Consider the following 115,343-nt stretch of genomic DNA (forward strand, 5'->3'; position numbering starts at 1 on the left):
CCTAATGAACAACATCCTCCAGCTTACAGGTATTTTTTCACCAAAGGCATTTTCCGCAGTAAATAAGCAGTTGCCCAACTTAATCCCAGCGATAAAACAAAAACAATTAGAAACTTAAAACCTGCAGGGATATTAAACGATAACAATAAAAACTGGAGCCAGGTTACATAAACAAAATGAACCAGGTAAATTAAATAGGCATGGCTACTGAGCGAATCCCACCAGGCGATCTTTTTGACAACCAATTTGCTATAACTGGTTACGAAAGCAAGAAATGTTAAAGTGCAGCAAAGCACAAACAAAATGTTGCTGATCATTGCATTCTGATTGCTACTGAGCAATTTTTGATCTACTGCTTTGTTCAAAACATCGGTTGAATACAAAAAAGCACCGAAAGCCAAAAGGGCCAGCAAACACCATAACCGGTAGTATTTAACGGTTAACGATTTTTCAGCAAAAACGCCTTCACTGATCGCTAATTTTCCAACGACTGCCCCAATTGCAAAATAGGCAAAATACAGGATTAAGCGGCTCAGCTGAAAATCGAAAGGTCCAATCCCCGTCCAGCTATATGGCCCGAAATAACCTGCCATGGGCAGATAAGCAAGCAAACCTGTTAAAAACAAAATTAAAAACAGGCCAACAGTTGTCCTGTTTTTGTTAAGGTTTAACTGTAGCGCGCTGTTCTTTCCACCATAAAATAATTGATGAAACGATGCCGCGACAAAGTTAAAAACGAACAATAACCATAAAAACCACGGCGGACCAACCGGCCAGGCCTCAGTTGTGAAAAAATCCTGAACATAAGTCCAAATATTGGTATTAACACGCATTAAATAAAATGAAGGGAAATATGCCAAAAGCATCAGCACGGTACCCAGCAATAAGAACGGAATCAATAACCTGAAAATTTTATCTTTAATAAAGGATAGATAACCCTTTTTATCAATGCCAGAAAAAAAGAAAAGTCCGCCCAGAAAAAACATAAGCGACATAAAAAAGGTATCGTTAAAGCTGACCATGCCATCAAGCAAGGCCCATCTGCCATGATCTACTACTGGATGTGTAGACAGGATATAAGCATCCTTATTAAATACAGAGAAAGTGGTGTAGGCCAATGCCGCATGATGTGCAACCACTAAAACGGTTATGGTTGAGCGCAGGTAATCTATCCATACATTCCTTAAAGATTGATTAGCCATGATAAATCTCCATTAAAACAATTACATTATTGGTAAATTTACTATCTTAATAAGATTAAGCATCAAAAAAAAGGCACTATATTTTATGGAAGAAATAAAAAACGGCGTTAAAGCTTTTTATGCCAAAACCCAGGCCGATTGGCGCCAATGGCTGGCCGAGAACCATGAAAAGGAAGTATCTGTTTGGTTAATCATCTATAAAAAAGATGTATCGGCAAATCGCCTGCCCCATAGCAACGCCGTTGATGAGGCCCTTTGTTATGGCTGGATTGATAGCTTAACGGTAAAAAGGGATGAGGAAAGCCGTTATCAATTTTTCTCAAAAAGAAAACCTAAAAGTAACTGGAGCGCGATTAATAAGAATAAAGCTTTACACTTAATAGACCAGGGACTGATGAGCGATGCAGGATTACAATCTATCGAAACCGCTAAAGCCAATGGCATGTGGGATGCCCTGAATGATGTAGAAAATCTAATTGTACCCGATGATTTAAAAAAAGAATTTGAATCCAACAAACCAGCGCAATCATATTGGGAAAAATTTCCCCGTTCTTCAAAGAAAGCCATACTAAAATGGATATCAGAAGCCAAAAGAACAGAAACAAGAGCAACAAGAATTAGCGAAACCGTTCGCCTGGCGGGAGAAAATGTGCGGGTGAAGTAGAATTTAGTCCGGAGTACAGTTGGCAGTTAACAGTTGGCAATAAACAGTAACAGTTAGCTTAGTGTTTAGTGTTGATTAACCGATAGCCTTGAACTGCACCATTTGCCTAATGACCAATTAACGAATGACCAATGAACTAATGACCAATGAACCATTTAATTATTCAGCCTATTCCTATATTCTGATGGTTTCATGCCTTTAATGGCCTTAAAAAATTTATTAAAATTGGTTGGATTATTAAATCCACTGGCATAACAAACATCCGCAATGGAATAATCTTCTGATTGGAGTAATTTGCAGGCGTGCCCTATTCGTATTTCATTGATAAACTGGGTAAGCGATTTTTGTGCCCGCATTTTAAAAAAGCGGCAAAATGAATTGGGTGTCATATTGCATAATTCGGCTACCTCATTCAGGTGTATGTCGTTATGAAAGTTTTTCATTAAAAACTGATACACCTTATTAATCCGGTTATTATCTTTCTCATCATATTGGTTTTTAAATGTGAGACTAGATAAATACTTAAAATCTTTTGCCCTAGCTAATATTTTGATGATTTCTACAACCGAAACTATATTTTCGAAACCATCATTATTTTCAATCCCGAGTAAAATCTCCCTTATTTTATTACTGGTTTCTTTTTCGAAGGCTAAACCTCTTGATGCCCTCGAAACCAAGTCTTCTACCAGCATTAAAACAGCCTGATCGTCGGTTAACATCGAAAAAAAATCAATGCTAAAATAAATAACGGTAGACTTTACCAGCTTATCATCCCTATCCTCGTAACTTTTATCATTCTGCCAGATGTGCGGAAGATTTGGTCCCATCAGTACCAGGTCGTCATCTTCGAAATTCCCAATATGATCGCCAACAATGCGTTTACCATGGCTTCGTTCAATCCAAACCAATTCGCACATATCATGAAAGTGGAAAGATGAAATCAGCCGGTTATTGTCGATATGTTTTATATGGACAGATTTGTTACCTGCATGGTTAACATTGATAAGTTCAGACCTCATAATATTTTACAAAAACCTTAATTAAGTAAACTAAATTAATGATAAATAAGGAAATTAAGTTATTTAAGGTAAAAAAATTTAAGTTTTTCCAAATATAGTTTTACAAAAGGAATAATGCTGCGCGTACTTTTAGTATTAGTAAACATTTGATTACATGAGGTATAGACTGTGCCTCAGCAATCAGCTGTTTTTTTAACCAAAAACTATATAAACTGTATGAAGAAAATTTTCCTATTTTATTTCATGCTATTTCTATCTGCAGCAGCCTTTTCGCAAGAAAAAACCGTTGTAAAAGGAACAGTACGAAATGCAGAACAACAGCCCCTCGCCGGTGTTAGCGTGGGGGTAATCGGGCAGAATGTTGGTACTACTACCGACAATGAGGGCCGGTTTACGATTCAAATCCCCAAACCTGCGGGTGCAAGGCTAAGATTTAGCTTTGTTGGTTACACCACAATCGAAGTAGCCGCAAACGATCCGAAAGCGATCAACATTGTTTTAAAAGATGATGCGCAGAATGAACTGCAGGAAGTGGCCGTTGTAGCCTTCGGAACGCAGAAAAAAAGTTCCTTAACCGGTTCGGTAACCACCATTAGTGCGAAAGACCTAAAAGGCCCAACCAGTAACCTTACCACTACTTTAGCAGGGCGTGTTCCGGGAGTTATTGCCTACCAGCGTACCGGTGAACCCGGACAAGATAATGCCAACTTTTTTGTAAGGGGTGTGGGTACTTTTGGAACCGGAAAGCAAGATCCCTTGATTTATATTGATGGTATTGAAAGTACACCTACCGATCTGGCCCGTATTAACCCTGATAATATTGATAATTTTTCGGTACTGAAAGATGCGGCAGCTACTGCATTATATGGTTCAAGAGGATCGAATGGGGTAATGTTACTGACCACTAAATTGGGCGCGCAGGGCGTTACCAAAATCAATGCAAGGGTAGAAAACAGGTTATCAACCAATACGCAAAACTTTAAACTGGCTGATAATATTACCTACATGCGTTTGGCGAATGAGGCCGTAACCACCCGTGATTTTCAAAACCAGGGCGGTGTAAATCCACCTTACTCACCTAATAAAATCGATAATACAGCTGCAGGTATGGATCCCTTGCTGTATCCAAGTAACGACTGGGTTAATATTCTGACAAAAAATAACACCAGAAATTTGGCAGCAAATTTAGATGTAAGTGGCGGTAACGAGAAAGCAGTTTATTATGTAAGTTTAACTTACGATGAGAATAATGGTTTACTGAGGGAAGCCGGGTTAAACAATTTTAACACCAATGTAAAGGCACTTTCTTATTCCTTATTGTCAAACATCACCATCAACTTTACCAAAACCACCAAAGCGCTCATCAGCGTACGTGGTACATTTGATAACAATACTTCGCCGGTTGGCGGTGGATCGCGGATTTTCACTTTGGCTTCTCAAAGCAATCCGGTAGCTTTCCCTGCTTTGTATCCGCAAAGTTTTTTACCTTATGCACAACATCCCCTATTTGGCAGTGCCTTATTGCCCAACTCCAATAATCAACTGTATACCAATCCATTTGCCGAATCAGTAAAAGGGTTTCAGGAATACAACAGGGCACAACTAGTACCCCAAATCACGATAAACCAAAATTTGGATGGTATTACAAAAGGTTTAAGTGCCCGTGCCATGGCTTTTACACAGCGTGATGCCGATTTTACTTTGGTTAGGCAGTACAGTCCTTTTTATTATCAGGCCAGACAGGTTGGTGGACAAACCCTCCTAACCTCGCTTAACGAACCTACTCCAGGTTCATCAACACTCCAAATCGGAATCCCTCCAACAGAGTACCTCACCTATTCGCCATCAGCAAAAAACGTAAGTACAGTTATTTATGGTGAAGCGGTAATTAACTATCTACGCACCTTTAGCGAAAATCATTCAGTTGGAGGAAGATTTATTACCACCGTCCGTTCTACCGTTAATGGCAATGCCAACACCTTACAATTATCGTTACCAAAACGTAATTTAAACTTTTTAGGCCAGGCGAACTATGCTTATAAAGATAAATACCTGGTAGATTTTAGTTTTGGTTATAATGGATCAGAACGGTTTTCACCGGATAAACGTTACGGGTTTTTCCCATCAATCAGTGGAGCATGGATCGTTACGAAAGAAAAATTCATGGAGCCTTTAAGTAAAGTGATTACGAATTTAAAACTTCGGGGCAGTTATGGTTTAAGTGGTAATGATCAAATCGGATCTGATGCCGATCGTTTCTTTTATTTATCAGAGGTACAATTAAATAATATCTCTAGAGGAGCAACATTCGGAGAGAATTATGGTTATAGCAGACCGGGTATCTCAACCAGCCGTTATGCAAATCCAAATATTACTTTCGAAAAAACAAAGCAATATAATTTAGGCTTAGAATTAAGTTTATTTAACGATTTCAATTTCGTTATCGAAGCTTATAAGAAAAACACTTCTAGCATTTTATTATTCAGGAGTAATGTACCCTCAACTTCAGGTTTGCAGGCCGGTACTTTTGCAAACATTGGAGAAGCCAGCAGCCAGGGGGTCGATTTTTCATTCAATTACTACAAAAATTTCAACAAAAACTATTGGGCTAAAATTTATTCAACTTTTACTTATGCCGCAAGCAAAGTATTATTTAATGAAGAACCTAATTATCCTGACAACTTAAAACACCTAAGTGCGGTGGGAAAATCGGCAGGACAGCTGTATGGCTTAGTAGCCGAGCGCTTATTTACCGACGAAACAGAAGTGAGAAACTCACCACGCCAAAACTTTGGTATTTATGGTGCCGGAGATATTAAATACCGCGACATCAACGGCGATGGGATTATCAGCTCTTTGGATATTGTACCTATCGGCCTGCCTAAAGACCCAGAGATTATTTATGGTTTTGGAGGTTCTTTCGGTATCAAACAGTTTGATTTTAGCTTTTTCTTTCAGGGATCAACCCGTTCTTCATTTTTCATCAATCCAAGTTCAAGTCGTAGCGCAGGTACAGGAAATGTAGAAGGGATAGCACCTTTTGTAACCTTTGGTGGTACCCAATCTGGTTTGCTGGATATTATTGCACAAGACCACTGGAGTGAAGACAATAGGAATGCATATGCCTTTTGGCCAAGACTAAGCAGCGAAGTAGTGGCCAACAATGCGGTGGCATCATCCTGGTGGTTAAGAAGGGGCGATTTTTTACGCTTAAAGCAGGTTGAACTGGGCTATAATTTTAGTGAAAAACTGGCTAAAAAAATCGGCTTAGGCAGTGCCAGGATATACATGAGCGGTCTAAACTTATTTGCAGTAAGCAGCTTTAAACTGTGGGAAGTTGAAATGGCCGGTAATGGTTTGGGGTATCCTTTGCAAAGGGTATATAACCTGGGCATAAAGGTTGGAATTTAACCAGATTAACAATTTTATTTGATCAAGATGAAGACTCAAAAGAATAATTTATATAAAATAACGCCCGCTATAATAGCCTGTATCATATTACTGGTGATGGGCTGTAAAAAAGGTTTTTTAGATGTGGTACCAGATAACTTACCTAAAATAGAAAACGCTTTTGCCCTGCGTACCGAAGCAGAGAAGTACCTGTTTACCTGTTATTCGTACATACCAGATGATGGAAGTACTGCTTCAAATCCGGCATTTTTAGGTGGCGATGAAATGTGTGTTCCCCTACCAAGCAGATCTACTGATATTGCCACGAATATACCACGTGGTAATCAAACGGTAGTGGCACCATTTTTTAATTATTGGGATGGAGGAATGTTCCTGGCCATTAGGGATTGCAATGTTTTTATAGAAAACATGAAAGACATGAGCAAAGTACCCGATATAGGTATAGACGAAAGAAATAGATGGATTGCTGAAGGTGAATTTTTAAAAGCTTATTACCATTTTATCTTATTACGTGCCTATGGTCCGATTCCTACTATCGAAGAAAACGCACCTGTAGACGGGCCGATAGAAAACACTAAAGTAAGGCGTATGCCTGTTGATAGCGTAGTAAACTTTATTGTAAAACACCTTGATTTAGCCATTGCAAACCTGCCAGATGTTATTCAAAACACCAACAATGAATTGGGCAGGGTAACCAGACCTATTGCCCTGAGTATGAAAGCACGTGTTCTGGTATTAGCGGCCAGCCCTTTATTTAATGGCAATACGGATTACAATACATTTAAAGATAAACAAGGTGTACAACTCGTGAGCACGACCTACGATCCAAAAAAATGGGAAAGAGCAGCTTTGGCTTGTAAAGCTGCCATCACTTCATGCGAAGGCGTAGGTATACAATTGTACAAATTTCCTACTTCTATATTTAAATTAAGCGATACCACCATTAAACAGATGAACCTGCGAAATGCAGTGAGTCAAAAATGGCAAAACTCGGAATTGATCTGGGGGAATCCAAATACAGCAACCAGTAATTTACAATATATAACGGTGGGTCACTTTGACGGCAGATATGGGGCAAGCAATGGTGCTATTGCCGATGTAGGCGCCACGCTAAAACTGGCTGATCTGTTTTATAGTACGAATGGGGTACCGACCAATGAAGATAAAACCCTTAATTTCAGTAACCGATCAGAACTAAGAGCCGGCGTTAACAAAGAGCGTTTTAACAACTTAATAGGTTATACCTCATCGAGGCTTAATTTTGACAGGGAAAACCGTTTTTATGCTTCACTGGGTTTTGATGGCGGGATATGGTATCAGGAAGGTAGTTTAACCCGTAGCGATGAAGGAACATTTAGTTTGCAGGTACGTTTAGGCGGGGCAGGTAACGGGACGCCACAACCGCCAACGGGTTACTATGCTAAAAAATTGGTGAGCTGGAAATTTACCTGGGCAGCAAACAACTCTACCAGTACAGAAAGGTATCCCTGGCCAATGTTTCGTTTAGCTGATCTCTACCTTTTATATGCAGAATCACTCAATGAATTTTCAGGCCCAAGTAACCTGGTTTACGATTACCTGAATAAGGTACGGGAACGTTCTGGTTTACCTACTGTTCAAAAATCATGGACAGACTTTTCCAATAACCCAGGCAAATACCAAAGCAAAGAAGGCTTACGCAGCATTATTCGCCAGGAAAGAGGGATTGAATTGGCGCTGGAAGGCAGCCGATTCTGGGATTTAAGAAGATGGAAAACAGCAGGCACGGAACTTAATGGCAACGTACAAGGCTGGGATAAAGATCAGGCCGATCCAACACTTTATTACAGAATTATAACCCGATATACACAACGTTTTGTAGCCCCTAGAGATTACTTATGGCCAATAAGAGAGAATAATTTATTAATAAACGAAAACCTGGTTCAAAACCCGGGTTGGTAAATTTTAGGCAAAATGGAAAAAAACTTAAAAAAATTACAATCCGGCATCATATTGCTGCTTGTGGTTCTTACAACCTTTGGCTGTAAAAATGATATACTTAACGGTCCTATCGAAAATAGTGCTGAAAAGCCGGGAACGGTATCAAATGTCACCGTAGAAAATAAGAGTGGTGGTGCTTTGTTAACCTATACCCTACCCACAAATGAAGGGCTTTCTTACATTAAAGCGGTATATGAAATACGCCCAGGTGTAAAAAGGGAGGTGGTAAGTTCTTACTATACCAGCCAGCTATTAATTGATGGTTATAACTCAACAAATGAACAGCAGATTACATTATACGCTGTGACGAAGAGCGAGGTGATGTCTGATCCTGTTATCGTAAAAATTAAACCACTAAAATCGGCCATTCAACTTGTTTATGAGAGTTTAAATATTATTGCAGGTTTTGGCGGACCAAATTTAAAATTCACCAATCCCAACAGGGCTGCTGTTATTATTGCCCCGATCATTAAAGCAGATAATGGCAGTATTAAAGCATTGGATAAAATTTATACCCAAACGCTGTCAGGGAATAGTACACTTAGAGGTCAAGAGTCTGTAGCCACAAATTTTGGTTTTGTGGTCATGGACCGTTTTGGCAATCATACCGATACTTTGTATAAAAATATAACACCTTATAGTGAAGGGATGTTAGACAAATCAAAGTTTGCAGCATATAACCTGCCAGGAGATGCAACCATGGCTTATGGTACATTTTTGAGCTATTTTTGGGATGGCGCCTACGCCCCTGCTTATTGGCCCAGGGCATTTACACTGGAAGGAGTTACCACACCACAAACCATTACCATCGATTTAGGTGTAACCAGGGCCCTAAGTAGATTTATATTTTTCCCACGAACTGAATCGGGCAATAAATTCTATGTTAGGGCAAATCTTCGCGATTTTGAAATCTGGGCAACCAATAATCCGCCGGCAGATGGAAGTTATACCGGCTGGACCAAACTGGCTACCCAATCGGTAGTAAAACCTTCCGGCCTGCCATCGGGCACCGAAACAGCAGAGGATCTGGCCTATGCATTGGCAGGATGGCCAACGGAGTTCGAACCTGGCTTACCTGCCTTTAGGTATTTAAGAATTAAGTCTACACGCAACTGGGAAAACACCTATGCCATTATGGGTACTCAAATAGAGGTTTATGGCAGTAAAAATTAAAATAATAACGACGATTTAAATTTACTCAGATGAAAATAAATATATGGATGTCTTTTGCATTAATGGGATTTTTCGCCTTTAGTGCCTGCTCAAAAATAGACGATTACAGGGGGCAATTTCAAGGAGACAAAGAAATATCTTACCCAGGCATTTTAGACTCTGCAAAAGTTCTCGCGGGCAACAAACGGGTGATGGTATACGGTCAGTTTACTTCAGATCCTAAAATTGTGAAATACCAGGTATTTTGGAATGGAAAACAAAACATGGTCGAAAAAACGATTGTTCGCAGCAGTGGTGTAGACGAGGTTAAGTTAATTATTGATAACTTAACAGAAGGGGGCATTAATTTCGAAGTCAGAACTTTTGATAATAAAGGAAACATGTCTATACCCATTTACATCAATGGGACTGTATTTGGCGAAAATTATGCTTCAGCAATTGTAAACCGTGTTTTTAATCCCGCCACGACCAAATACGATGCGACCAGTAAAATTTTAACCATCGATTGGCAAGGCATAGATCCTACAGCCATTTATACGACTGTTGAGTATACTGATGTAAACGGCCTGCCTAAAACCATGCAGGTTACAGATCCTTCATCGGTATTAACCCGGATTAACGATTATAAAACAGGTACAGATCTATATTATCAGACAACATATAAACCTCAGAAAGATGCTATAGATAATTTTACAGTTCAGAAAAAGGATACTTTTAAACGTTAGCCAATTATAAATTAACACACTCAAAAGGGTAATTTTCGATATGAAAATTGCCCTTTGTTTTTTATAGCTGATTAAACTTTTTGAAACAGTTGATTGCTTTATTTGAAACATGTTTTTTTGGAAAGAGCGGGACATCCTTCCATGGCGGTTTGCAGCCCTGCTTTCACTGCAATCTTTTTGCACCGAATTGAGCACCAAATAATAAAACATCTGCAGCAAAAAGTATTTCCGTTCAATCACGTTTAGGTACAATGGCCGCTGCTCAAAATAGAATTACCTGATGCATTTTGGCGGATTATGCACTTTTATTGTTCTTCTATTACTGATATGGTTTAAAAAATAGCGGTGCTTCTTAAATTGCCTTATTTGCTGGTATAAGGGCAATTAAAAAAATATCCAGGAATAACAAAAAAAGCTGATGTTTCCATCAGCTTTTTTTTAATCCAGAAGTGTAGGTTAAAAAAAGATAATATTAAAGGCTACCGTAATCATCAAAACGATAAGCCCCAAATAAAGTGGATTAGTATACCAGGTTTTGCTCTTTAAATCTTGTTTCGGCGTTAAGCTGTAAACCAGTCCAACCAGTTCTTTTTCGTCTTTGGCTTTGGTGAACAAACTGATTACGATGGTAAATACCAGACACACCATAAAGGAGATCGATGCAATGGTAAAGGCCTGCCCTGTTGCCGAATAAAAATCGAACAAATGAATCAGCCAGCCACCTTTGCCCTCGGCTACCGATAAACCATGTGTAATGGCCGCAGCGCCTGTACCTAAAAGTAAACCCCAAAAGGCTCCATGACCAGTGGTCCGTTTCCAGAACATGCCCAAAAAGAAAGTAGCAAACAGGGGTGCATTTACAAAACTAAATACAAGCTGGAGCAAATCCATAATACTGTTAAAGCCACGGGCCACATAAGCTGTAGCGATAGAAATTAAAATACCGGCAACAGTAGTGGCCTTGCCAACCATTAAATAATGCAAATCGGAAGCTTTTTTCTTAATATGGGTTTGGTAGATATCATAAGTAAATACCGTGTTAAAAGCGGTAACATTGCCCGCCATACCACTCATAAATGAAGCAATTAATGCGGTTATGCCTAAACCAAGCAAACCACTCGGATAAAGTTTCTGCAACAATAAAGGCAGTACCATATTATAATCTTTATCGCCATTAACATTAACAGGCAGTTCGAAGCCGCTATACTGCCCCTGTAAGGCCAATAAAATGATTCCAGGAAGAATCACGATGGCTGGCATTAAAATTTTAGGAAAAGCAGCCAAAACGGGTGTGCGTTGTGCCTCGTTCAGATTTCGGGTAGCCATTGCCCTTTGTACCACCAAAAAATCGGTACACCAATAGCCAAATGCCAATACAAAACCCAATCCAAAAACCATACTAAAGGCATCTACGCCCATCGGGTTGTTTGCCGGACTATCTAAACCCTTCCAAACGTGAAGCTTCGCATCATCAACATGTTGTAAAATACCATCAATTCCTCCGGCCTTATCTAAACCGATGTAAACCAAAGGCGCTATGCCAATAATAATTAAAAAGAACTGCAATACTTCGTTATAAATGGCACCTGTTAAACCTCCGGAGAAAGTATAAATCAATACCACACCAGCGGCAAGCCATATGGATAAATCGAAATCCCAGCCTAAAATAACTTTCATTAACATGGCCAGTGCATACAGGGAAACACCAGATGAAAAAACAGTCATTGCAGCAAAAGTAAGTGCGTTAAAAGTCCTGGTTTTTTCGTCGAAACGTAATTTTAAATATTCAGGTACACTTCGGGCCTTACTACCGTAGTAAAAGGGCATCATGTATACGCCTAAAAAAATCATTGCTAAAGCAGCACCCAACCAATAAAAATGCATGGTATACAAGCCATATTTTGCGCCATTGGCAGCCATGCCCAAGACCTCCTGTGCGCCTAAGTTTGCTGATATAAAAGCTAAACAAGTAATCCATAATGGAATGTTGTGCGAGCTCAGTAAAAAATCATTCCCTGTTTTTATTTTCTTTTTCAGCACCAAACCAATGCCCATTACCAAAACAAAATAAATGGCAATAATCAGGTAGTCGATAAGTTCTAGTTTCATAAACGATTATTATTTGGTTAGTAGTATTTGTTTTTATGGCAAAAGCCAGTAACTATTGTTGTTTGTAAGGAGCAGTTGGCAATCCCGTTACCTTTAATTTTACCATAAAGAGCGAGCCACTGTGTGGGTATTTTTTTAATTCGTCGGCACTTAATCCATCCTTTGCCGTGGTAATTAACATTTGATTCATCAATTTACCCCCAAATGCGCAGCTCGTTACGTTTGGCGCATTGATTTCAATCTTTCCTATACAGGCCCCGGTGAGCGGATTATACCTGTTTACGCAAGCACCTCCCCAAATGGCTACCCAAAGCATGCCTTCACTATCAATACACATCCCGTCGGCCACGGTATTAGGTTCGGTTATTTCTACTACAATTCTTTCGTTGCTGATATTCCCGGTAGCCAAATCATAATCGAAGGCTTTAATGTGGTAAAGAAAACTATCGATGTAATACAGGGTGCGGTTATCCTGCGACCAACAAATACCATTAGATACACTTGTGCCTTCAATTTTCTTAACTAATTTTCCGTTGTAGCAGTAAAGATTACCTGCACCATGTTTGGCATTAATATTCATGGTTCCCACCCAAAGCCTGCCTAATGCATCGCAAGCGCCATCGTTACTCCTGTTTTCGGGATCCTCTTTAAATTTCGCCAGGTTTATCGTTTTACCGGTTGCTAAATTGAATAACACAATTTTACCCTGTAAAGCCACTAATAGCTGATCATTTTCGGCAGGCGCCAGCATACCAGGCATTGCCGATATTTTTTTGGTAACTACTTTACCATTTGCCGGATTACAGGTACCAATTAGTTTGCCTTTGATGTCGATAAACAAGAATTTTTGCCATCCAGCATGCCAGCGGGCACCTTCTCCTAAAATTAAATCTGCTTTATAAAGCACATCTGGCTTCCAAATATCCATCGTATTGTTAAAAAATTACCCTCATCTTAGTATCGCTTTTGTCTCAAACCCCAAACCCCATCATCCATCTCCCATCATCCATCTCCCATCCTTCCATCATCACCTTAGCTATCCTGCATCATTGCACTTCGGCCTCCATCAATTAAATAGGTAGTCCCCGATGCAAAACCTGCATATTCGCTGGATAAAAACACACACCAGCCTCCGATTTCTTCAACCGTGCCTAGTTTTTTTACCGGATGAAGGTTTATCGTACGTTGTCTTTCTTCTTCAGGCTGAATAAATGAATTAAACCATTGCTGATTACCGGGTGTATCGATAAAGCCTGGTGCAATACCTATCGTTCTAATACCAGGCCCCCATTCTATGGCCAAACTCCTAACCAAACCCGTTAAGGCGGTTTTGGCAATGTTATAGGGTGCACAACCGGGGATACTGGCAAAGGCATGGTTAGAAGCCATTACAATAATTACCCCATTATTTGTGTTTAATAATGATTTGCAACGTTTGGCCAGGCGCCAGTGTGCTGAAAGGTTTAGGTCTAAATTAAACTGCCAGTTTTTTTCGGTACTATTTTCTAATCCCGTAAATACATTCTGTCCGGCATTAGAAACTAAAATATCCAATCTCCCATAATCATTGGTGATATCTGAAACAAGCCCATCAATGTCTTCGGTTACCACCATATCGGCTTTAAAATAGTCGGTATGTGCATCAAAAGACTCCATTTCTGCTAAAAATCGCTGCGCAACATCACTCGTTTCACTTTGTTCTGCACAGCCTATAACGGTGCAACCCGCTTTGGCCATCATTTTGGCAATCCCCAAACCAATACCCGAAGTAACACCCGTTACCAAAGCTATTTTCCCTTTTAAATCTATTGTTAGTGCCATAAAATCCATTTAAAAACCTACCAGGCATTAAACCTGATCGGTTATATTCATATTTAAACGTAGAAACCAGCCCTTGGCGTTAAAATGCCGGGGTGTTTTTCCATTTCTTCTTCAATTAAATCTACCCCTAAACCTGGCCTGTCGCTCAGTTTCAAATGCCCGTTTTGCACCATATCAGCAATCGGATGCGAAATCACTTCATCACGCCATGGCACATCGTTAAACATAAATTCTTGTCTGAAAAAGTTTGGCACCGAAGCGCAAACCTGTGCCGAAGCCAATGTAGATAGCGGCCCGTTCGGATTATGTGGCGCCAGGAGTACATTATAGGCTTCCATCATGGTCGCCATGCGTTTCATTTCTGAAGGCCCACCGCAACGGGTAATATCAGGCATCATGATATCGCAGATATGTTTTTCCAATACATCGCGGATACCGTGACGGGTATAGTGGCGCTCGCCTACGCAGATGGAAACATTCGAAGGAATCCGATCCCTCATGGCCTTTAAGGTATTGGCATTTTCTGGTCCTGCAGGCTCTTCATACCAGGTAATATTTAATTCTGAAAGCCTTTGTGCCATGGTTACCGCCACACGGTAATTTAACATGGCGTGCGTTTCGATCATGATATCAAATTCGGGCCCAACAGCATCACGAACGGCCTTACTTACATTAAATGCCAGATCCTGTTGAGGAGCTGTAAGCTGAAGGTTTGATGATAGATCTTCGCCATACAAATAATTGGTGTGTGCAAACGGGTCGAATTTTAAGCCTGTAAAACCCGCTTCTTTAACTTTTTTGGCCTGTGCAGCATAATCTGCTGTATTATGACCGCCGCCTGTAAACCAGTAGTTGGCATAGAGTAAAATGTCTTTCCTGAAAGCGCCACCTAAAAGTTCGTAGCAGGGTACGCCCAATACTTTTGCTTTTAAATCGAGCAATGCCATGTCTATCCCGCTAATGGCACACATACTGGCACCAAACGGGCCCATCCAGTTTAAATCTCTGTAAAGTTTAGTCCATATAAAATCAGTTTTCATCGGATCTAAACCAATAATACGCTGCCCTACGTGTTTGGTTGCTTCAAAAACAATCGGACTGCCTGGCCAGTTTGTGGCCTCGCCTACTCCTGTATGTCCGGTATCGGTATATATTTTTAATAAGGTCCAGTTGTATTTTACGCCCTCAACCAGCCATACTTTTACATCTGTTATTTTCATTTTGTTGTTGTTTTTATATTCGTTTTGTTGGTATTACCGCCAACTTTTAATTTATTCTATTTACTTAGCCAATAGCTGTCAGATTGAGTTTTCTTAAGTAAACTGCAAATCCTTCGACAGGCTATCATTGACAGATTCCAGAAAAGGTCGTCATTGCGAGGAGGAATCCCGAATGTTCGGGAAAGCAATCTTTCATGCTAGCCATCCTTGTTAGAAAGATTGCTTCCCCGAAAGGTCGGGACAAGCTGTCGGCTGAAAAAGCCTTCTCGCAATGACGTTTCTTTTTTATTGCAGCCTAAAATTTACACTTCCTTTTAATGATTTGCCCTTAATATTAATGCGTCCATCGGTAAATGGCGAGCCGTAAAAAGGCTCGGAACCGTTATTCCAATAATCAGCAACCAGCAATTGTATTTTTTCATCCTGTAACCAGCTTCTTGATGCCTGCTTACCATTAGATTGAATCACCATTTCCTTACTTCCATTGCTTAACCGGGTTTGGAGTATATGCTGTTTGGTTGATCTAAAATCGTTCGACCCCATCTCATTGCTATCATCTTTCCATTGTTTAGCTGCCGGTTTTCCAAATTCTTCTACACCTGGTAACCATTTAGCATTTAATTTCGCTGTTCCGCTGTTACGGGCAATATCTTCTGCTGCATAAACGGTAAATTCGCCTTTGCGTTTCCAGCTTAATTCGTCGAAAGTTTTAGGTAACTGGAAAAGCATCCCATATTGATAAGGCCTTTCTAAAGTAGTTTTCACTTCGTAATCTACCTGAGTGTTGCCGTTGGCAAAAAATCTATAGGTTATATCACCATCCCCGGTGGTATAAGTGGTTTTGATCGCAAAAGTAATTGCATCGTTCGTTTGATCTACCTTAATGGCATTTGCGAAAATGGTGTACGAAGGATAATTTTTAATCGGGTGGATATTATTCTGGTACGTTTCGCCAGCTACATTGGGTTTGCCGCCATCTTCGCTATTCATCGCCACTACACTAAATACGGGTCCCTGTTCTAATACTTTTACCCCTTTGTTTGTTGCACCAGATATTACACCTGTAATTTTGTTTATGGTATAATTCACATCTCCCTGTGTTACAAAATAGGCCATTTCATTTTCTGTAAGCGATAAGCTCAGCTTGTTGTGTGCCATGGTTTCTTCAGCCGGTTTCAAAACCATAAGTTCTTCGTTCACCACATTACCCGAAGGGTCTTTAAATGAAATATATACTTCTTTTGTTGCTTCTTTTACAGGGATTTCTAATTGGCCTTCGCCATGTGGTTTGATTGCTGAGCTTAGCTTAACAGGCACACCATCAACCTGAGCAGTAATTTCTACATCACTCAGCGAAATAAAATCATGACGGTTTTCTATTTCCAGTACCAATTTACCATTTTTAATGATTGGCTGAAGCACATTTTTGATGACCACGGGTGCATAGGCTTTTTTCATGCCCCAATATTCGGGCTTTGGCCTGCGCCAGGCATCAATTGGTCCCCAGGGGCCATAACCTACGATATTACCATCGGGTAAATGAAAAGTATCATCAATACCGCTCCAAATGGCACCACCTAAATTACCTTTGTGTACATACATGCTATCGTACATTTTAACCAATGATGGGCCATAACTTGCCCTTACGCCCGGATCGGTTAATAATTCGCGACGGTTATAAGTGCTTAAATGAGCATATTCGCCAAACAAAGTTGGCCTTTTCATCGTATCGGTAGCTTTGGGGCCATTAATGCCTGGATAATGGTAATTGGCGATATCAACTTTATTGCCTCCATTATTGAAACCACCCCAGCATTGATCGTGAAAAGAAATAGGTCGTGTAGGGTCTATTTTTTTAGCTTCGCGATAAACTTTATCCCATAGCGGGCTCCAATAACTTTCGTTACCTAAACTCCAGATAATTACCGAAGCATGGTTTTTGCCAGCCTGCATTTTTTCGATATTCGCCGCAAGCATGTAAGGATAAAACTTTTCGTCTTTATAATTCCATAACTTCCAGATTGGCGAAGCACCGTGCTGAATCCATGTTAAGGAACTCTCGTTTTCTACAAACAGGCCAATACTATCGGCTATGGCTAAAAACCTTTCGCTTGGTGGGTAATGTGAAGTACGGATGTAATTGCAATTGGCTTGTTTAAACAATTCGGCATCTTTCAACTCCAAATCGTCGCTTATGGCACGCCCGGTAAGTGGATGTACCGAATGGCGGTTAACTCCTCTTAACTTAATGGGCATTCCATTTACAAATACCTGATTTCCCTTTACCTCAACCTGCCTGAATCCAATTTTTTGTTGATGGCTTTGGGTCGTTTTTCCATCAATAATTAATACCGTGGTTAAAGTATATAAATACGGCTTATCGGTATTCCATTTTATTGGATTTTTCACCGAAATATCGGTATGAATTAAAGTCGATTTTTGACCAGATACTGCCGGCACTGCAGCTTTAACCGTAGCGATACTTTTTCCGGTAACAGCTGCTAAAGTGTAAATGATCTGTCCTGCTGAAGCCTTTTGCCCCTGATTGTTGACCAATGCTTTAAGGTTAAGTGTCGCATTATTGTGGTTTTTATCGAGTGTTGTTACCACTGTAAAATCGGCGATATTAACCTCTGGCAGGGCAAACAAAGTAACATTACGCAATATCCCCCCTACGGTATGTACAGCGTACTGTGAGGTACAAGCCAAAATATCGCTGATGGTATTGGCCTGCACATCAACCTGAAGCAGATTTTCTCCGCTTTTTAATGCATCGGTAATGTCAATTTCGAAGGGAACAAAACTACCTTCGTGTTCAGCTAGTTTTTTACCATTTATTTTAACTACTGCGTGAGAACTTACCCCATCAAAACGCAACTTCATGCGATTGCCTTTCCAATTGTTCGGTATCGAAAACGTTTTGGTGTAAGTAGCCGTTTCTCCGGTATTAACCGTATAACCTTGCATTACCCACTCCCCTGGCACTTTAATATTTCCTTTTTTGTTGCTTTGTTCAAATTTCCAATCGCCGTTTAAAGAAATAACAGGTTTATTGCTGCTGAGCAACGAGGATGGGATTGGTGAAAGGGTACTGGCTATGCCACTGTTCTGTGCCAATAGCGTTAAAGCAGTACTGGTTACCAAAGCAAAAGTCAGCAATAATTTGCGTCTTATTTGGTAACCGTGAATTTTATTTAGGGTCATGATTGTTGTATTAAAATTTAATTTGCTCATCGTCCCGAATAACGTCGCAGATGGGCATGTTGTCAGTCTGAGCCATTCGTCATTCCTGCTCAGGCGGGAATCTTAATGCACACACATTAAAAATGTGTTTCTTTTTTATCCTCCTTACAAACGAGGACAATTATCCGATCGAAATGGCGACACCCACTTATTACTTCAACTGAAGCGTTACACTGTCCTGTATAACATCGCCTGCTTTTAATGGGCGATCCATTTTTTCTGCGTGCCCTCTAAAAAACCTTTCGGCGCCCATATTGCTGTAGCCTGCTACCAAAGCTTTAATGCCTTGTGCATCTTTCCAGGCCCTGATATGCTGCTGGCCGTTGGCGTTTACATTAAAAGAAGATGCTCCGTTGGTTAAGACTGCTTTATTGATATACATTTTGGTCGACCTGAAATCGTTGGTACCCAAATCATTTCGATCTAAGTTCCATGCAGTTGTTGGTAATTTAGATGGACCTGCCGGACCTGAAACCTGGTTAGCAGCGCTTAACAGTGCTTTACCAATCGGTCTGCCAATATGATCGGCCGGGTAATAATCCCACTGTGCATTTCTGTTCCAGTCTAACTCCTGAAAGCTGTTTGGCACTCCAAATACAAGGCCCCATTGACGTGGGTTAACTTCTTTTTTGATGGTATATTGATAATCGATTTTTACTTTACCATTAGCCAGAAAGGTATAACTTGTGGTTCCGCCGGCCTCGCTGTACACATCTGTTATGTGAACCGTAAATCCGTTTTTCGTTTTATCCAGTTTAATATCTTTAACGATCCTGTTTTTGCATACATCGGTAAAAGGATCAAATTGCTGGCTTTCACCTGTCATCTGCGTTCCCCTGCCCTCGCCCGTTAATGGCAAAACCATTAATCGTGCCCCGGTATTCCAAACCGTTACACCGTTGTTGGTTACATGTTCTATATCGCCATTAGCCAGATTAAGCTGAACATTTAGCTTACCACTTTTAGCTGTTAAAGTGCTGCCGGTTTGGGTATAAGTCCATGGCTGGCCAGCCGTTTTGGGTACCAAAGTTAAATCGGTAACTGTTGGTACAATGGCAAACTGGTAAATATCAATGAGTACACCACGCGGATCGTAAACTTTAATCGTCATTTTATCGCCTGGCAATGGTTTTTTATTCACGGTAACATTGGCTGTGGTTTTACCGTTTCGTTTTAAATCGGCCTCAATTAATCCATTCTCACTGGCTACGCTCCATTCTATTTTACACTCTTTCAGGTTGCTAAAAAGTAATCTGTTTTCCAGTTCAACGGCTACTTTACCATTGCTCCAGTTGCTGGCCAGTTTAATTTTTACCGGCGAATAGATTTTTTTCATGTGCCAGTATTCTGGCTTTGGTCTTCTCCAGCCATCAAGCGGCCCCCAGGTGCCGTAACCAACTGTTTTTCCGTTAGGTAAAAAGAAGGTATCATCAATACCTGCCCATATTGCGCCGCCCAAAACAGCATCGGTGCGGTACATATTTTCCCACATGGCTTCGAAACCAATCCCCCATGCATCGCGTACGCCGGGATCGGTTACCAGTTCTAAACGGTTATAGGCATTTAAATGCACATACTCATCAAAAACAATCGGACGTTTATAATTCCTGTAGGTTTGTGGTCCTGTTGGGCCCGGATAATGGTGATTGGTAATTTCCAGATCGCCTTCATCTGCATCGGGACCATACTGACTAAAATTACGTGGGCGTGTTGGATCGAACGATTTCGCCAACTTAGCGGTTTCTTTAAAATAGGCGGCGTATTTACCGCTCTCGTTACCCATCGACCAGATGAGTACTGCTGGGTTAGACCTAAAATAGTTAATCATATCTAAAGTTTGATCGACCATTAAGGTTTGATAAATTTCTGTTCCTGCTGGTACTGCAGTATTTTCTGCCCAGCAAAAAGGTGCTTCTACTTCTAAAAACATACCCAGGCGGTTGCAGGCATCAATCAGTTCTTCTGCCGGCGGATAATGCGAGGTACGGAAATAATTTACATTACCTTCTCTAAACAGTTGAACATCTTTTTCCCACATGTTTTCGCCAACTGAACGGCCACGCAAAGGCATGGTTTCGTGGTGGCATATACCCCGAAGTTTAATGGGCATGTTATTTACAAAAACCCGGTTCCCCCTTACCTCTATCTGGCGGAAGCCAATACTTTTGGTGATGACATCTTCCACTTTACCATCTTGTAAAATGCTGAATTTTACCACATATAAATTAGGATGTTCCGGATCCCATTTGGCAGGTTTAACTACATCAAAACTGATATTCTGCTGTAAATATTCGCCTTTAGCCATACTTTTATCAACAGTAACCGTTTTTTCAGTCACTTTTGTCGTTCCATCCGTTTTGAAAAGTTCTGCTTTTATAACAAGATTCCCGGTTTTACTATCCTGTTCATTGGCAATAATCAGATCCGTATTCAGCGTGGCGTTTTCATAGTTTTTATCCAAAATGGTTTTAACATCCGCATAGGCAAAATTGATTGGCGCGAGGGCCATTACATATGCCTTTCTCGAAATCCCTCCCAAAGGATGCACTGCATAGGTAGATGCACTTGCCAGGGAGTCGGCTTTGCTTTCGGACTTTACTTTTACGAGGATTTCGTTACTGGCGCCCCATTTTACGACATTGTTAATATCAATTTCGAAAGGTGTAAAACCACCTAAATGTGATGCAGCTTTCTTACCGTTTACCCAAATTTCGGCATCACTGTATACAGCATCGAAACGGAGTTTAATGCGTTTGTTTTTCCACTTTTCCGGAAGGTCGAAGTTTTTTTTGTAACCGGCATAAACCGAATTTTTTACTTCAAAACCCTGCATTACCCACTCACCCGGCACCTGAATATTTTTATCGGCAGGCAATGCGTTGATATCGGTAGAAAACTGCCATGTTCCATCCAAAGAGATCTTATCCGGCTGTTTTGAGCCAGAAGGTGAAATACGGTTAAGTTTTAATACCTGCTGATCGGTTGTGGTATAGGTGATTTTTTGAATTTGTGCGTGTGTCGCACCCGCTAAAACCAGTAAAACTGTAAAAATTCTATAAAATAGTTTCATTTGTGTGTTTGATTTATCTTTTTGAATTTATTCTTTACATAATACCATATTTATCGAAGGCTTCTTTGGCGCTCATCCCCTCGAGGATTTTCTTCTGCACCATTTTTTCGCCCCTGGCTTTTTCAAGTGCTCTTGTGACCACCTCCACTTCATGCTGTTTTGGCACAATGCAAACACCATCTATATCGCCAATTACCAGATCACCCGGGTTAACTAAAACACCCTTAATTTCTATTGGCACCCTGAAATCGATTACTTTACCTCTTGGTGCCTGGTCTTGTGCATAATTGCCATAAGAAAATGAGGGGAAGTTTAGGTGTAATATCCCTCTGGTATCCCTCGAATAACCATCTACTACGGCTCCTGCTGCACCTAACATCTGTGCCCTTGTGCTCATCAGCTCGCCCCATAATGCATAATTAGGGGAAGAACCTGTACAGATATATACCTCATGTTTTTTAAGGTCATCGAGCGCCTCGAGCATTAAACCAAATGGTTTTTTTAAAATGGGATTACTGCTTTCATGTTGCCCACACTCTAAAACATCAGCCTCTAACACAGTCATCGCTCTTCCAGCAACAAACATATCAGGATGTAAAGGTTGTATCTGTGGCGGCAAAAACTGATGGAGCAAACCCATCTTATCCATTATATCGCCAATAACAGCAGTATAAAGTTCTGTTTTTATTACCTCAAAAAGTTCATCGTCATTTTGCCACTCCGTCGTATTAATTGTCATTTTTTATAGAATATTGGGATGATTGTAGGGTATTATATTAATTATTCAAAAATGTATAATTACCGGAGAAAACATTTAAGCATAGTTATCTACTTATTAAACTTTTTTAACATAACATCAATCTTTATAGTAATTGAAAAGACAAAATACTTCATCTTATTAAATATTGATTGCTAATAAGCGACTGAACAAAATTAAAAATCAGGGCAAAAAAATAGCAGCCAGTAAAACACTGGCCGCTATTCATCCTTATTTATTCATTTGTGTTGTGTATTTTCTAATAACCGCTATTTTGCTTTAAAACGCCTTTAGAGAGATCTATCTGATCTTGCGGGATTGGCATCAAATACAACTTATCATTCCAGGTTCTTTCTTGGATCGGTTTGGCCGCATCGGCAATGCTATATATTGGCTTCATTACCTGTGGGGCAATTTTCCATCTTCTGATATCCATATAACGTTGGCCTTCAATAGCCAATTCAATGCGTCTTTCATTTCTGATTAATGCTCTCAAGGTTTCTTGTGTTGCATATTTAGTCCGATCAACCACTGGCATACCCGCACGCGTCCTGATTTTATCCAGGGCATCATACACAGTTGCATCAGGGCCAGTTAGTTCGTTTTTAGCTTCCGCATAAGTTAATAAAACCTCCGCATAACGAATTAAAATATTGTTCGCGTGGTTGTCAATCTGATCTCTATAAATTTTAGGATCAACCATTTTACGAACGCTATAACCCGTTAAAGCTGTATTACCTGCGCCTTCAGTCCATTTAAACGAATAGTCGTCTTCGATGGCATTCCAAGGATTTCCATCGAATAAAATACTGGCGTAAAAGCGTGGATCTCTGTTTTTATATTCATTTTTAAATGCAGGATCTTTCGCTTTATACCATGCTGCCCTTTGTGCCTGCGATGGCGGAGTAATTAAATCTCCGGTTTTATAACTTGGATAGCTATTTACCAATTCTTGCGTTGGCGCGATAGAGCCCCAGCCACCAAGATCGCCTGAAGGTAACAAGGTATTTAAGAAATTGGCATCTTGTTGTGGGATGCGCTGTCTATCTAGTATCACTTCTACATTTCCTTCGTTCACCTGATGAAACAAGGCTTCATAACTACGGAGACCTAAACGGAATTTTTTCTCATCATCGGCATTTGCGAAATCTACCCAAACACTGTAATCATCCTTAGCGTTAAGCGCATCTTCGGCTGTTACTTTATACAAATCGTAACCCAAGGTCATTACCTGGCTTGCCGCATCTGCAGCCAATTGCCACTGACCTTCGTACAGGTGAGCACGTGCTTTTAAGGCCAAAGCTGCTCCTTTGGTAATGCGCCCTTTTTCGTTTGGTTTACCGCCGGCATAACTTTGTGGTAGAACTTTAGCGATAGCATCTAATTCATCCACTACAAATTTTAATACTTCGGCTTTTGGTGTTCTTGGTAAATTTTCCCTGCCAAGCTCAACTGTTTTGGTTGATAATGGCACATCGCCAAACTTACAAATCAACCAGAAATAAGCATTGGCCCTAATAAAACGTACCTCAGCTTTATATCGGTCTAATAATGCTTTATCCATGCTGGTCACTTTATCAGCATTATCTAAAAAATAATTGGCACGGCCAATTGCTGTAAAATCCCAACCTGCATTTAAAGTAGAATTTACATTACCCGACGATACTGAAGTTGCCGAACTCTCCCAAGGGTATTGAGCATGTGCATTGTCTGCCGCCGCATCATCATATACCATATCATCACCAGGCAACTGACTATAAACGCCATTTACAGCTAGGTAAACATCATTGGCATTCTTCCAAAAAGTAGCTTCCGATACTTGGTTTAATGGTGGCCTTTCTAAAAAATCTTTTTTACAAGAAACAATAACACTTAATAAGAGTACACTTGTAATTATATATATCTTTTTCATTTTTGTAATCATTTTATAATCCTGCACTTAAACCAAACGACCATGTCTTAATACCCGGGTAACCTCCACGACCTGAAGCAGATTCCGGATCGTAATCACTCAGGCGCTTATCTGCCATGATGGTGAAAGGATTATTGGTTGTTCCGTATATTCTTAATTTAGACAAACCAATTTTTTTCACTGCATTTTGAGGTAAAGTATAACCCAAAGTAATGCCTCTTACCCTGAAATAAGAGCCGCTAAACAGGTAGAATGACGAAAGTTGATCAATATTATGACCAGCGTCTGCGGTTAATAATGTTCTAGGGAAATCAGCATTTGGATCAGGGTTTTCTTTTGTCCAGCGGTTTAACAACTGAGTTTTGGCATTTGCACCGTTAAAGAAAGGCGTTGAAGCTTCCTGCCCTAAAAAGGTTTTTACTTTGGCAACACCATAAGTAAGGATATTAAAATCGAAGCCTTTATATGACGCACTTAAATTGAAACCATAGTTTACAAAAGGTACATCGTTACCAATAATGGTCCGGTCGGCAGCGTTAATTACATTATCTCCATTTATATCTCTATATTTAATATCACCGGCTCTGGTACGTGCATCCTGAAAAGCATGTGAAGCAACCTCTTCATTACTAACAAAAAGACCGTCAGCAATATAACCGTAAAAAGATCCAAGCGATTCGCCAACTCTCTGGATATACTGACCATCGAATCGATCGTTATTATTGTCTCCAATTTTGGTGATTTTACTTTTGATCAATGATAAGTTACCACCAATACTAAAAGTAAAATCTTTTCCGATTCTGTTGTTATGGTTAATGGCTAATTCTACACCAGTATTGCGGGTACTTGCCGCATTGGTAAAAGGTACAGTTAAAGGATAGGTTGCAAGGGCAGCATTACGTAATAACAAATCTTTTGTATCCTTAATGTAGTAATCTGCGGTAATGTCAAATTTACCTTTTAACAAAGTCATGTCTATACCAAAATCGGTCATGTATACTTTTTCCCAGGTTGTAGTTGGCCATGATCCGTCTGCCTGCCAGATTCCATCTTGGGCTGTCCCTTCAAAACTATACTGAAAGCCAGCATTTAATCTGTTAAAATAGTTTCCAACAGAAACCACGTCCTGATTACCTAATGAACCATAAGAACCCCGGATTTTTAAATTATCAACCCAGGTCATATTTTTCATAAAGTCTTCTTTAGAAACTACCCATCCTGCAGAAAATGATGGAAAGAATGCTCTACGCACATCTTCACGGAAACGCGAAGAATAATCGATGCGGGCATTTACTTCTAACAGGTATTTATCATTAAAAGCATAGTTAAAACGACCAAACATCGATCGCATTGACCATTCTTCAGCAGCAGTTCTATTGGCTAAGCCAAAAACGCCGCCAATAATATCATCATTATTATTATCTGATAAAATATCTTCTCCGTTACCAGAACCATTGATAATGGTACTTAAATCGTTATTAGGAAAGTTTCTTCTGCCAAGAAATGCGCTTCTAAGCACATTACTTTCTTGCGACGCACCTACTGTTAACTTGCCATAATGTTTTCCAAATGTACGCTCGTAATCTGCAGTACCTTGAACCAACAATTCTTTTCTTTTAGACCAATACTCTCTTAAATCGTTCTGTGTACCTTGTCCGGCAGGCAGCGCAATAGGATTACCAGTTAAAAAGTTATTAATTGGCGTCATGATATTGTTAAAGGCCGTGCTATTGTTGTTTGTAAATTTTAACGAAACCAATCCATTTATTGAGAGACCTTTTAAAGGTGTTAGTGTAGCATTCGCAGCAGTTTGAAGCAAATTATTCCGGTTACTGCCTTTTGATGATTCAGCTATCATACGGGCTTGGTTACGATATGGAATTGAGCTACTGGCTACAGTACCATTATTTACCGATCCCCATTGTCCATTGCTTTGACGGAAAACAGTAGTTGGCAAAGAACGGTTTAGTTCTGTCCACGCTAAGTTCCCCAAGCGATCGAAAGCCTGGTTAATAAAAGAGATATTGGTACCAATCTTTAAAATATTCTCGATAACCTTTGTTTCCGTATTTAATTTCGCATTAAAACGGTCCTGATCTTTGTTTGGAATCAACGATTCCTGAGTTAAATAGTTTAAACCCAAATAACTGCTGGTAACTTTTCCGGGTGCATTGATATTTAAATTTACATCTGCTTGTGGTGCACTTGGTCTTAAAACTTCTTTATACCAATCTGTATTTGGATATAAATCTGGTTGAGAACCATTTCTGTATAACTCTATCTGTGCTGGTGTGTACATTGGACTACGGCCAACATTGGTCAGCGCCTCATTATAAAGCGTAGTATAATCTACCGAGCCTAAGTATTTTGCAATACGGGTGGGCGATTGCCATCCGTAATTGGCATTAAACTCAATGGTTGCTTTTTCTCCGCCACCTCTTTTGGTGGTTACCATAATCACACCATTAGCTGCTCTCGAGCCATATAAAGCTGCAGAAGATGCATCTTTTAGTACGGACATGCCCGAAATATCATTTGGATTTAGTGTAGCAAATTCTTGCGAACTGGCCGGAATACCATCAATAATATAAAGTGGGGTACCGGCACCTTGCAAACTGCTTCTTCCTCTAATATTTACTGCAGTACCACCTGTAGCACTTGCACTTACATCGCCAGGGCGTTGCAAAATGGTTAAACCTGGGGAAATACCCTGTAATGCATTTTGTATAGAGGTTACAGGTCGCTCTTTTAATTGTTTAGGTGTAATGGTTGCAATTGCTCCTGTTAAACTCGATTTTTTCTGTGTACCATAAGCGACCACTACTACCTCATTTAAATCATTGCTTTGTGGCACCAAAGTAACTTTTACGGTGGCTGATGCTTTTACCTCTTTTGTTTGATAACCCAGATAAGAAACAACTAAAATGGCATCATCGGCTACACCAGTCAATTTAAAGTTTCCGCTTTCGTCACTCATCGTGCCTTGTTCTTTGTCTTTTATTTTAATGCTGGCACCAGGTATACCTTTGCCTATTTCATCTAAAATAGTACCAATCACGTCGATGACCTTGTTTACAGGTGTACTTTGTTCAGGCTTATTGGCAGGGACAATATTTGCAGGCCTTTCTTTAACTACAATCGTATTGGCCTGTATAGAATAAGTTAATGGCTGATTTTTGAAGCATTGATTTAAAGCTTCAGTTAAAGGCATATCTTTTATATCAATGCTCACCATGTTTGCCTTTTTTAAATCGCTCTGGATAAAAAACACATTATAGCCGCTTTGACTTTTTATTGCTTTAAGCACTTTTTGTAATGACGCGTTTTTTTCGTTAAGCGTAATGTTCTTTTGCGCAAAACTGCCCGCATTAACGTGTAAAAAGGCCACAAAAAGCAATAATATGGTTAGCTTCATAGATAACAGAATTTTATTCTTTATACAGCTTTTACCGTATAAATTAAAATCGTAAATTTTCATACATTTGTTAGGTTTTAGGTTAAGTTAAATGCTTATAGCAGTTGCTATTACATTTACAATGTTTTAACTATTTGGTTATTGTTGGAACAATTTTTTAATCTAAAGCTTTAAACGGGTTTCGATTGCACTCGAAATCCGTTTTTCAGATTAAAACTTAATATTTACTTTAAAATTTTAATCCTCCTTCCTTCTATTTTAAATTTAAACTTATCTGTTGATTCTAAAATTTTCAAGGTTTCCTGCAGGTTATTGTGTTTAGAAAACGATCCTCCGAAATAAATTCCATCAAAATCGCCAACGTACTCAATATCAACATCGTACCACCTGGCCAGTTTTTGCATTGCTGCTTTAATGTCTTCGTTATTGAACATGAAAAAGCCATTTTTCCAGGCGATATATTCTTCTACATCCACATTGCTCACCTTGAAACCCGTCTTTTCAAAAACGGCCTGCTGTCCTGGTTTTAATAAACCTGTAGCCAGTGGACTAAAGTTTTTAACCGCTACACCACCTTCTACCAGGGTTGTTTTAACTTCTGTATCGTCTGCATAGGCACTTACATTAAAGTGTGTACCCAATACACTTATTTCTTGTTTTGCTGTTTTAAGTTTAAAAGGCTTGTTTTTATTTTTAGCTACTTCAAAATAGCCTTCGCCGGCAAGCTCTACCATTCTGTACTTACCCAAAAATGTGGTCGGATATTTTAATGATGACAGCGCATTTAACCAAACTTTAGTTCCATCGGGAAGGGTAACCTGATACTGGCCGCCAGCCGGTGTGCTGATGGTGTTAAAACCCGGCTTCGCTGAGCCTGATTTATTTTCTAAAATGGTATAAATTAATTGACCGTCGGCTGTTTTGGTAATTTGGATCCCCTCCTGTTTAGCTATTGTACCGTTTACCGCCTGGTCTAAATTGATTTTAGTTCCATCAGCAAGTGTTAAAAAGGCTTTGTTACCTCCAGGTTTGATTAAGCTGGCTGATGTATTTATTTTTTTAACATCCGTACGTTCACTCAAAAGAAACCAGCCAAATCCTAAAACGGCAATGAATGATGCGGCAACAGCTAAGCGATAAAAATACCGGTTAGGACGTTTTATCTCTTGCTGATCTATCTGTTGATTAATTTTATTAAAAATCTTTTCGCCCACTTCAGTCTGCTCCTCTTCATCAATCTGTTTCTCACCAGTCAAACTTTTTAGGTCCAATTGATTATTGTACCAGGATTCTAACTTCAGGCGTTCTTCCTCACTGGCTGTACCGGCTACATATTTTTCTGTTAATCTTATTAATTCTGCTTTTTTCAATCGTTTCTGGTTTGGTGTATGTACCTAAAATGGGTAACATCCCCCAAAAGAAATTTCACATTTTATATAACAAGCTATATAACAGCAAATTAAAATTAAACAAAGTTAAGTAATGGTAAACAATTGGATTGAAATTGTTTCGAATATAAGCTGAGTGTTGACTTATTTCCCCCAAATGCCGGCCAGTAAGAGGATGGCCCAAAATAAGAATTCGCCCATATCGGTGCGCAGGCGGCGTAATGCAATGGTAATCTGGTTTTCTACCGTTTTTGGTGAAATGTTTAAGCGGTCTGCAATTTCTTTTACACTAAGGTGTTCCTTTCTGCTCAGGATAAAAATTTCTTTACATTTCTGCGGTAACTGCTCAATACTCTCGTCTAAGCGTTGTGCAATTTCTTTTTCGGCAAAGGTATTTTCAGCATTGTGCGGACTTACCAGAAGTTCGGTATCATGAAGTAAATCGGTGCGTAATTTCCCGTCTCTGATGGCCTTAAATACCTGAAAACGAACTGAAGTAAACAGATAATTATTCAGGTTATCGACTGAAGTATGTGCACGTTTTAACCAAAGGCTCACGAATATTTCTTGTATAATATCTTCAGAGGCCTCTTTATTGCGCAAAATATGATAGGCTGATAAATATAACTTGCTCCAGTACCTGTTGTAGATTTTTTCGAACGCAGACCGGTCATTGCTTTGCATATCGCTAACAAGCAAACTATCAGGCCATAGTTGAAAATTATCAGGTTTCATTAGAATAAGGATATCTCTGCAATACTAAGCAAAAAAATAACGGCTCAATTTACATATTTTTCGCAATGTAGCATAAAAGTTGCCTTACTGAAGAGACAAAATAAGGAAATGAGGGAAGAAACAGTTATCAGTTTGCAGTCCTCAGTTTATAGTTATCAGTTTCCAATGAACCAATGAGCAATGAACCAATGACCAATGACCAATAAACTAATGACCAATGAACTAATGACCAATGAACAAATGAACCAATGACCAATGAACTAATGAACCAATGACTAACGAACTACCCCCATCTCCCTAATCAACGCTCCCATTAATTCTCTTGCAGAAGTATATTTTAAGTTTACCGCGTTTTGTCCCGACCAGAAATTGTACATATCTGTTTTTCCCTGTTCAATAGCAGCGGCTCTTAACGGCCCCATTAACCGCGTTTGCAATGGAAAGGGCAATACCTCAGTTTCATAGTTAATCGCGGTGGATATCCGGTTAGCAATCATCCGGCCCATTCTCCCGGTTAATGATTTAGAAAGTACTGTGTTTTTTGATTCATCAGAGAAAAGTTTTGCCTTGTGCATGGGCGTGGCATTAGATTCGTCGGTTACTAAAAAGGCGGTGCCAATTTGAACCGCATCTGCACCAAGGCTTAGTGCTGCACGTATCCCCTTACTATCAGCAATACCGCCCGCAGCAATTATGGGTGTTTTTGTTTTCGCCTTTACCTGCTGGATCAATGAAAAAGTTCCTGTTAATGATTCATCAGCTGGCTTAAGAAATGAAGGACGATGTCCGCCTGCTTCAAATCCCGTTGCTACAATGGCGTCAACCTGGGCTTCTTCCAATGCCAAAGCCTCATCTAATGTGGTTGCCGCACCAACTGTTTTAATGCCTAATTTTCGCGCTTCGTTTAATATTTCCTTTGAAGGTATGCCGAAAATAAAACTAAATACAGCAGGTTTCAGCTCAAAAACGGTTTCTACCTGTCTCAAAAATTTCGAAGGGATATGGGTATCCAGATCAGGCATCGGGATGCTCAATTCATCAAAAAAAGGTTTAAATAATCTTTTAACTTTTTCTATTTTTTCTGATGGATAATTAACTAATCGTTCATCGACATCATTTACCCATAAGTTAATGTTGTATGGTTTATCTGTTTTTGTTTTGATGCGCTGATCACTTTCGATAATTTCTTCAGGACTTAAGGTATAAGCGCCGAGGCTGCCCAAACCACCAGCGTTTGATACAGCCGCTAAAAGCTCGGGCGTCGAAAATCCACCGCCCATTGGACCTAATAAAATGGGATATTCGATCTTTAAAAGTTCGGTTATTTTAGTTCTATTCCACATCCTAATAAATTTTTACGTTGGTTAATAATTTATTCACAATCACCCATCCCCGATCAGTTAGATTTAATGATAAAAGATCGTAATAATTAAAATCAAAAATAGGCAGATGAACTTTGGCAATTGCAATAGAATTGATAATTTCTATCGACAATATTTCCATACGGAATGTTTCATTAAGCTCCTGCGGACTTTTACGGCTAGCAACCCCTTCTAAATATTCATCAAGCGTTTTAAAATATGGAAGGCCATTTACATCACCAGCCAATATAGACTGCGGGTGAAATATTTTCCTGAGCAGTGCGGTGTCTCCATTAAAAACTCCCTTAAAATAAGATGACAGTACCTCTGCTATTGCATTTGCGTTTTCGGTGTAATTGTTCATGGTTTTAATTTTTAAGGTATGCTCGGGCTGATTCTTTTCCTTTGCATACCTGGTTATTGCTTTAAATTTTATACTTAGCCCATATGATGACCCGCTACATGACCTCCATCCAGATTGATGATTTCGCCGGTTACGAAATTACTTTCTGCCAGGTACAGGGCGAGCTGAGCAACATCCTGCGTTTCGCCAATGCGGTTCAGCAAATGTAAACCAGCAAGGTCATCGGCATTACTAATGCCATTTTTCTCCTGTAACGGGCTTCTGATAATGCCTGGTGCGATACCATTTACGCGGATATTATTTTTACCAAACTCGGCAGCCAGTTGTTTGGTCAAAGCATGGATGCCCCCTTTACTCGAAATCGGTGCTGTTGCCGGAAAACCTCCAATGGCATGGTCTACCAATACGGTTCCGATGTTAATGATGGAGCCTCCATCCTGTTTTAACATTTGGGCTATAGCGGCTTGGCTGGTAAAGAAAGTACCCTTCAAATTGATATTCAAAAAGCTATCTAAATGCGCTTCGTCTACTTCCAGAAATGCTTTTGGTTCAAAAATACCGGCATTGTTTACCAGCACATCTACAGTACCAAAACGCGCTACCGCAGTTTCTACCAATAGTTGACCAGTAGTAGCTTTACTGATATCGCCAGCTACCATGGCCAATTGATGCTGCGCCCCTAATTCGTTGAAAGCCCTAATTAAATTGCTTTCATTAGCCGAATTGATTACAACATTGTGTCCTTGTTTTAAAAATAAAGCTGCAATGGCACGACCAATACCTGTTGATGCGCCTGTTATGATGATGGTTAGTGTTTTCATGATGTTGATTATTTCCTGTTTGCTGTTATTCCTTTTTTGCGTAATACCGATACCTGTTCGCCTGCATAGCCCCAATCATCCAGCTCGATTTCTTGAATTACGATATGCGTAAGTTTTGGATCTTTATCCAATACCTCACTAATCAGTTTGGTGATCCCACTAATTAAAGTCTGTTTTTGTTCGCGTGTAACGCCTTCGCGGGTTACTTCTATTTTTACGTATGGCATGGCTCTTCGATTAAATAGTTAATGACGCGGTTAATTTTACGTCGAGCTCAAATTCATTATAGATCAGGTTATCGCCAAGGTTGGTGAAAAAGTTACCTGATCTGAATTTCATGTTGTACTTCGTACGATCAATAAAGATTTTACCAGAAGCGGTTAACGTATTTCCATTAACCACAACATCTGCTGCAAAAATTACTGCATGCGTAATGCCTTTAATGGTTAAATCGCCGGTAATTACCGTATTATCTTCATTGGTTTGATCAACGGCTGTGATCATAAATGTGGCTTCCGGGAATTGATCAGTGGCGAAAAAATCTTCAGAGAATAAATGTCCGGCGAACTGTGCGTTGGTGGCAGGGTCGGTCACATCCAATATGATGATGGACGTGGTATCGATAATAAAGTTCCCATTGCTGAGTTTACCATCGTTTAAAGTTAATGTACCCGATTTAATGGCTATAGTTCCATTATGCGCTCCGGTTACTTTTTTACCGGTCCAGTTGATACTGCTTTGAGCGCTTACAATTTCAAATTTTGTAGTTTCCATTTCTTTGTTTATCAATCGTTAGTGATTTGACAACACAAAGTAAAGGAGGAAATTTACGGGACTTAGGTGATCTACATCACATTCTGCAAGCCTTATTTGTGTGCGTTGTAAAGCCTGCTCAGGGTTTCTCTCGAAACACCCAAATAAGCAGCAATTAAATGTTTGGGTACGAGATTATAGAGTTGAGGATACATGGTCAAAAGTTCTTCGTAACGGGCTTTGGTATCGTTATTCATAAAAGATAACAGCCTTTTTTGCGAAGCCAGATATCCCCTGTTTGTTCTCCAGCGGAAAAAATGCTCAGCCTGATGGATTTCGCTACAGACTTTTTCGCGGTTATCGTTAGATAGGCATAATACCTCCGCATCGCTAATGCAATCTACGCTGATGGTTGCACGGGTATGATTATACAGGGCGCCATAATCTGAAGTCCACCAGGTAGGCATGGCAAACTGCAGGATATACATCTTGATTTCATCGTTGATAAAAAAAGCTTTCAAACAACCAGAAACCACAAAATATTCGTGATCGACCTTATCTCCCTCGCTAATGATAGCCTGCCCTTTTTTAAAAGACCGCAGCGTGAAATGGGAAAACAAATAGTCGAACTGCTCGTCGGTTAATGTAGCAGTTTTTGAAATATGCGCTTTCAGTATTTCTTTGGGATCCATGGCTGGAAATAAAGGTAAGAATTATTGGGATTAGTCGGGAGTTCGAAGTTGAGAGTCCGAAGTCCAAAGTCTGAAGTCGGGAGTCCAGAGTCTATGAGACCATAACCAGTTAACCGACTTACACAATTAACCCCTAACCAATGACTAATCACCAATAAACCAATGACCAATAAACCAAAAACCAACACTACAAAGGATAAGCCGTTTCGCTTTTAGGCTCTGAGAGGACAAAATAACTTTGAACGGTGGTAATATTGGGCAGTGTTGCCAGTTTGTTCCGCAAGAATTCGTGGTAATCATCCATATCTTTTGTGGCAATACGGAGAATGAAATCATGTGCGCCTGTCATTTGCAAACATTCCATAACCTCACCAAACTTAGAAACTTCAGTTTCGAATTCGATCAGGGTTTTAGCGGTATGCTCTTTCAGTAATACATGCGAAAAGGCAATCAGATTTCTGTTGATTTTTTTCCGGTCAAGAATCGCTACAATTCTTTTAATGTAGCCCTGCTCCTTTAATCTTCTGATGCGTTCGTGGATGGTAGCGATAGATTTATGCAACTTCAATGATACCTCTTTATTGGTTAAAGCGGCATCATGTTGCAGCAATTTTAATATTTCTACATCAACCTGGTCTAAATCTCCGTGTGTCATCTAGGTGAATAAATTGAAAAAAGATATAATGGATGTTAAAAAAATCAGTTCAAACTGAAATAAAAATTATATAATGATCAAAAAAGCAGAAATTTTCTGTAAAAAACAACATGTATTGACATAAAAAATTATAATACTGAGTTTTACCGAAATAAAAAACCGATCAAAATAAGCATTGCTATCCGATCTAATCAACAGCCATGACCACATTAACAAGAAATAAAATGACTTCTGCTATGGAGGGAAAATTTGAACATTTATCACTTCTGGTTGGTAATACGCCTATGCTCGAACTCACCTACACCTATCAAGGTAGCCTGGGCAAAATTTATGTTAAATGCGAACACTACAACCTAACGGGTAGTATTAAAGACCGGATGGCACTTTATACCTTAAAAAAAGCTTATGCCGAAGGTAAAATTAAAGCTGGAGACCGGATTGTTGAGGCAACCAGTGGAAATACCGGAATTGCTTTTGCTGCCATTGGCAAGGCTTTGGGGCATCCGGTTACCATCATTATGCCAAACTGGTTAAGTAAGGAGCGCATGGACATTATTAAAAGTTTAGGCGCAGAAATTATTCTGGTGAGCAAAGAAGAAGGTGGTTTTATCGGCAGCATTAAACTTGCAGAAAAGATGGCCGCAAGCGATCCAAATATTTTCCTGCCTAAGCAGTTCGAGAATATTGCCAATCCTGAAGCACACGAACATACCACGGGTAAGGAAATCTGGGAGCAGTTACGACTGAAAAACCTTTCACCTGATGCATTCGTTGCCGGAGTAGGTACCGGAGGAACCATTATGGGCGTAGGGAATTTCTTAAGAAAACAAAATGCAGATATTAAAATACATCCATTAGAACCCGCCGAATCGCCAACCTTAACTACTGGTTATAAAGTGGGCAGCCACAGGATCCAGGGCATTTCGGATGAATTTATCCCCGAAATAGTCAAATTGAACGAATTGGATGAAGTGCTGCAGGTAAACGATGGCGATGCCATCCTGATGGCACAAAAACTCGCCGAAAAACTGGGACTGGCCGTAGGCATATCTTCAGGTGCAAATGTAATCGGGGCCATCAAACAACAGCAAAAAATGGGTGCAGACAGCTGTGTAGTGACCATCTTTTCTGACAGTAATAAAAAATATTTAAGTACCGATTTAATGAAGGTAGAACCTGTTAAAGCCGGATACCTCACACCTGAAGTCGATTTTATCGATTACCAGGCCTTTAGCAGATTACATTAATAATAAATAAACCAATAAACCACAACATGAAAAAAATCACCTTTTTATTATGTGCGATATGCCTAATCAGCATCAGCGCATACAGCCAGATTTTAAAACCCGTAACCTGGAGTTACGCCGCAAAAAGAACAAGCGCTACTACGGCCACTCTATTTATAAAAGCTACTGTAGACCAGGGCTGGCACCTCTATTCGCAATTTGTTAAGGATGGTGGTCCGGTTAAAACAACCTTTACCTTTCCATCATCGGGTACTTATAGCTTAGTTGGGTACACAACCGAACCAAAAGCAGTTACCAAGTACGAATCTACCTTTAAAATGGATGTGAGTTATTTCGAAAAATCGGTAATATTCCAGCAAAAGGTCAAGTTAAAAGGCAAAACCGCGACTGTTAAAGGTAGCGTCGAGTTCATGGTATGCGATGACAAACAATGTTTGCCACCAGAACAGGTAGATTTTAGCATTCCCGTAAAATAAGTTTGGCAGCGCATATGATATCCTTAAAAAAAATCTGTCTCGGCTTGCTGTTAGGTTGTGCAATATCCTTAAATGGATATGCACAAGACAGCACCAATACCGATGACTTAACTTTTACAGAGATTAAACCTGAAACAGCTGACAGCACAGTTAAAGCGGTCGATTCTAATCTGAAAACAACCGTTAGTACACCTGCAACTGTTCAAAAAACTATTGCTCCACAAAAAGAAGAACACAAAACCCTGTGGGGAATTTTTATTGCAGGTTTTGTTGGCGGTTTAGCCGCCTTGCTGATGCCCTGCATCTTTCCCATGCTGCCCTTAACCGTAAGTTTCTTTACCAAAGGATCAGAAAAAGGAAAGGCTTTTCGGCGTGCAGCACTTTATGGCTTTTTCATCATCCTCATTTATGTGGTGCTTGGCCTTTTGGTAACGGTAATTTTTGGTGCCGATGCCCTGAACAGCCTGTCTACGAATGGTATATTCAATTTCTTTTTCTTCTTACTGCTGGTTGTTTTTGCGGCTTCATTTTTAGGCGCATTCGAAATTACCCTTCCCTCTTCCTGGGTGAATAAAATGGACGCCAATTCGGATAAAGGAGGCCTTGCAGGATTATTTTTCATGGCCGGAACATTGGCTCTGGTATCTTTCTCCTGCACTGGCCCTATTATTGGCACTTTACTGGTACAGGCAGCAACCACCGGAGCTTTGTTGGGCCCGGCCATAGGCATGTTTGGCTTCTCTTTGGCACTCGCTATTCCTTTTGCTTTATTTGCGTTATTTCCATCGGCCATGAACAAACTGCCCAAATCTGGTGGCTGGTTAAATAGTGTAAAAGTGGTGTTGGGTTTTCTGGAGCTCGCCTTTGCGCTAAAATTTTTAAGCAATGTAGATCTCGCCTACCACTGGGAATGGTTTGACCGCGAAATATTCTTAAGCCTCTGGATCGTCATTTTTGGGATGATGGGCATCTATCTTTTGGGCAAACTGAAGTTTTCGCATGATAGTCCGCTGGCATTTATCTCCGTACCGAGGCTTTTTCTGGCCACCATAGTCTTGGCTTTTACCATATACCTTATCCCAGGCATGTGGGGTGCACCTTTACGTAGCGTATCGGCATTCCTCCCACCACAGGAAACACAGGATTTCGATCTGTATACGGCCAGCTTGTTAGCCGGAAAACAAACCACAAATGACGGTCCACATAAATACGCAGATAAATTTCATGCACCGTTGAAGCTGAACGCCTATTTCGATTATAATGAAGGTTTGGCCGCAGCAAAAAAATTAAACAAACCTGTTTTAATCGATTTTACCGGGCGTGCCTGTGTAAACTGCAGGAAAATGGAAGCCAATGTTTGGCCCGACAAAGAGGTATATAAAATGATCAACGATGATTATGTACTGATCCAGTTATATGTGGATGATAAATCGGAACTGGCCCCGGATGATGTAGTGATTAGCCCGGAGGGAAGAAAACTCAATACGATTGGCAAAAAATGGAGCGATCTGCAGGCCAGGAAATTCCAGTCCAATTCACAGCCTTTTTATGTACTGCTCGATCCTAAAACAGAAACCCTACTGGCCCAACCGCAGGGGGCAGATTTCGAAGTAGCCAATTATAAAAAATTCTTAATAAGCGGATTAAACGCTTTTCAATAAACAGGTCGGGTAGCGTTAAACCGCCAGCGTTGATTTAATTTTAGTTAATGACTCAGAGGCAGTGCCGGATGGCCTGTCTTTGTTTTTAACGATTTTCTCCGGTACAACAGACCGAACACACTGCTCTTTACATCATTCTTTATCTTTTATTTCGCAGATCAGATCCCTCCTACAGGATAGAGCAGGACGGATTACCCAAATAAAAGTTCTAATCTCGTATAACCAAGTATAATCAATACCTATATGAGCAAGAAAAATTACACCAGCAAAATGCAATCGTTTGCATCAAATTACCTCTTTATGGTCTTTTAAAGACGTAAGACAAAAGAAAAGCAATCATAGCCAAAACATTAAAAACTAACTCATTTTTCATCGTACAACCAGGTCATGCATCCAAAAAACAATGGATTAATTGCCTAATCATATGCCCTCAAAACAGATAGCACATACATCTAATATGCTATTTGGCCAACTAACCAAATATTTACAAAACCAATAAAATTATGGATCTTAATTTTTATCCAGAAAAACTTAAGCAACGAAAAGGCTTTTCACACCAGAAAATCCTGCTTACGGGTATGTCTGTATTCTGCCTGCTGTGTGTGGCGAGCACTGCAAATGCAGCTTCCAGTCATCGAAAAGCAGCACTTTCAACGGTAACTACAAACAGCTCAATGAGCAAACGAGACGTAGTCTTGAAAGGAAAAATTGTTGACGAAAAAGGTGAAACCTTAGTTGGTGTGAGCATCAGACTGAAGGGTACTACGCTGGTGGCCTCTACCGATGCCAACGGTGCTTTTTCCATTACTATTCCATCAACGGTGAGCAACCCGGTTTTGGTGGTTTCGTATATCGGTTACACCACACAGGAAGTACCCGTTGAAGGAAAAACAACGATTAGCATTCAATTAAAGAGTTCGACAAATGACCTCGAAGAAGTTGTAGTCGTGGGATATAATACGGTAAAGAAAAGTGATTTAACCGGAGCTGTTGTAAGTGTTGGCGCTAAAGAAATCAGATCGAGACCTGTAACCAATGCCTTACAAGCCATGCAGGGCAAAGCGGCAGGTGTAGATATTACCTCTAATGAACGCCCGGGTCAGGTTGGAGATATTAAAATCCGTGGCCTTAGGTCATTAAAAGCCAGTAACTCCCCTTTGTTCGTGGTAGATGGTATTCCGCTGCAAGCTGGTGGGATCGATGCCATTAACCCTAACGACATCGAAAATATCGACATTTTAAAGGATGCCTCTGCAACGGCCATTTATGGATCGAGAGGTGCCAATGGCGTTGTACTGGTAACCACCAAAAAAGGTAAAACCGGAAGGTTAACCATGGATTATGTGGGAACGGCAACCATCGAAACGTTAAACGACAGGATGGAAATGATGAATTCGGCACAATATATTGAGTTTCGCCGCGATGCATTTAGGGCATTACCAGCCAGTGATACCAGGAAATATCCAACTGTAGCGACTTTGGCGAAAGACAGGGAAATTTTCGCCGGAGACCCTTACGTACTCGAGAACATCGAAAAGGGTTGGGCAAATGGTGTTTATGATGGCAGTTTGGTGCCGACTACCGATTGGGGCGATCTGGTTACCCGAACCGGAATTACCCAGGATCATGTATTAAGTGTAAGTGGTGGTACCGAAAAAATGAAAGCATATGGATCATTCGGCTACCTGAACCAAACCGGCACACAGCTGGGTCAGGATTTTGAAAGATATAGTGGTAAATTAAGTGTAGAAATTAATCCGGTGAAATGGTTTAAAATGGGACTTAACATCACCACCACCTATAGCCTTCAAAACTATGGTTTCGTTGCAGCCAGTGCTTCGGGCGCTGGTAATATTTATGCGGCTGCAAGGGGTATGCTTCCTATGGCTATCCCTTACGATCCGAGCGGCAATAGAATTAACCTGCCGGGAGGTGATATCAATATTCAGAATCCAATTCTGGAGGCCGATTACAACATTAATCTCCGTAAAACCCTAAGGGCATTAGGTTCGGCTTTTGCTGAAGTAAACATTGTAAAAGGATTAAAATACCGGATCAATTTTGGCCCTGATTTTTCTAATTTCTATAACGGAAAATACCAGGATGCAAAATCGGTAAACCGCGATGCAGGCATACCGGGTTCGGTGAACAATTATGCACAGTTAAACCAGAGCAATAAGTTTGCCTATACCCTCGATCATTTATTGTATTACGACAAAACCATTAATAAACACAGTTTTGGAGTAACCTTATTGCAGAGTTCTTCACTGTTTCAAGATGAATCTTCATCTCTAACAGGCAGTAAAATAAATTTGATTGCCCCACTCTGGTATGGATTAAGGGCAGGAAGTATTACCGCACTGGATGGATTTGATACTGATTTTAGAAAATCAACACTTGAATCGTATATGGCCAGGGTAAACTATAGTTTTGATAGTAAATACCTCTTAACCGCATCGTTACGTTCCGATGGGGCATCGCAGTTAGCAGAAGGCAACAAGTGGGATTTTTTCCCCTCAGCAGCCCTGGCTTGGCGCATGGATCAGGAAGATTTTATGAAAAACATTAAATGGGTAAGCCAATTGAAATTAAGGCTTGGCATGGGTAGTACCGGTAACTCATCCGTAGATATTGGTAGTACATTGGGTCTTTTGCAACCCTTAACCTATACCTTTGGCAGTGCTGCACAAATCGGTTACGTGGCATCAGATGCTTCTTTGGCAAACCCAATTTCATTCCCAAACAAATTGTTAAGCTGGGAAAAAACCCAACAATATAATTTAGGTCTCGATTTCGACCTGCTGCAAGGAAGAATAAGCGGTTCATTAGATCTTTATAAATCTAAAACCACCGATTTAATTTTACTCAAAAAAATCAATATCATAAACGGCTATCCTACCTCTTATGATAACATTGGCTCAACTAAAAACAAAGGCCTCGATTTAACTTTAAATACGGTTAACGTTAGAACAAAAGATTTTAGCTGGGAATCTACCCTGAATTTTTCGACCAGCAGAGACGAGATTGTTAAACTGAATGGTGGCGACATGGTTGCCGATCTTTTCTTTATCGGAAACGGGATCAGTGTAGCATACGATTATGTTAAAGATGGCATTTGGCAAGATACACCTGATGATTTAAAAGAAATAGCCTTATTTAATGCCAATGGAACCAGTTTTAAACCAGGAAGCATTAAAATAAGGGATTTAAATAACGATCATAAAATTGATGCCAACAGCGACCGTCAGGTATTAGGCCGTTATACACCAAGCTGGAGCGGTGGTATTACCAACACGTTTAACTACAAAGGTTTCGATTTATCTGTTTTTATTATTGCCAGATATAATTTCCTGATCGCAACGGGCGCCGAATCATTACAGGGCCGTTTTGCACAACGTGTATTAGATTACTGGACACCTACCAACCCAACCAACGATTATCCTGCACCTAATTATGGTAGTGCAGCGGGCGATCAGTTTAAAAGTTCGATGAACTATCAGGATGGGTCTTTTATCAAGGTTAGAAATATATCCTTGGGCTATAATTTTGCCGACAACATCACCAAAAAATTAACACTATCCAGATTACGGGTTTATGCCCAGATGGTTAATCCGGGTTTAATTTATTCTAAGATAAAATGGATCGATCCGGATTTGGGTGGTTCCACTTTTAACAGAGGTGTGGTATTTGGCATTAACGCAAGTTTCTAACAGAGTGTAAAAATATTGATTATGAAAAAGATTATAAATATAATATCAGGAGTGGCTTTGTTAGGAAGCTTAATGGTGTTCCCCACTTCCTGTAAAAAAAGTTTCCTGGATGAAGAAGTGATCAACTCGCGCAATACATCCGATTTTCAAAAAACAGAGGGATTAGATGGCCTGGTTATAGGTATGTACCAAAGTTTAAAATTCCATTTTAATTATACCTGGGCTTACACCAGCACCAATTACGGGGTTGATGAGTTTACCGTAGGTGGCGACAGAACCGAGCAAATGTGGAACTCCTATGATGGAACCTTAAATTCGCTAAATGTAGATGTGCAGGCTGTTTTTGACAACATGTACACCAATATTAATTCGGCCAATATTGTGATTAAAAATGTACCTATTTATTATACCGGGGCCAATAAAAATATCCGCCTGGGAGAAGGTTATTTTATGCGTGCCTTCGATTATTTTAAACTGGTTAAACAATATGGAGGTGTGCCTCTACAGCTCGAATCATTAGAAACCATTAAAGAAGATTTTACAAGGAATTCGGCTAAAGAAGTATACGAACAGGTCATTCAGGATTTTACACAAGCCTATAACCTGCTCCCATCAGTTCCTGCAGAAAGAGGAAGAATTACCAAATGGGCAGCTGCTCACTTTCTGGCGAAGGCTTATCTGTTCCGGGCAAGTGAAATGAACAACGACTGGAATGGCGATACTAAAACAGCCGATCTGCAAAATGCGATTAAATATGCTGATTTAGTAATTGGCAGCGGCCAGCATAGCCTGGCCACTAACTATAGCGATCTTTGGAACTTCACCACAGTTGATGGTGCAAACGAAACCAACCGTGAAGTTATCCTGGCTGCCCAGTTTTCGAACAATACCGCAACCCAGGGAAGATATGGTAACCAAATACATTTGTATTATCCATCCATTTACCAAACCCTTCCGGGAATGATACGCGATATAGCAGGCGGACGCGAATTTCAGCGCATGAGATCGACAGATTATGCTTTGGATGTTTTTGACCGTGTGAATGACTCGAGATTCTGGAAAAGCTTCAAAACACGTTATGTATCCAATAATGCAGCCAGTATCCCAAAATGGGTTAAAGGCAGTGCACCTACTCCAGCACAGGAAGGGCAACCAAAATTTGCATTGGGCGAAGAGGCTGTTTTGTATATTGTAAACAATGCCGGCGATACCCGATATACACCAATAGTTGATAAGGCCGATCCTGCTTTACCAACCGATCTGGCCCGCCGCAAACCATCTATGTTTGTAAGGTATTTTGCCGGCCAACCACAAAGTTACTTAAATGCCCATGGCAATTACGGTGTGAACCAGTATGTGGCTTTATCTAAATTTATGGATGGTTCCAGAAACCTTGTTGCCTCACAGTTCGGCCAGCGTGACGGAATTCTGGCCCGCCTTGCCGAGACCTATTTAATTGCAGCAGAAGCTTACGGACGATTAGGTCAGTATGCTCAGGCCATTCCTTACCTAAATACGGTTCGCGATCGCGCTGCCTATAAAGACGGAGAAGACCGTTCTTCTTACGTTGATGGTGGAATTGCTTATAAAACCAATCCTGCGGTTACTTCTGCAATTGTTTCCTATTCAGACAAAAACACTTATTTCGAATCGAACAATATTCCGGTAACCACCACCAATACATTATCTTCGATGCATTTAAATAGTGAGGCTGATATTTTTAACTCCAGCAAAGATTTTTATGATAAAGTTGGTGCAAGCTCGAATGCAGATAAATTCAAAGCCTTTATCTTGGATGAACGCTCCAGAGAATTGATGGGCGAATTGATGAGATGGGAAGACCTGGCCCGCACCAAAACATTAGTGGCACGTACCGCTGCGTTTAACCTGGAAGCTAAACCGCTAGAAGGCAAACATTACCTGCGCCCTATCCCTCAAAGTTTCTTGGATGTACTTAAAATTGGTGGCGAGCCTTTAACTGCGGAGCAAAAACAGGCGATGCAAAACCCTGGCTGGTAATCAGTTTAGGCTATAAAAAAGGTTGCATTATAAATATAGTTTTGTCATCCTGAGCTTGTCGAAAGACTTGTTTTAAACACTTTTGATTGTTTCGACAGGACCTAACATGACAGCATCTGATGAGAAATTAACTTATGATGCAACCTTTCCCCCCTCCCTCTACTTCGTATTGTATTTGTTACCGCTCAATATCAGCCACGAAACCATAATTTCAAACGTTTGAAAAGCATTTAAAGCCGCTTACATGTGTTCTGGCCATTTTCTACAGGATAGAGCAGGATGGCGCTCTCAATTTTAAACGCTAAACTCGTTTAAACTATTTAACCAAATATTTCCTTTTTATTAATGGTGCTTCATTTCCCTGTGAAATAGAAGAAGTCCATTTAATTACGAATTCAGAGATGAAGAAAATCTTGCTTGCCTGTTTGATGTTATTTTCGATATACGCCTTTGGCCAAAAAAGCAATAAAGTACAAGCCGTTCCCAAACCATTGTACAGTGATCCTGTTTACGATGGCGCTGCCGATCCGGTGGTGATCTGGAATAAAGGAGAAAAAAAATGGTTTATGTTTTATACCAACCGCAGGGCTAACGAAAAAAATTTAGATGGGGTAAGCTGGGTGCATGGCACAAGGATTGGCATTGCCGAATCGAAAGATGGTGTAATATGGAAATACCGTGACACCTGCGATATTCAATACCGGTTAACCGATTATACCCATTGGGCGCCTGAAGTAATCGAAAATAAAGGGATATACCACATGTATTTAACCTATGTACCAGGCGTTTTTAAAGATTGGCGTCATCCAAGGTACATGGTTCACCTGACCAGCAAAAACCTCATCAACTGGAAATTCGAATCTAAATTAAAGCTTGCTTCCGACCGCTGTATTGATGCCTGTGTGTTTAAGCTGCCTGATAATAAGGGCTGGCGCATGTATTATAATAATGAAATGGCAGGCAAATCGATCTATTATGCCGATAGTAAAGATTTGTACCATTGGGAAGATAACGGCAAAAAACTGATTGGCGATAAAGGCTGTGAAGGTCCAAAAGTATTTTATTGGAAAAACACCTATTGGATGGTGGTCGACAACTGGAACGGCCTTGGCCTGTATTCTTCAACCGATCTCCTCAGCTGGAAACGCCAGCCTAAAAATATTTTACAGGAACCCGGAAAAGGAACCGATGATGGTGTAATGGGTGGTCATGCCGATGTGGTGGTGAACGGAGATAAAGCTTATATTTACTATTTTACCCATCCAGGCCGAACACCTGAAAATAAAGGCGTTGACAACGCAACAACGAGAAGAAGTGTAATTCAACTGGCCGAACTGGAATACCTGAATGGCGAAATCAGCTGCAACCGTGACAAACCCTTACCTATTCAATTAAAACCCTAACCAATATAATGAAGCACATTTACCTTTTCTTAATGGTTGCCCTACTGCCTGTTGTTGCTCTGGCACAGCAACCTGCGACGCACAGAAAAACCTACAATTTTAATCCTGGATGGAAACTTTATGTTGGCGATTTACCTGGTGCAGAAAGTAGCGATTTTGACGACAAAACATGGAAAGCCATTACCCTACCCTATGCCTGGAACGAAGATGAGGCCTTTAAAAAATCGATAGAAGATTTATCAACTGGTATTGCCTGGTACCGCAAGCATTTCACCATTTCAGAAATCAATGCAAACAATAAAATATTCCTCGAATTTGAAGGCATCAGGCAGGCCGGTGAATTTTACCTGAACGGAAAGTTTATTGGTCGGCATGAAAATGGCGTAATGGCTTTCGGGTTTGACATTAGCGCTTTAATCAATCAAAACAAAGAAAATGTAATTGCAGTTAGGATCGATAATGCCTGGAACTACAGAGAAAAGGCGACCAATTCTGGCTATCAATGGAACGATAAAAACTTTAATGCCAATTATGGTGGGATATCGAAAAACGTACGCCTGCATGTAACAGGTCAGGTATACCAGACACTCCCACTTTATTCGACCTTAAAAACCACTGGTAACTACTGTTACGCGAAGGATTTTGATATTAAAGGTAAATCGGCGGTGATTGTTTCCGAATCGCAGGTCAAAAACGAAAGTGCAACAGATCAAAAACTGGTTTACGAGGTAGAATTAAAAGACCTTGATGGAAAAATTGTTAAAACTTTTAAATCTGCAGAAACCCCTATCAAAGCGGGCGATACGTTAACCTTAAAAGCACAGGCATTGGTAAACGACTTAAACTTCTGGAGTTGGGGTTATGGTTATCTGTATACCGTTACCTCCAGGTTAAAATCGGCAGACCAGGTTATCGACGAGGTTAAAACCAAAACCGGCTTTAGAAAAACAGCATTTAAAAACGGGATGGTTTACTTAAACGACCGGGTAATGATGATGAAGGGCTATGCCCAGCGCAGCAGCAACGAGTGGCCTGCAATTGGCTTATCGGTACCACCATGGCTAAGCGATTATAGCAACCAATTAATGGTAGAAAGCAATGCCAATTTGGTACGCTGGATGCACATAACGCCCTGGAAACAGGATATCGAATCATGCGATCGTGTTGGTTTGATCCAGGCGATGCCTGCCGGAGATTCGGAAAAAGATGTAACCGGAACCCGTTGGGATCAGCGGAAAACAGTAATGACAGATGCCATTATTTACAACCGCAACAACCCGAGTATCGTTTTTTACGAATGTGGAAACGAATCGATCAGTGCAGCGCACATGCAGGAAATGAAAGACATCAGAAATCTGTATGATCCAAACGGCGGCAGGGCCATCGGTTCGAGAGAAATGCTCGATATCCCTGAAGCGGAATATGGAGGCGAAATGTTGTACATCAATAAAAGTGCAACTAAACCCGTATGGTCTATGGAGTATTCAAGAGATGAAGCCCTGCGAAAATATTGGGATGAATTCTCCCCTCCTTATCACATAAACGGCGCTGGTCCTAAATATAAAGACGCTGATGCCAGTGATTATAACCGCAACCAGGATTCGTTTGCGATTGAAGATGTAATCCGCTGGAACGAATATTACGAAGAGCGCCCTGGAACAGGAACCCGGGTAAGTTCGGGTGGTGTAAACATCATATTCTCTGATTCGAATACCCACCACCGCGGAGAAGAAAACTACCGCAGAAGCGGCGAAGTGGATGCCATGCGCATCCCTAAAGATGCTTTTTTTGCACACCAGGTCATGTGGGATGGTTGGGTCGACGCTAAAAAAACAGGCATCCATTTAATAGGGCACTGGAACTACAAAACTGGCATCAAAAAGAATGTATATGTGGTGGCAAGTGGCGACAAAGTCGAACTGATTTTGAACAATAAATCACTTGGTTTTGGTGAAAAAAGTAATGGTTTTCTGTTCACTTTTAAAAACATTAATTATCAGGCAGGAACAATCAAAGCCATCTCTTATTCTTCGGCCGGGAAAAAACTGGCAGAAACCCAGTTAAAAACAGCAGGTCAAGCTGTTGCTTTAAAATTCACCACAATAAAAAATCCGGGTGGTTTTAAAGCCGATGGTGCCGATGTGGTGTTGGTGCAGGTTGAAGTAGTCGATCAGAATGGAAACCGTTGTCCTACCGCTTCAAATAAGATCAACTTCAGCTTAAATGGCCCTGCCGAATGGCGTGGTGGTTTGGCGCAGGGACCTGATAACTATATTTTGGCTAAAGACCTGCCGGTTGAAAATGGCATAAACAGAGTGCTCATCAGATCGACAACTACAGCCGGAAAAATTAATCTGACGGCAAAGGCCGAAGGCTTACAAATGGCAAACCTTTCTTTTGAAACTTTACCTGTTAAATCGACTAACGGATTATCTGTTCAACTGCCAGGTGATGGTTTGAAACCGAACTTAAGCAAAGGTCCAACACCACTTGATCCATCATACACTGTTTCGCGGAAATCGATCAAAATTATTGCTGCGGAAGCTGGTGCGAATAACGATAAAGCCAGTTTAAGCTTCGATGATAATGAATTGAGCGATTGGGTAAACGATGGAAAAATTGCCACCGCATGGATCAAATATACTTTAGCAAAAGAAAGTACCCTGTCAGCGGTCTCTTTAAAACTGAATGGTTTCAGAACCAAAATTTACCCATTAAAGATCTTAGTTGACGGAAAAGTGGTTTTCGAAGGCAATAGCAAACCAAGTTTGGGTTATTTTACGGCTAATTGTAAAGCAACGAAAGGAAAAACAGTGACCATACAATTAGTGGGCTCCGGAAAAGAGAAAGAAAATTCGAATGTTGGCGTAGAGGTAAACGGCAAGAAGCTGGATGATGGTGTTGAACGTGCGGAAACCAAATTAAAAGGTGGATTAAGCATTATTGAAGCTGAGGTTTATGAGCAGCCTTAGGCTGTGCCAGGCTTCCGAAGTTAACATGTCAGTGACTTGGCAAAACTTCGGAAGTCTGTTATTAACTATTTTTAAACAGTCGTCACCCTGACCTGTAGTGAACGGAAAGCTATGAAGTAAACCGGGCTTTAACCGAGCTCACCGAACGTAATTTAATTCAGGGTCTTAAAGGCATGACAGATACCGAAGCAAGTTCAGTATGACGAAATATCTAAAATAAAAAGCGATGAAAACATTAAAAAGTGCTTACCTCCTATTCTTTAGCTTATCCGTTTTTATCTGTACGGCCAATGCTCAATCAAAAGCTAACATTCAGGTTAATTTCGACAAGAATATAGCGAAAATGAAACCCATTTGGGCATGGTTTGGTTATGATGAACCGAATTATACCTATATGAAAGATGGTCAGAAGTTATTAACGGAGATTTCGAAATTGAGTCCGGTTCCGGTATATGTACGGGCGCATAATTTACTGACCTCTGGAGATGGTACCCCTGCTTTAAAATGGGGATCGACGAATGCTTATACCGAAGATGCAAACGGCAAACCCATTTACAATTGGAAAATTGTTGATCAGATTTTTGATAGCTACGTCAAAAGAGGCATGAAACCTTTGGCGCAAATTGGTTTTATGCCCGAAGCGCTGTCAACCAAACCTTTTCCTTATCAGCACAAATGGAAACCAGGTGTCCGTTATGAGGAGATTTTAACCGGTTGGGCCTATCCACCTAAAGATTATAAAAAATGGGGAGATCTGGTTTACGAATGGGTGAAACACAGTGTGGCACGTTATGGCCAGGCAGAGGTAGAAAGCTGGTACTGGGAAGTGTGGAATGAGCCTGATGGTGCTTATTGGAAAGGTACACAGGCCGAATTCTTTAAACTTTACGATTATGCTGCCGATGGACTTAAAAGGGCTTTGCCCACTGCAAAAATTGGTGGAGCCAATGTAACCGGCGGTGGTACCAGGTATTTAGATGCCTTTATCAAACATTGTTTAAACGATACCAATTATGTAACCGGCAAAATCGGATCGCCTTTAGATGCGGTACTTTTCCATGCCAAAGGATCGCCAAAAGTTTCAAACGGAACTGTGGTGATGAATGTTAAAACCCAGCTCCGCAATATTGATGGCAATTATAAAATTATCAGTAAATATCCTCAGCTTAAAAACATCCCTGTTATTATTGGCGAATCCGATCCTGAAGGTTGTGCCGCCTGTGGCATGAGTACCAATCCGGAGAATGCTTATCGGAACGGCACGATGTATTCGAGTTATACCGCAGCCTCCTTTGCCCGGCTTTATGAACTTACAGATCAATATAACATCAATCTGTTAGGTGCCGTTACCTGGTCGTTCGAATTTGAAAATCAGCCCTGGTTTGCGGGTTTTCGCGATTTAGCCACCAACGGCGTCGACAAACCTGTTTTAAATGTATTCAGGATGTTTGGCCAGATGAAAGGGAACCGTGTGGAAGCCATAAGCAACCGCATGTACAATTTAAATTCTATTTTAGATTCGAGCATCAGAAAAGCCCAGACAGACATAGGTGTTTTAGCCACTAAGGCTGAAAAAACGGCAGCTGTTATGCTGTGGAATTATCACGATGAAGATAAAACAGATTCGAAAGATCTTATTTCCATTTTGTTAAATAAATTACCTGCCAAATCAGTAACCATAACCGAATACCGCATTGATGCTGAAAACAGTAATTCTTATGCGATATGGAAAAAAATGGGGTCACCACAAAACCCGGATGCGAAACAAATTGCAGCGTTAGAAAAAGCAGGGCAACTTAAAATGACTGCTAAACCCAGAAAATTTGACACGACAAGTGGCGCTTTTGAAATGGAACTGGCCAGGCAAGGGGTAGCTTTATTGAAGCTGGATTGGTAGTATTTTGCTCTTTTGCCACGGAAACACTGAAAGCACGGAAATAGAGATGTATTAATTTGCCGTGGTCTGTGTCTCCACAGACCACATATATACTATTTTTTTTGTGCTTTCCGGACAAAACCGATGATAAGGTGAGTTAAAAACATTTATCTGGAGATGGCAGGTATAGGTGGATCGTCATTCCCAACTTGATTGGGAATCTTAATGTTTTAGCTAGGTTTATATCTTGTATTCAGATTAGCTTCGCTGAGCACTTCGTGGTTCCCGCCTGCGCGGGAAAGACGACCGTTCTTTGCAATCTGTCACCCTAATCGTTTGATCTCGAAGCCTATATCATTAACTTAAGAATAAGTCTTGGATTAAGGTTTAACCACCAATGGCGCCCCGTTTACCATTACGTTTTCGATTTTAACATCCTGATACCTGTTCTTCAAAAATGGCGTTTTGGTGATAACTTCCAGATCTTTAAAAAGAAAGCCTGATACTTTATCTTCAGGATTGCCATCCATTTCGCCAAATTTTGTTGCCTCCACTTTAATATTGGTGATCTTAATGTTCCTGATGGTACCAAATGGTTTTGCTGTGCTGCCTGCCAGATCGAAAAATTGTTTCCAGGGGTTTAGATCGATAATGGCGCCGCATTTCCCGGTAATATTTTCTACGGTGATATTTTCATAAAGCTGATAAGTATCGCCACGCATTTTCATTTTTAAAATCGGACAGGTATTCTCTACCCTGCAGTTCCGCATGATAATATTGCGTGCATGAATACACTCGCTTCCCATGGTTAAAGTAGCATGTGCTTCGCCAATAGTACAATTTTCAATTAAAATGTCTTCAACAATTCCGTTTTCCGGCAGTTTCTGTGCATCAGGGCCTTTACCACCTTTAATACAAATGGCATCATCATTCACCGAGATATAACAATTCCTGATGGTTACTTTTCTACAAAAATCAATGTCTATACCATCAGTACTGGGTGCTTTTACCGGACGAAATGGCGAGCGGATATCGCAATTCTCAATTAATACATTATTCGATTGGTATAAATGAGTTGTCCAGAATCCAGCATTACGCAATTTTACCCCCTTAATATTCACGTTATTACATCCCCAGATAAAAAGTAAGCGTGGACGGCTCACCTCTAAGTTGGTAGATTCCCTTCCTAATTTTTTAAGCGAATCGCGATGTGCCCAAAATGTTTTCCAGAATTTAAGTCCGTTTCCATCAATAGTGCCTGGGCCCGAAATACTAAAACCATCTACTTTTGTCGCATTAATTAATGCGGCGAAGTATTTTAGGCTCCTCCCTTCCATACGCGATGGGATAAATGGATAATCTTTGATCTGATCAGATCCTTTAAGTACAGCACCTTCCTGCAACAACAGTTTTGTTTTAGGCTTAAAAAAAAGTGCCCCGCTAAGGTAAACACCCCTGGGGATGACGATCGTTCCCCCTCCTTTTTGATAAGCTTTATCTATCACACTTTGAATCGCTTTGGTATTCAGTTTGGTGCTATCGGCACTTACACCAAATTTGGTGATGATATAATCCTGAGCCATGGCATTTATAGCAATGACCATAAACAAAGTGAGTATAATGTGTTTTTTCATGATAAAATGTTGCATAACCTGTAAATAATCTTGACTCCCAATATGCGTAGTGTTATTTGACTACCTAAGCCACCTGAGATCAACTAAGTCTGTTCACACCATTATTGGATTAATTGAAAGCTGTAATACTTACCGGGCCGATTAATCCTGAAGGCATTACATTCCAGCTTGAAGCATCAAAATCCTTATAATTAATATTGACGAAATTGATTTCGTGGTAATTCCGCCATTGTATTTTTTTGATGTCCATATCACGGATTCGGTTCGCCATCAAATTAACCACTTCAATTTTAATGGTATTATGACCTGCTTTTAAATATTTACCCACACGGGCCTGAAAAGGAATGCTCCATAAAATACCTACTTCCTGTCCATTGATCCACACCCTGGCACTTTCATCAACCTGGTTCAGGTTCAAAACATATTCTTTAGCGGTTTTTGAGCTTAAGTTAAAACCTGAAGTATAAACACCCGTACCCGAAAAGGCCTGTAGTTTAGGATCGCTCAAAGTGGTCCAGCTTACCAACTTGTCTAATTTCTGATCTGCCGGAAGCTCAGGTCCACCTTCGGTAAAATGTAAATTCCAGGACTGGTTAAGATTGATGGTGTTCGCAGCTTTATTTAAATAAACCCAGGGCGTATTGATTGTTCCATTACGCTCCACTTTTAAAAACAAACTCTCCCCCGATTTAAGCTGTACGCGAACCTTTTTATCGCGTATTGCCGCCACACCCACATTCGAGCTTTGCGGATCCATAATTAAAACTTTGCCTTCTTCATTTAAGGAAAGTTCGGTATCGATATCTTTAGCCGTGTGGTTCACCAGATAATAATATTTGCCGGTATTTGTTTTTCTTCTGATAAACTGAAGGCCGGTATCAGTTAAAGTTTCCCTGATAATGGCTATCGAACTTAATGCTTTTTGTATATCGTTCACTAATAGGATTAGGCCTGAGCCAATCTTAAATTGTTTAATTCCGTTAGGACCATCGGTAAAAGTCAATTTAGCCAGGCTGGCTTTGAGCTGTGCTCTCCTTGCATCCAGGTTATTTAAACCCGGAACATCCTTAGGCAATGCCTGAAAAATAACTTTTGCGCCATTGCTGGCCAGTTTGATCATCTGATCTAAAGTTTCCGGACTGATCATTTCGCACTGCGGAACGATGAGTACCTGATATGGCGCAGCTGCCGCGTTGGTACTAATCAATGCCTGGTTCACCGTTGACTGCTTCAATAACCGATCAGATGCAAAATCAAAAGAATAACCTGACTTAGAGAGTTCTTTCGATAATTTATAAAAAGCCGTTGGATGTAACCACTCATCAACATCATGTACTTTTAAGGCCATATCCAAACCTTTGCCCTTGTTCCATACATCATATATGGGCCAGTAGATTAAAAGTTCGTTATCTGGCTTTCCTGATTGAAGAATAGACTGGCAACGGGTGATATAATTGTTTAAACCCTGCGCATGTGGCCATAAACTGTTGTTTGGGTTCATTTCTACCGAAGCATAAAACAACCATCCCGGCCAGGGTGCATTTGTTGGCGAATTGGTGGTACCATGATAAAAAATATGGTTGATACCTGCCAAGAACAATTGCTCCGCTTCTGGTTTACACTGCGAAAAAGAGGTTTTAAAGTGTTCAGTTAACCAGGTAAAGGTTTCAGAAGAAGCCAGTTTTTTACCGCCGGTATGTGCCGCAGATGAGGCAAATTTGCACATCATTGGATCGGGATCTACATTACGGATATCTGCTGCATCGCGCCTAAGCCCTGTGATAGGAAAATAACTCGAACCAAAGGTTTCAGTTTCGGGGATATCTACCGCACCGTAAAGATCGAGCAAGTTGCCTGGTGAACCATGCGACTGGTTTTTGGTAGCCGATTTAAGCTGATGTGCCCAACCGGTCCAGTTTTGTGTAAAATTATGCAGCAAAAGTTCGTCCATGGTTTCGCGATAGTCGGATTTTAAACGGGCTATGTTTTCGTTTGTAGAATCTTTACCGCTTAATTCTTTAATATGACTGGCCAAGTCGTAACCTCTGTTTTTCTTAAATTCCTGAAAGAAGGTTGGCGTCCATGTTGCGCCATACACTTCGTAACTGTCGTTAAAAAATGAGCGAACACCTTGTGGTTTGCTTCCAAAAGCATCCGAAAATCTTTTCAGGTAAACATCAACTGCATTTTTATCGAGGTGATCTAAAGTAAAACCTTCTCCTCCCGGGGCAGCACGTTTAACCATTTGCCGAGTTTTACCTGCAAAAGCAGCATAAATATCCCAACTGCCACTAGTGGGCGACCAATTTAAAGATCCATCAGCCTGAACTTTAGAAAGCAAATTGAGTACCTCACCATTATTACCGTAAGCGGTTAAAGCCTGTAGCTGCGCGAAATCCTGTTTGGCTTCTTTAACCTGAATGGCTTCCGTTAACTTTTCGCCCGCTTTGAGCGTGTATTGCTGGGTAATCAGTTTGGTTGCAGCGTTTTCGGGTTTAATCTGCGGACCACCAAACGGCCAGCCTGTACCCGTATTCATATCAACCCCCAGGCCTAAAGTATTGGCTTTATTTACCGTATGGTGTAATATATTCATCCACTCAGGAGACAAAAACTGGAGATATTGTTTTTCAAAGCCTTTGGCTCCATAAATTGGGGTGATTTCTACTCCACCGAGGCCAGCATCGGCATATTTCTTTAAAACAAGGTCTAAATTCTGTTCATCTACAGCATTCCCCATCCACCACCAGCGGGTCCAGGGTTTCATCTGCTTTTCGATAACCGGCCAGCTACCGGTATTTTTTACAGGCTTTTGTGCTTTGGCCAGACCAAAAGTTAGCGTACTAAACAGCAGAACAGAACAGAATCGATGTAATTGCATATCGTTAATCTAAATGGAATACCATTTCTAAAGGGAATGTTTTTGGAGAATTATCGGCATTGGTTTCCATAATATCGGCCATGTATGCCCACCATTTCTGCACAATCCGCGTGCTGCCCAAATCTTGGGAGGAGCTGCCGTTTTGTTGTTGCACAGCAAAAAGGGTATTGGTTTCTTCATCTAAAAAAATAGAATAATCGCTGATCCCATTTTCTTTTAATAAAGTTGATAGCTCTGGCCAGATCTCATCGTGGCGCTTTTTGTATTCTGTTTCAAAACCGGGTTTAAGTTTCATCTTAAATGCAATTTTCATGTTTTCAATTTTATTTTTTTAAGGATTCTCCTCGCCGTGGTTCGTGTCCGCACGAACCGCTAATATTATTTATTTTATACCCAAACTGAAATCGTTCAGTTTCGGTCTGTGAGGACACAGACCGAGGAACTCCCCCATTAATTCACGACAAAGCTCAAATCAGTACTGTTATCTCCGGCCGATTTAATCCAGAGTATTTTATTCCTGGTATCATAAAACCAGCCTTCAGTTTTATCTAAACGATCTGGTGTTTTTAAAGCTTTTATTTTTTGCCCATTCTCCGAAACTGTTGCAGGATCTGCTTTTCCTGTCCAATGTATTTTGGCCAGATATTTATGCTTACTGGGCTTAAAACTTCCTGCTGGTTTGGCCACTCTCAGTGTAAAATTTGATGCAGTTAATAAAGACGTGATCTTCGTTAAAGCAAAACTTCCTGTTTTGTAGGCTGCGCTTAAATTATCATCTTCATAAAGGTCATATTTAGATTCGCCGTAAGGGAAAACATCCAGGGTAATCACATCAACGGGTTTTTCGCCACTGTAGGTCATTTCCGGCTGCATCGGAATAATGCTGCCCGCTTTAACAAATAAAGGAATCGTATCTAATGGCGCTACCACATGGTGATAACTTTTGCCTTCATATTTCTCATTTGTCCAATAGTTAAACCAGGTGCCTTCCGGCAGATAAACCGAACGGGTAATGGCCCCTTTAGTGGTTACCGGGGCGACCATTAAATGATCGCCAAACATATACTGATCGCCAATTTCATATACATTTTCGTCATCCTGATGGTTTAAAACCAAAGCCCTCATCATCGGCAAACCCGTTTCATATTGCTGGTGCATGCTCGTGTACAGGTAAGGGAATAAACGGTAACGCAACAGATCATATTTTTTAAAATTACGCAAAGCATCTTCACCATATTTCCAGGGCTCTTTATAACCAGGGTGATCCATCCCGAAAACCAAGGCAATCGGACTAAACATCCCAAACTGCACCCAACGGATATACAATTCCGGATCAGCCTGATGCTCGAAACCGCCCATACAATGCGCCCATGAACCTACGCCTGAAAGACCAACATTTAGACCCGCTTTAATTACCGGAGCAAAATATTGCCACTCGCTAGGCCAATCGCCTGCGAAAATATAAGGATAACGTTGGATACCTGAATAACCTTCACGGGTTTGGTTCAATCCCCTAAAGCCATTAAATCGTTCAAACTCCAAAAACGGCGCTTTGGCATAAGCGATAGGGAAAAGATTATGTAAACGTTCGGCATCTTTTCCGGTTGGCCCTACTTTCTCACTTTCGTTGGCTAAAGATCCAAAAGCACTGCCTTCGTCTGTTTTGAGGAATTTTGCCCCCAATTTTGCTACCCGCATTACACCGTTATCCCACCACCACTGTGTAGCCTTTTCATCGAAAAAGTTTACAAATTCGCCGGGTTTACCATTTTCAGGATAGGTATAACCTTTTTCCCTCGCCTGATCTAACAGGTTTAATTTTTTGGCATTATCAAACCGCGGACGAAGATGCAAGCCCACCATTTTATAGTTCATGGCGTAAATGCTATCGAACATCGATTTTGGATCTTTAAAGGTTTCTCTCCATTCGAAAGAAGTGGCACCTTTACCGCCATTTTCGCCAAATAAGCGCCAGGTAGAATCCAGCCACAACAAATCAACCGGAATGCCCAATGACCTGTATTTTTTTGCCAGCTCAACCACATAATGATCAGAAGATTGAGCCTCATGCCCCCACGTACCTCCGCTATACGTACCAGCATGTAGTCCTAAGGCAAACTGCGGTAGCATCGGCGATTTGCCGGTAATACTGGTATAGTGATCTAAAATGGCCGGAAAAGTTGGCCCATACATGAAATAATAATCTAATTCTCCATCAGCTGCTTTAAAACTGTACTGATCTTTTTTCGTGGCGCCCATATCCCATTCGGTGGCAAAGGAATTATGGAAGAAAATACCGTAGCCTTTTGTACTCATAAAAAACGGAACCGGACAATAATTGGCCTCTAATATATTGTAAGCACCAATGGCATGCGGCAAACCTTTACCACGGCCCACATTTAAGGTTAGTTTTTTAAAACGGCGATCCATAAAATCCATGCGTTCGCCAAAACCAAAAAAATGTTCATCGGCCTGCAGTTTTTTGCTTACCCCAACCTGCGTATTTTCTTTACTTACCGCTCCCTTTAATTCGCTACTCAGCAATTTACCTTTAGCATCAAAAACATCAATCCTGAAAGGGGCCTTGTATAATTTAACCACCAACTTTGCTGTAGCAAGCAAAAAATGATCTTTTTTATCCGAAACTTTAACCGCAACATTAGCCAAGCTGTAATTGATTACCATCAGGTTTTCGTTGGCTTCGAATTTACCGCTCCAGCTGCTTCTGATCCTGAATATTTCCGGTGTACAGAATTCGAATTTCACTTCTCCCCTTGTGGTTGAAAATGAAATGGTATTTCCCGTTTTCTTAAAACCAGATTTATAATCGCCAATGCTTTGTGCCCTGGCAATAGAAAATATAAAAATTAAGGTTAGTGCAAAAGCTAAAAGTTTCTTCATCATATTTATTGTATTTCCAACTGGTTAATTACCAAGCCCGGATCGAGCATATAAATTTTTACCGTCGATTTACCTGTTTTATTAATCTCGTGTTTGGTTAAACCTGAAGCGTAACCTTGTAATACATTCTGTTTCCAGATGTTATTTTCTGAAGCCGGAGAAATGTTTATGATCTGTGGTGTATCGTTATTTACAGAAATGGCATAACGCACTTTAATGCCGTTATTAACCCCTTGGGTAGGCAGGCATTTTACTTCGATCTGGTGCTCACCCTGTGTTTTAAAATCAACATTATAAATGGTAAAAGCAGCATTTTGAAGCTTATTATCGCTCACAGGCTTAAAAGTAAAAGGATATAGAGAAATACCATCGCCACCTAAACCCAATCCCTTTAAAGTTTGTAATGTTACTCCTTTTGGAACAGATTTCTCGGCATATTTAGCAGCACGAAGAATTATTTTATTTTCAGTTTTCGCTACTGCACCTGATGGTCTCGCAGCAATAGAATCGGCCACTTTTGGCATTTTAAAAACGGCTAAATCGCGAGGTTTCCAGCTCATCATGCCGTTCCACTTGCCACCTGAAATTTCTTCATTGTATTTTTTGGTAATCAACTGGATCTGTTCAAAAGCAGCTTTCGATTTTTTCGAATAAGTCAAAGCCGATTGATCTCCGTTTGCCGCTAAGGCCAAACTTTTTTTGGCGTATAAAATCTTTTGGTTCATCAGCATGGCACCTTCAACGGGGTACAAAATCAATTCGAAATAAGCATCTTTTAAACGTGCAGGGATCTGATCATTTAAACTTTTAGCCTGATTGTAAATCTTTTCATAAGCGGCCAATCTTTCTTCGGCCTGCTCATCAGTGAAAGTAACACTGGCCATATGCTCTGGTTTAGCAGCATGTGCCAAACGGTAATAAACGGCTTTTATCTCGGCAATGGGTTTTGCAAACTCAGCGCTAAAGGTTTCAGCGGCCCAGCTTTCGGCATATCGATCTGCATTTTCCGGCTTCCATTGATTTACATTCCAGGCCAGGTCCATCGCAAATTGTGTTTCCATTTCAGCAGGTTTAATATCACCCACATTTATGACCCAAAGTCGATCAGCTTTGTACTGGTAGGCTTTGCTTAACTCATAAGAAATCAAGGATGGAGAAATAGAAGAAAGCCACAGGTAGTCTTGCGGGGCACCCCAGTACGAAATATGGTAATACACCCCACTTCCGCCCGATCGTTTTTGTTCTTCAGGGTTCGAAAGCTGACGGATATAACCATGATTATCATCCGCCCAGACAATGGTTACATCATCAGGAAGTTTCAATCCTGCCTGATATAAAGATAAAACCTCTTTGTAAGGGCAAAAAATCTGTGGGATAGTGCTTACGGGTTTAGTAATATTCTTGCTTAAAATTGTTCTTTGATCAGTTATGATTTCGCCCAGCAAATTTACTTTTGCATTTTTATCTTTCGGTCCTGGCATACTGCCGTCGTGAATGCCACGCATCCCAACGGTATAAACCGATTCGTAATTTTTAGCTTGTTTTACACGGTCAGTCCAGTAATTGGCCATTTCATTTTTATTCAGATCGTAACGCCATTCGCCAGGTTTTTTACCGTATTCATGTTCAAAATTCTCTGCCCATTCGAAAACATTATTCCGCAGCATCGGTTCGCAGTGACTGGAACCTAAAACAATGGCATATTTATCGGCCATGACCGGATTGTTGGCATAATAATAAAACGCTTTGGTTGAAGGATGCATACCCGGCCAGATGTAATTGGCTTTTAACCTAAGCAGTAATTCGAATATTTTGGTGTAGGTTTTCGGACCAATATCTTTCACATCTGTATCCATCATTTTAGCTGCCCAGGGCTGAATGCCCCAATCTTCATCATTGATAAAAATACCACGGTATTTAACTGATGGCGACTCCACTAAAGGCTGACCAGCTTTTACATATAACGATTTTTTTGTTGCAGGCTTCACATCCGCCCACCAACAAAGGGGTGATACGCCAAGCATCCTTGACAATTGAAATACACCATAGGCTGTTCCTCTCCTGTCACTTCCGGCTATCACCAATGCTCTTTTTACGCCTTTTAAAGGGTTTTCGATCACCGAAACCGAAAAAGTTTCCCATTTGCCGGCTAAAGTGGTACGGTCGATTTTCCCGGCTTTAGCCAGTTGATCGATATAAAATGATTGACCTATTGTACCGATAATGATCGGATAGGCACTTAAAGTTGTATTATTTTTAAAAACCGGCGAAGTAAGGCCAGTTAATAATTGAATGTCATCCTTAAAAGCAGTAGCCGCAATTCCTACCACTTCGGCATCCTTTGCATCGATATAAATGGATGATGCTTTTCCTCCGTCAACAATCGGGAACGATGAAACACTGTTAATTTCAGAAACAGCAATGCCTGCCCTTTGTGCCATATTTTGTTTAGGCAGCAAGAACAACCACATTAATATCGATAAAGCAGCCAGGTTTCTGACATTCATTTTCATTATTTTTTAAGTTTATAAACTTCAGTTCCGGCCAATAAAAAACAGCCCAAACCATAATCTTCAAAATCAGGTACACTGGTATAGGTTACCGGTTGCCCATCTTTTGGCTCTTTACCTGTTCCCTGCATAAAACCGATGGATCCGTTTTTCTGAACAGCATCTTTGGTCATGGCATTCCAGGCTTTGGTAATGATAGGCAAATAAGTCGCCTTATCTAAAATCCCCTGGTTTACCCCCCAGGCCATACCATATACAAACAAGGCAGTACCTGAAGTTTCTTTACCACCAAAATGCGTGGCATCATGTAAACTTACATTCCAAAAACCATCAGTACGCTGGATCGGCACCAAAGCTTTGATCATTTCGTGATAGGTTTTTAAATATTCATTGCGGTGAGGTTCATTTTCAGGGATAATTTCCAATACACGTACCAGTGCAGCCACAACCCATCCGTTTCCTCGAGCCCAATAACAATCTTCTCCGTTAGGTTCTTTGTAAGGCGGCACAAAATCTTTATCGCGCCACCAAAGGCCATCTTTGGCATTGTACAAACCACCACCTTCAGTATTTTTGGAGTGTAGGTACATTTTGTACATGTAATTGTAATAGGTGGTATCGTTATATAATTTGCCCAATTTGGCGAAAACAGGCATCCCCATTTGTATCGCATCGATCCAGGTCCAATCGTTTACCTTGCCCGATTTAATCACCAGATCGATCGAGGCTTTAATATCCTTGATGCGCTCGGGCTGCTGATCAATCAGGTAAAGATCGATATAGGTTTGTCCACAGGCCTGATCGTCGGCATTTTTGGTGCTAATGCCATTTCTTAAACCCCAGTTATGTTTTTGCCCCCATTGAACGGCATAATCATAATATGCTTTTTCAGGATGGATTTGATAAAGATTCATTAATCCTTCGTAATAAACGGCCCTTGTCCAGATGTTGCTTGGCCTTTCCCGGTTGGTTATGATCGATTTCCCGGCATCAGGCCACTTATTCATAAAATAAGCGTTTGTAGATTTTAATACTTTTAGAACTTCCCTTTTATTTGGGATTTTCTGTGCCAAAAGTAACTGGACAGATATGCTGAATAGTATAGCGGAGCTGAATATAAATTTCTTCATGGTGGTTTCGCTTATCTTAATTGGTTTTCGGTTTTGGTTTTAATTCGTCCGGACTATCTTTTGTAAAAGTATCGAACTGGATTTTCGACGGACTTTCGAAGATATCTTTTAAGGTATTAAAAGCCACTTCATATTTTGGATTAAACTGATCAGATATCATGTATTGCTGCAAACTGAAATAAAGCTGCTGAGCCGCCGGGCTATCTTTTAAATCAGGCGAAAGATTGGCGCTCGAAACTACTAATTTCCCCTTACCCACTTTCGCCTCAAAAACCAGCGCCAAACGGCGGTTCAAAAACCAGGTATCGATCGGCTGAATAATTGGCTTAAAGCCCGATGGAAAATCTTCGAGGTTCATCACCTGCGATTTATTGACAATCTCCCACCATTGCATATCGCTGTGGAAATCGGTCGGGAAATTGTTAAAAGCAGCATGTTTTGGGTCGCATAAAATACCCAGTGTATGTGGCGGACGCATTTTAAACCATGAGGTATTCCAAAACACCGGTAAAAAAGTCTGCACCACTTCTTTTCCTTTTACCACTTTGCCTGATGCATTGAGGAAAACATTGCCCCCTTCGGCCAAAACCGACTGGGCTTTGTCATCTAAACTGGTACAGTAATATACATTGCTTTTAACCTGTGGTAATTCTGCAGGATAAACCCAGAAACTCCAGTCGTTCGCGAATTCAGTTCCATCAATGGTAACCTCCAGTTTCAGTTTGGTTGCTTTTGTTATGCTATTTAGGGGAAATTTAATCTCTCCGATGGTTATGCAATTGGTTATAGCTAAGGTTTTAGGATCGAAACTACCTTTCGCCACATTTGTGCCCCCTTCATCTTTGAGCGTCCAGGAGAGTTTTGCATTTTCTATCGTTGCTTTCCCAAAATGGGACACCTCTACCGCAGCTGCTAAAGTTTCATTATTGGTAAAAACAAACTTCGAAACTTTTAGCAGAGGCACTGTACTGTTAGAAAAACGTTTGAATGCTTTCGCGGTGATATAACCTTTCTCATCCCAGAAGGCATCCAATACACCAACTAGCGCTGTTCCCTGTCCGGGATAATCATTTAAGGATAAAAGCTGGTAACCATTGTAATTTGGCGTCCGCAATGCTTTTTCGATTTCATTTTTATAACAAAGGGCTTGTAATTTGCCCGAAGCCATTAAAAAGTCATGCGCCTGATCGGCCATATCGTGGTCTTTAAGATCTTCCTGAAACATTTCGAAGTTCTTTGCGCGATAAACACCGGTATATTTTTTGATTTCATCGAAATTAGGAAAGGCACAATATTGTCCCATTTCGTGTGCCACAAAGGGCACCGTACACTGTTCGATCTGTTTGGCATAAGTGGAAATGCTTTCTGGTTTTCTGCCCCAGTCTAAACCCCTGGCACCTGCACGTACCATAAATTCGTTGTTTGGAATAACCGGCCAGCTTCCACCAACCGATGCGCCGGTGTACAGACGTCTCGAATCTTTGGCTTTCCAGTAATTATTAAATTTGGTCAGATATTCAACCTGCCTGCCCCGCGGTTCATTTCCATAGGCCATCATACAAAAAGATGCATAATTGCCATAGCTTTTAGCCATGCGGTTGGTTTCATCATAAATAAACTGATCGATCGGTTTTCCATCTCCGATTGACGAACCATGATTGGCCCAGCTCGGTCCTTCTGGCTGCAGGTAAAAACCTATCTGATCTGCGGCAATAAAGGCAGCTTCAGGAGGACAAAATGAATGAAAACGCATGTGGTTTAAGCCATGGGCTTTCGAAATTTTAAAAATACGTAGCCATGCCGCAACATCCATTGATGGGTAACCGGTTAGCGGAAATTCGCAATTATTAACCGTACCGCGTAAAAAAACCGGACGGCCATTGATTTCAAAAGTTCTGCCTACCGCTTTAAATTCGCGCATGCCGAACTGTATTTTTTTCTCATCTTTTTTACCGTCTTTCGAATTCAGTGTGGCGGTTAAACGGTATAATGCCGGATCGAACTCATCCCAGGTGGCTATTTTATTGCCCATTGGCAAATTGATTTCCAGGCTGCCTTCACCATTTGTGATCTGATAAGCCGCTGTTACTGGTTTGACCTGCAGGATATTTTTGGTATTGAAAGTTGTAGCAGCCAGCGTAATTTTCCCGGTAGAGGATTCGCCGGCATTGGCTTTCAACTGGATTTTAACTTTGGCAGACTTATTTTTCAGATCAGGGTAAACCTGGATATCATCAAAATAAACAGGCGAGCCGGCCAGCAGTTCCATTTTGCCTACCACCCCATTCCAGTTTCCCTGGGTATGATCGGTTAAACTATGCGAATCCTGCCCTACATTGATTGCCTTGATGCGGTTATCAATCAGTAAAGTGATGGTATGTTTTCCAGCTTTCAAATTTGGCGGGAGTTCAAAATTCTGAGCGACTACAAAGGTAAATTGCGTCCCGATTTCGATATCGTCTATCCAAACCCTTGTTTCGGAATGGGGATACTCTAAAGATAATACCAGCCGCTTACCCTTCCAGCTGGCGGGGATTTCGATAGCTTTCTGATACCAGGCCGCACCGGTATAATGTTTTGCAGGGGTTAACCAGAAAGGTATTTTTAAGTTACCGGGTTTACGGTATTTTTCTAAACGGGGGTGGAAAAAGTAAGAACTATCGTAAATGCTTCCGGTCCACTTTGTTTTGAGGGTAATATCATCGCCTTTTAAATTTTCGGCCATCGAACCTGGTAGATTAACGGATTCAGGAAGAACGGATGAATACCATTTTCCTTTTATGCCTTCATCTTTAGCATCTATTTTGAAACGCCATTTGCCTGCCAGTGAAATACTTTGGGCATGTGTTTTCGGAATGCTTAAAAATATTAAAGCCATGCCTATCAGCACTATGAAAACCCGGTTTATCTGTATCTGCATAAAATTGAACGGCTTATCACCGCTGGTATTTGGTTAGGCTGTTAAAATAAAACAATATCGGCAGGAAAGCATCCTGTAGTATCCTGCCCGGTGACTTATTTCAGGTAGCTATTCAGTTTATTGGTTTTTAATTTCTTTAGGCCTTCTACCACAGTCGCTGCATTTAACTTCGCACCGGCTTCGTTGGTATGGGTGTGGTCTTTCTCGGTAAAAAATGTCTTTACCTCAGTCGCACTTAAAGCGGCATATTGATCTTTAATGAGCTGATTTAATGGAATAAAATCAACTTTTTCGGCTTTTGCCACGGCTTCGGCCCAACCCGCATAACTGTCGTTGGCTAAAACCACCGCGTTATCTTTAACCGGATTGCGTGGAATTGGTGAGCAAACAATCGGCGTTGCGCCTTTAGCTTTGATGTCGTTAATGAATTTGCGCAGGTACCAGCCATACGTGTATACCACTTCCTGCTTTTTCTTAATCGGGTTGTAAATTTCTTTACTTTCCGTTCCAATGCCTTTTATGGTACCACGGGCACGGGCGGTATCATCCAGCGGACTGCTATCGTTATGGCCAAACTGCATCATCACAAAATCGCCTTTTTTTACTTTTGCCAAAACCGCATCCCACAAACCATTGGTTTGAAAAGTACGACTGCTGGTGCCGCCAAGTGCATCATTTTCGACATTGATTTTCTCCGTGTTAAATAGATTACCGATAAAACTTCCCCAGCCCCATAAAGAACCATCGCCTTTGCCTTTCCCGTTTTTAACGGTCGAATCGCCAATGAGGAATAAAGTGGGTTTTGCCTGCTGTTTCAAGATGACGCAGGAAGAAAAGATAATGAAGATAGTTAAGAGAATTAGATATAGGTATTTAGTTGATTTCATATGATAATGATTACTCCCCTCGGGATTGATTACACCCTTTCAGGGCTGATTACACAGATTATTAGATTACTAAGATTGATTTTCGGGTGATTTGCTATGCTCCTTAATCTTCGGACATCGGACTTTCGGACCTCCGTCTTCTAGTCTTTCAAATACTTTTTCAAATTACAATCTTTCAATTCTTTAATTCCTTCTACAACAGATTCGGCGTTAACTTTTGCACCGTCTAAATTGGTATGGGTATGGTCGCCAGGGAAATATTGTTTTACTTTATCCGGACCGAGCGCATCATATTTATCGGCTGTAATTTTATTCAGGTCGACGAAATAAGCATTTTCTTCTTTCGCAACTTCAGCGGCCCATTTTCCGAAATCGTTATTCGCCCGAAGCACTTTGCCATCTTTAAAAATGTTCCTGGGGATCATCGATAATACAATCGGCGTAGCGCCTTTGGCTTTGGTTTCGCGTACAAATTTGCGGATATACCAGCCATAGGTATGTACCGTTTCTACCTTTCCATCAGGCCAGGTTAGTACTTTGGTTTCTTCACCGGTGCCTCTTAACACACCTCTTCTACCGGCTTTGGTGGTATCAGGTGCACTTCCGTCATTGTGCCCGAACTGCATCGTAACGAAATCGCCTGGTTTTAATGTTTCCAGGACCTTATCCCACCGGCCTTCTGATAAAAAAGTGCGTGTACTTCTCCCGGCCATGGCATTATTTTCTACATGGATTTTTGTGGTATCGAACAGGGATGCAATTGGTGTTCCCCAGCCCCAGGTTTCTTTGTTCGAATTGCGAACGGTAGAATCGCCAATGGTATGAAGAGCCGGTTTGTGCTGCGCAATAAAGGCAAAAGATGAAATGATGATGATCAGTCCCGCCAGGATAAAGCTATATTTTCTCATTCTTGTTTAATATTATTGATGGTACCCGATTAATTTAATATTTGGTTTTGGTGGTTTATTCATATCGTCGCCCATGTAAAAACTGGTATGCGGGGGCTGATTATAGCCCACATTTTGCCAGGCAATGCTCAAACGGTACTGCGGATCGTGCATGAAGGTATAAAAACGGTGCGTGGTTGGAATGGTGGTGGTAAAAATCCTCAATTCACTGGCATCAGCCGTGCGATAAATCACTTCTTCGCGCCAGTCGCCTAAAATATCAGCCGATAAAGCCGGGGTTGATTTAGTGCCATTGTTTGATAAACAGTTATACATCCTTGCATTGAGCAACCTAACCGTTTTGGCGTTTTCGTAATCCCATTTATCGATTGTCGTCGAATTTAGAATTTCGCTCTGGCAATCTCCATCCCAAAAAATACCGAAATTAACACTCGGGGTAACTGACGAAATTTTGTTTCCCTTAGCATCGAACATTCCGGTTATGCCTGCACCTGCAACCCAGCATTCTGAACCCCTATACCTTGGATCGATATTTAAAGCCAGTCCCCTACCAGGACCTTCGCCATCTTCGCCGGCTTTTACAGATGCTTTTTTCCATAATATTTCTCCGGTTCTGGCATCCCTGAAGCTTGCTCCGGCGTCAGAAAATTTTTCCTGAATATCAAAAACCTCCAATCCTGGCCGGTCCGGATCCAGATCGCCAACATGTAACGCATCTCCGTGCCCTAAACCAGTGGTGTACAAACCCTTTCCATTATCATCAATGGTCATGGCCCCATAAATAATTTCATCCTTGCCATCATTATCTACATCTGTAATACTTAAATTATGGTTTCCCTGCCCGCTATAGCCTTTATTTCCGGGGTCGCCACTATCAAAAGCCCATCTTTTGTGCAGTTTTTTACCTTTAAAATCCCAGGCGGTAATAAAAGTTCGGGTATAGTAGCCCCTGCTCATAATTAAACTGGGATGTTTTCCATCGAGATAAGCTATTGCAGCCAAAAAGCGGTCCATTCTGTTTCCGTAACCATCACCCCAGCTTTTCTTTAATTCATCGGTTGAGGGTTCCAGATTCGGTGCACGCGGGGGAATAAACTGCGTGGTGGTCATTTCTGCTCCGGTTAAGCCATCAAAAACAGTTAAAAACTCCGGGCCTGCTAAAATATATCCATTTTTGTTTCGCCAATCTTTAGTGGTATCACCTATAAACTTCCCTTTTCCGTCCATAGTGCCATCAGCTGTTTTACAGGCCACTTCTGCTCTGCCATCTCCATCTAAATCGTACACCATAAATTGGGTATAATGCGCGCCCTCACGGATATTCTTTCCTAAATTAATGCGCCATAAAAACGTACCATCTAATTTATACGCCTCCAGTAAGGGATCTGTTGTGATACCCGCCTGCGAGTTATCTTTTCCTATGCCCACCTGGTGTAAAACAATTTCATATTCCCCGTCGCCATCTAAATCCCCTACTGAAATATCGTTAGGTGTATAACCTGCCAGTGTTTTTAAGGGGACAGATAAATAAGGTTTTGCCTCCGTATTTTGAGGCAATGTGAAAGGAGCACTTTCGGCTTTTTCTTTTCCATTGATCACCGGTTTTACAAACCATTGATTTTCAACTGTAAAATCTATCTTTTTATCCGTAAAAATTGTTGCTCCGGTTATTGGATTTTGGTTCAATTTTACAGGATCCGAATGGTTTGTTCTCCTGTAGAGGTTAAAAGAAATCTGATCGGGATCGGTACCTAAAACCCGCCAGCTGACAAAAACACTGTCGCCGGGCATGTGTACGGCCACAACACCTCTGCCAAGTGCTTCCATTTCGCGTTGAGCGAAAAGTGAGGTCGCGCAGAATAGGCTAAAAATGAAGCAGGAGGTTATAATGGTTTTAATCATAAAGGCGTATAAATGCTAATTAAAAAATAGGTTTGATTCATGGTTTAACTGAAGGTTATTGAACTTTATAGCTTGTTTTACCCGATACTGCTACTCCTTTATCTGTAATTCCATCGGCTTTAATTAAAATATCTGTTTTGTTATCGCCATTGAAATAGCTAATCGTGGCTTCGCCGTTTTGGTTGGTTTTTATCGATGGTGACCAGAAAACGGTGGTACGTAAATCTTTATTTGGCGTTGCCGGACTGCTGTAATTTGGCGAGTAAAAAGTTCTTGCAGCATAATAACCGTTTAAATTGAGGTTCAGCAAATCTAAATTTGGTCCGCGTAAAGCCTCATCTTTCAAATTAAGGCTGATCAGGAATACATCTTTCCCACTGCTGTTTAACAAATGCTGAATTCTAACCTGATTAATCTGATCCATGGTTAAACTATAGTAATCCAATCGCTCGGTAAAGAGCTCTTCCCTGTTGTTTACCTTAATCACCGGTCTAACTTTTTTTCCATTCGCAAGAAAAGTGATGCCTTCATTTCCCAGTGTATCGTTTTCTTCTGCCGGATAACTTCCTTTGGCCTTTGTTAACAGAAAATGCTCTAATCCTTTGTACGAATAATCGGCTGCTGAAATATTGAAAACTTCCTCAGGATAGCCAAATGAGGTAAGTATATCCTGAAACAGGACCACCTTATTATTTTGAGCGGCTTTAATTTCAATATCTTTCAAGCTGATCGAATCGCCAAATTTGTAAGTCCGGTTATAATCCATGCGCTTTCCAATCTCTACATTCAGGGTGTTCGAAATTCCAGATGAGATCGGTTTAAAGGGCGCTAAATTTAAGGGTTTAATCAGCGTATCGATCTGTAACCAGCCACCTTTTTTCCCCTTATCATCTTTTGATGAAATTTTTACCGTTTGATTGCCATACCAACTAAGCCCATCAAGAAAATAACGTCCATTCTGATCGGTTTTTGTTGTAAAGATCTTATCACCGGTAAAATTAGTCCCGAACAAGGTAATATTCATATTCGGAAGGGGTTTATCGGCCAGTTTCTCTCGTACCAGTCCTTTTATCGTAATGCCGGGTTCAGGCAAATAGCTTATTTTAATTGCCGAATCGGCCAGTTTTCTCCAGGTATAATCTCTCCAGCCCTGGGTAAGCAACAATAAGTCGAGTTGTTTTAAGCGCGATGGGTTTTTAACATCGAAATATTGCGAAGCATTTTTAATATCTCCTTTTATTTCCGATTGCAGCATCAAATACGAAACAATATCATTTCCATCATCCGGAATAAGTCCGTCAACCGCAGCTAAAGAAAATGCCGTTTGAGCATGCTGACCCAGAAAATTGGTTGCTTTAACCTTAATCAGCACTTTTTCTCTGGGTTTATAAACCGTTTTGTTGGGAACGATGGAGAAATTGACCTTATTTTCGTCCTGTATAAAAATAAGTCGTTCACAATTCGGCCTGTTCTGGTCATCCAACAGGGTTATACTTGCAATACCATTCGGGAAACCTTTTGTTGGGATAGATACCGATACTGTAGCTTTACTTAATTTAACCGATCCGGAATAAATATGATCACCTGCATGTTTTATGACGAGCGAAATATTCTTATCCTTCAGCTCGCTAAACATCAATTCATTGGCACTAATGTTTGCTTTTATATTTAAAGAATCATGCGTAATACGTAATGAGAGTCCTTTTTTAAGGCTGACGGGCATTTCGGAAGAAAACTTTTCTTTACCATAAAATCCTTCAACCTTATATTTCTCATCGGCTTTGGGCGTAAAAGCAAAAATGCCCATTCCAGCATCAGTGCTTTGGAAAGTGGTTACGGTATCTCCTTTTGAGGAGATCACACTACCCGTTGCTTTGATCCCATTTCCAAGGTCATCATTCGTTTTAAAGGCTACAATACTGCTTAATCCTTCAACTAATGAACCACCCTCAGGGAAAAAAGCTATCGATTTCTTCAAATTGGAAACATCGTTTTTTTTAACCGGATTACGTGTAAAATAAGAAGCGTTCTCGATAATGTTATTGCTAATATGGATCCGTTTCTGGAAAACAAAATCGTCTCCAAAGTTCCGCATCCAATTGGTGTAAGCCCGAATGCCATACCAACCTGATGGAATAGAATCTTTCAGTTTAAAATCCCCTTTTCCCAATCCACCATCCAACCTGATCATTTTCCGGTCTATAACTTCTGATTTTGGAGAAAGCAACTCCACATATAAATTATTGCTGGTAGCGGTTAAACTACTGCTTTTTCCATTTACCAGGTAGGCGCTAAACCAAACATCTTCGCCAGTACTGTAATAACTACGGTCTACCTGTAGGTATGATTTCTCAAAAAAGAGTTTAACCGATTGTTTATCTGCAGCTTTTTGTTGCGCCGAACCGCAAAGTGTTGCTGCACTTAAAAGGCATAGCAAAATGTATTTTTTGAGCTTCATAATTCTTTTGTCAAGCATGTGCACCAGCTATTTTGCACACAAAAGCCCTACAAAAAAACATAGTCAATACCAGAATATTGAAGAAATGAAGGCTCATCATGTGTTATTGGTTAGTGAATTTTAACCGCCGCGGGGTAGCGGCCATTAAATGATTCATGTCGAATGTAAATAGTATATTTTGAAGGCGCATCCTGTAGTATCCTGCTTTTTCACGATGACAATATGTTACAAGAAAGATTTTAAAGGTTTCAATAAAATAAATTTTAAACATCAAGTAAAAAGTTACTTTACTAAACCCTTTTACTACCTCTATCCACATTTGAATGATCTGCATTGTTTTTAGCCATGCTAAGATTGTAGAATTTACGGACAAAATTATTAATGATGAAAAAAATAAATGTTCTTATGACGTTTATTATTTTAAATATTTTACTTTTACCATTAGATCTTCCAAATATTAAACCGTATGAAATTAAATTACCCCGTAAAAAGTGTGTTTTCGGCGTGCATAGTGTATGCTGTAATTGGAATTGGACATCTCCCGGAAGTGCAGGCGCAAACGGCAAAAGTGATCAAAGTGAAAACAGACCATTCTATTGCCAGGGTGCAGCCGAATATGTGGGGTGTTTTTTTTGAGGATATTAACTTTGGTGCTGATGGTGGTATTTATGCCGAACTGATCAAAAACCGTTCATTTGAGTTTGCAAAACCATTAATGGGCTGGACCATCCAGCGAAAAAGACCACAGGAAGGTGAAATATTGGTGGTAAACCGTAAGGAAGTAAACACCGCCAATCCAAGATATTTACAGGTAAAAAAACAAACTGACGATTTTGAACTCCTTAACGAGGGTTTTAAAGGCATCGGCGTAAAAAAAGGGCTGCGTTACGATTTTTCACTGATGTACCGTCAATCAAAACCAGGTGTTAAACTCGTACTCTTACTAAAAGACGCAAACAATAAAATCATCGGACAAGGGAGTTTAACCCCAGACCAAACGGGTAACGACTGGCATAAACAATCGGCAAGTTTTACCGCTACCGAAACCGATCCGAAAGCCAAATTCTCTATTCTGTTTCAGGGAAATGGCAATATCGACCTCGATATGATTTCGCTGTTCCCTGGCGATACCTGGAAAAACCGTCCGCAAGGATTAAGGGCCGATATGGTGCAGTTACTGGCCGATATGAAACCCGGTTTTATCCGTTTTCCGGGAGGATGCATTGTAGAAGGAACTGATCTGGCCAACCGTTACCAATGGAAGAAAACCATCGGTCCGATTGAAAACAGACAACTGATTATGAACCGCTGGAATACGGAATTTGCACACCGCCCTGCACCCGATTATTACCAAAGTTTTGGTTTAGGCTTTTTCGAATATTTCCAACTGGCAGAAGATATAGGCGCGGATGCACTTCCGATATTAAATTGCGGTATGGCCTGTCAGTTTAATTCAGCTGAAGTGGCGAGCCTTGATGAACTCGATCCGTATGTACAGGATGCTTTGGACTTGATCGAATTTGCCAATGGTGAGGTGACAACGAAATGGGGAAAAATGCGTGCGGAGATGGGGCATCCCAAACCTTTCAATTTAAAAATGATGGGTGTTGGAAATGAAAACTGGGGACCACAATACCTGGAAAGAGTTGCCATTTTCACTAAAGCCATAAAAGCCAAATATCCTGATTTTAAACTGATCAACAGCTCGGGGACAGATCCTGAAGGCGAGCGCTTTAACCTACTTAATACAACATTAAGAAGCAACAACGCCGATTTTATTGATGAGCATTATTACCGCCCCGCCGATTGGTTTTTGAAAAATGCGGGGCGTTATGATAACTATCCCAGAAACAGCTCGAAGATTTTTGTTGGTGAGTATGCCGTTCATGCGGATAAAAACCTGACAGGCAGCAGCAAAAATAACTGGCAAAGTGCGCTGGCTTCGGCTTCGTTAATGACAGGTTTAGAGCGCAATGCCGATGTGGTACAAATGGCCTCATATGCCCCACTCTTTGCACATATTGATGCCTGGCAGTGGGCACCCGATATGATCTGGGTAGATAATTTAAAATCTTATGGCACCCCGGATTATTATGTGCAGAAACAGTTTTCAACCAACAAAGGAACAGATGTAGTTTCCATTACACTTGATGAGAAAAACATTATCGGTCAGGATGGGCTTTATGCTTCTGCAGTAACCGATCAGGTCAAAAAAGAACTGATTATTAAAATTGCCAACAACTCAGGTCAGGCACAAAACATCGATTTCGACCTGGAAGGAAAAATGAGATTAAAAAGTAAGGCCACCAATGAGGAAATAGCGAACAGCAACCTGAATCAGCTCAACTCTTTCGAAAATCCTGAAGCGGTGAGTCCGCAAAAAAGCACCATTAATTTAAAAGGCAAAAAACTGAAAATCGCTTTAAAACCTTATTCTTTTAATGTGATCAAAATCCCATTCAACCCATAGATTTAACGAGATCATGATGAAAAAACTACTCTTCTCTGCCACGATGCTCTGCTGCTCATTTTTTGCGCAGGCACAAAACGAAACGCAGTTAACCATTAAACCTGCCGGCGATCAGCTCGTGAGCAAACATATTTACGGTCATTTTTCTGAACATTTGGGCCGATGCATTTATGATGGTTTTTGGGTGGATAAAAATTCTACCATTCCGAATAGAGGAAGGATCCGTTTGGATATTGTAGAGGCCTTAAAGAAGATAAAAGTTCCAAACCTGCGCTGGCCGGGTGGCTGTTTCGCCGACGAATACCACTGGAGAGATGGTATCGGCCCACGAAACCAACGTCCGAAAATGGTAAATACCAATTGGGGCGGCGTAACCGAAGACAATAGTTTTGGTACACATGAGTTTTTAGACCTTTGCCAGATGCTCGATTGCGAACCTTACATCGCAGGCAATGTAGGCAGCGGAACGGTTGAAGAAATGGCCAAATGGGTAGAATATTTGAATTTTGATGGCGTAAGCCCCATGACAGCTATCCGTAGCCAAAATGGAAGAGAAAAACCCTGGAAAGTTTCTTTCTGGGGCGTGGGTAATGAGAGCTGGGGTTGCGGAGGCAATATGACGCCCGCTTACTATTCTGATTTATACCGCAGGTATGCTACTTATGCACGCAACTATCCGGGTGCTCCCTTAAAAAGGATTGCCAGTGGGGCAAATTCAGGCGATTACAACTGGACAGAAACCTGTATGAAAAACATCGGCAACCAGATGTGGGGATTAACCTTACACTATTACACAATCCCAACAGGAAACTGGGGTGTTAAAGGATCGGCAACCAAATTTGATGAAGCACAATACTTTTCGACCATGAAAAACTGTTTGAAAATGGAGGAACTCGTAACCAAACACTCCGCAATAATGGATAAATACGATCCTAAAAAGAAAGTAGCTTTAGTGGTTGACGAATGGGGAATCTGGACAGATGTAGAACCTGGAACAAACCCTGGTTTTTTATATCAGCAGAATAGTTTACGCGACGCCTTAATTGCAGGAACTACGCTTAACATTTTCAATAACCATTCCGATCGTGTTAAAATGGCTAATCTGGCACAAACAGTTAATGTGCTACAGGCCTTAATTTTAACCGAAAAGGATAAAATGATCCTGACTCCTACTTACCATGTTTTTGATCTGTACAAAGTACACCAGGATGCGAAATACTTACCAATTGCCTTTACCAGTCCTGACTACACTGTAGGCGATCAGAAAATTCCGGCTTTAAATGTTTCTGCTTCACAGGACGCTAACGGAGCCATTCATATTTCTTTGGTGAATTTAGATCCGAACAAGAAAATTGTATTAAGTACGGTTTTAGATGGCTTGAAATGGAGCTCGGTTACCGGACAGATTTTAACCTCGGCTAAACTAACTGATGTAAATACCTTTAACGATTCGAACAAAGTGCACAATGCAAAATTTACCGGTGCGAAAAAATCAGGTAACGCATTAAAAGTAGAATTGCCTGCACAATCGGTTGTGGTATTAGAATTAAAATAACTGAAGATGAAATATAAAATCACAAGTATTGTACTTTTATTGCTATCAGCTACCCAGGCACTAAAGGGACAAAGCAAATATGAAATTGTAAGTCCGGATAAGATACTTCGTGTTTCTGTTTTCCTGAAAGATAAATCTCTTTTTTACACGATTAACAGAAACTCAATTCCGGTATTGTCCAATTCAGCATTGGGTTTAGTCCGTGAAGATGCCGATTTCGTTAAAAATCTTTCCGTTTTATCGGTTTCGAAAAACGAACTGATTAAAGACAGCTATACTTTAAAAAACGGCAAGAGGTTAAACAATCAATACCTGGCCAACAAAAGAATTCTGCACCTGCAAAATGCATCTTCAAAAAAAATGGACCTTATTTTTCAGGTTTCCAATGATGGGGTAGCATTCCGTTATTATTTCCCTGATGCCGATACGCAACTCAAAAAAATTACGGAAGAAAAAACAGCTTTTCATTTCTTCGAAAGTACAAAAGCGTGGATGCAGCCCATGTCGGTTGCTAAAACTGGCTGGGAAAGCACCAATCCATCATACGAAGAATATTACAAAAAAGAGATCAGCGTGGGTACGCCTGCGCCAACCGAAGCCGGTTGGGTTTACCCGGCGCTTTTCAACTACAAAGATACCTGGCTATTGCTTACCGAAGTGGGTTTAGATGGCAGTTATTGTGCTACACGCTTGAAGCAAAATTCGCCTGATGGAAATTACCAGGTTGGTTTTCCAGATGCACGCGAAGCTTTTACCAACCAAAACGTAAATCCGGAGTCTACCTTGCCCTGGTACACACCATGGAGGGTAATTGCTGTTGGCAGCCTTAAAAAAGTAACCGAATCTACCTTAGGTACAGATTTAGCTGCTCCTGCAAAAGCAGAAATCAATCCCGATTTATTTCCCTTGGGAAAAGCTTCATGGAGCTGGATCATGTTAAAAGACAATTCAATCGTGTACGACATCCAGAAAAAATATATCGATTTCGCAGCTGATATGAAATGGGAATATTGCCTGATTGATGTGGACTGGGACACCAAAATCGGATATGAAAAAATGCAGCAACTAACCGATTATGCCAAATCGAAAAATGTGGGTTTATTACTTTGGTATAACTCTGCCGGCGATTGGAATACCGTAAAATACACGCCAAAAAATAAACTGACTAACCGCGAAAACCGTTTAAAAGAATTTGCCTTATTGCAAAAAATGGGCATCAAAGGTATCAAAATTGATTTTTTTGGTGGCGATGGCCAATCGATGATCCGCTATTACCTCGAACTTTTCGAAGATGCGGCAAAATTTGGCTTAAGCGTAAACTGCCATGGGGCAACTTTACCCAGGGGATGGCAGCGTACTTATCCGAACTTAGTCACCATGGAGTCGATCAAGGGAATGGAATTCATCACTTTCGATCAGAACAATGCCAACGAAGAACCTTTACACGCCACCACCATTCCGTTCACCAGGAATATCTTCGATCCGATGGATTTTACGCCAATGAACCTGTCTAAAATTCCAAATATTAAACGTAAAACCACCGGCGCATTCGAACTGGCCTTACCCGTAATTTTTCAATCTGGCGTACAGCACCTGGCCGAATCGCCTGATGGCATGGCAACAGTACCCGCTTATGTTAAATCTTTTCTCCAAAACTTTCCTGCAGCCTGGGATGATACCAAACTGATTGACGGTTACCCGGGAAAATTTGTCGTGATGGCGCGTAAATCAGGTTCAAAATGGTACATCGCCGGAATAAACGGAGAAAATGCAGATAAGCTGATCAACATCGATTTTTCAAAATTCAATGCAAAATCTGCTGAGGTAATTACAGATGAAGATCAGGGATCGAATTTTATAACCGGAGCCATCGATCTTAAATCCCCACCTCCTGTTAAAATGAAACCTTATGGTGGATTTGTAATCGTTGTAGAACAAAAATAAAGCAATGAAAAAACTAATATACCTTTCCATCTTTTTGCTATCAGCATGTTATCATGTACAGGCACAGTCTAAAAAAGCAGTTTATCTCTTTGCTTATTTTAAAGGTAATGGCGAAGATGGTTTGCACCTGGCTTATAGTAACGATGCCTACAAATGGACAGCGCTTAAAAATGATCAATCCTTCCTTACGCCTGCTGTAAGTAAAGATAAACTGATGAGAGACCCTTGCATTATCCGCGGGGCAGATGGCTTATTTCATATGGTTTGGACGGTGAGCTGGAAAGATAAAGGCATTGGTTATGCCAGTTCGAAAGACCTGATCAACTGGAGCGAACAGCAGTTTTTACCTGTTATGGTTAAAGAAGATGGCGCAAGAAACACCTGGGCACCAGAAATTACCTACGATAGCCAAACCAAAACCTATATGATTTATTGGGCCACAACCATTACAGGTAAGTTTAACGAAACGGCTTCGACTGAAGAAAGCGGTTACAATCACCGTATGTATTACGTTACGACAAAAGATTTCAAAACCTATTCGGAAACCAAACTGCTTTACGATCCGGGATTTAATGTGATTGATGCTACTATCGTAAAAAATGGAAAACAGTTCGTTATGTTTTTGAAAGATGAAACCCGCGAGCCTGCTCAAAAGAATATCAAAATGGCTTTTGCCGATCAGCTAACTGGACCTTACAGCAAAGCCGGAAATCCAACTACCGGAAATTACTGGGCAGAAGGTCCAACCACCTTAAAAACCGGTAATAACTGGATGGTGTATTTCGATAAATACCGCGATCATAAATATGGCGCAATTGAGTCTGCAGATCTAAAAAACTGGACCGATGTTTCAGACAAAATCTCTTTACCAAAAGGCTTGCGACACGGCACCATCCTTACCATCAAAGAAAAAGAGCTCACCGAATTATTAAAACAATAAATATGTTAAAGAATTTTAAAATATACGGATCGGTTTTAATGCTTTCGATCGTTCATGTCACCATCAAAGCGCAAGAAAAAGTCATCATAGCTAAAGGCAATCCGATCATTACCGACAAATACACGGCTGATCCGGCCGCTTATGTTTATGGCGATTCTGTTTATTTGTATACTGGGCATGATGTAGCACCAAAACAAAAAAACACCTACGAGATGCACGAATGGCTGTGTTATTCATCAGCCGATATGGTGACCTGGAAAGAACATAAATCGCCGCTTAACGTAAAAGACTTTGCCTGGGCAAAAGATGATGCCTGGGCTTCGCAGGTGATTGAAAGGGATGGTAAATTTTATTGGTATGTGGCGATTAGCCATGGTACCATCCATGGAAAATCAATCGGTGTGGCGGTGTCGGATAATCCGAGAGGCCCATTTAAAGATGCGATTGGAAAGGCATTAATCACCAACGATATGACCACAGATGTTAAAATCAGCTGGGATGATATCGATCCTACGGTAATTATTGATGATGATGGTCAGGCTTATTTGTTTTGGGGCAATCAGCAATGTTATTATGCCAGGTTGAAAAAAAACATGATCGAACTGGATGGGCCAATCCAGAAGGTAAATCTGCCTGAATTTACAGAAGCGCCATGGGTACACAAGCGCAAAGGATGGTATTATTTATCTTATGCCTCGCAATTCCCGGAGAAGATTGTGTATGCGATGAGTAAAAACATCAATGGTCCATGGGAATACAAAGGCATTTTAAATGAAATTGCCGGAAATTCTAACACAAATCACCAATCGATTATCGATTTTAAAGGCAAATCATATTTCATTTACCACAATGGCGCGATTAATAATGATGGAGGAAGCTTCAGGCGCTCGGTTTGCATCGATAACCTGAATTATAATAGTGATGGCACAATGAAACGTGTGGTGATGACGTCCGAAGGGGTTAAGAAAGCTAAGTAACTGGTCTCCGTGGTCTGTGTCCCCACAGACCACTTAGATAATTTCTTCTACGCGTCATGCTGAACTTGTTTCAGCATCTATCCAGTCTAATAAAAAAATTCAGAAGAAAACCTTTCTCATAGATCCTGAAAAAAGTTCAGGAGGACGATCCTCGTTGAATAACGCTGATGGTCTGTGGGGACACACACCATGGATCAGATTTTAGTTTTCTTAAAGATTTCTCCGTTTCGCTACGCTTCAGTCGAAATGACGACTCTTGCGCGTCATGCTGAACTTGTTTCAGCATCTATCCAGTCTAATAAAATTCAGAAGAAAACCTTTACTAGAGATCCTGAAACAAGTTCAGGAGGACGATCCTCGTTGAGTAACGCTGAGGGTCTTAGGTCAATTCCTTCTGCGCGTCATGCTGAACTCGTTTCAGCATCTATCCAACCTAATAAAATTCACACAAAACCTTACCATAGATCCTGAAACAAGTTCAGGAGGACGATCGTGTTGAATAAACGCTGATGGTCTGTGAGGACACAGACCATGGAATAGAGGTCAATTCCTTCTTCGCGTCATGCTGAATTTATTTCAGTATCTATCCAGTCAAATAAAATTCACAAGAAAACCTTCAACATAGATCCTGAAACAAGTTCAGGAGGACGATCCTCGTTGAATAACGCTGATGGTCTGTGGGGACACATACCATGCAATAGAGGTCAATTCCTTGTGCGCGTCATGCTGAACTTGTTTCAGCATCTTTCCAGTCTAATAAAAATTCACACGAAAACCTTTGCCATAGATCCTGAAACAAGTTCAGGAGGACGATCCTCGTTGAGTAACGTTGATGGTCTGTGGGGACACAGACCATGGCATGGAGGTCAATTCCTTGCGCGCGTCATGCTGAACTTGTTTCAGCATCTATCCAGTCCAATAAATCCACAAAAAAACCTTTACCATAGATCCTGAAACAAGTTCAGGAGGACGATCTTCGTTGAATAACGCTGATGGTCTGTGGGGGCACAGATCACATAAAAACAAAGCTATCTTATCAACCTCACTTCATATATATTCGCAATAGCCGATCCCTGATCGGCAACAAATTTCACTTCTACATCTGCTTTTAGCAACTCTTTAGGAATTTGATATTCCTGCGTATAAAAATTATCTCCTTTGCTCCCATCCAACTTTACATTTCCAATTGCAACGCCATTGATCAGAATAGAGAAGTTCCTGTTCCTTTCCTTCCCGAAGTAAGTTAAACGCAGCTTATTTGCTGATAGATCTTTATTTTTAAGCACATAACTAAACCATGCCTTTCCATTTCTAAAATGTCTTTCCTGAAAGCTTCCGTTATCGGTTTGCTCACCTTTAAAGCTATGGTCAGATTCTGGTTGCTGTTCGCCGGTATTGACTAAGTCGACGGTTTCACGCTCTATTTTTAGCTGTGCTTCTTCAGCCAGCTTAATCGCTTTTGCACGTTCAGGCAAATCTTCAGCACTGCTGTAAGGAAAATAAACTACATAGCGCTTTTCGGCCAGGGTGTAAAAAGGAACCAATTTTAACGATTTGTATTTGGGTTGATAAACCGCATTTTGAGCACTAAAAGTTAAACTACGTTTATCAGTCAATGTGATTTCACTGGCTAACACATTTTTAGCTCCGGTAACGAGCGGAGCATCGCTAATCGGGAATAGTGGTCCGGAAGCAATATGCCCCATCCTGCTTCCATCAGCCGTTAAATTAGGCTGACTTAAGGTATCCAATGCTGCTGCAAGCACGATCGGGCCGCGCAGAAAAGCTACCCAGTCAGAACCATCCGGCATAAACTCCGTAGTGGTATGCATGGGCCAGGTAATATTTAGCACATCGCCACTTGACCAAAGGCGGTCGATACTGGCATAACCATTTGTATCTCCTTTAGCGGTTACTTTTTTTCCATTCACCAAAACGGTCATTTTTCCAGACTCAACCCAGGATGGCTGACGGAAATGCAAGGCAAAACGTTGCTTATCCTTTAATTGAAGTTTAATAGTCGTATTTTCTGCAGCTGGAAAAAGCGTTTGCTGGGTGAGCTGAATGCCTTTTTCCTTCCAGTTTAAGGTAGAGGGAATAAAAAGATTGACATAAAGGTCATCTCCACTGTGCGCATAAATCAACTCACCATACTTGCCATGGTTTTCCAATCCAGAGCCTACACAACACCAAAAACTTTCCTGCGGACTCGAATAGATACGATAATGGCCCGGACGCATGGGCGTGAAGTATACAAAACCACCTTGCGGCCTTTGCGAAGCCAGGATATGATTATAAAGTGTACGTTCGTAATAATCGAGGTAAGTATTCGAAGGCGCAGCCAGAAACAACTGCTTAGTGAGTTTCAGCATGTTGTAAGAATTGCAGGTTTCGGGTCCTTCACGCGATTCAGTCATCGATGAAAAGTTATTGGCGGGATGAAAATGCTCTCTAACGCTATTTCCACCTATCGCTACCGTCCGATGACCGACAACAGTTTTCCAAAAGAAAGCAGCTGCATTTGCCCAGGAAGCATCTTTATCCAGCAAGGCGATCTGCTCAAAACCAATTACCTTAGGAATCTGTGTATTTGCATGCAAACCGTTTAGCGCATCAGTATTTTTTAGCAATGGATTTAGGATAGATTGATCTGAAAACCGCTTGGCCAGTTGAAGATATTTCGGATTACCTGTTATCGCGTAAACATGAGCGAAAGTTTCATTTAATCCCCCATGTTCGCTTTTTAATAGCTCTTGTACTTGCTGATCAGATAAACTGGAGACCAGATCTACACACCAATCGGTCAACTTTATGAGCATTTGTTTTGCTTTTGCATTACCTGCAACCGCATAAGCATCGTAAAGTCCGGCGTAAATTTTATGGATATTGTACAAGGGAACCCATTTTCCATTCAATGAAAAACTGGATGATTTGATTTTACCTGCTTTAATTTCTTTCCAGATTTCTTTTCCACCCGGGATACCCGCCAAATAACCATCACCATTTTTTAACTGGCATTTATCCAGTTCAGCAATCATGTAATCCATTCGGTCTTTAACCTTTGCATCACCAGTGGAAGCATACATTAAAGCCAGGGCAGACAAGTAATGCCCACCGATATGCCCGTCTAAACCTGTGTTTTCCCAGTTCCCGTAAGATGCTGCTTTAGGTTTCAATCCTGCTTCTCTTAAATACGGAGCCAAAAGCCTGTCCGCATTTAACGAAAGCATGTATTTTTTATCGGTCTCCTGCGCTTGCTTAAAAGGTCCATCTAGCAAACGGACTTCCGATAAATTAAATGGCTGCAAACTCGCCTGTCCGAAAATATTTCCACACAAGGTCGTAAACAATATGGCGGTAATTAATTTTTTCATCCGTGCTCTGGTTAATTTCCATCAGGCTTAACCATACTACTTTTAGGACTCTCTGGCCAGTGCCAATCTGCAGGATTATCTGGTTTTGCAGGATCGAATTTTGGCAGATCATCCACCAGGTATTTGGCAATGCCCAATTTCTGTTCTTTAATGCCTAAGATGATGCATTGTGCAATTTCATAAGCGCCATAAGGATTAAAGTGCGTATTATCAGCCAGGGCCTTGTCCTGACCGGGATAACTGTTGGCCGGATAATGAACAAAGGCTTTTTTCGATGGCTCTTCTCCCAAAGCATTAAACAGCGTCGAGGTCATGGCATTCAGGTCAATTAAAGCTACTTTTTCTTCCTCGGCCACTTTACGTGCCGCAGCTGGAAAATCGCCAAGAGAATTTACAATTTTTCCATCTGCACCAAAAGATCTTCTGCTGGTTGAGGTAACCACCACCGGGATCCCCCCTTTTTTCTTTACTTCTGAAATAAATGTTTTTAACCTTTCGGTATACGATTTATAGGCGCCATCATTTGGTCCTTTATCTTTTTGATCGTTATGCCCAAATTCGATGAACAAATAATCGCCGGGTCTCATCACACTTAAAACCTTTGCTAAACGTTTGCTCCCTAAAAATGAACCCAGTGTTAAACCCGATTCGGCATGATTGGCAATTGCAACCCCCGGTTTAAAAAAACGGGGGATCATTTGTCCCCACGATGCCCAGGGCTCATCATCCTGATTTACCACCGTCGAATTTCCGGCCAGGAAAACAGTCACCTGATCTTCAACCTTCGTAATTTCGAGCGACTGTAATGCGGTTTGATGGTCAAATTCCAATGTCAGTTTATCATCCCAATCAAGTTTGGTCAGTTCGCGTGGCTTTAACGAAACCAATTGCCCGCCGGTAATGTGTTTATCTTTAACATTTACAATAAATGTTTTGGTTAACGATTGTCCTTTGGTGGTTTTTACATCTTCGAGCATCAACCTTCTCGATTCTGCTTTTACGGTACTTAACGTTACCCCTTTCGGATCACCAAGCGTCACTGTGATTTTGTAATTACCCTCCGGAACGGCTACCGAGAAATAAAATGGCTTATTGCTTTTCACCAGGTCTGAAGTTAAAAAATTCTTCCCGCCATAATCTACCCCTTCAACTTTCGAATCAAAATCAAAACCATAACCTTTTTCTTTATTGTAAGCATCCTGAGGTAAAATTTGTGTATAACCTTTAGCAACCTTTCCAGGTCCGAAGTCGAATTTGTAATCGGTTTTTTCCTGTGCCTGTGCCAGGTTGGCTATTAAACCAAGAAAAACTAATGGTTTAATAAACTTTTGAATGCTCATATCGTTTGGATTTGCGGTACGATCTGGTTTAATGGTTATATCCACATTCAGACCGTTTTCTCATAAAATTTGAAATCTGGCTAATTAAACGTCACATAGACGATTATATCACGAATATATAAAAACAATTCCCATTTAAAACGATAATGAACAGTTGATTTAAAAATTAAGCATTTACTAACTTAAGTCTGGTTATAAAAAACAACAAACACACGATAATCAATACTAATTAAACCTACACAATAAGATGATTTAGAATGCCCATAAAATTTCAGCAATTTCAAATCCAAAACCAACAACACAAACAAATACAATTAAATAACATTAAAAACTGAATTTCTTAAACTAAATCGTATAAAAATTCGATATTTTCTTATCAAAAAACTTAAAAAAATTAACACAAAACATAACAAACCAGATATTTACAAAATTTAATTCATAAATTAACCCATTATTAATATTAACCCAACCTGGGGCAGCTTCTTTTGTACTTGAAACTTAAACAAACGATAAAAAGAAGCATAATTGAAATTTTTAATAAGAATTTTGTTCATAAAATTCATTTCTGAATGAAAAAATTGATTGTATCGGTGACACCTGTTCACTTCATTCATTTATAAATTTTTAAAACAATTTGACTTAACCAATTCGTATCTTAGTCTAATTAATCATACACACTATTTTCAGCGCTAAAAAGCTGTGTTATTGTGTATTACGGCCGGCATAAAGAACCATTATGTTGCGCTTAAATCATCCACCAAACAGAAGATTAGAATCAAAATCTAAAGCCATGAACAAACACGCCATTATTGGAGTAACTCCCTTCGAAATCCCTGATAGCAGATTGGTTTCCAATTTACAAAAAGCAGATTGCTTTCCGGTTCTCAGTCTTGGACATTGTAAAAATGAAGCAGAAAAAGCCCTTCAGGCACTCCTGGAAGCAGGCATATCAGATTTCGGTGTAAGTATCAATTCAGCAGCATTAGCAAGCATTGATCTTCCCACACAGGTAAGTTTAATCATTGCACCTTATGATTTTGCGCTAAAACGTAAAACATCGGCAAAAATTATCTATCAGGTTTACGACCTTGAATCTGCATTAGCAGCACAAGAAAACGGAGCCGACGGGATAGTGGTAAAAGGAAATGAAGGTGCTGGCTGTGTGGCATACGAATCTTCTTTTGTACTTTTTCAACGGGTTATTAAAGAAATTACTTCCCTTCCGGTTTGGGTTCAGGGTGGCGTGGGTATCCATACTGCGGCCTCGTTAATGGCGCAGGGCGCAACGGGAATCATTTTAGATAGTCAGCTGGCCTTATTTCCAGAATGTGCGGTACCTGAAGAATTAAAAGTTATTTGCGGCAAATTAAGTGGAACAGAAACCAAACTGATTGATAAAACCCGCGTATTGGTCCGTCCGAATTCGCCGGCAGTAGCAGAAGATATAGATTATAATGACCTTCAAAAATATTTTAAAGGTTACGATCTGGAAACAAACTACCTTCCAATGGGTCAGGATATTGCCTTATCAATTGACCTGGTTAGCAAATATAAAAAGCTCGATAAATTGGTTTTTGGAATAAAAGAAGCCATTTATGGCCATTTAAAACAAGCTAAAGCCATCAATATTATTAAGGCAGACAATTCGTTAGCCAAAGATCTGAACATCACCTATCCTATTGCGCAGGGACCTATGACCAGGGTAAGTGATGTCGCTCCATTTGCTAATGCCGTTTCCGAAGCTGGCGCCTTATCATTTATAGCCTTATCCTTATTAAAAGGAGCATCAGCAAAAAACCTGATCGAAGAAACCAAAAAACTGGCTGGTGAGAAAACCTGGGGTGTAGGTATTTTAGGTTTTGCACCACAGGAACTTAGAGACGAGCAACAAGATTATATATTAAATGCAAAACCTCCTGTTTTGTTAATTGCGGGTGGAAGACCTTCACAAGCTAAACCTTTTGAAAAGGTAGGGATTAAAACCTTCCTTCACGTGCCATCTGCCTCTCTTTTAGATATGTTTTTGAAAGAAGGCGCTAAACGTTTTGTATTCGAAGGTCGCGAATGTGGTGGTCACGTTGGGCCACTATCGAGCATGGTATTGTGGGAAAAACAGATCGAACGTTTGTTAAAGGAAGAAAATCCCGAAAGCATCAGCATTTTCTTCGCAGGTGGTATTCATGATGCTTTTTCAACCGCTTTTATTTCAGTAATGGCTGCTCCTTTGGCTGCCAGGGGAATGAAAATCGGGGTATTAATGGGCACCGCATATTTATATACTAAAGAAGCGGTCAGTACAGGTGCTATTTTAGATAAATTCCAGCAGGAAGCCATGCAGGCAAACGAAACTGTTTTGCTCGAAACTGCACCGGGACACGAAACCAGGTGTTTAAATTCTTCATTTGCCACCTTCTTTAATGAAGAAAAAAAGAAACTTCAGTCCGAAGGAATGGATAAAAAAGAAATCTGGGCCAAACTGGAAACGTTAAATGTTGGCCGTTTACGTATTGCTGCAAAAGGAATCGAAAGACGTGGCGATAAGCTGGTACAAATAAACGAAGCTGAACAAACTGATCTGGGTATGTACATGATCGGTCAGGTTGCGCCCATGCATAAACGTATCATGTCATTACTCGATCTTCACCAGAATGTAGCCGACAATAACTATTCACATATTTTAAACGCTACACTTTCCTCGCCTCCCAAAAATAAGGCAAAAGCATTGGACGTGGCCATTGTAGGTATGGCCTGTATTTTCCCTGGGGCTAAAAACCTCGAAGAATATTGGCGTAATATCATTTTGGGTAAAGATTCGGTAACCGAAGTGCCGGATGAAAGATGGAATAAAGAACTCTATTATAACCCTGATTCTACTGCCGGCGATATGTCGCACTCTAAATGGGGCGGTTTTATCCCAAGGATAGATTTTGATCCCTTAGAATTTGGCATTCCGCCGCAATCGCTCGCGGCCATAGAGCCTACCCAACTGCTTACCTTAATGGTGGCCAAACAGGCGATGCAACACGCTGGTTATGCCGATGGTGGTGTAGACAATGAAAATGTTTCGGTAATTATTGGTGCCGAAGGTGGAAACGACCTCGCCAATAGTTATAGCTTCAGAGGTTTTTACAAACAGGTTTTTGGCGAAATGCCAGCTGAATTGGATGCTGCCTTACCTAAGACCACAGAAGATTCATTCCCGGGTATTTTGGCGAATGTAATTTCGGGCAGGATCACCAACAGGTTAAACCTGGGCGGCAGAAATTATACCGTTGATGCGGCTTGCGCTTCTTCGCTTGCAGCAATCGATCTGGCTTGTCAGGAGTTATTTTTAGAGAAATCAGACATGGTTTTGGCCGGAGGAGCAGATCTGCACAATGGCATTAACGATTACCTGATGTTCTCGAGTACACATGCCCTTTCTAAAAAAGGAAGGTGTGCTACTTTTGATGCTGAAGCAGATGGAATTGCCCTTGGCGAAGGGATTGCCATGATCGTATTAAAAAGATATGACGATGCTTTACGCGATGGCGATACGATTTATTCTATTATTAAAGGTGTCGGCGGCTCAAGTGATGGAAAAAGCCTGGGTTTAACTGCGCCACGTAAAAACGGACAGGTAAATGCTTTAGAAAGGGCTTATAGCCAGGCTGGGATTACACCTTCGTTGATTGGTTTGGTAGAAGCACACGGTACAGGTACCGTAGTTGGTGATAAAACAGAAATCAGCGCATTAACGGATATGCTTAACCAGTCCGGCGCAACTGCAGGACAAACACATTTAGGCTCAGTAAAAACGCAGATTGGCCACACCAAATGTGCCGCCGGCATCGCAGGTTTAATTAAAGCATCGCTATCGGTTTACCATGGCATTAAACCGCCAACCATTAACTTAAAAACACCAAATAGTTTTTACAACGCAAAAACCAGTCCTTTTGCCTTCCATACCGAAGCTGGTTTATGGATGGAAGAAAAACGATATGCCGGTGTAAGTGCATTCGGTTTTGGCGGAACAAACTTCCACGCCGTATTGGAAAGTGCGCAAAACACAGAAAATAAAAATTCGATCTTAAAATCATGGCCTTCTGAACTGTTTGTTTTCAGGGGAGATACTTACGAGGAAGCCAAAAGCCGCGTAATCTCTGTAAAAAACCTTTTAGAACTGAACGATCAGATCGAACTGAAAGATATTGCCTATAGTTTAGCCACAACAGATAACAAACCTGTTCAATTGAGTATCGTTGCCAATCATGCAGAAGACTTAGTGATGAAAATCGACCTGGTGTTATCTGGCGTAGAAAGTAAAGATACTTACCTCACCCAAAAACAGGAAGGTAAAGTCGCTTTTATGTTTCCTGGACAAGGAAGCCAAAGGGTAAATATGGCCCGGGATCTTTTCGTGGTTTTCCCTGAAATGAGAAAACTGCTGAAGGCTTATCCTGAATACGAAAAAGTCCTTTTCCCCAATACCGTATTTAATGATGCGGATCTAAAAGCTCAAAAAGAGCAGATTAAAGATACCCGCATGGCACAACCACTTTTGGGTATTGTTGATCTGGCCATTGCCAACTTCCTGAGATCATTGGGCATTGTGCCTGATATGGTGGCTGGTCACAGCTACGGCGAATTGCCTGCACTTTGTTTTGCAGGTGCTTTTGAAGAGGAAGCATTGGTTCACCTGAGTGCAGAAAGGGCAAAAGCGATCTTAAATGCTGTAGAAAACGGCGATCCGGGTACCATGCTTGCTGTGAGCGCAAAACAGGAAGATCTTGCACAATACCTGGGTGATATTGCAGCTGTTTATCCGGTAAACTTTAATGCGCCAACGCAATGTGTTATTGCCGGCAGCACTCCAGCCATCAGTCAACTGGCCGCCGTGTTAAAAGAGGCTAAAATATCGTTCCGTCCGCTTGAAGTGGCTTGTGCTTTCCACAGCCCATTGGTGGCCAAATCGAAACAGCTTTACCAGGAAGTGCTTTCTGGTGTAAATTTTAATGACCTTAAAATCCCCGTATGGTCTAATACTACGGCAAAAGAATACCCTGTTGAAGCTGCCGCAGTTAAAGAACGTTTAACCGACCATTTGATAAAACCTGTCCTTTTTGTTGATGAACTAAGGGATATGTATGCCGCCGGCGCCAGGGTTTTCGTAGAAGTTGGCCCTGGCAAGGTGCTAAGCGGTTTAACCAAATACTGCATTGGCAAAGACGAAGTGATTTTACACACCGAGGATCAAGGCCAGAATAAACTTAGTCATTTATTAGGCACGTTGGCTGGCTATATGGCTACCGGCCGTGAAATCAAACTCGAAAAATTATTCGAAGGCCGTTCAGTTAAAACCATCAAACTGGATGAACTTGATATCTATAAAAAAAGTCCGGCCATCTGGTACGTGAATGGTCAACACGCTGTTCCATCAACAGGTAAACTTCCGGCAAATGGTGCCTCCCCTATTACTAAACCGATCATCCTTATGAATACTACCGCTACACCAACTGAAAATCAACAGGTTAATGGCTCAGCCAAAGACCTGATGATGCAGGAATACCTGCACAGCATGAAAATGCTGATTCAGGCACAACGCGATGTGATGCTTTCCTTTTTAGGACAAGCTCCCGCAATGCCTTCGCAAATCATTAATCAACCCTTAACCTCATATCAGGTCCCTCAGCCAGTTCGCATTGAAAACCAGATCATAGCAAAACAGGAAGTACCTCAGGCACAAACGATTGAGGTAATTACGCCTGCAATTGAACAAAAAGACTTAAAACTGGTGCTTTTACAAATTGTGAGCGATAAAACAGGCTATCCACAGGAAATGCTGGGCATGGAAATGGACCTTGAAGCCGATTTAAGTATCGATTCCATTAAACGTGTAGAAATTATCGGTGCTTTACGTACCGAACTGGGTGGTTTCTCTCAATTGAACCTGCCGGAAGATAAAATTATGGAGGAGCTTGCCGGTCTTAAAACTTTAAGCAGCCTCATAAACTGGATTACAGAAAATACGGAACAACCAAAAGCGGTTAGCGCAGCTGCTGTAACATCAGCGCCTATCATTCAATCCGAGCAGGCAAAATTTTCAATCGATCAGTTAAAATCAGCCATTCTTGAGGTGGTAAGTGAGAAAACCGGCTATCCAAAAGAAATGCTGGGTATGGATTTAGATCTTGAAGCCGATTTAAGTATCGATTCGATCAAAAGGATGGAAATTATTGCATCGCTTAAAGAAAAAATCGGTTTCGGTTCGCAAAGCGAACAGGCTGATGATTTAATGGAGAAACTGGCCGCAATTAAAACTTTAAATGCCCTGGTTAACTGGATTGCCGATGTTGAAGCAGAAAGCTCGGAGGTGCTTACCGAGGCAAAAAAGCTTATTGAGGAGAGCATCGATGATCAAACGGTTAAAGAAAAATTATCGCGTTTAAGATTTGAGCTAACTCCTGCCGCCCTAACCATTACCGAAGCAGCCATTTTAAAAGGGCAGCGTTTTGCCTTAACCGATGACGGTGGAGGTCAGGCGATCAAAATCAAAAAAGTGCTCGAGAAACATGGTGCCATTGCCGATTTGGTAAGCTTTGAAGACTCACTGGATGGCTATCAGGGCCTCATTATTTTGAACATGTTCGAAGCACAGCAAAAAGTGGGTATTCTCGATCATTTCGCAACGATTAAAAAACTAAATTTTGATACCGTAAAATGGGTGTATCTGATTGCGGACACCAAACAATATTTTAACGACCAATCTGATATTTCTTTCTTAAGAAATTATCAAGGATATTCGGGTTTCTTCAAAAGTTTAGACCGCGAATACGAGCATACCAAATGCCGTTTCATCAGTCTCGAAACCAAAATGTCGCCGGATGAAATCACCAATATTACCTTAAACGAAATCCTGAATCCGGATAAACCTTCGGAGATCATTTACAACGACCATAAAAGGCATATTATGGAATTGGTGCCGCACCAATTGAGCACCGAAACCGATGCGCACATCCATTTGGATAAAGATGCTGTGGTGATGGTTTTAGGGGGCGCACAAGGCATAACGGCCGAACTGATGATTCATTTCGCGAAAGATTATCCATGTAAATATATCCTGGTTGGCCGTTCGGCAAATCCGATTTCCTCGGCAAATGAAGCCAGCGCTTCCTTGAAAACAAAAGACGAGATCAGGCAGTACCTAATTAAACAGGGCGAGATTAAAAAACCTGCCGAAATAGAACAGGAAACCAACAGAATTTATAAAAACAACCAGATTTTACGTTGCATTGCCACTTTAGAAGAAGGTGGATCTACCGTGGTTTACGAATCGTTAGACCTTAAAGATGAAGAAGCACTGACCCGTTTGATCAATCAGGTTTATGAAGATTACGGCCGTATTGATGGCGTGGTACATGGTGCAGGTTTATTGGAAGATAAATTATTCCATAGCAAAACCTCTGAATCATTTGGACGCGTTTTCGATACCAAAGTAACCCCGTTAAGGGTATTGGCTGAGCAATTAAGACCAGAAACACAATTTGTGATCCTGTTCTCGAGCATCGCTTCTGTTTACGGAAACCGTGGGCAAACCGATTATGCGGCAGCAAACAGTGTGATGGATAAATATGCCTGGGCCTTAAAACAAAAAATCCAGGGCAAGGTAATGGCCATTAACTGGGGACCGTGGAAAGGGGTAGGTATGGTTTCGCCAACCTTAGAGAAAGAATACCAGCGCAGGGGAATTGCATTGATTCCACTACAGGATGGAATGGAAACTTTTTTGAACGAACTTAAATATGGTAAAGAAAGCCAGGTATTAATCATGGCTGGAAACACCTGGACATAGAAGGGTCTTCTGTCGATATCAATATAGAACTGTCATCCTGAGCTTGTCGAAGGACCTTTCAAATGTCTTAAAAGGCGTTTCGACGGGCTCAACGTGACAATTTGATTGAATTACAGATGATACAGCCTTATGACGATCGCATTAGTGAAACAGATTAAAAATAGTTGGTACAAATAAAATTAATAGAACTAAGATTAGAAGATCCCCTAAGCGAACAAGATGAAGAAAAGCGACGTAGCAATTATTGGAATGTCATGCATTTTTCCGGGTGCGAAAGATATGCAGACCTTCTGGGAGAACATTATCAACCGGGTAGATTCTACACAAGAGGTTCCGGCCGACCGGATCGACCCTGTACATTTCGATAAAACCGTGAGCGGAGTAGATCGTTTTTATTGTAACCGTGGCGGTTTTATCCCCGATCATCAATTCGATCCGCAGCGCTTTGGCATTTTACCCTTAGCTGTTGAAGGTACTGAACCCGATCACCTGTTAACTTTAGATCTGGTTCATCAGGCGCTTGAAGATGCTTCGGTATTTGAAAAAAAATATGCCCTCGACAAAACAGGGATCATCATTGGCAAAGGCAATTATGTGGGACCTGGCGCAACACGTGCCATCGAAATTGTAAGAACAGGTGAACAGATTTCGAGTGTATTGAAAGATCTGATGCCACAACTTACCGATGCTGAAATAGAAAAAGTAAAACACGAATTTCAATTGCGTAAAGGCCGTTTCAGTGCCGACACGGCAATGGGATTAATCCCTAATTTAGTAGCTTCATTAGTAGCTAACCGCCTTAATTTAGGTGGACTGGCTTTTACTTTAGATGCCGCCTGTGCCAGTTCGCTCATCGCAGTTGATCATGGCGTGCAGGAACTGAATAGTGGCCGTTGCGATATGATTATTGCTGGCGGTGTACATCTAGGTCAGAATGCGGCTTTCTGGAGTATTTTTTCACAATTGGGCGCTTTATCCAAACAGGAAAAAATTAAACCTTTCGATCAAAACGCAGATGGCTTGATCATTGGCGAAGGTTGTGGTTTTGTAGTGCTTAAACGCCTCGAAGATGCCATCAGGGATCAGGATAAAATTTATTCAGTAATTAAAGGTGTAGGCATTAGCAGCGATGGAAGCGGAACCAGTGTAATGAGTCCATCGGTTAAAGGCCAGTTAAAAGCCATTACCGAAGCCTGGAAAAACGCAGAACTGGAAAGTAAAAATATTGGCTATTTAGAAGCCCACGGAACAGGTACGCCCCTTGGCGATAAAACTGAAGTGGAAACGTTGAAACAGTTTTTCGGTCAGGATGCAGATTTACCCAAAGCAGGTATCGGTTCAGTGAAATCGAATATTGGCCATGCCATGCCCGCAGCAGGTATTGCAGGTTTAATCAAATCGAGCCTGGCTTTATATCATGGTATTATCCCCCCTACTTTACATTGTGATGAACCTGTAACGCAATTAGCTGAAACCCGTTTTTCTGCCGTGCAAAAAGCGATAGACTGGAACCAATCGGGTTTGCCAAAACTGGCTGCCGTAAATGCATTTGGTTTTGGTGGAATTAACGCTCACGTAGTATTAACTGCTTACGATACACCTAAAAAAGATGAAGTATTGGTCATCGCAAGACCAAGCCATGAGGCTTTGATCGAATCGCTTGAAAATGGAGATTATAACATTGGAAATGGAAACTTCCGTTTAGTCTTATTTAACCCTAATCCGGAGCGGATCAAAAAAGCCTTAAAAATTGTGGCTAAAAATTCTCCCTGGAGAAATAAACAGGATATCTGGTACACCAATGCACCACTATTGGCAAACGATGGAAAAATAGCTTTTGTTTTCCCTGGTTTAGATGGACTTACAGGAGGCGAAATTAAATCGGTAGCCGATTATTTCAACATTCATATTGATGAAAACGAGAAACAAGATGGTCTTTTAAGCGAGGCCCTCCACATACTGAACAAAAGCAGTGTTTTAGATCAGGCATTAAAACAATTGGGCATCAAATCTGATATGAACGCAGGCCACAGTCTAGGCGAATGGCTGGCCGCAAGATCTTCGGAGCTGGCAGAAGAAAGTTCGGTTATGAATTTACTGAATGTGCTAAACCCTGAAACTTTTGAATTGAAAGATTCGCGTTTTATTGCCGTGGGTTGCGGTTTAGATGCACTTCAACCCATAATCGAAAGTATACCCGATTTATACCTTTCGAACGATAACTGTCCGCAACAGGTAATCCTTTGTGGAAGCAAAATCGCGCTTGACGAGCTTGTTCCGATATTAAAGGTGAAACAGATTTTTCATCAGATTTTGCCTTTCCAATCGGGTTTCCACTCGCCATTTGTGGCCGATAAACTGGGATTAATCCTCGAAGGCATGCAGGATATGCAATTCCGGAAAACGACCACACCGCTTTGGTCGGCTACCACTTTAGAAACATATCCTGAAGGTTTCGAAGCCATCCGTCAGCTAAGTGCCGAACATTTAATCAAACCGGTGCGTTTCCGCGAGCTTACCGAGAAACTATATGCAGAAGGTGCCCGTGTTTTTATTCAGGTGGGCTCAGGTGGTTTGGTCGGTTTTATTGACGATACTTTAAGGGGGAAAGAAATCAGCACCATCAGTGCCAATGTGCCGATCCGTTCGGGCATCACACAGTTGCAAAGGGTTTTGGCCGCGCTTTTTGTTGAAGGAAAAGAAATCGGCCTCAATTATTTGGGCAACATCAAATCAACACCTCCGCAAAAAAACAAAGGCATTAAACTCGAACTGGGTTCGCCGATGATCCATAACCTACAAACGCTTAAAGGTTTAACCATTAAACAGCCTCAGCCAGCACAGCCCAAAACTTTTGTGGAGGCCAAACATCCGGTTTTACAGGCTTTTAATGAGAATGTAATGGAGATGATCAACATGCAGAGCGAAATGATCGAATTGTTTGAAAATGCAGCTATACAGGTCGATCAGCCAAGCAATTGGGCGCCGGCGAAACCAATAAAACCAGTAAGGCAACCCTTTAGCAAAACACTGGATGTAAGTTTAGACAACTGTCCTTACCTCATCGATCACTCGCTATTGAGACAACCGAAGGGCTGGCCAACGGTTGAAGATATGGATCCGGTAATCCCAATGACCATGATTTTTGAAGTGTTTGCTGAAATCGCCAATGCACAATCGCCCGAAGAAAAGGTGCAGAAAATCATGAACATGCGGGTATTTCAGTGGATGAATGTAGTTAAACCTTTTCAGGAAACGGTAACCGGCGAATGGAAAGACGAACAAAGGGTTTATCTTAATTTAGAGCGCTTTGCTAATGCAGAAGTACAATTGGCGACGCACTTGAACCCTGCTCCAGCCAGATCTTTCGACATCGGAAAGTTATTGGATATCGACCGTACTTCCGCGCAGATTTACGATGCGCACATGTTCCATGGTCCGGATTATCAAGGCATCAAAAAGCTGATTGCAGTTGGTGAAAAAGGAATTACAGGCCTCATTGAAGCATCAGGCGGAAAAGGCTCATTGCTCGATAATGCGGGGCAGTTATTTGGTTTATGGCTGCAGCTCACTTTAGAGAAAGATCGGATTGCATTCCCGGTTAAAATTCAGGAAATCGAATTCTTTGGCGATATGGCCGATCAGCAAGGTACTTTCGAATGTACTTGTGTACTCACCGAAATCAACGACGAATTTGCTACTGCCGATATCGTCATGAAAAGAGACGGCATTACCTGGCTCATCATTTCAGGCTGGCAAAACCGCCGGTTGGAAATAGACGAAGCACTTTGGAACGTATCGATGTCGCCACTTCATAACCGTTTATCAGAAGAGGTTGCACCAGGCGTTTTCCTTTTCGGCAATGCTTATTCGCGCGTAGTATCGTGGGATTTTATCCTGAAAAGATATTTCAACCAGACCGAGAAGAAACACCACCAAAACCTCTTACCGAATAAAAGAAGAACCTGGATGATCAGTCGCGTGGCCGCAAAAGATGCCGTACGGAATTTACTAAATACACAGAAAAACCAGGCCTGTTACCCCATCACCTTCGAAATTTATTCCGACGAACACCGAAAACCTTACGTTAAGGGCGGTTTAACAGAAAACATTCATATCTCTATTGCACATAAAGGTACCGATGCGGTAGGCATAGCGCGTTTTAACGAACCCGTTGGGATCGATATCGAACATATTGAAGAACGGAGTGCTGGTTTCTTCGATCTTGTTTTTAACGATCATGAAATGGCCTTGCTCGAAAGCAGAGATAAAATCGAATGGGCAACCCGCTTTTGGGTAGCGAAAGAAGCCTATGGAAAATATCTGGGCAAAGGTTTACAAGGCAATCCTAAGGCTTATACTGTTGAAGAAATCAACGGAGAAGAATTACGCATCAATAACATCACAATCAAAACAATCAAACATAAAAACTATATCATCGGATGGACACTATAACTACAAAATTAAGCAGCGAAGAAATTTTCGACCTCATGAAAAAATTCATCACCGAAGTAATCGGCGAAGAGTTTGTTGAAGAAATGGATATCACTCCTGAAAGTTCTTTCACCAAGGACCTGGAAATGGATAGCATCGAAATTGTATCCTTTTCTGAAAAAATCAAAGCGCATTTTGGCGAACAGATTGATTTTACCGGCTGGTTATCTTCCATGGATTTGGATCAGCTGATCAACTTAAACTTAGGCATGATCATCTCTTACATCGAAGAATGCCAGTCATAACGGTAAACGGCAAATCGGTTCATATTCAGGAGCTCAATAAAGAAGCTGCTGAAACCATCGTTCTCGTTCACGGGATGTTTAGTAACCTGTCTGTCTATTATTTTAATATCGCGCCACTCCTGGCCACAAAATACCATGTGGTACTGTATGACTTAAAAAGTCATGGTATGAGCGAAAAGGCTTTGGAAGGATATGACCTGGAAAGCATGACCAACGATCTGTTTGCCCTAATAGAGGAATTAAACCTGCAGAAAGTGCATTTGGGCGGTTATAGTTTTGGTGGATTGATCGCTTTAAAAATGGCCATCCGTTTTCCCGAGCGCATAAACAAACTGGCCATAATTGAAGCTCCGGACCCAAATGATGATAAAACAAGAGGCATTATAGATGAATATAGCCGCGAGTTTTTAGAACATTACGTCGAAAACTTTACCGATACCACCAAAGTGAAAATGGGTAAAAGGCAAATGGAGCGCAACCACCGCATGTACGAATACCTCTTTTATCAAACTTCGATTAAAACCGACATGGAACTGGAAAAAGACTTTTTTGGCAGCACAGCGATAGCAAGCATAAAACAATCGACTTTACTGTTGTACGGTACTGATTCGAATTGTTTGAATGCAGGAAAACACCTGGATGGAATGATTGAAAATGCAGAATTAATTGCCGTTCCAGGTGATCATAATATCCCGATCCAACAACCATTAGTTATTGCTGAAGCATTATTAAACTTCTTCCTGAAAACATAAAATTAAACACACATGGCAAAATTCGTATTTGTTGTTCCTCCCCTAACCGGTCATATCAACCCTACATTGAGCATGGGTACAGCTTTGCTGGAAAGAGGCCACCGTGTAGGATGGATTACTTTAGATGAATCATTGGGCGAGAAGCTTCCCCTTGGAGGCGAATTGCTGTTGATTAGTTACGATCAAAACGACCAGCAGAAAAAAGATTCCGAAAAATACCTCGATATCATTACCAAAAAAATCGTTTACGGGATCGATAGCATCAAATTTTTGTATGAAGAAGTATTAATTCCACTCAACAGACACAGCTACGAAGGCATTGCCGATTTACTCGATCAGTTTAAGCCCGATGTGGTGATTACCGACCATCAAATGTTTGCCGGAGCCATTGCCGCAAGCAATACAAACTATCCTTATGTCACTTCGGTTACCGCCCCTGCAGCCATAAAAGTAATGGACGAGCTCCCAAAAGTGCACGAATGGGAAGTCAATCAGATTGTGGCTTTACAAAAAGAATTCGGTATCAACGCCACAGCTTCGATTGCCTGCTCCGATTTGCTAACGATGGTATTTACCTCGAGAGACTTTTTCGGAGAAATGGATTTACCAGAAAACTTCCAGTTTATTGGTCCCGTTTTTAACCGTAGAAAAAATGTAGTTCCGTTTAACTGGGACGAATTTAACGCGATAAACAAGCCTAAAATACTGGTTAGCATCGGTACCACTTTCGATCATGAGCACAAAAAGGCTTTTTTTGCTAAGGTAATCGAAGCTTTTGCTGATGAAGACCTGCATGTGGTGGTCGTTTCAGATCCGACTTTATTTGAGCAATGGCCTGCTAATTTTACCGTGCAGCGCCAGGTACCGCAACTGGAACTTTTACCTCATCTCGATGCTGTGGTTTGCCATGGCGGACACAATACCGTTTGCGAAACCCTGATGAATGGCCTGCCTATGGTGGTTATTCCAATTGCATACGATCAAAGCCATGTAGCCGGACGCGTTTTTAGGGTAGGTGCCGGAGAACGCTTAAACTTTAACCGTTTTAAAGCCAATCACCTGAAAGAAGCCGTAAACAAAGTGTTGCAAAACGACAGTTATAAAATCGCCGCAGAACAGATTAAACGATCCTTTATCGAAGCCGGCGGAACAGAAAGCGCAGCCGATTTACTGGAAACATTAAGCAACAAAACCTCAAACGTATTCATCAGTTAAATTATACATTATGTCAAAATTCCTTTTCGTTGTCCCGCCCTTTTTCGGTCATATTAGCCCAACATTAAGTATTGGCGCAAGTTTACTGGCTCGTGGCCATGAGGTAAAATGGCTGGGTATCACGCCGCTTGCTCAGGTGCACCTACCAGAGGGTGGCGAATTTATTTATCCTGAAGATGATCTGGCGGAGTGTGCTGATGAAATACAACGCATTTTAAAACGTCAGGATGATGGTCCGGCTTGTTCCGGGCCGGAGGTGATGAAACTCGCACTTGAAGAAACTTATGTGCCTTTCGCCAAAATGATGATGAAAGGACTGAACAATTTCGTTGATGCCTGGAAACCTGATGTCATCATCAACGACTGTATAACCTTCGCTGGTGCATTAAGTGCGCACTTAAAAGGCATACCATCGGTTACTACCACACCGGTACCACCTGATGTGATGGGCGATACCGCCAACAGTGCACCCAAAATATTCGAGTGGCAACAAAACCTGATTAAAGGTTTACAAAGAGAAGTGGGCATTTGCAGCGATGAGATTCATATCCATTCGCACCAGCTGAACATGGTTTTCACTTCACAAGCTTTTGCAGGTTTTGAAGAAAAACCACCGCACATGCATTTTGTTGGTCCGGTAAAAGGCCGACCAAATTTAGCCCCTTTTGATTGGGAACGTTTAAGTCAGGCCACCACGCCTAAAGTTTTTGTTTCACTGGGTACTTTATTGGTTGATATCCGTAAGGAATTCTTTCAGAAACTGATTACAGCTTTCGAAAACCAGCCCGTAACCATTGTAGCCGCAACCAATCCAGATATTTTCGAACAGTGGCCTGATAACTTCATTGTAAACGGTTTTGTTCCACAATCAGAATTAATGCCACACATGGATGCGGTAATTTGCCACGGTGGTTTCAATACCGTAAACGATACTTTCACCAATGGTTTACCGATGTTGATCACGCCAATTGCTTACGATCATTTTCATACCGCAAAATTAATCGAGCAGGCAGGTTGTGGCGTAAGCATCCGTTACAAACGATTACGCATCAGCGATTTAAGGGATACCGTTTTCGAACTTTTGGAAAATCCAAAATATCGCCATGCGGCACAAAAAATAAAAGAAACATTCATCGCAGCTGGTGGTAACGATAAAGCCGTGCAATTGCTTGAAGATTTTGCTGAGGTTCATAGAGTTGTCAACTTTGATAGCCCGTTCGCATAGAAGTTGACAACTCTGGACTTAGATAATGAAAGAGTGATCGTCATGCTGAACTCGTTTCAGCATCTTTCCTGCTATTAAGATCCTGAAATAAATTCAGGATGACGGAACGCGTAAATTCGGGATGACGAAATGTTTAAAATACTAACCTAAATGAAAAGAAAACTGCTATTTGGCGAAAGGATGTTATACGGAGATGGGAAAAGTCCGTTTAACATTGTAATACCTTTCAAAATCAGGGGAGAAATCAAAGAAGATGATTTAAGGTTTGCCTTATTTAAAATCCAGAAAAAACATCCCTGGTTAACCGCTGCAATACGTTTTGACGAAGATAAAAGGCCATGGTTTGTCACCAATCTTACCGAAAATTTTAGGATTCCTGTCCGGATTGTGGACAGATTAAATGATGAGCATTGGGAGCAGGAATCTACTTATGAGTGGAAAACCCTTTTTGATGCTACCATTGCACCACTATGCCGCATTACCTGGGTTAGAGGTAAAGCCGTATCCGAATTTTTGATGGTCTATCACCATTGCCTCTGCGATGGCACTTCGGCACTGTCGATTCTGACAGAATTGCTTCAGCTTTTGGATGATCCTGATACCGATATTGGAAAAGAAATTCCGATTATGGGCGTAAAAGATGTGATTCCGAAGAAGATCTTAAACAGCTACCGAAACAGAGCTAAAAACGGACTGATTGGCAAAATGGCCACTTTAGCACTTTGGATTATCCCGATTAAAAAAGTAGCTGTAGATCGAAAAAAAGATTTTATGCTGCACTGGAAATTTGATCAGGATTTCACTAAACAGATCATCCAGTTTTGCAAAACCAATCAGTTTACCGTAAATACTTTGTTGAGCGCTGCTGTTTTAACGGCGTTTAAAGCGGTAAGAAAAGAAAAGGCATTTAACAAAATATCGTTACCGGTTGATATCAGGAACTTTAACCCGATTATTAAAAAAGATCACATTTTTGCCTTCGGATTAATGATTGTACTTTCCCTGCTGCCAGAAAAAGACTTTATTGATAATGTGAAGGCCTTACAAAAAGATGTGAACGATAAATCAGCCAAACTGAATCCTTACAGCTTAATGATGATGATGGAAGCCTGCCATCCGGCGCTTAATAATTTTACCAATTTCTTAAAATACGGGAAATCGAGCAACGATTGTATGTTTTCAAACCTGGGTAAAATCGATATCCCATACCAATACCACAACTTCGAAGTAGAAACCATATTCAGTCCTTCGGTAATGGGACCATTGGGTAATACCACCACTATGATCGCCTCCACCTACCGCAACCAAATGGATTTTACTTTTGTGGCCAGTGAAGGCTACGTGCCATTTATTGAAGCAGAAGCCATTAAAGAAAAAGTAATATCCATCCTTAAAGAACATATTGAAAAACCAATTGAAATTTTAACCGCTACGGCATGAAAAGAAGATTAATTTTAGGAGAAAGAATCATGCATGTGGATGCTAAAACACCCTTAAACTGTGTTTTTGGCACAAAAATTTCTGGTAAAATCAGTGAAGATAACATGCACAAGGCATTGGATAAAATTCAGCAGAAACACCCGCTGCTGCAAATGAATATTGATGCTACAGGCAAAACACCCTATTTCGTAAGAAACGAAAACATCAGTAAAATACCGGTTAGAACTGCTCAACGTGTAACAGATCAGGATTGGTTAACACAATCAAAAGTAGAGTGGTATAAACTTTTTGATGCCCCAAATGAGCCATTAGCAAGGTTAGTCTGGTTAAAAGGTGAAACCGAATCAGATCTTTTGCTGGTGCTCCCACACTGTATTTGCGATGGAACTACCATTTTAAATCTAATGCGGGAGCTCATGACCCTGATTGATCATCCTGAACAAGATCTGGCGCCTTATCCCTCGTTTCTTTCTGTTCGCGATCTGCTGCCGGAAGAATTTGCAATTACTAAAGCAGCCCATTTTAAAGGGAAAATTTTTGCCGCGCTTGGCCGTTTATTTTTCTTTTTTAAAGCAACTTCTAACCATAATGTCGACCGGAGCAATTACGCTGTTCATTGGAAAATCAGTGAACAGGATACCCAAAAACTCCTGGTAAAGTGTAAGGAAGAAAACACGACTGTTCATGCGGCCATATGCGTGGCCTTTATGGAAGCTTTTAAGCAGGTACAAGGCACCAAAGCTCATGGTAAGGTAATCTGTCCGGTTGATATCAGGCGTTTTGTAGAAACCATCAAGCAGGATACCATGTTTGCCTTTGCCCCCATTGTAGAGTTAAAACTTGACCAGACGGAAAGCGATTTCTGGACAAAAACGCGAAAATTAAAAACCGATCTGGAGGCAAAAGTAGCAGAAATGAAAGTTCACGACCTGTTAAACATGAGTGAATATTTCCATTCTTCGGTAAATAAAATGATTGGTTTTTTAAAAACAACAAAGGGCACACATGATGTGACACTCAGTAACATGGGGCTTTTGAACATCACGAAAGATTATCAGCATTTTGCTATTGAAACCATTTATAGTCCTACGGTTGCTTTCCCATGGAAAAATGCCAATACCTTAGTATGCAGCACTTTTAACGGCCAGCTGGATTTCTCTTTTATGTCGAACGAATCGTTTCTGCGAGAATTTGAAGCCTGGCAGATCAAAGACCGGGCAATGGAACTGATTAAGGAAAATTTAAACGAGTTGGCCAATGTCTGATGAAGTGGAATACGATGAGCAGGCAAAAGTGTCGAACTGGCGGAAATTTGTGCGCAAAAACCTGCTTTTACACCTTATCCCAAACACGGTATTGAATACCGTGGTACCCTATTTTGCTTTTAAAGCGCAAAATTCAGTTCACTTATTTAGCGGGGAGCAAAATCTGGCCAGGTTTTTATTGCCCATGTCGTTATTGCTGCCGTTTATGATTACACTTGATATTTTGAAGAAAATAAAAGAGCTGCAGCATTCAGGCGCTATAAATTATAAGATAGATGAAAAAATTACAGGCTATCCTTTTATATTAAAAAAAGCAGGCTTAAATGGCTTGTATAGCATTTTGGCTGTATTTGCATTGATGCTTACACTCCATTTCTCTTTCCCTAAAAATCACGATTTCGGGATTACCCCATCTGCAGTATGTGCAGGATTACTGGCGGGTTTATATTCCATTACCTTTTTCTACCTCGCCATTAGAAGGTTTAAGATTGATGCGGTATAGTGTTGATATCGTCCTCGTTTGAACGAGGACGATCATAACCAAATAGTCCTCGTTTGTAACGAGGATTAGCGAGACGTGCATTTGCAATGCACAAAGAGAAAACAATCGCGATAAAATCGCCTTTCCCGTTCGTCCTCGTTTCAAACGAGGACGATGATTGTGATGGTTTTCTGAACACAAGCCTTTATTAATAGCCCTGATGGCAGCGGATCCCGATTTAAGCACTAGTTTTTACTTTTTTATTGTGTGCCTGCTTGTTTCACAGGTTTCTTCGGGAGCAGCGTACAGCAGGACCGAACCGCTCCTATACATTACAGGCATTGCGCTCCAAAAAAAACAAAATTCACTTGGGATGACAAATTGTATAATTTTTTGTGTTTCATCGCTTAGAGATTCTTCGCTACGCTCAGAATGACATTAAAACTACTCCAGCCAAACCATTTGCGTAAAAGCACCATTGGTTGCAATATCCCAGGCCTCTACCCTTACCCATTTACGGCCCTTTAAATTGATTGGCCAACTGAAATCCTTTTTGCCAAAAGCCTGGGTAGCATTCAAATTAATGCGGTTGCGGTAAACCTTCGCTCCATCACCCGATACTATTTCGACAAAACTTAAGGGAAATGTCCAGTTGAGCTGCATGTTTACCATCGTTTTACCAGATTGGTCAATTTTTAACGTCTCTCCTGCACCTTTACCATTAATGTTGAATGTTGGAATTAATACCTCTCCAGTAGAGACAAAAAACTTTCCTTGCTGCATTACATCTAAAACAGGCTGCCAGCCATCAGCATAATTTGGCACCTTGTCTAGCTGTAAATAATTCACATTTAAGTGTGCATACATTTCATTTTGTTCGGTTATGGTAAAGATGTCGGCTTCAGAAATGACATGTTTTTTTAATCCCCAATTGGCCATATCATCCATCAGGTTTAGTACTCTTTTACTCAATGTTGGCAACGAAAGATCGCCGGGAATGGCTTTCCAGGCTGCTCCCATAAAAGTCTCCGATTTAAAAAAGTCTTCTTCTTTATATTTGTCCGGATAACCTGTTGATGCTTTTGTTCTGGCATGGGCAGTCCAGGCTAAACCATGTTCTTGTTCCAATAGTTTAAGCATTTCTGCTTTATCGTTAATGTGGTAAACTTTACCATATTTCGGATCGTTCGTTTCGAAAGGCATATCGCTTTTTCTCGACATCACCCAATAAACTGGTTTAGGAAAAAATGCCAGCCAATGTCCGCCGTAAAAATTATTGGCTTCTTCTCCCGGTAACAATAAAAAATTAGGGTCAGATAACCTTTTGGTTTGTTTAAACAAGGCATCTAATTCCTTTAAACGAACTGAATCTGGCCCTTTGGGATGGCCTGGTCCGTGAAATTCGGCAAGCTTAACAATATTTAAACCTGCTTTTTTCAATACCTCAACAAATTCGGGCTTTTCCGGAACGGCTTTTCCGCTCAGCACTATATCCGAAATAAACTCATTGTGGAAATGGCTCGCCATGGTTTTATAACCTGCCAAGGGCACATAGGTATCGTTATGCGTAAACTTTTTAACTTTTGCTAAAGCTGTATTTGCCGTTCCGCCGCTCAATAAACAGAAAAAGTTAAGGCGCTGCTGGGTATTTGGTGGCGCATTAAACCAAGGCACATAACGTTTATCTCCCAAAGGATCCTGGCGAATACCGATTCCAAAATCGGGAATCAAATTTAAGTAGTTGCTTCCTTTCCAGGTAAATTTTAGGTTAAAAGCTTCATCCAAAGGATAGAAATATTGATGTGGAGCAGGAAAAACAGCCAAACTTCCTCCGGTATTTTCGCCAATAACCGTGCGGTATTTTACTTCCAGGTTTTTAGCTGGATCTGTTTTAACAGCTTTCTCCCGCTGCAGAGCACCTTGCACATCGCTCCATGCAATATTGGTCCAGGCGTCTTTTTTGCTCGTCAAGCCGGCATCGTACAAAATAGCAGTTGAGTCTTTTGGGGTAGATACCACAGCAGCTACATTAAACAAAGGGCTTCCATTGTAAAGAGTTATTTCTAAAGCACCGCTAAATGTTTCGCACTGAACGCCATTGATTCTCACCACAGTTTGTGACCCCTTCGTAGAAACACTGGCTGCTCCTTTTTCGAACTTTACAACATTTGTGGTATATGGCCTTGTTGGAACGCGGTCGAAAAACACATCCCAGCCCCCACTGGCCGGACTTAAGGTACGTTTGCCTATTCTCAGCACAAATGCAGGGTCGAGATTAGCTGCAACTTCTTTAAAGCTGCCTTGTTTACCTAACAACAAACGTTTGAATAAGGGTTTGGAACGATCAAGATCTAAAATCATTTTACCTAAGGATCCTTTACCAGCCGGCCAGGTAAGCACAATTTCTTTCTGACTGGAAGAAACGGTAGCGCCGTTGGTTTTAAATGCTTTTAGGTTTACCTGGCTTTGTGCGTAAAATGCTGAAAAGCATAATATCAATAATATAGAAATACTGTTTCTCATACAACTTAATCGTTTTAGTTAGATATATCGCAAGATAACAATTAAGTGCAAAACATAAAATATTCGGTGATCAGTGCATTTCGTTCATTATTTATTTTTTAAAAAAAACAAATAATATTACTTAACTTAATATAGAATTAAAACCAAACATTTTGCATCCAATACTCATCAGAAATAACGTAAAAATCCTGGGCGAAGGTAACCAGGTAATTGTGTTTGCCCACGGCTTCGGCTGTGCGCAAAGTTCCTGGAAATTTATTACAGATGCTTTTCTTCAAGATTACAAAGTAATACTGTTTGATTATGTTGGATCGGGTGATTCGGACCTAAGCCAATACGACCAACGAAAATATGCTACACTCGAAGGATATGCCTGTGATATAATCGACATTATAGAAGCGCTTGATTTGACCAACATTATATTTGTCGGGCACTCCGTAAGCAGTATGATAGGCATGATTGCCGCACTACAAATGCCAGAAGTATTTAAAAAACTAATTTTTATCGGTCCTTCGCCAAGATATTTAAATGATCATGATTATATCGGTGGATTTAATGCAGCAGATATTGAAACCATATTTGAGCACATAGCCGATGATTACATTGCCTGGAGCAAACAATTGGCACCAGTGGTGATGGATAGCCCTTTAAAACCTGAACTGGCTGATTTTTTACAGGAATGTTTTGAAGCTACCGACCCAAGTGTGGCGCTGGCCTTTGCAATGGCTACCTTTAAGGCTGATTATAGAGACAAATTAAAAAACCTCGAAGTGCCAAGTCTTACCCTGCAAAGTTCGAACGATATCATGGCGCCGTTATCGGTAGGCGAATTTATCCATAAAAATACACCAGATAATTTTTTGGTTGTGATGAAAGCCACAGGACACTTTCCGCACATTAGCGAACCTGAAGAAACCATAAGAGAGATAAAAGATTTTATTGAGGATATCAGTTTAAAAGCAGCATCAGATCACCTGTATGCTTCCTGAAAATTTTCATATATCAATAACTAAAACCTTATAACTAAGAAAAAGCACAGGTTATTGTTCTAAAAACACCTGTGCCTCTTCTTTGGCCTTTTCGCAGATCATGGCAATCAATTCTACCCGATACCGGTATTGATCGCTAGTTAAATCATCATCCTCAATGGCTTGCAGGTGTGCGCTTAATTTAGGTCCTAAACCCATCACATAAATGGTTGAAAGCATTTTATGTGCAATACGTTTTAGTTTTTCATAGTCCCCGGCGACCAAACAATTATTTAAATCATTAATTTCTTCTGAAACAATTTCAATGAATTTTTCTGTTATTTCCTTTTCGTAAGCAATATCTCCCATGCTTATTTCTTTCAGATAACCTAAATCAATAGCCTTATAACCCTCTACCTCATGTTTAACCTGAATATTTTTGGTCGACAATACCTCATCCGGTAAAAAATGGGTTAAAACACCCACCAGCTCAATTCGCGAGATTGGTTTAGTAAAACAGCCATCTAATCCTGCATTAAAACATTTTGCTTTTAGCTCCTCTAAATCTTTTTCTATTATGGCTACAATTGAAACATCAGACGGCGAACCGGCCCTTATTTTCTGTACAATATTAAACGAATCATCTTCCAACAGGTTGGCAGCAATCAAAATTAGCCTGCAGGGATAATCTGCTAAAATTTTGATCGCCTCGTTAGTATTCGAGGCTATCGCAAAACGAACATCGTATTCTTTAAGATAATCTGATAAGTTTTTTTGATCCATTGCCTGATCATCCACAACTAAAACGTCAACTATGCTGTTCAACTCCTGATCGTTTGTTTTATTCTCTTTCATCAATTGCTTTGGTTATAATATCTGTATTCTCTTATTCAGGATCATTTTATACGCGTCGGATACGGGGACGAAATTTTTATGCATAATCAAAGTATTCCCTTCAACCGTATCTATTTTGCCTACATTGATAATGAACGAACGATGTACACGCAAAAAAGTCTGTCCGGGCAGCTTGTCTTCAATAGATTTTAAAGAAGAGTGTACAGAATATACTTTTTCATTTAAGTAAATCTTTACATAGTCGCCTTTGGCCTCCAGATAATTAATATCGTCTAGTTTAATACGCCTGATTACACCGGAATCCCTGATAAAAACAAAATCGTCTTGCTGGTTATTCAAAAATAAGTTTTGGATGTTATGAATTTCCTTTGCCTTATTTATGGCGATTAAAAACCGGTCTGGGGTGATCGGTTTGGTAATAAAGTCAACAACATTCAAATCAAACGCAGTGGCCGCATAATCTTTTTTAGAAGTAATAAATATAATCAGCGGACGTGTATCACCCAGGCCTTTAACCAGCTCTATCCCTGATATGCCCGGCATCTCGATATCAAGCAAGAGTAAGTCTATTTTATGAACGGCTAAATTTCGATAAGCCTCGGCGGCATTTTCGCATTCAGCAATCAATTTTAAAGCTGGATCAACCTGCAAAAGGTGGCTTACTACCCGCCTGGCGATTACATGATCATCAACTATTAAACAATTCATTACTATGGGATTATCGTTGTAATTAAAACTAAGCATAACCTGCAGGAATATTTTGATAAATAAATAATGAACAAAATGAATAAAATCTATATTTGTAGAAAATTTTCCCCATTTTCAACGCGCGCATTGCCCCATTCGTCTAGGTTTTTTGCCTTTCTAAAGACTAGATATAGTCAAAACAAACATCCAGGAGTAGATTTGTATAGTATTTAACAGCAATCGTCAATCATAAAAAATAAAAAACAAAATGAACAAAATTAGAACAATCGCATTCGCTACATTAAGTATCCTATCCGTTTACAGTGCGAAAGCGCAAAACTTTAAGGAGCCTGTTAGCTATAAACTTAAGAATGGCATGAATATCATTATTTCGGAAAATGAACGTTCGCCAAAGGCATATTCGAGCTTCACCTTAGATACTAAAGCCTTTGAAGGCAAAAAAGATGGTATAGTGGAGTTGTTAAATGCCGTGTTAAACGAAAACGTAAGCAAAAACGCAAATATTAGCTTTAAGGATAACAGCGGTAAACTGGCTACATCAAATGCTGATCTGGATAAAGACCTGGCAACAATGGCTTCGGTTATTCAACATGCCAATTTCGATCAAAAAACTTTTAATACCGCTAAAGCAAAATTAATTGCCAGTATAAAATTGCAGGATTACGATTACGACCAAACGGTAAATGAAAATTCGATTAATGCATTAACCCTGGCCGATGTAAAAAACTTTTACAGCCAGATTTCTCCGGAAAAAACCTTTTTAACCATTGCAGGTGATGTTGAATTAAATACAGCCAAAGCATCAGCTAAAAAAGCTTTTGGCAACTGGAACCGGACACAAGAACTTGCATTAACTGTGGCAAGGTAATATTAAAATTAAATTCAGGTCCTTTGATTAATTTCAAAGGGCTTTTTTTATGCCCAAAATGTTACAAGTGATTGGGCTTTAACTATCCGTATTCAAGGAATCATTCAATATATTCGCTTGAAATAAAATCATCATTTCTGAAAAAAAAGATATATGAAAAAATTCTCTATACCCCTACTTTTTGTTGCTTTAAGTTTATCTCTGCAGGCTCAGATTGTGGTTAACCGAAATCAGGATATTGATAAAATGGTTAAGGCCGTCAACCAGGATTCTCTAAAATCGTATATCAGTAAAATGGTTTCATTCGGAACAAGAAATACGCTCAGTGATATTAAAAGCAAAACAAAAGGAATTGGAGCGGCCAGAAACTGGGTGCTGAATAAATTTAATCAGTTTGCAAAACAAAGCGATGGCAGGCTTACCGCATACCTCGATACCATTACTTTTAAACCTGATGGCAAAAGAGTAGACCAGCCTACCCTTTTGGGCAATGCTGTAGCCATACTGAAAGGCACTGATGTAAACGATAAACGCGTTTATGTGGTGAGCGGGCACCTCGATAGCCGTGTTACCGATGTAATGAACAGAACCAGTAATGCGCCAGGTGCCAATGATGATGGCAGTGGCGTTGCAGGGGTAATTGAGGCTGCAAGGATTATGAGTCAGTATAAATTTTCAGCAACCATAATTTTTGTAGCGGTGAGTGGCGAAGAACAATCTTTATTAGGCTCTGGTTTTATGGCTGCAAAAGCAAAAAAAGAAAACTGGAATGTAGATGCCATGTTAAACAATGATATGATTGGCAGCAACAACAGTAGCGAAACACAAATCATCGATAATACCAGGTTACGCGTATTTAGCGAAGGTTTACCCAGCTTCGACCTGGATAAAAATGCAAAAAGCATCCGTCAGTTTGGTTTAGAGAATGATGGTAAAAGCCGTCAGTTGGCACGATATGTTAAAGAAATCGGCGAGCGTTATGTAGATCAGTTGGAAGTTAAGTTAATTTACAGAAACGACAGGTTCCTCCGCGGCGGAGACCATACCCCATTCGTAGAAAATGGATTTACTGCAGTGCGCATCACTGAAATGAACGAAAACTTCGATCACCAGCACCAGGACCTTAGAACGGAGAAAGGTATTAAATACGGCGACCTTCAGGAATTTATGGATTTCGAATATTTACGTAAAAATACAGGTGTAAATATTGCTGTTTTGGCCAATCTGGCTAAAGCCCCATCAAGTCCTACAGAAGTAAAAGTTGATGTCAAAAACCTGAGTAACGCTACCTTTTTATACTGGAAAGCACCTGCTAATGGTAGTGTAAAGGGTTATTATGTTTTAATGCGCGAAACCAGCAGCGCCGTTTGGGAAAAGAAATTTTTCACCTCATCCACCGAATTAAGATTGCCTTACAGTAAAGACAATTATTTATTTGCCGTTCAAAGTATCGGAAATGACGATACTGAAAGCCTGCCGGTAGTGCCGGGTATTGGCAGATGATAAAACATTTAGGGTTTGCCGTTGTTTAAATCCAAATTTAGCGTATGAAATTTAAACCTTTAGCTTTTATTGTTAATATTGCCATCACACTGGGGGTTGGTGCTTTAGGAGGCTGGGCAACCGCCCAATCGGTTAAAACCTGGTACCCCACATTAAACAAACCATCCTTTAATCCACCAAACTGGCTTTTTGCACCCGTTTGGACGACACTTTATGTCCTTATTGGCATCGCTGCTTATCTGGTATGGATCAGGCGCGATAAAATTGTTCATTTCCCACGAACAGTTGCGATTTACCTTATCCAGTTAATTTTAAATCTAGGCTGGTCATTTATTTTCTTTTACCTGCATGAGATAGGCTTTGCCCTGGCCGAAATTATTTTATTGTTGATTGTCATTGTGGTTAATGCATCCATGTTCTATAAAATAAACAAATGGGCAGGTTTAATATTTATCCCCTACATCCTTTGGGTAACTTTTGCATCATTTTTAACGTACAACATTTTCATATTGAATTAATTTTAAAAGAAAACCCTATTTTTAGGAAGTGGTAACTTTTAAAAGATCTTTGCTGATACTCTTCGTTCTGTGCTGTAACCAATTGCAGGCGCAAAAGGTAGGTCTTGTGTTTAGCGGTGGTGGTGCAAAAGGATTGGCGCACATTGGCACCTTAAAGGCGCTGGAAGAAAACCACATCCCTATCGATTACATTACAGGCACATCGATGGGTGGCATTGTTGGTGCCATGTATGCCGCAGGTTATAGCCCTGCAGAGATAGAAAAAATTGCACTGAGCAACGACTTCCAAAATTGGGTAAATGGTCGATACACCAGCGATTACACCTATTACTTCCAGAAAAATGCGCCCAATGCTTCTATGCTTACTGCAAAAGTGGCTATTGATACGGGTTTTCATTTTAGTTTCCGTTCTAACCTGATTAACGATATCCCGTTAAATTTTGCTTTTCTTGAGCTCTTTTCGCAGGCTTCTGCTGTTTCTAAAGATAATTTCGATAATCTTTTTGTTCCCTATCGCTGTATGGTGGCAGATGTGCTTTCGCAAAAAAGTATCACCGTAAGCAAGGGGAGTTTAGCCGAAGCAGTAAGGGCAACCATGACGGTTCCGATCATCTATCGTCCGATTAAATTAGACGGAAAATATGTTTTTGACGGGGGCCTGTACAATAATTTCCCTGCCGATGTAATGGAAAGAGATTTTAAACCTGATTTCGTTATCGGCGCCAATGTTTCGTCAAAAACCTACAACGAATATCCTAAAAACATCGACGATCGTTTAATGAACCGCTTTTTGGTCTACATGTTTCTTTCCAAATCAGATTCTACCATGATCGGAAAAAACGGTGTATACATCCAACCCAATTTAGCTACTTATAGTGTAACTAATTTTGCTCCGGTAGAAGAACTGATCAAAAAAGGCTATGATGCAACAATAGCCGATATGCCAAGAATTAAAGCGTTAATCAGCAAAAGGGTGAGTGACGAAGAACTGGCAAAAAGAAGGGAAAAATTTAATGCAAAAAAACCAGATTTAAAATTCAGCAACATCATCGTAACAGGCGTAAACAGCCAGCAAAAAAAATATGTAGAAAGGCTTTTTAAGAGCGATAAAGTTAGTTTTAACCTACAAGACATTAAACGTGGGTATTATAAACTGGTTGCCGATCAAACTTTCGAAACGGTATATCCTAAAATCTCTTATCAGGCGGCAACAGACAGTTATACTTTTGAGGTGGTTGCACAGCCCAAAAAGAGTTTCAAACTCGAATTAGGCGGCAATATCTCTACAAGACCCATCAGCAATGTTTTTTTGGGCGCTCAGTACAATTACCTCAACCGTAAATCTTACACTTTTGGAACCAGCTTTTACTCCGGCCGTTTTTACGAATCGGTACAGGTAAATGGCCGGGTAGATTATCCAACCAGGCTACCCTTATTTTTGGCGGCCGAGTTAACCTATAATCACTGGAATTTCTATAATACCAGCCAGATCTTTATCGAAAACCCACGCCCCATTTACATCGAACAATCCGACCGTAAGATTGATCTCATGATGGGAATGCCTTTAAATTACAACACCAAAATTGTGCTCCACGCTACATTTATCAACAACAATGACCGTTACAGCCCAAACAATACCTTTGCCGTAGGCGATTTATTAGATCAAACCATATTTAATGGCTTCAGAGGTTCTTTAAACTTTGAAAAAAACTCGCTGAACAGAAAACAATATGCCACCAATGGGCAAAGCTTTTCGCTAAGTTTTAACTATACTACAGGTCGCGAAAATTATAATCCTGGTAATATTTTCCGCAATACCCCAGGTTTTGTGAAAATTCCCGGCAGTAGCCGGCTGCATCAATGGGGCAGCATTAAGCTCACTCAGGAAAACTACTTTTTACACCTTAAAAAATATACTTTGGGTTATATTATTGAAGGTGTTATTTCAAACCAACCCTTATTTAGCAATTATTACGCAACACTTTTAACCGCTCCGGCCTTCTACCCCCTGCAAGATAGCCGCTCGTTATTTCTGGATAAGTTTAGGGCAACTACCTATGCCGCCGGCGGCATAAAAAACATTTATAATGTTAAAAAAAATCTAGACTTTAGATTAGAAGGTTATTTATTTTTACCGCATAAAGAGTTTGAGCTGAATAATTTCCAGGATATAAATTATGCAAAGCCCATTACAAAAATACGCTATGCAGGTACTGCTGACCTGGTTTATCACTCACCGCTGGGGCCGGTTAGCCTAAGTTATAATTTATATAATGATGCTGTTAAAAGAAATGGTGTATTATTGCATATCGGTTATTTAATTTACAATAAACGTTCTATCGAATGAAACGAATCTTACTCATGCTTTCGCTGTGCTTAATCGGGCTTTTCAGCTTTGCACAAACCGCAGCAATCAATAATTTTCTGGTAAAAGAGAATTTGCTTAAAAACAATAAGCTGGCCATTATAGCTGCCGATTCGTTAAACAACCCCAACGAAAATATAAACGGAACCTATACTTTTAGCGTAAGTGGTTTTACACAGGTATTAAAATTTAACGATGGCATAGCCGTGTTACCTTTACCAATTGATAAATCTACCTTCGTATATATTAAACATCAAAACGACTCCGGCACACACAGCAAACTGGTGTACGTGTATAAAAAAGATACCGATTTAAGTCCGTACGCCATAAATAGTTTATGGCTTTTCATCATTCCCATTATACTCGTTATTATTGCCTTTGCCTTCCGCAAGCTGATCATATTTGTGGTCATTATATTTTTGGTATTCGTGTATTTTAACCATAGTAATGGCTTAAACCTTTCTACCTTTTTCGAAAGTATATTTGATGGGTTAAAGAATTTGATTTGATGTAAGGAGAAAAGAGTTGTCAACTCTTATAGCTTGGTTCCCTCGCCAAAATCGTCATTTCAAGGCTGGGCTAGCGCGAACCGAAGCAACCTTTCCCTATAAATTTAATGCGTTCTATTTTTCAGAAAAGCAATACCTGTGGTGCTTCGGTTATACCCGTCCCGCCCTTTGCTTAATCCCGATATAATTATACAATGATAAAGAAATTACCTAAATCGGGATAACACTGTCGGTCGGGTTTATTTTACCACAGATAGTAGCACTGTTATAGCCCCTTAAGCCCGATCGAAGCGAGATGCCGGTTATTTCAATCGGCAGAAGCGGGAGCGGGACTACAGAGAACCAATAGCCTCTGCAACTGCCTTCCAATAAAAGAAGCTGAAGTTAAGATATGTTTTTAGCTTTTAAATAATAAAATCATCAGTGCGTGACTGGACAAGCACGTGCCGAAGCAATCTCATGCTATAAATTCTCTTATTCTTTTTTGAAAAGCAAGGCCTCTGGTACTTCGGTTATACCCGTCCCGCCCTTTGCTTAATCCCGATATAATTATACAATGATAAAGAAATCACCTAAATCGGGATAACGCTGTCGGTCGGGTTTATTTTACTACAGGTAGCAATACCATTGTAGTGCCTTAAGCCTTTCGTGTGGACACATCTTTTGGTTTGGGTTTTTTATACGTTTTGCTAGCTTGCTTTAATAAATTACAGGTTTAACCGAAGAACACCGTCAATCCCAAGGGCCGGGAGAATCAAAAAAACAGGAGTAGTTCATTACAATTGGCACGAACAAACCTGAAACGCAGTGGTTTTGTGTTCGTAATCACTGAATTAAAGCTTAAAAGAGCATTGAACACAAAACAAAGTGCCGTTGTTTTTTTGATGTACGTGAGATTGTGTAAAGGGCCCATTGCTGGATTGACAAAGCGCTTTGGGTACTTTGGCGCTCCAAAGTACCATGCCACCGCGGCATAGAGCGGAAAAATAAATATTTTGCGTTCACGCTCGTTTCTGACGAGTATGAAAAGAACAAATCGTTTTTTAAGGATTAATCATTATTTTTTTTTACTAAATTTTTTAGTAAATTTGATTCATGGAAAATCTATTTTTAGTGTGTTTGGTTCCTCCTGTTTCTATCGTGGAAGACATCGACGAGATCAGGACATACATTTCAGAGAAATTTAATGTATACGAATCATTAAAACGCCCTGCGCACATTACCCTGTACCCTCCGGTAAAGCTGTCGTCATTTGATGCGGAAAAAAGATTTTTTAGTGCTTTAGCAGATGCTTCTTTCAGTCAACCCTTTACACAGGTGCTTAGAAACTTCAATTCATTTTTAGAGCATACCTTTTATCTCGACGTTGAGCAAAATGAAGGACTGATGGCGTTGGAAAAACAGATCACTAAAGCATTACAACCTTTAAAATTGCTGGAGAAGAAAGAAAAGTTTAATCCGCATTTAACCTTAGCTTTCAGAGATGTAAAACCACCCATATTTAAGCAGATTTCTGCCGAATTTAAAGACCGGAAATTTAAACGCGAGTTCCCCGTTTCATCCTTTTCAGTTTATAAACACATGGATAAAAGATGGCAACCTTTTAAAGAATTCTCTTTTAGAGATCCAGATACTAAACCCAAAGCATTAAACCTTTTCGGTTAATTAGAATGGCATGCCAATACCAAAGTTGTATTGAAGAAAACGGTAGGTATCTGGAGCATGTGTTAAATTATAATTGTTTTTAAAATCTCTGGCACCTGAGAAAAACTTACTGATTACCCACTGATCCGACCCCATAAACTGTGGATCTTTAAGTTTTAATCCCACATCAAACCTGAACACAAAATACTGTACATCATACCTTAAGCCTAAACCGGTACCAACTGCAAGCTGTTGCGCAAATTTGCTCAATTTAAACACCGTTTGTTCGTCAAGATCTGGCGTTGCTGCGAGAATTGATTCACCTTTACGTAGATTCCACACATTACCAATATCAACAAATGCCGCACCTTTTAAAGTTGCACCAAAAAATTTCTTGGCAACTGTAAAGCGGTATTCGAAGTTGGTTTCAATCCGCATGGTCCCAAGCTGATCGAGGCCATAAAAAGCCCTTCGTAAGGTATCACTTCTTAAAAGCCCTCTATCATAGTTGCCCGGACCAATGGTTCTGGCCTGCCAGGCCCTTACACCACTCGATCCACCGGCAAAAAACTGTTTCTCAAAAGGAATTCCTGTTGAAACCGAATTGCCGTAGGCATAAGCAACACCAGCATTTAAACGGGCAACAAACTGCCTTTCACCACCGAGGTGTTTGTACCACCTCAGATCAACTTCCGGGCGCATGTACTGATTAAACGGCAAACCCAATATTTTGGCTGGATCGTTATCTGCCGGGTCATTCTTCGCCCCGGTGAGTTTAGAAATTCCCTGCAGCATATTTCCCGCAATATCCATTCCCGCTCTTAAATAAACGAAAGACCTGAACTCATTCAGTTTGTTTGCGTTTAAGGTATAGGTATATTTCATCCCTAAGGTTAAATCCTTGCGTCCCAGTAATGTGGAATAATACAGGTTGTTAAGTACGGTATTCGGATCCACATTGGGATCCAGATTACCAAAACGGTATTCAAAGTTTAAAGGCGTAAAAGAGTGCAGCTTAGATTTAGTTTCAACCCAGTCGTAAGTAATGGAATTGATGAAAATCCTCCTCACCGAAACATCTTTTTGCAGGGCATAGATATAACTGCTTGAAAAAGTAGTGTGCGGCATTCCGTTGCCACCTAGCGTAGGATTATAGAAGGGAATCATCAGCCTTGGCACCGTAACACTCGCGCTGATCGAAAAATCACGCTGATAGATATCACTAAAAACCTTCGCTCCGTTACCAATCCGCGATTGTAAACCACCTTTAAGCTGCAGTTCGAACCGCTCTGCGCCTCTAAAAAGGTTGTTATTGGTGTAGGTATTACTGATGTTAAACCCTACGGTAC

72 protein-coding genes (1 of these 72 only partly in view) are annotated in these 115,343 nt (G+C 40.7%); 34 read left to right on the top strand and 38 right to left on the bottom strand.

Annotated elements, in window-relative coordinates:
- Positions 1–23: 23 nt before the first annotated feature.
- Positions 24–1,202 carry a hypothetical protein gene (locus CA265_13615; protein ID ARS40640.1) on the bottom strand — a complete coding sequence of 393 codons (1,179 nt, stop codon included), beginning with the start codon at positions 1,200–1,202 and terminating at the stop codon, positions 24–26.
- 85 nt (positions 1,203–1,287) lie between these two features.
- On the opposite strand from CA265_13615, the gene CA265_13620 reads away from it, so the two are divergent.
- Positions 1,288–1,866 carry a hypothetical protein gene (locus tag CA265_13620; GenBank protein ID ARS40641.1) on the top strand — a complete coding sequence of 193 codons (579 nt, stop codon included), beginning with the start codon at positions 1,288–1,290 and terminating at the stop codon, positions 1,864–1,866.
- Between the two features lie 155 nt (positions 1,867–2,021).
- Here the strand turns inward: CA265_13620 and CA265_13625 are convergent, their stop codons facing one another.
- Entirely contained in the window at positions 2,022–2,885 is an 864-nt protein-coding gene (locus tag CA265_13625) for a hypothetical protein (protein ID ARS40642.1), read from the bottom strand.
- Positions 2,886–3,128: 243 nt separating this feature from the next.
- On the opposite strand from CA265_13625, the gene CA265_13630 reads away from it, so the two are divergent.
- Genes CA265_13630 through CA265_13645 form a run of 4 tightly spaced genes read left to right on the top strand, consistent with a single transcriptional unit; the run spans position 3,129 to position 10,174 of the window.
- The gene (locus CA265_13630) at positions 3,129–6,296 is read left to right on the top strand and encodes a SusC/RagA family TonB-linked outer membrane protein (GenBank protein ARS42986.1); all 3,168 of its coding nucleotides are present in this window, start codon (positions 3,129–3,131) and stop codon (positions 6,294–6,296) included.
- A 27-nt stretch (positions 6,297–6,323) separates the two neighbouring features.
- Complete coding sequence (locus tag CA265_13635; GenBank protein ID ARS40643.1) at positions 6,324–8,237, top strand: RagB/SusD family nutrient uptake outer membrane protein; 1,914 nt, start codon at positions 6,324–6,326, stop codon at positions 8,235–8,237.
- 12 nt (positions 8,238–8,249) lie between these two features.
- Positions 8,250–9,449: a hypothetical protein gene (locus tag CA265_13640; GenBank protein ARS40644.1), complete on the top strand. Its 1,200-nt coding sequence runs from the start codon at positions 8,250–8,252 to the stop codon at positions 9,447–9,449.
- A gap of 29 nt (positions 9,450–9,478) precedes the next feature.
- Positions 9,479–10,174 (top strand): hypothetical protein, encoded by a 696-nt coding sequence (locus CA265_13645; GenBank protein ID ARS40645.1) that lies wholly within the window; start codon positions 9,479–9,481, stop codon positions 10,172–10,174.
- A gap of 456 nt (positions 10,175–10,630) precedes the next feature.
- Here the strand turns inward: CA265_13645 and CA265_13650 are convergent, their stop codons facing one another.
- The 18 genes from CA265_13650 to CA265_13735 form a co-directional block, all read right to left on the bottom strand.
- Complete coding sequence (locus CA265_13650; GenBank protein ID ARS40646.1) at positions 10,631–12,283, bottom strand: Na+/galactose cotransporter; 1,653 nt, start codon at positions 12,281–12,283, stop codon at positions 10,631–10,633.
- Positions 12,284–12,335: 52 nt separating this feature from the next.
- The gene (locus CA265_13655) at positions 12,336–13,211 is read right to left on the bottom strand and encodes a hypothetical protein (protein ARS40647.1); all 876 of its coding nucleotides are present in this window, start codon (positions 13,209–13,211) and stop codon (positions 12,336–12,338) included.
- Positions 13,212–13,315: 104 nt separating this feature from the next.
- A complete protein-coding gene (locus CA265_13660) occupies positions 13,316–14,104 on the bottom strand; it encodes an oxidoreductase (GenBank protein ID ARS42987.1) in 789 nt (262 codons plus the stop codon).
- A gap of 53 nt (positions 14,105–14,157) precedes the next feature.
- Positions 14,158–15,324 carry a galactonate dehydratase gene (locus tag CA265_13665; protein ID ARS40648.1) on the bottom strand — a complete coding sequence of 389 codons (1,167 nt, stop codon included), beginning with the start codon at positions 15,322–15,324 and terminating at the stop codon, positions 14,158–14,160.
- A 285-nt stretch (positions 15,325–15,609) separates the two neighbouring features.
- The gene (locus CA265_13670; protein ID ARS42988.1) at positions 15,610–18,498 is read right to left on the bottom strand and encodes a beta-galactosidase; all 2,889 of its coding nucleotides are present in this window, start codon (positions 18,496–18,498) and stop codon (positions 15,610–15,612) included.
- 220 nt (positions 18,499–18,718) lie between these two features.
- Positions 18,719–21,637 carry a hypothetical protein gene (locus CA265_13675; protein ARS40649.1) on the bottom strand — a complete coding sequence of 973 codons (2,919 nt, stop codon included), beginning with the start codon at positions 21,635–21,637 and terminating at the stop codon, positions 18,719–18,721.
- 34 nt (positions 21,638–21,671) lie between these two features.
- Positions 21,672–22,376: a dimethylmenaquinone methyltransferase gene (locus tag CA265_13680; GenBank protein ARS40650.1), complete on the bottom strand. Its 705-nt coding sequence runs from the start codon at positions 22,374–22,376 to the stop codon at positions 21,672–21,674.
- Positions 22,377–22,653: 277 nt separating this feature from the next.
- Positions 22,654–24,318 carry a hypothetical protein gene (locus CA265_13685; protein ARS40651.1) on the bottom strand — a complete coding sequence of 555 codons (1,665 nt, stop codon included), beginning with the start codon at positions 24,316–24,318 and terminating at the stop codon, positions 22,654–22,656.
- 1 nt (position 24,319) lies between these two features.
- Positions 24,320–27,784 carry a hypothetical protein gene (locus tag CA265_13690; protein ID ARS40652.1) on the bottom strand — a complete coding sequence of 1,155 codons (3,465 nt, stop codon included), beginning with the start codon at positions 27,782–27,784 and terminating at the stop codon, positions 24,320–24,322.
- 161 nt (positions 27,785–27,945) lie between these two features.
- Positions 27,946–29,091: a hypothetical protein gene (locus CA265_13695; GenBank protein ID ARS40653.1), complete on the bottom strand. Its 1,146-nt coding sequence runs from the start codon at positions 29,089–29,091 to the stop codon at positions 27,946–27,948.
- Positions 29,092–29,253: 162 nt separating this feature from the next.
- Positions 29,254–29,844, bottom strand: a complete 591-nt coding sequence (locus CA265_13700) for a hypothetical protein (protein ID ARS40654.1) — start codon at positions 29,842–29,844, stop codon at positions 29,254–29,256.
- Positions 29,845–30,119: 275 nt separating this feature from the next.
- A complete protein-coding gene (locus tag CA265_13705; GenBank protein ID ARS40655.1) occupies positions 30,120–31,187 on the bottom strand; it encodes a 2-nitropropane dioxygenase in 1,068 nt (355 codons plus the stop codon).
- 1 nt (position 31,188) lies between these two features.
- On the bottom strand, positions 31,189–31,569 hold the full coding sequence (locus CA265_13710) for a hypothetical protein (protein ID ARS40656.1): 381 nt from the start codon (positions 31,567–31,569) through the stop codon (positions 31,189–31,191).
- 74 nt (positions 31,570–31,643) lie between these two features.
- A complete protein-coding gene (locus CA265_13715) occupies positions 31,644–32,390 on the bottom strand; it encodes a glucose dehydrogenase (protein ID ARS40657.1) in 747 nt (248 codons plus the stop codon).
- Between the two features lie 8 nt (positions 32,391–32,398).
- Positions 32,399–32,617 carry a 4-oxalocrotonate tautomerase gene (locus tag CA265_13720; protein ID ARS40658.1) on the bottom strand — a complete coding sequence of 73 codons (219 nt, stop codon included), beginning with the start codon at positions 32,615–32,617 and terminating at the stop codon, positions 32,399–32,401.
- 10 nt (positions 32,618–32,627) lie between these two features.
- Positions 32,628–33,164, bottom strand: a complete 537-nt coding sequence (locus CA265_13725) for a lipid-binding protein (GenBank protein ID ARS40659.1) — start codon at positions 33,162–33,164, stop codon at positions 32,628–32,630.
- Between the two features lie 92 nt (positions 33,165–33,256).
- The gene (locus CA265_13730) at positions 33,257–33,835 is read right to left on the bottom strand and encodes a Crp/Fnr family transcriptional regulator (protein ARS40660.1); all 579 of its coding nucleotides are present in this window, start codon (positions 33,833–33,835) and stop codon (positions 33,257–33,259) included.
- A 187-nt stretch (positions 33,836–34,022) separates the two neighbouring features.
- A complete protein-coding gene (locus tag CA265_13735) occupies positions 34,023–34,490 on the bottom strand; it encodes an AsnC family transcriptional regulator (protein ID ARS40661.1) in 468 nt (155 codons plus the stop codon).
- A gap of 200 nt (positions 34,491–34,690) precedes the next feature.
- Between CA265_13735 and CA265_13740 the strand changes: the two genes are divergently transcribed.
- The 8 genes from CA265_13740 to CA265_13775 all read left to right on the top strand — a co-directional run bounded on the left by CA265_13740 (position 34,691) and on the right by CA265_13775 (position 49,875).
- A complete protein-coding gene (locus CA265_13740) occupies positions 34,691–35,737 on the top strand; it encodes a cysteine synthase (protein ID ARS40662.1) in 1,047 nt (348 codons plus the stop codon).
- A gap of 26 nt (positions 35,738–35,763) precedes the next feature.
- Positions 35,764–36,213 carry a sugar transporter gene (locus CA265_13745; protein ARS40663.1) on the top strand — a complete coding sequence of 150 codons (450 nt, stop codon included), beginning with the start codon at positions 35,764–35,766 and terminating at the stop codon, positions 36,211–36,213.
- A 14-nt stretch (positions 36,214–36,227) separates the two neighbouring features.
- Positions 36,228–37,874 (top strand): hypothetical protein, encoded by a 1,647-nt coding sequence (locus tag CA265_13750; protein ARS40664.1) that lies wholly within the window; start codon positions 36,228–36,230, stop codon positions 37,872–37,874.
- A gap of 578 nt (positions 37,875–38,452) precedes the next feature.
- On the top strand, positions 38,453–41,584 hold the full coding sequence (locus tag CA265_13755) for a hypothetical protein (protein ARS42989.1): 3,132 nt from the start codon (positions 38,453–38,455) through the stop codon (positions 41,582–41,584).
- 21 nt (positions 41,585–41,605) lie between these two features.
- Positions 41,606–43,603: a RagB/SusD family nutrient uptake outer membrane protein gene (locus tag CA265_13760; protein ID ARS40665.1), complete on the top strand. Its 1,998-nt coding sequence runs from the start codon at positions 41,606–41,608 to the stop codon at positions 43,601–43,603.
- Between the two features lie 401 nt (positions 43,604–44,004).
- The gene (locus tag CA265_13765; GenBank protein ID ARS40666.1) at positions 44,005–45,006 is read left to right on the top strand and encodes a glycosyl hydrolase; all 1,002 of its coding nucleotides are present in this window, start codon (positions 44,005–44,007) and stop codon (positions 45,004–45,006) included.
- Between the two features lie 8 nt (positions 45,007–45,014).
- Complete coding sequence (locus CA265_13770) at positions 45,015–47,978, top strand: beta-galactosidase (protein ID ARS40667.1); 2,964 nt, start codon at positions 45,015–45,017, stop codon at positions 47,976–47,978.
- Positions 47,979–48,204: 226 nt separating this feature from the next.
- Positions 48,205–49,875: a beta-xylosidase gene (locus CA265_13775; protein ARS40668.1), complete on the top strand. Its 1,671-nt coding sequence runs from the start codon at positions 48,205–48,207 to the stop codon at positions 49,873–49,875.
- A gap of 359 nt (positions 49,876–50,234) precedes the next feature.
- Here the strand turns inward: CA265_13775 and CA265_13780 are convergent, their stop codons facing one another.
- From CA265_13780 to CA265_13835, 12 genes are all read right to left on the bottom strand, one after another.
- Complete coding sequence (locus tag CA265_13780) at positions 50,235–51,488, bottom strand: exopolygalacturonase (protein ARS40669.1); 1,254 nt, start codon at positions 51,486–51,488, stop codon at positions 50,235–50,237.
- A gap of 109 nt (positions 51,489–51,597) precedes the next feature.
- Positions 51,598–54,369: a glycoside hydrolase gene (locus CA265_13785; protein ARS40670.1), complete on the bottom strand. Its 2,772-nt coding sequence runs from the start codon at positions 54,367–54,369 to the stop codon at positions 51,598–51,600.
- A gap of 4 nt (positions 54,370–54,373) precedes the next feature.
- A complete protein-coding gene (locus tag CA265_13790; protein ID ARS40671.1) occupies positions 54,374–54,682 on the bottom strand; it encodes an L-rhamnose mutarotase in 309 nt (102 codons plus the stop codon).
- Positions 54,683–54,819: 137 nt separating this feature from the next.
- Complete coding sequence (locus CA265_13795; protein ARS40672.1) at positions 54,820–57,273, bottom strand: alpha-glycosidase; 2,454 nt, start codon at positions 57,271–57,273, stop codon at positions 54,820–54,822.
- Between the two features lie 2 nt (positions 57,274–57,275).
- Complete coding sequence (locus CA265_13800) at positions 57,276–59,777, bottom strand: hypothetical protein (protein ARS42990.1); 2,502 nt, start codon at positions 59,775–59,777, stop codon at positions 57,276–57,278.
- 5 nt (positions 59,778–59,782) lie between these two features.
- Positions 59,783–60,910 (bottom strand): family 88 glycosyl hydrolase, encoded by a 1,128-nt coding sequence (locus CA265_13805; GenBank protein ID ARS40673.1) that lies wholly within the window; start codon positions 60,908–60,910, stop codon positions 59,783–59,785.
- 16 nt (positions 60,911–60,926) lie between these two features.
- Complete coding sequence (locus tag CA265_13810; GenBank protein ID ARS40674.1) at positions 60,927–63,830, bottom strand: beta-glucuronidase; 2,904 nt, start codon at positions 63,828–63,830, stop codon at positions 60,927–60,929.
- A gap of 95 nt (positions 63,831–63,925) precedes the next feature.
- On the bottom strand, positions 63,926–64,717 hold the full coding sequence (locus tag CA265_13815) for a hypothetical protein (protein ARS40675.1): 792 nt from the start codon (positions 64,715–64,717) through the stop codon (positions 63,926–63,928).
- A 140-nt stretch (positions 64,718–64,857) separates the two neighbouring features.
- A complete protein-coding gene (locus CA265_13820; GenBank protein ID ARS40676.1) occupies positions 64,858–65,625 on the bottom strand; it encodes a GDSL family lipase in 768 nt (255 codons plus the stop codon).
- A gap of 12 nt (positions 65,626–65,637) precedes the next feature.
- Positions 65,638–67,527: a hypothetical protein gene (locus tag CA265_13825; protein ARS40677.1), complete on the bottom strand. Its 1,890-nt coding sequence runs from the start codon at positions 67,525–67,527 to the stop codon at positions 65,638–65,640.
- Between the two features lie 55 nt (positions 67,528–67,582).
- Positions 67,583–70,003, bottom strand: a complete 2,421-nt coding sequence (locus CA265_13830) for a hypothetical protein (GenBank protein ARS40678.1) — start codon at positions 70,001–70,003, stop codon at positions 67,583–67,585.
- A gap of 85 nt (positions 70,004–70,088) precedes the next feature.
- On the bottom strand, positions 70,089–70,304 hold the full coding sequence (locus CA265_13835; protein ARS40679.1) for a hypothetical protein: 216 nt from the start codon (positions 70,302–70,304) through the stop codon (positions 70,089–70,091).
- A gap of 147 nt (positions 70,305–70,451) precedes the next feature.
- Between CA265_13835 and CA265_13840 the strand changes: the two genes are divergently transcribed.
- From CA265_13840 to CA265_13860, 5 genes are read left to right on the top strand one after another with little or no spacing between them, the layout of a single operon-like run.
- Positions 70,452–72,455 carry an alpha-L-arabinofuranosidase gene (locus tag CA265_13840; GenBank protein ID ARS40680.1) on the top strand — a complete coding sequence of 668 codons (2,004 nt, stop codon included), beginning with the start codon at positions 70,452–70,454 and terminating at the stop codon, positions 72,453–72,455.
- A 16-nt stretch (positions 72,456–72,471) separates the two neighbouring features.
- A complete protein-coding gene (locus CA265_13845) occupies positions 72,472–74,010 on the top strand; it encodes an alpha-N-arabinofuranosidase (protein ID ARS40681.1) in 1,539 nt (512 codons plus the stop codon).
- A gap of 6 nt (positions 74,011–74,016) precedes the next feature.
- Entirely contained in the window at positions 74,017–75,954 is a 1,938-nt protein-coding gene (locus tag CA265_13850) for an alpha-glucosidase (GenBank protein ID ARS40682.1), read from the top strand.
- Positions 75,955–75,958: 4 nt separating this feature from the next.
- The gene (locus CA265_13855; protein ID ARS40683.1) at positions 75,959–76,894 is read left to right on the top strand and encodes a beta-galactosidase; all 936 of its coding nucleotides are present in this window, start codon (positions 75,959–75,961) and stop codon (positions 76,892–76,894) included.
- Positions 76,895–76,896: 2 nt separating this feature from the next.
- Entirely contained in the window at positions 76,897–77,871 is a 975-nt protein-coding gene (locus CA265_13860; GenBank protein ID ARS40684.1) for a glycoside hydrolase, read from the top strand.
- Positions 77,872–78,899: 1,028 nt separating this feature from the next.
- Here the strand turns inward: CA265_13860 and CA265_13865 are convergent.
- Positions 78,900–81,245, bottom strand: a complete 2,346-nt coding sequence (locus CA265_13865; protein ID ARS40685.1) for a glycosyl hydrolase — start codon at positions 81,243–81,245, stop codon at positions 78,900–78,902.
- An 11-nt stretch (positions 81,246–81,256) separates the two neighbouring features.
- On the bottom strand, positions 81,257–82,585 hold the full coding sequence (locus CA265_13870) for a rhamnogalacturonan acetylesterase (protein ARS42991.1): 1,329 nt from the start codon (positions 82,583–82,585) through the stop codon (positions 81,257–81,259).
- Positions 82,586–83,375: 790 nt separating this feature from the next.
- Between CA265_13870 and CA265_13875 the strand changes: the two genes are divergently transcribed.
- The 9 genes from CA265_13875 to CA265_13915 all read left to right on the top strand — a co-directional run bounded on the left by CA265_13875 (position 83,376) and on the right by CA265_13915 (position 101,554).
- Positions 83,376–90,416, top strand: a complete 7,041-nt coding sequence (locus CA265_13875; protein ARS42992.1) for an erythronolide synthase — start codon at positions 83,376–83,378, stop codon at positions 90,414–90,416.
- A 219-nt stretch (positions 90,417–90,635) separates the two neighbouring features.
- Positions 90,636–94,871: a beta-ketoacyl synthase gene (locus CA265_13880; protein ID ARS40686.1), complete on the top strand. Its 4,236-nt coding sequence runs from the start codon at positions 90,636–90,638 to the stop codon at positions 94,869–94,871.
- Positions 94,859–95,155 (top strand): acyl carrier protein, encoded by a 297-nt coding sequence (locus tag CA265_13885; protein ARS40687.1) that lies wholly within the window; start codon positions 94,859–94,861, stop codon positions 95,153–95,155. Before CA265_13880 ends, CA265_13885 begins: the two co-directional genes overlap by 13 nt.
- Positions 95,143–95,907, top strand: coding sequence for an alpha/beta hydrolase (locus CA265_13890; protein ID ARS40688.1), 765 nt, complete (start codon positions 95,143–95,145; stop codon positions 95,905–95,907). The genes CA265_13885 and CA265_13890 overlap by 13 nt, the downstream gene beginning before the upstream one ends.
- Positions 95,908–95,919: 12 nt before the next feature.
- Positions 95,920–97,122: a glycosyl transferase gene (locus CA265_13895; GenBank protein ID ARS40689.1), complete on the top strand. Its 1,203-nt coding sequence runs from the start codon at positions 95,920–95,922 to the stop codon at positions 97,120–97,122.
- A 10-nt stretch (positions 97,123–97,132) separates the two neighbouring features.
- Positions 97,133–98,347, top strand: a complete 1,215-nt coding sequence (locus CA265_13900) for a glycosyl transferase (GenBank protein ARS40690.1) — start codon at positions 97,133–97,135, stop codon at positions 98,345–98,347.
- 150 nt (positions 98,348–98,497) lie between these two features.
- Positions 98,498–99,787 carry a hypothetical protein gene (locus CA265_13905; GenBank protein ID ARS40691.1) on the top strand — a complete coding sequence of 430 codons (1,290 nt, stop codon included), beginning with the start codon at positions 98,498–98,500 and terminating at the stop codon, positions 99,785–99,787.
- Positions 99,784–101,052, top strand: a complete 1,269-nt coding sequence (locus tag CA265_13910; GenBank protein ARS40692.1) for a hypothetical protein — start codon at positions 99,784–99,786, stop codon at positions 101,050–101,052. The genes CA265_13905 and CA265_13910 overlap by 4 nt, the downstream gene beginning before the upstream one ends.
- Positions 101,045–101,554, top strand: a complete 510-nt coding sequence (locus CA265_13915; GenBank protein ID ARS40693.1) for a hypothetical protein — start codon at positions 101,045–101,047, stop codon at positions 101,552–101,554. Before CA265_13910 ends, CA265_13915 begins: the two co-directional genes overlap by 8 nt.
- Before the next feature lie 423 nt (positions 101,555–101,977).
- Here the strand turns inward: CA265_13915 and CA265_13920 are convergent, their stop codons facing one another.
- Positions 101,978–104,056 (bottom strand): hypothetical protein, encoded by a 2,079-nt coding sequence (locus CA265_13920; protein ARS40694.1) that lies wholly within the window; start codon positions 104,054–104,056, stop codon positions 101,978–101,980.
- A 152-nt stretch (positions 104,057–104,208) separates the two neighbouring features.
- Here CA265_13920 and CA265_13925 point away from each other — a divergent pair, with 152 nt between their 5' ends.
- Complete coding sequence (locus tag CA265_13925; protein ID ARS40695.1) at positions 104,209–105,045, top strand: alpha/beta hydrolase; 837 nt, start codon at positions 104,209–104,211, stop codon at positions 105,043–105,045.
- A 51-nt stretch (positions 105,046–105,096) separates the two neighbouring features.
- On the opposite strand, the gene CA265_13930 is transcribed toward CA265_13925, so the two are convergent.
- On the bottom strand, positions 105,097–105,879 hold the full coding sequence (locus CA265_13930; protein ARS40696.1) for a hypothetical protein: 783 nt from the start codon (positions 105,877–105,879) through the stop codon (positions 105,097–105,099).
- Positions 105,880–105,891: 12 nt separating this feature from the next.
- Entirely contained in the window at positions 105,892–106,587 is a 696-nt protein-coding gene (locus tag CA265_13935) for a DNA-binding response regulator (GenBank protein ARS42993.1), read from the bottom strand.
- Between the two features lie 247 nt (positions 106,588–106,834).
- On the opposite strand from CA265_13935, the gene CA265_13940 reads away from it, so the two are divergent.
- The 6 genes from CA265_13940 (at position 106,835) to CA265_13965 (ending at position 114,015) form a co-directional block, all read left to right on the top strand.
- The gene (locus tag CA265_13940) at positions 106,835–107,455 is read left to right on the top strand and encodes a hypothetical protein (protein ARS40697.1); all 621 of its coding nucleotides are present in this window, start codon (positions 106,835–106,837) and stop codon (positions 107,453–107,455) included.
- 153 nt (positions 107,456–107,608) lie between these two features.
- On the top strand, positions 107,609–108,958 hold the full coding sequence (locus CA265_13945) for a peptidase M28 (GenBank protein ID ARS40698.1): 1,350 nt from the start codon (positions 107,609–107,611) through the stop codon (positions 108,956–108,958).
- Positions 108,959–109,002: 44 nt separating this feature from the next.
- Positions 109,003–109,476, top strand: coding sequence for a TspO protein (locus CA265_13950; GenBank protein ARS40699.1), 474 nt, complete (start codon positions 109,003–109,005; stop codon positions 109,474–109,476).
- 55 nt (positions 109,477–109,531) lie between these two features.
- Entirely contained in the window at positions 109,532–111,823 is a 2,292-nt protein-coding gene (locus CA265_13955) for a patatin (protein ID ARS42994.1), read from the top strand.
- The gene (locus tag CA265_13960) at positions 111,820–112,350 is read left to right on the top strand and encodes a hypothetical protein (protein ID ARS40700.1); all 531 of its coding nucleotides are present in this window, start codon (positions 111,820–111,822) and stop codon (positions 112,348–112,350) included. The genes CA265_13955 and CA265_13960 overlap by 4 nt, the downstream gene beginning before the upstream one ends.
- Before the next feature lie 1,095 nt (positions 112,351–113,445).
- On the top strand, positions 113,446–114,015 hold the full coding sequence (locus CA265_13965) for a hypothetical protein (GenBank protein ARS40701.1): 570 nt from the start codon (positions 113,446–113,448) through the stop codon (positions 114,013–114,015).
- Here CA265_13965 and CA265_13970 read toward each other — a convergent pair whose 3' ends face one another.
- Positions 114,016–115,343: the 3' portion of a hypothetical protein gene (locus CA265_13970; protein ID ARS40702.1), read on the bottom strand. 1,096 nt of this gene lie beyond the right edge of the window; the window shows 1,328 of its 2,424 coding nt (coding positions 1,097–2,424); its start codon lies beyond the right edge, outside the window; its stop codon occupies positions 114,016–114,018.

This window comes from Sphingobacteriaceae bacterium GW460-11-11-14-LB5 (genome assembly GCA_002151545.1).
Lineage (GTDB): Bacteria > Bacteroidota > Bacteroidia > Sphingobacteriales > Sphingobacteriaceae > Pedobacter.

Coding starts and splice junctions, on each gene's coding strand:
- CA265_13615 (ARS40640.1), bottom strand. CDS start 1,202: ATGGCTAATCAATCTTTAAGGAATGTATGGATAGATTACCTGCGCTCA.
- CA265_13620 (ARS40641.1), top strand. CDS start 1,288: ATGGAAGAAATAAAAAACGGCGTTAAAGCTTTTTATGCCAAAACCCAG.
- CA265_13625 (ARS40642.1), bottom strand. CDS start 2,885: ATGAGGTCTGAACTTATCAATGTTAACCATGCAGGTAACAAATCTGTC.
- CA265_13630 (ARS42986.1), top strand. CDS start 3,129: ATGCTATTTCTATCTGCAGCAGCCTTTTCGCAAGAAAAAACCGTTGTA.
- CA265_13635 (ARS40643.1), top strand. CDS start 6,324: ATGAAGACTCAAAAGAATAATTTATATAAAATAACGCCCGCTATAATA.
- CA265_13640 (ARS40644.1), top strand. CDS start 8,250: ATGGAAAAAAACTTAAAAAAATTACAATCCGGCATCATATTGCTGCTT.
- CA265_13645 (ARS40645.1), top strand. CDS start 9,479: ATGAAAATAAATATATGGATGTCTTTTGCATTAATGGGATTTTTCGCC.
- CA265_13650 (ARS40646.1), bottom strand. CDS start 12,283: ATGAAACTAGAACTTATCGACTACCTGATTATTGCCATTTATTTTGTT.
- CA265_13655 (ARS40647.1), bottom strand. CDS start 13,211: ATGGATATTTGGAAGCCAGATGTGCTTTATAAAGCAGATTTAATTTTA.
- CA265_13660 (ARS42987.1), bottom strand. CDS start 14,104: ATGGCACTAACAATAGATTTAAAAGGGAAAATAGCTTTGGTAACGGGT.
- CA265_13665 (ARS40648.1), bottom strand. CDS start 15,324: ATGAAAATAACAGATGTAAAAGTATGGCTGGTTGAGGGCGTAAAATAC.
- CA265_13675 (ARS40649.1), bottom strand. CDS start 21,637: ATGAAACTATTTTATAGAATTTTTACAGTTTTACTGGTTTTAGCGGGT.
- CA265_13680 (ARS40650.1), bottom strand. CDS start 22,376: ATGACAATTAATACGACGGAGTGGCAAAATGACGATGAACTTTTTGAG.
- CA265_13685 (ARS40651.1), bottom strand. CDS start 24,318: ATGATTACAAAAATGAAAAAGATATATATAATTACAAGTGTACTCTTA.
- CA265_13690 (ARS40652.1), bottom strand. CDS start 27,784: ATGAAAATTTACGATTTTAATTTATACGGTAAAAGCTGTATAAAGAAT.
- CA265_13700 (ARS40654.1), bottom strand. CDS start 29,844: ATGAAACCTGATAATTTTCAACTATGGCCTGATAGTTTGCTTGTTAGC.
- CA265_13705 (ARS40655.1), bottom strand. CDS start 31,187: ATGTGGAATAGAACTAAAATAACCGAACTTTTAAAGATCGAATATCCC.
- CA265_13710 (ARS40656.1), bottom strand. CDS start 31,569: ATGAACAATTACACCGAAAACGCAAATGCAATAGCAGAGGTACTGTCA.
- CA265_13715 (ARS40657.1), bottom strand. CDS start 32,390: ATGAAAACACTAACCATCATCATAACAGGCGCATCAACAGGTATTGGT.
- CA265_13720 (ARS40658.1), bottom strand. CDS start 32,617: ATGCCATACGTAAAAATAGAAGTAACCCGCGAAGGCGTTACACGCGAA.
- CA265_13725 (ARS40659.1), bottom strand. CDS start 33,164: ATGGAAACTACAAAATTTGAAATTGTAAGCGCTCAAAGCAGTATCAAC.
- CA265_13730 (ARS40660.1), bottom strand. CDS start 33,835: ATGGATCCCAAAGAAATACTGAAAGCGCATATTTCAAAAACTGCTACA.
- CA265_13735 (ARS40661.1), bottom strand. CDS start 34,490: ATGACACACGGAGATTTAGACCAGGTTGATGTAGAAATATTAAAATTG.
- CA265_13740 (ARS40662.1), top strand. CDS start 34,691: ATGACCACATTAACAAGAAATAAAATGACTTCTGCTATGGAGGGAAAA.
- CA265_13745 (ARS40663.1), top strand. CDS start 35,764: ATGAAAAAAATCACCTTTTTATTATGTGCGATATGCCTAATCAGCATC.
- CA265_13750 (ARS40664.1), top strand. CDS start 36,228: ATGATATCCTTAAAAAAAATCTGTCTCGGCTTGCTGTTAGGTTGTGCA.
- CA265_13755 (ARS42989.1), top strand. CDS start 38,453: ATGTCTGTATTCTGCCTGCTGTGTGTGGCGAGCACTGCAAATGCAGCT.
- CA265_13760 (ARS40665.1), top strand. CDS start 41,606: ATGAAAAAGATTATAAATATAATATCAGGAGTGGCTTTGTTAGGAAGC.
- CA265_13765 (ARS40666.1), top strand. CDS start 44,005: ATGAAGAAAATCTTGCTTGCCTGTTTGATGTTATTTTCGATATACGCC.
- CA265_13770 (ARS40667.1), top strand. CDS start 45,015: ATGAAGCACATTTACCTTTTCTTAATGGTTGCCCTACTGCCTGTTGTT.
- CA265_13775 (ARS40668.1), top strand. CDS start 48,205: ATGAAAACATTAAAAAGTGCTTACCTCCTATTCTTTAGCTTATCCGTT.
- CA265_13780 (ARS40669.1), bottom strand. CDS start 51,488: ATGAAAAAACACATTATACTCACTTTGTTTATGGTCATTGCTATAAAT.
- CA265_13785 (ARS40670.1), bottom strand. CDS start 54,369: ATGCAATTACATCGATTCTGTTCTGTTCTGCTGTTTAGTACGCTAACT.
- CA265_13790 (ARS40671.1), bottom strand. CDS start 54,682: ATGAAAATTGCATTTAAGATGAAACTTAAACCCGGTTTTGAAACAGAA.
- CA265_13795 (ARS40672.1), bottom strand. CDS start 57,273: ATGATGAAGAAACTTTTAGCTTTTGCACTAACCTTAATTTTTATATTT.
- CA265_13800 (ARS42990.1), bottom strand. CDS start 59,777: ATGAATGTCAGAAACCTGGCTGCTTTATCGATATTAATGTGGTTGTTC.
- CA265_13805 (ARS40673.1), bottom strand. CDS start 60,910: ATGAAGAAATTTATATTCAGCTCCGCTATACTATTCAGCATATCTGTC.
- CA265_13810 (ARS40674.1), bottom strand. CDS start 63,830: ATGCAGATACAGATAAACCGGGTTTTCATAGTGCTGATAGGCATGGCT.
- CA265_13815 (ARS40675.1), bottom strand. CDS start 64,717: ATGAAATCAACTAAATACCTATATCTAATTCTCTTAACTATCTTCATT.
- CA265_13820 (ARS40676.1), bottom strand. CDS start 65,625: ATGAGAAAATATAGCTTTATCCTGGCGGGACTGATCATCATCATTTCA.
- CA265_13825 (ARS40677.1), bottom strand. CDS start 67,527: ATGATTAAAACCATTATAACCTCCTGCTTCATTTTTAGCCTATTCTGC.
- CA265_13830 (ARS40678.1), bottom strand. CDS start 70,003: ATGCTTGACAAAAGAATTATGAAGCTCAAAAAATACATTTTGCTATGC.
- CA265_13835 (ARS40679.1), bottom strand. CDS start 70,304: ATGTGGATAGAGGTAGTAAAAGGGTTTAGTAAAGTAACTTTTTACTTG.
- CA265_13840 (ARS40680.1), top strand. CDS start 70,452: ATGAAATTAAATTACCCCGTAAAAAGTGTGTTTTCGGCGTGCATAGTG.
- CA265_13845 (ARS40681.1), top strand. CDS start 72,472: ATGAAAAAACTACTCTTCTCTGCCACGATGCTCTGCTGCTCATTTTTT.
- CA265_13850 (ARS40682.1), top strand. CDS start 74,017: ATGAAATATAAAATCACAAGTATTGTACTTTTATTGCTATCAGCTACC.
- CA265_13855 (ARS40683.1), top strand. CDS start 75,959: ATGAAAAAACTAATATACCTTTCCATCTTTTTGCTATCAGCATGTTAT.
- CA265_13860 (ARS40684.1), top strand. CDS start 76,897: ATGTTAAAGAATTTTAAAATATACGGATCGGTTTTAATGCTTTCGATC.
- CA265_13865 (ARS40685.1), bottom strand. CDS start 81,245: ATGAAAAAATTAATTACCGCCATATTGTTTACGACCTTGTGTGGAAAT.
- CA265_13870 (ARS42991.1), bottom strand. CDS start 82,585: ATGAGCATTCAAAAGTTTATTAAACCATTAGTTTTTCTTGGTTTAATA.
- CA265_13875 (ARS42992.1), top strand. CDS start 83,376: ATGAACAAACACGCCATTATTGGAGTAACTCCCTTCGAAATCCCTGAT.
- CA265_13880 (ARS40686.1), top strand. CDS start 90,636: ATGAAGAAAAGCGACGTAGCAATTATTGGAATGTCATGCATTTTTCCG.
- CA265_13885 (ARS40687.1), top strand. CDS start 94,859: ATGGACACTATAACTACAAAATTAAGCAGCGAAGAAATTTTCGACCTC.
- CA265_13890 (ARS40688.1), top strand. CDS start 95,143: ATGCCAGTCATAACGGTAAACGGCAAATCGGTTCATATTCAGGAGCTC.
- CA265_13895 (ARS40689.1), top strand. CDS start 95,920: ATGGCAAAATTCGTATTTGTTGTTCCTCCCCTAACCGGTCATATCAAC.
- CA265_13900 (ARS40690.1), top strand. CDS start 97,133: ATGTCAAAATTCCTTTTCGTTGTCCCGCCCTTTTTCGGTCATATTAGC.
- CA265_13905 (ARS40691.1), top strand. CDS start 98,498: ATGAAAAGAAAACTGCTATTTGGCGAAAGGATGTTATACGGAGATGGG.
- CA265_13910 (ARS40692.1), top strand. CDS start 99,784: ATGAAAAGAAGATTAATTTTAGGAGAAAGAATCATGCATGTGGATGCT.
- CA265_13915 (ARS40693.1), top strand. CDS start 101,045: ATGTCTGATGAAGTGGAATACGATGAGCAGGCAAAAGTGTCGAACTGG.
- CA265_13920 (ARS40694.1), bottom strand. CDS start 104,056: ATGAGAAACAGTATTTCTATATTATTGATATTATGCTTTTCAGCATTT.
- CA265_13930 (ARS40696.1), bottom strand. CDS start 105,879: ATGAAAGAGAATAAAACAAACGATCAGGAGTTGAACAGCATAGTTGAC.
- CA265_13935 (ARS42993.1), bottom strand. CDS start 106,587: ATGAATTGTTTAATAGTTGATGATCATGTAATCGCCAGGCGGGTAGTA.
- CA265_13940 (ARS40697.1), top strand. CDS start 106,835: ATGAACAAAATTAGAACAATCGCATTCGCTACATTAAGTATCCTATCC.
- CA265_13945 (ARS40698.1), top strand. CDS start 107,609: ATGAAAAAATTCTCTATACCCCTACTTTTTGTTGCTTTAAGTTTATCT.
- CA265_13950 (ARS40699.1), top strand. CDS start 109,003: ATGAAATTTAAACCTTTAGCTTTTATTGTTAATATTGCCATCACACTG.
- CA265_13960 (ARS40700.1), top strand. CDS start 111,820: ATGAAACGAATCTTACTCATGCTTTCGCTGTGCTTAATCGGGCTTTTC.
- CA265_13965 (ARS40701.1), top strand. CDS start 113,446: ATGGAAAATCTATTTTTAGTGTGTTTGGTTCCTCCTGTTTCTATCGTG.